The sequence below is a fragment of the Holzapfeliella saturejae genome (assembly GCF_037546065.1).
Taxonomy (GTDB): Bacteria; Bacillota; Bacilli; order Lactobacillales; family Lactobacillaceae; genus Holzapfeliella; species Holzapfeliella saturejae.
The window spans coordinates 1-115,343 of record NZ_JAWMWG010000001.1 but is presented as its reverse complement, the minus strand read 5'-3'; the positions used below and the strand labels follow the sequence as shown (position 1 = coordinate 115,343).

At 34.7% G+C, this 115,343-nt stretch carries 88 protein-coding genes, 2 tRNA genes, 3 rRNA genes, 2 pseudogenes and 1 riboswitch; of the genes and pseudogenes, 77 read left to right on the top strand and 18 right to left on the bottom strand.

The genetic code is table 11. The annotated features are described in order from the left end of the window. The 6 genes from R4Y45_RS00480 to R4Y45_RS00455 all read left to right on the top strand — a co-directional run bounded on the left by R4Y45_RS00480 (nt 1) and on the right by R4Y45_RS00455 (nt 5,481). Nucleotides 1-1,194 (top strand): phosphopentomutase, encoded by a 1,194-nt coding sequence (locus tag R4Y45_RS00480; protein ID WP_339968189.1) that lies wholly within the window; start codon nt 1-3, stop codon nt 1,192-1,194. A gap of 19 nt (nt 1,195-1,213) precedes the next feature. Then, on the top strand, nt 1,214-1,927 hold the full coding sequence (gene deoD / locus R4Y45_RS00475) for a purine-nucleoside phosphorylase (protein WP_339968187.1): 714 nt from the start codon (nt 1,214-1,216) through the stop codon (nt 1,925-1,927). Nucleotides 1,928-2,120: 193 nt separating this feature from the next. Further along, nucleotides 2,121-2,672 carry a hypothetical protein gene (locus R4Y45_RS00470; RefSeq protein WP_339968185.1) on the top strand — a complete coding sequence of 184 codons (552 nt, stop codon included), beginning with the start codon at nt 2,121-2,123 and terminating at the stop codon, nt 2,670-2,672. Then, nucleotides 2,669-3,511 carry a sulfite exporter TauE/SafE family protein gene (locus R4Y45_RS00465; protein ID WP_339968183.1) on the top strand — a complete coding sequence of 281 codons (843 nt, stop codon included), beginning with the start codon at nt 2,669-2,671 and terminating at the stop codon, nt 3,509-3,511. The genes R4Y45_RS00470 and R4Y45_RS00465 overlap by 4 nt, the downstream gene beginning before the upstream one ends. Nucleotide 3,512: 1 nt before the next feature. Further along, nucleotides 3,513-3,881 (top strand): DUF1634 domain-containing protein, encoded by a 369-nt coding sequence (locus R4Y45_RS00460; protein ID WP_339968181.1) that lies wholly within the window; start codon nt 3,513-3,515, stop codon nt 3,879-3,881. Between the two features lie 148 nt (nt 3,882-4,029). Further along, the gene (locus tag R4Y45_RS00455) at nt 4,030-5,481 is read left to right on the top strand and encodes a glycosyltransferase family protein (protein ID WP_339968179.1); all 1,452 of its coding nucleotides are present in this window, start codon (nt 4,030-4,032) and stop codon (nt 5,479-5,481) included. A 20-nt stretch (nt 5,482-5,501) separates the two neighbouring features. Here the strand turns inward: R4Y45_RS00455 and nrdF are convergent, their stop codons facing one another. From nrdF to nrdH, 4 genes are all read right to left on the bottom strand, one after another. Further along, on the bottom strand, nt 5,502-6,479 hold the full coding sequence (gene nrdF / locus R4Y45_RS00450; protein WP_339968177.1) for a class 1b ribonucleoside-diphosphate reductase subunit beta: 978 nt from the start codon (nt 6,477-6,479) through the stop codon (nt 5,502-5,504). Nucleotides 6,480-6,554: 75 nt separating this feature from the next. After that, a complete protein-coding gene (gene nrdE, locus R4Y45_RS00445) occupies nt 6,555-8,720 on the bottom strand; it encodes a class 1b ribonucleoside-diphosphate reductase subunit alpha (protein ID WP_339968175.1) in 2,166 nt (721 codons plus the stop codon). Next, complete coding sequence (gene nrdI / locus R4Y45_RS00440) at nt 8,710-9,078, bottom strand: class Ib ribonucleoside-diphosphate reductase assembly flavoprotein NrdI (protein ID WP_339968173.1); 369 nt, start codon at nt 9,076-9,078, stop codon at nt 8,710-8,712. The genes nrdE and nrdI overlap by 11 nt, the downstream gene beginning before the upstream one ends. Continuing rightward, nucleotides 9,075-9,308 (bottom strand): glutaredoxin-like protein NrdH, encoded by a 234-nt coding sequence (gene nrdH, locus R4Y45_RS00435; protein ID WP_339968171.1) that lies wholly within the window; start codon nt 9,306-9,308, stop codon nt 9,075-9,077. Before nrdH ends, nrdI begins: the two co-directional genes overlap by 4 nt. 448 nt (nt 9,309-9,756) lie before the next feature. Here nrdH and R4Y45_RS00430 point away from each other — a divergent pair, with 448 nt between their 5' ends. From R4Y45_RS00430 to R4Y45_RS00420, 3 genes are all read left to right on the top strand, one after another. Continuing rightward, nucleotides 9,757-10,725 carry a hypothetical protein gene (locus R4Y45_RS00430; RefSeq protein ID WP_339968168.1) on the top strand — a complete coding sequence of 323 codons (969 nt, stop codon included), beginning with the start codon at nt 9,757-9,759 and terminating at the stop codon, nt 10,723-10,725. Nucleotides 10,726-10,744: 19 nt separating this feature from the next. After that, nucleotides 10,745-12,061: a branched-chain amino acid transport system II carrier protein gene (gene brnQ, locus R4Y45_RS00425; protein WP_339968165.1), complete on the top strand. Its 1,317-nt coding sequence runs from the start codon at nt 10,745-10,747 to the stop codon at nt 12,059-12,061. 118 nt (nt 12,062-12,179) lie between these two features. Further along, nucleotides 12,180-12,794 (top strand): hypothetical protein, encoded by a 615-nt coding sequence (locus R4Y45_RS00420; RefSeq protein WP_412747359.1) that lies wholly within the window; start codon nt 12,180-12,182, stop codon nt 12,792-12,794. 33 nt (nt 12,795-12,827) lie between these two features. On the opposite strand, the gene R4Y45_RS00415 is transcribed toward R4Y45_RS00420, so the two are convergent. Beyond that, complete coding sequence (locus tag R4Y45_RS00415; protein ID WP_339968162.1) at nt 12,828-13,034, bottom strand: DUF2187 family protein; 207 nt, start codon at nt 13,032-13,034, stop codon at nt 12,828-12,830. 196 nt (nt 13,035-13,230) lie between these two features. Here R4Y45_RS00415 and R4Y45_RS00410 point away from each other — a divergent pair, with 196 nt between their 5' ends. The 7 genes and pseudogenes from R4Y45_RS00410 to R4Y45_RS07440 all read left to right on the top strand — a co-directional run bounded on the left by R4Y45_RS00410 (nt 13,231) and on the right by R4Y45_RS07440 (nt 19,268). Next, on the top strand, nt 13,231-13,938 hold the full coding sequence (locus R4Y45_RS00410; protein WP_412747358.1) for a C40 family peptidase: 708 nt from the start codon (nt 13,231-13,233) through the stop codon (nt 13,936-13,938). Between the two features lie 205 nt (nt 13,939-14,143). Next, on the top strand, nt 14,144-14,881 hold the full coding sequence (locus tag R4Y45_RS00405; RefSeq protein ID WP_339968160.1) for an amino acid ABC transporter ATP-binding protein: 738 nt from the start codon (nt 14,144-14,146) through the stop codon (nt 14,879-14,881). 13 nt (nt 14,882-14,894) lie between these two features. Then, nucleotides 14,895-15,719, top strand: a complete 825-nt coding sequence (locus R4Y45_RS00400) for a transporter substrate-binding domain-containing protein (protein WP_339968158.1) — start codon at nt 14,895-14,897, stop codon at nt 15,717-15,719. Next, complete coding sequence (locus tag R4Y45_RS00395) at nt 15,716-16,357, top strand: amino acid ABC transporter permease (RefSeq protein ID WP_339968156.1); 642 nt, start codon at nt 15,716-15,718, stop codon at nt 16,355-16,357. The genes R4Y45_RS00400 and R4Y45_RS00395 overlap by 4 nt, the downstream gene beginning before the upstream one ends. A gap of 17 nt (nt 16,358-16,374) precedes the next feature. Beyond that, nucleotides 16,375-17,028: an amino acid ABC transporter permease gene (locus R4Y45_RS00390; RefSeq protein WP_339968153.1), complete on the top strand. Its 654-nt coding sequence runs from the start codon at nt 16,375-16,377 to the stop codon at nt 17,026-17,028. 95 nt (nt 17,029-17,123) lie between these two features. Beyond that, entirely contained in the window at nt 17,124-18,023 is a 900-nt protein-coding gene (locus tag R4Y45_RS00385; RefSeq protein WP_339968151.1) for an ABC transporter ATP-binding protein, read from the top strand. Further along, nucleotides 18,016-19,268: pseudogene (locus R4Y45_RS07440) on the top strand (ABC transporter permease). Before R4Y45_RS00385 ends, R4Y45_RS07440 begins: the two are co-directional and overlap by 8 nt. Nucleotides 19,269-19,297: 29 nt before the next feature. Here R4Y45_RS07440 and hflX read toward each other — a convergent pair. Further along, nucleotides 19,298-20,566: a GTPase HflX gene (gene hflX / locus R4Y45_RS00370; RefSeq protein WP_339968145.1), complete on the bottom strand. Its 1,269-nt coding sequence runs from the start codon at nt 20,564-20,566 to the stop codon at nt 19,298-19,300. Between the two features lie 193 nt (nt 20,567-20,759). Between hflX and R4Y45_RS00365 the strand changes: the two genes are divergently transcribed. From R4Y45_RS00365 to R4Y45_RS00295, 15 genes are all read left to right on the top strand, one after another. Beyond that, nucleotides 20,760-21,518 carry an ABC transporter ATP-binding protein gene (locus R4Y45_RS00365; RefSeq protein ID WP_339968143.1) on the top strand — a complete coding sequence of 253 codons (759 nt, stop codon included), beginning with the start codon at nt 20,760-20,762 and terminating at the stop codon, nt 21,516-21,518. A 14-nt stretch (nt 21,519-21,532) separates the two neighbouring features. Next, complete coding sequence (locus R4Y45_RS00360) at nt 21,533-23,407, top strand: FtsX-like permease family protein (protein WP_339968139.1); 1,875 nt, start codon at nt 21,533-21,535, stop codon at nt 23,405-23,407. 151 nt (nt 23,408-23,558) lie between these two features. Continuing rightward, the gene (locus R4Y45_RS00355; RefSeq protein WP_339968137.1) at nt 23,559-24,317 is read left to right on the top strand and encodes an ABC transporter ATP-binding protein; all 759 of its coding nucleotides are present in this window, start codon (nt 23,559-23,561) and stop codon (nt 24,315-24,317) included. Between the two features lie 18 nt (nt 24,318-24,335). Beyond that, nucleotides 24,336-26,204, top strand: a complete 1,869-nt coding sequence (locus R4Y45_RS00350; RefSeq protein WP_339968134.1) for an FtsX-like permease family protein — start codon at nt 24,336-24,338, stop codon at nt 26,202-26,204. Between the two features lie 174 nt (nt 26,205-26,378). Next, complete coding sequence (locus R4Y45_RS00345; RefSeq protein ID WP_339968132.1) at nt 26,379-28,274, top strand: FtsX-like permease family protein; 1,896 nt, start codon at nt 26,379-26,381, stop codon at nt 28,272-28,274. Between the two features lie 97 nt (nt 28,275-28,371). Continuing rightward, nucleotides 28,372-29,358 (top strand): hypothetical protein, encoded by a 987-nt coding sequence (locus R4Y45_RS00340; RefSeq protein WP_339968129.1) that lies wholly within the window; start codon nt 28,372-28,374, stop codon nt 29,356-29,358. A gap of 188 nt (nt 29,359-29,546) precedes the next feature. Beyond that, nucleotides 29,547-30,419, top strand: coding sequence for an ROK family protein (locus R4Y45_RS00335; RefSeq protein ID WP_339968127.1), 873 nt, complete (start codon nt 29,547-29,549; stop codon nt 30,417-30,419). A 102-nt stretch (nt 30,420-30,521) separates the two neighbouring features. Next, nucleotides 30,522-33,407, top strand: a complete 2,886-nt coding sequence (locus R4Y45_RS00330) for a type I restriction endonuclease subunit R (RefSeq protein ID WP_339968125.1) — start codon at nt 30,522-30,524, stop codon at nt 33,405-33,407. A gap of 12 nt (nt 33,408-33,419) precedes the next feature. Further along, nucleotides 33,420-34,976 carry a type I restriction-modification system subunit M gene (locus R4Y45_RS00325; protein WP_339968123.1) on the top strand — a complete coding sequence of 519 codons (1,557 nt, stop codon included), beginning with the start codon at nt 33,420-33,422 and terminating at the stop codon, nt 34,974-34,976. Further along, a complete protein-coding gene (locus R4Y45_RS00320) occupies nt 34,969-36,081 on the top strand; it encodes a restriction endonuclease subunit S (RefSeq protein WP_339968121.1) in 1,113 nt (370 codons plus the stop codon). Before R4Y45_RS00325 ends, R4Y45_RS00320 begins: the two co-directional genes overlap by 8 nt. A 64-nt stretch (nt 36,082-36,145) precedes the next feature. Beyond that, nucleotides 36,146-36,325, top strand: a complete 180-nt coding sequence (locus tag R4Y45_RS00315) for a hypothetical protein (RefSeq protein WP_056974249.1) — start codon at nt 36,146-36,148, stop codon at nt 36,323-36,325. Continuing rightward, nucleotides 36,312-36,373: riboswitch (Fluoride riboswitch) on the top strand. It overlaps the preceding gene by 14 nt. Before the next feature lie 54 nt (nt 36,374-36,427). After that, entirely contained in the window at nt 36,428-36,832 is a 405-nt protein-coding gene (locus tag R4Y45_RS00310; RefSeq protein ID WP_339968117.1) for a fluoride efflux transporter FluC, read from the top strand. Continuing rightward, complete coding sequence (locus R4Y45_RS00305) at nt 36,832-37,176, top strand: fluoride efflux transporter FluC (protein ID WP_339968114.1); 345 nt, start codon at nt 36,832-36,834, stop codon at nt 37,174-37,176. The genes R4Y45_RS00310 and R4Y45_RS00305 overlap by 1 nt, the downstream gene beginning before the upstream one ends. Nucleotides 37,177-37,230: 54 nt before the next feature. After that, a complete protein-coding gene (locus tag R4Y45_RS00300; protein ID WP_339968112.1) occupies nt 37,231-37,707 on the top strand; it encodes a PH domain-containing protein in 477 nt (158 codons plus the stop codon). After that, nucleotides 37,700-39,163, top strand: coding sequence for a PH domain-containing protein (locus R4Y45_RS00295; RefSeq protein ID WP_339968110.1), 1,464 nt, complete (start codon nt 37,700-37,702; stop codon nt 39,161-39,163). Before R4Y45_RS00300 ends, R4Y45_RS00295 begins: the two co-directional genes overlap by 8 nt. A gap of 48 nt (nt 39,164-39,211) precedes the next feature. Here R4Y45_RS00295 and R4Y45_RS00290 read toward each other — a convergent pair whose 3' ends face one another. Then, a complete protein-coding gene (locus tag R4Y45_RS00290) occupies nt 39,212-39,577 on the bottom strand; it encodes a nuclear transport factor 2 family protein (RefSeq protein WP_339968109.1) in 366 nt (121 codons plus the stop codon). 181 nt (nt 39,578-39,758) lie between these two features. Between R4Y45_RS00290 and helD the strand changes: the two genes are divergently transcribed. After that, nucleotides 39,759-42,065 carry an RNA polymerase recycling motor HelD gene (gene helD, locus R4Y45_RS00285; RefSeq protein WP_339968105.1) on the top strand — a complete coding sequence of 769 codons (2,307 nt, stop codon included), beginning with the start codon at nt 39,759-39,761 and terminating at the stop codon, nt 42,063-42,065. Nucleotides 42,066-42,219: 154 nt separating this feature from the next. Further along, complete coding sequence (locus R4Y45_RS00280; protein WP_339968103.1) at nt 42,220-51,945, top strand: DUF1542 domain-containing protein; 9,726 nt, start codon at nt 42,220-42,222, stop codon at nt 51,943-51,945. A 1,006-nt stretch (nt 51,946-52,951) separates the two neighbouring features. Here the strand turns inward: R4Y45_RS00280 and asnS are convergent. Further along, the gene (gene asnS / locus R4Y45_RS00275) at nt 52,952-54,343 is read right to left on the bottom strand and encodes an asparagine--tRNA ligase (RefSeq protein WP_339968101.1); all 1,392 of its coding nucleotides are present in this window, start codon (nt 54,341-54,343) and stop codon (nt 52,952-52,954) included. A 472-nt stretch (nt 54,344-54,815) separates the two neighbouring features. Between asnS and R4Y45_RS00270 the strand changes: the two genes are divergently transcribed. Both R4Y45_RS00270 and R4Y45_RS00265 read left to right on the top strand, forming a co-directional pair. Continuing rightward, nucleotides 54,816-55,787, top strand: a complete 972-nt coding sequence (locus R4Y45_RS00270) for a beta-ketoacyl-ACP synthase III (RefSeq protein WP_339968098.1) — start codon at nt 54,816-54,818, stop codon at nt 55,785-55,787. 152 nt (nt 55,788-55,939) lie between these two features. Continuing rightward, nucleotides 55,940-57,955, top strand: a complete 2,016-nt coding sequence (locus R4Y45_RS00265; RefSeq protein WP_339968096.1) for a bacterial Ig-like domain-containing protein — start codon at nt 55,940-55,942, stop codon at nt 57,953-57,955. Nucleotides 57,956-57,973: 18 nt separating this feature from the next. Here the strand turns inward: R4Y45_RS00265 and R4Y45_RS00260 are convergent, their stop codons facing one another. After that, nucleotides 57,974-58,606: an SGNH/GDSL hydrolase family protein gene (locus R4Y45_RS00260; RefSeq protein WP_339968094.1), complete on the bottom strand. Its 633-nt coding sequence runs from the start codon at nt 58,604-58,606 to the stop codon at nt 57,974-57,976. A gap of 97 nt (nt 58,607-58,703) precedes the next feature. Between R4Y45_RS00260 and R4Y45_RS00255 the strand changes: the two genes are divergently transcribed. From R4Y45_RS00255 to R4Y45_RS00205, 11 genes are all read left to right on the top strand, one after another. After that, nucleotides 58,704-59,168, top strand: coding sequence for an acyl-CoA thioesterase (locus R4Y45_RS00255; RefSeq protein ID WP_339968091.1), 465 nt, complete (start codon nt 58,704-58,706; stop codon nt 59,166-59,168). Next, the gene (coaA, locus tag R4Y45_RS00250; RefSeq protein ID WP_339968089.1) at nt 59,168-60,091 is read left to right on the top strand and encodes a type I pantothenate kinase; all 924 of its coding nucleotides are present in this window, start codon (nt 59,168-59,170) and stop codon (nt 60,089-60,091) included. The genes R4Y45_RS00255 and coaA overlap by 1 nt, the downstream gene beginning before the upstream one ends. Nucleotides 60,092-60,162: 71 nt before the next feature. Further along, on the top strand, nt 60,163-61,719 hold the full coding sequence (gene guaA, locus R4Y45_RS00245) for a glutamine-hydrolyzing GMP synthase (RefSeq protein WP_339968086.1): 1,557 nt from the start codon (nt 60,163-60,165) through the stop codon (nt 61,717-61,719). 159 nt (nt 61,720-61,878) lie between these two features. After that, nucleotides 61,879-70,239, top strand: coding sequence for a beta strand repeat-containing protein (locus R4Y45_RS00240; protein WP_339968083.1), 8,361 nt, complete (start codon nt 61,879-61,881; stop codon nt 70,237-70,239). Nucleotides 70,240-70,399: 160 nt separating this feature from the next. Further along, a complete protein-coding gene (locus R4Y45_RS00235; RefSeq protein WP_339968081.1) occupies nt 70,400-71,146 on the top strand; it encodes a metal ABC transporter ATP-binding protein in 747 nt (248 codons plus the stop codon). Then, the gene (locus R4Y45_RS00230) at nt 71,143-72,003 is read left to right on the top strand and encodes a metal ABC transporter permease (protein WP_339968079.1); all 861 of its coding nucleotides are present in this window, start codon (nt 71,143-71,145) and stop codon (nt 72,001-72,003) included. The genes R4Y45_RS00235 and R4Y45_RS00230 overlap by 4 nt, the downstream gene beginning before the upstream one ends. Then, nucleotides 72,000-72,941 (top strand): metal ABC transporter substrate-binding protein, encoded by a 942-nt coding sequence (locus R4Y45_RS00225; RefSeq protein ID WP_339968077.1) that lies wholly within the window; start codon nt 72,000-72,002, stop codon nt 72,939-72,941. Before R4Y45_RS00230 ends, R4Y45_RS00225 begins: the two co-directional genes overlap by 4 nt. 102 nt (nt 72,942-73,043) lie before the next feature. After that, nucleotides 73,044-73,679 (top strand): NAD(P)H-binding protein, encoded by a 636-nt coding sequence (locus tag R4Y45_RS00220; protein ID WP_339968074.1) that lies wholly within the window; start codon nt 73,044-73,046, stop codon nt 73,677-73,679. 15 nt (nt 73,680-73,694) lie between these two features. Further along, complete coding sequence (locus R4Y45_RS00215; protein WP_339968072.1) at nt 73,695-74,132, top strand: MerR family transcriptional regulator; 438 nt, start codon at nt 73,695-73,697, stop codon at nt 74,130-74,132. Between the two features lie 2 nt (nt 74,133-74,134). Beyond that, on the top strand, nt 74,135-74,545 hold the full coding sequence (locus tag R4Y45_RS00210; protein ID WP_339968070.1) for a cupin domain-containing protein: 411 nt from the start codon (nt 74,135-74,137) through the stop codon (nt 74,543-74,545). 2 nt (nt 74,546-74,547) lie between these two features. Then, nucleotides 74,548-74,862 carry a carboxymuconolactone decarboxylase family protein gene (locus tag R4Y45_RS00205; RefSeq protein WP_339968068.1) on the top strand — a complete coding sequence of 105 codons (315 nt, stop codon included), beginning with the start codon at nt 74,548-74,550 and terminating at the stop codon, nt 74,860-74,862. Nucleotide 74,863: 1 nt separating this feature from the next. Here R4Y45_RS00205 and R4Y45_RS00200 read toward each other — a convergent pair whose 3' ends face one another. Further along, the gene (locus R4Y45_RS00200; RefSeq protein ID WP_339968066.1) at nt 74,864-75,400 is read right to left on the bottom strand and encodes a hypothetical protein; all 537 of its coding nucleotides are present in this window, start codon (nt 75,398-75,400) and stop codon (nt 74,864-74,866) included. Between the two features lie 448 nt (nt 75,401-75,848). Beyond that, nucleotides 75,849-76,697, bottom strand: coding sequence for an SDR family oxidoreductase (locus R4Y45_RS00195; RefSeq protein ID WP_339968063.1), 849 nt, complete (start codon nt 76,695-76,697; stop codon nt 75,849-75,851). Nucleotides 76,698-76,796: 99 nt separating this feature from the next. Between R4Y45_RS00195 and R4Y45_RS00190 the strand changes: the two genes are divergently transcribed. Then, nucleotides 76,797-77,267 carry an Rrf2 family transcriptional regulator gene (locus R4Y45_RS00190; protein WP_339968061.1) on the top strand — a complete coding sequence of 157 codons (471 nt, stop codon included), beginning with the start codon at nt 76,797-76,799 and terminating at the stop codon, nt 77,265-77,267. Between the two features lie 620 nt (nt 77,268-77,887). Here R4Y45_RS00190 and R4Y45_RS00185 read toward each other — a convergent pair. The 4 genes from R4Y45_RS00185 to R4Y45_RS00170 all read right to left on the bottom strand — a co-directional run bounded on the left by R4Y45_RS00185 (nt 77,888) and on the right by R4Y45_RS00170 (nt 82,266). Further along, nucleotides 77,888-78,640, bottom strand: a complete 753-nt coding sequence (locus tag R4Y45_RS00185) for a WxL domain-containing protein (RefSeq protein ID WP_339968059.1) — start codon at nt 78,638-78,640, stop codon at nt 77,888-77,890. A gap of 34 nt (nt 78,641-78,674) precedes the next feature. Next, nucleotides 78,675-79,982 carry a hypothetical protein gene (locus tag R4Y45_RS00180; RefSeq protein WP_339968057.1) on the bottom strand — a complete coding sequence of 436 codons (1,308 nt, stop codon included), beginning with the start codon at nt 79,980-79,982 and terminating at the stop codon, nt 78,675-78,677. A gap of 16 nt (nt 79,983-79,998) precedes the next feature. Further along, on the bottom strand, nt 79,999-81,048 hold the full coding sequence (locus tag R4Y45_RS00175) for a DUF916 domain-containing protein (RefSeq protein ID WP_339968055.1): 1,050 nt from the start codon (nt 81,046-81,048) through the stop codon (nt 79,999-80,001). A 192-nt stretch (nt 81,049-81,240) separates the two neighbouring features. After that, the gene (locus R4Y45_RS00170; RefSeq protein ID WP_339968053.1) at nt 81,241-82,266 is read right to left on the bottom strand and encodes a threonine aldolase family protein; all 1,026 of its coding nucleotides are present in this window, start codon (nt 82,264-82,266) and stop codon (nt 81,241-81,243) included. A gap of 250 nt (nt 82,267-82,516) precedes the next feature. On the opposite strand from R4Y45_RS00170, the pseudogene R4Y45_RS00165 reads away from it, so the two are divergent. The 3 genes and pseudogenes from R4Y45_RS00165 (at nt 82,517) to R4Y45_RS00155 (ending at nt 84,004) form a co-directional block, all read left to right on the top strand. After that, nucleotides 82,517-83,110 (top strand): annotated as a pseudogene (locus R4Y45_RS00165) (NAD(P)H-binding protein). Between the two features lie 21 nt (nt 83,111-83,131). Next, a complete protein-coding gene (locus R4Y45_RS00160) occupies nt 83,132-83,542 on the top strand; it encodes a MerR family transcriptional regulator (protein WP_339968051.1) in 411 nt (136 codons plus the stop codon). Nucleotides 83,543-83,647: 105 nt separating this feature from the next. After that, the gene (locus tag R4Y45_RS00155; RefSeq protein ID WP_339968049.1) at nt 83,648-84,004 is read left to right on the top strand and encodes a hypothetical protein; all 357 of its coding nucleotides are present in this window, start codon (nt 83,648-83,650) and stop codon (nt 84,002-84,004) included. 58 nt (nt 84,005-84,062) lie between these two features. Here R4Y45_RS00155 and proC read toward each other — a convergent pair whose 3' ends face one another. Further along, nucleotides 84,063-84,836 carry a pyrroline-5-carboxylate reductase gene (proC, locus tag R4Y45_RS00150; protein WP_339968047.1) on the bottom strand — a complete coding sequence of 258 codons (774 nt, stop codon included), beginning with the start codon at nt 84,834-84,836 and terminating at the stop codon, nt 84,063-84,065. Between the two features lie 192 nt (nt 84,837-85,028). Here proC and R4Y45_RS00145 point away from each other — a divergent pair, with 192 nt between their 5' ends. From R4Y45_RS00145 to R4Y45_RS00130, 4 genes are all read left to right on the top strand, one after another. Next, nucleotides 85,029-86,678: a peptide ABC transporter substrate-binding protein gene (locus tag R4Y45_RS00145; RefSeq protein ID WP_339968044.1), complete on the top strand. Its 1,650-nt coding sequence runs from the start codon at nt 85,029-85,031 to the stop codon at nt 86,676-86,678. Nucleotides 86,679-86,786: 108 nt separating this feature from the next. Beyond that, the gene (locus tag R4Y45_RS00140; protein ID WP_339968041.1) at nt 86,787-88,430 is read left to right on the top strand and encodes a peptide ABC transporter substrate-binding protein; all 1,644 of its coding nucleotides are present in this window, start codon (nt 86,787-86,789) and stop codon (nt 88,428-88,430) included. Between the two features lie 131 nt (nt 88,431-88,561). Then, nucleotides 88,562-90,202, top strand: coding sequence for a peptide ABC transporter substrate-binding protein (locus R4Y45_RS00135; RefSeq protein WP_339968038.1), 1,641 nt, complete (start codon nt 88,562-88,564; stop codon nt 90,200-90,202). 218 nt (nt 90,203-90,420) lie between these two features. Then, a complete protein-coding gene (locus R4Y45_RS00130; protein WP_339968036.1) occupies nt 90,421-92,064 on the top strand; it encodes a peptide ABC transporter substrate-binding protein in 1,644 nt (547 codons plus the stop codon). A gap of 69 nt (nt 92,065-92,133) precedes the next feature. Here the strand turns inward: R4Y45_RS00130 and R4Y45_RS00125 are convergent, their stop codons facing one another. Further along, a complete protein-coding gene (locus R4Y45_RS00125; RefSeq protein WP_339968033.1) occupies nt 92,134-92,472 on the bottom strand; it encodes a DUF3899 domain-containing protein in 339 nt (112 codons plus the stop codon). A gap of 82 nt (nt 92,473-92,554) precedes the next feature. Here R4Y45_RS00125 and opp3b point away from each other — a divergent pair, with 82 nt between their 5' ends. The 7 genes from opp3b to R4Y45_RS00090 all read left to right on the top strand — a co-directional run bounded on the left by opp3b (nt 92,555) and on the right by R4Y45_RS00090 (nt 98,924). Further along, nucleotides 92,555-93,496, top strand: coding sequence for an oligopeptide ABC transporter permease (gene opp3b / locus R4Y45_RS00120; RefSeq protein WP_339968031.1), 942 nt, complete (start codon nt 92,555-92,557; stop codon nt 93,494-93,496). Nucleotides 93,497-93,498: 2 nt separating this feature from the next. Further along, entirely contained in the window at nt 93,499-94,536 is a 1,038-nt protein-coding gene (locus tag R4Y45_RS00115; protein WP_339968029.1) for an ABC transporter permease, read from the top strand. A 5-nt stretch (nt 94,537-94,541) separates the two neighbouring features. Next, nucleotides 94,542-95,600, top strand: a complete 1,059-nt coding sequence (locus tag R4Y45_RS00110) for an ABC transporter ATP-binding protein (RefSeq protein ID WP_339968027.1) — start codon at nt 94,542-94,544, stop codon at nt 95,598-95,600. Continuing rightward, nucleotides 95,593-96,537 carry an ABC transporter ATP-binding protein gene (locus R4Y45_RS00105; RefSeq protein ID WP_339968025.1) on the top strand — a complete coding sequence of 315 codons (945 nt, stop codon included), beginning with the start codon at nt 95,593-95,595 and terminating at the stop codon, nt 96,535-96,537. The genes R4Y45_RS00110 and R4Y45_RS00105 overlap by 8 nt, the downstream gene beginning before the upstream one ends. A 66-nt stretch (nt 96,538-96,603) precedes the next feature. Further along, entirely contained in the window at nt 96,604-97,740 is a 1,137-nt protein-coding gene (locus R4Y45_RS00100; RefSeq protein ID WP_339968023.1) for a low temperature requirement protein A, read from the top strand. 118 nt (nt 97,741-97,858) lie between these two features. Then, nucleotides 97,859-97,990: a hypothetical protein gene (locus R4Y45_RS00095; protein ID WP_339968021.1), complete on the top strand. Its 132-nt coding sequence runs from the start codon at nt 97,859-97,861 to the stop codon at nt 97,988-97,990. A gap of 121 nt (nt 97,991-98,111) precedes the next feature. Continuing rightward, nucleotides 98,112-98,924 (top strand): DUF368 domain-containing protein, encoded by an 813-nt coding sequence (locus R4Y45_RS00090; protein WP_339968019.1) that lies wholly within the window; start codon nt 98,112-98,114, stop codon nt 98,922-98,924. Nucleotides 98,925-98,949: 25 nt separating this feature from the next. Here R4Y45_RS00090 and R4Y45_RS00085 read toward each other — a convergent pair whose 3' ends face one another. Continuing rightward, nucleotides 98,950-100,329, bottom strand: a complete 1,380-nt coding sequence (locus R4Y45_RS00085) for a PTS transporter subunit EIIC (protein WP_339968017.1) — start codon at nt 100,327-100,329, stop codon at nt 98,950-98,952. 128 nt (nt 100,330-100,457) lie between these two features. Here R4Y45_RS00085 and R4Y45_RS00080 point away from each other — a divergent pair, with 128 nt between their 5' ends. The 16 genes from R4Y45_RS00080 to rrf all read left to right on the top strand — a co-directional run bounded on the left by R4Y45_RS00080 (nt 100,458) and on the right by rrf (nt 115,263). Next, entirely contained in the window at nt 100,458-101,090 is a 633-nt protein-coding gene (locus tag R4Y45_RS00080) for an SDR family oxidoreductase (RefSeq protein ID WP_339968015.1), read from the top strand. A gap of 12 nt (nt 101,091-101,102) precedes the next feature. After that, a complete protein-coding gene (locus R4Y45_RS00075; protein WP_339968013.1) occupies nt 101,103-101,735 on the top strand; it encodes an SDR family oxidoreductase in 633 nt (210 codons plus the stop codon). A gap of 34 nt (nt 101,736-101,769) precedes the next feature. Then, a complete protein-coding gene (locus tag R4Y45_RS00070) occupies nt 101,770-102,783 on the top strand; it encodes a zinc-binding alcohol dehydrogenase family protein (RefSeq protein WP_339970227.1) in 1,014 nt (337 codons plus the stop codon). Between the two features lie 229 nt (nt 102,784-103,012). Further along, nucleotides 103,013-103,555: a GNAT family N-acetyltransferase gene (locus R4Y45_RS00065; RefSeq protein ID WP_339968011.1), complete on the top strand. Its 543-nt coding sequence runs from the start codon at nt 103,013-103,015 to the stop codon at nt 103,553-103,555. A gap of 284 nt (nt 103,556-103,839) precedes the next feature. Beyond that, nucleotides 103,840-104,649: an amino acid ABC transporter substrate-binding protein gene (locus R4Y45_RS00060; RefSeq protein WP_339968009.1), complete on the top strand. Its 810-nt coding sequence runs from the start codon at nt 103,840-103,842 to the stop codon at nt 104,647-104,649. 59 nt (nt 104,650-104,708) lie between these two features. Continuing rightward, entirely contained in the window at nt 104,709-105,344 is a 636-nt protein-coding gene (locus R4Y45_RS00055) for an amino acid ABC transporter permease (RefSeq protein WP_339970226.1), read from the top strand. Beyond that, nucleotides 105,337-106,071 carry an amino acid ABC transporter ATP-binding protein gene (locus tag R4Y45_RS00050; protein WP_339968007.1) on the top strand — a complete coding sequence of 245 codons (735 nt, stop codon included), beginning with the start codon at nt 105,337-105,339 and terminating at the stop codon, nt 106,069-106,071. The genes R4Y45_RS00055 and R4Y45_RS00050 overlap by 8 nt, the downstream gene beginning before the upstream one ends. A 115-nt stretch (nt 106,072-106,186) precedes the next feature. Continuing rightward, nucleotides 106,187-106,918, top strand: coding sequence for an MIP/aquaporin family protein (locus R4Y45_RS00045; RefSeq protein ID WP_339968005.1), 732 nt, complete (start codon nt 106,187-106,189; stop codon nt 106,916-106,918). Between the two features lie 87 nt (nt 106,919-107,005). Beyond that, entirely contained in the window at nt 107,006-107,605 is a 600-nt protein-coding gene (locus tag R4Y45_RS00040; protein WP_339968003.1) for a TVP38/TMEM64 family protein, read from the top strand. Then, complete coding sequence (locus tag R4Y45_RS00035; RefSeq protein WP_339968001.1) at nt 107,578-108,174, top strand: GNAT family N-acetyltransferase; 597 nt, start codon at nt 107,578-107,580, stop codon at nt 108,172-108,174. The genes R4Y45_RS00040 and R4Y45_RS00035 overlap by 28 nt, the downstream gene beginning before the upstream one ends. 273 nt (nt 108,175-108,447) lie before the next feature. Continuing rightward, nucleotides 108,448-109,722 (top strand): serine--tRNA ligase, encoded by a 1,275-nt coding sequence (serS, locus tag R4Y45_RS00030; RefSeq protein WP_339967999.1) that lies wholly within the window; start codon nt 108,448-108,450, stop codon nt 109,720-109,722. A gap of 497 nt (nt 109,723-110,219) precedes the next feature. Further along, a 16S ribosomal RNA gene (locus tag R4Y45_RS00025) occupies nt 110,220-111,791 on the top strand. A gap of 80 nt (nt 111,792-111,871) precedes the next feature. Continuing rightward, nucleotides 111,872-111,945: transfer RNA gene (locus R4Y45_RS00020), tRNA-Ile, on the top strand. A gap of 24 nt (nt 111,946-111,969) precedes the next feature. Continuing rightward, nucleotides 111,970-112,042: transfer RNA gene (locus R4Y45_RS00015), tRNA-Ala, on the top strand. Nucleotides 112,043-112,163: 121 nt separating this feature from the next. Continuing rightward, nucleotides 112,164-115,075 (top strand): 23S ribosomal RNA (locus R4Y45_RS00010). 71 nt (nt 115,076-115,146) lie between these two features. Next, nucleotides 115,147-115,263 (top strand): 5S ribosomal RNA (rrf, locus tag R4Y45_RS00005). Together the 16S, 23S and 5S rRNA genes with 2 tRNA genes alongside form the textbook arrangement of a ribosomal RNA operon. The last annotated feature ends 80 nt before the right edge of the window (nt 115,264-115,343 follow it).

Genomic DNA, 115,343 nt, shown 5'->3' with positions numbered 1-115,343 from the left:
ATGAGTCAATTTAGACGTGTTTTTGTGATTGTGCTTGATTCAGTTGGAATTGGACAAGCACTTGATGCCCAAAAATATGATGATGAAGGTGCTGATACTTTAGGTCATATTGGAAGCGGTTATCAAGGTCACTTTGAATTAAAGAATTTACAAAAATTAGGATTATCAAATATTAGACCTGAAAATCCAATCGAAAATGTACCTATTGCCCCAAGTCCACTTGCGAGCTTTGGTAAAATGCAAGAAGTTTCAGTTGGTAAAGACAGTATGGATGGTCACTTTGAAATGATGGGACTGCCTGTTACTGAGCCACTTGGCTTTTTCCCTGATGGATTTGATGATGCTTTAATCAAAAAAATTGAAGACTACAGCGGACGCAAAGTAATTGTAAATAAGCCTTATTCTGGGACTGAGGTTATTGCAGAATACGGGGAACATCAATTAAAAACAGGTGATTTAATTGTTTATACATCAGGTGATTCTGTACTGCAAATTGCAGCAAACACAGCAGTCATGCCACTTGAAGAATTACATGATCTTTGTCGTTATGTGCGTTCAATCACAATCGATGCCCCTTACCGTATTGGTCGTGTTATTGCGCGTCCTTATTTTGGTACAAATAAAGATAATTTTGAACGAACCAGTGATCGTCACGATTATGCCTTACTACCTGAAAAACCAACTGATTTAGACCGCTTAAAAGAAGCAGGCTATGAAGTGATTGCAGTCGGTAAAACGGAAGATATTTTTAGTGGGCAAGGAATTACTGAAGGATTCCATACAACAAGTAATATGGATGGTATGGACAAGGTAATTGAACTGAGTGACCGTGAATTTAGAGGCTTCTTATTTGCCAATCTAGTAGACTTTGATGCGATGTATGGTCATCGTCGAAATATTCAAGGTTACGGAGATGCTTTAATGGACTTTGACCGTCGTTTAGGTGAGCTCTTACCATTGCTTAAAGAAGATGACTTACTGATGATTACAGCAGATCATGGTAATGATCCAGGCTTTAAAGGAACGGACCACACACGTGAATTTGTCCCACTCCTTGCTTACAGTCCATCACTAATGGGTGGTCAAGACCTAGGCACACGTCAAACTTTCTCTGATTTAGGACAAACTATTTTAGATAATTTTGAGGTTAAAGGAACAGAACACGGCACAAGCTTTTTAAATCAATTAAAATAATACGGGGGGACTAAAACTTATGGCAACACCACATATTCAAGCTGAAAAAGGCGAAATCGCATCAATTGTACTTTTACCAGGAGATCCATTGCGTGCTAAATTTATCGCAGAAAACTTTTTAGAAGATGCAAAACTGTATAACAGTGTGCGTAACACATTTGGTTATACAGGAACTTACAAAGGCGTTGAAATTTCTGTTCAAGCAACAGGAATGGGAATGCCTTCAATGAGTATTTACGCAAACGAATTAATGCGTGATTACGGCGTTAAAACTTTAATTCGTGTTGGAACAACGGGTTCTATTCGTGAAGAAGTTAAAGTACGTGATATTGTGATTTCACAAGCTGCAAGTACAGACTCAAACATTATTCGTACCACTTTTGGTGATGGTATTTTCTACGCACCTATTTCAGACTTTGGATTACTACGTAAATCAGTTGAATTAGCTGAAGAAGAAGGGTTAAATTACCATGTTGGGAATACATTTGGTGAAGACCGTTTTTACAATGATGAAATGAACAAAGATAAATTACGTGAATACAACTTATTATGTCTTGAAATGGAAATCCCAGCATTGTACATGCTAGCTGCTAAATATAACTGTCGCGCATTAGGTATCTTGACAGTCAGTGATCACTTAATCACAGGTGAACAAACAAGTTCAGACGAACGCCAAGAAGGTTTTGGTAAAATGGTAGAACTTGCACTTGAAACGGCTATTCAAGCTCAATAATAAGTGATACAAAAAGACCATTAGTTGATAATGGTCTTTTTTATATGCGGTTTTATTTGAGGCACAATTGCCAAAATTTACAAACAAAATTTGCATATCTGATAGTCGTAGGGTATTGTGAATATTGCGATAAGTTGTGTTGGTGACAGGGATGCACACTTATTCATAATTCAAATAAAAGTAGGTTATTCTATTGGAAATGAACGTATTAAATTTTGTCGAACTGATAAAAGAAGGTAACTATCAAACAGATTTAACGACAATGAAACGTAGTGAGTTAAACAAAACAAAACTTAAAAAATTTATTCAAGAAACACTTACAAAGGTTGAAGATAATCTGAATTCAGGCTATATGTCACAAATTCAGTTGCATCTGGAAGGTCGCAGACCACTTACAGTTGGTGTTGAGACTGGTATTGTGAACTTACCTTTTGAAAATGTGGATAAAGTCACAAAAATCATGACTGAAGAAGAAAACCGTGAAGTGTCACTTTATTTAACGGCATCTTCAGACTTTTTAAATCGAACAGGTTTTAGAATTGATCAACTAGTAACAGCTGATGAACTACTAGCAGGTAGTAAAGAAGCAGCTGCAAAGATGGATGACTGGATTGAAGAACAAATTCAATTAGTCAAAGACTATCAAGTTGAAGAACCCAAAAAAACTGAGACTAAAAAAGAAACAAAAACGAAGAAAACAACCAAAAAGACAACTAAAAAAACAACAAAGAAGGCTAAAAAATGATTACACAAGTTTTATTGATGATGTTAGTCGGTATTTTTGCAGGAACACTAGGGTCAATTCTTGGTATTGGTGGAGGAATGATTATTACTCCGTTTTTAACCATTGCTTTAGGATTAGATATTAAATATGCCATTGGTGCCAGTGTTGTGGCCGTTATTGCGACCAGTTCAGGAGCCAGTGTTGCTTATTTGAAAGATGAATTATTGAACCTGCGTGTAGCGATGTTTTTAGAACTAGCAACAACAACAGGAGCCATTATTGGAGCGGTCTTAACAGGGTTAGTTCCTTCTAGTTTCTTATCGGTCTTATTTGGATTACTCTTGGTTTACTCAGCTTACAACATGTATCGCAAACTGCGTAATAAACAAAGAAATGTCGTCCAAAATGAAGACGATAAATGGTCTAAAAAGCTTAAACTAAATGGTCAATACTATGACCACCAAGAGCAAAAAGAAGTTTCTTATGCAGTTAAAAATGTCCCAGGTGGATTTGCAATGATGACCGGTGCCGGGTTTGCCAGCGGGTTACTTGGAATTGGTAGTGGCGCTTTTAAAGTAATTGCGATGGATACCATTATGAAAATGCCCCTTAAGCCTTCTACGGCAACCAGTAATTTGATGATGGGAGTTACAGCTGCAGCTAGTGCTACCGTTTATTTTTTTAATGGCTCAATGAAATTTGATATTGCGGCCCCACTTGCTTTAGGAATTTTGTTAGGTGCAATGATTGGGTCACGTATTATGGTTCACTTGAAGCCAAAAGTAATTAGAATGATTTTTATCCCAATTATCTTATACATGGGAATTCAAATGGCACTAAAAGGATTTGGGGTGATGTAAGATGAACGATAAACAAAAAGAAATGCAAGATGTCGAGTTAGTTATCGGAAAAATTTTACGAATAGGAGTTATTATTGCTGCTGTTGTGATGGCTTTGGGTGTGTTATTGTTACTTGTCCAAGGAAACAGTGGTTATGCAGACAATAATATGCCTGCGACTCTTTCAGAGGTATTTATGGGTTCTTTTGCATTGAAGCCCTATGCTGTGATGGCTTTAGGTATACTGCTGTTGATTTTGACACCAGTGTTGCGTGTGGTTATTTCAATATATGCCTTTTTTAAAGAATCAGATTATCTTTATATGTGGATAACAACCATTGTATTTGTAATTTTAATTATCTCAATGATTGTGGGTTACTTAGGAAAATAAAAAATGAGTGACAAATAAGAAAGATAGGTCTTTAATAATATTATGGGGAGTACGCATATATTATTAGGGGGGATTAATCTTGTCACGATTATATCGGAGTCTTAGATTCCTTATTTTATTAGCTATATTAATTTATATTATCAATTTTTTGCCAAAAACATGGGAGCAACTACAAGTTTTACCTTATCCAGGTAAATTAACATTAGTGCTGTCATTGTTTTTGGTTATTTTATTTATCGCAATAAGTTGTATTCTCATTAAATTCAAAGAGGTTGAGTTATCATCAAAAAGCTATTGGTTAGTTATTAGCATAGTTTTAGTCATCGCTTTTGTTTGGCAATTTATTTTAACTAAAGCTGTCAATTTAAATATTGAAGGTTGGGACCCTTGGACTATTTTTCAATGGGTCACAGGACATGGAGAAGTTTATCCAGACTATTTTTCTTATAATCCAAATAACATGGTCACGATGTATTTTTATCAATTTACAAAAATGACTCAAAACTTATTTGGAAGACCACTTAGTTGGTTGGCACTTTCAAGAATGAATGCAATAGTTATGATTATCGCGACATTTTTATTTGCGTATATTGTTAGACATTTTTTAAGTTCACTGGCAGCACTTTTTTCGGTTGTTTTATTTGCACTTTATTTCACTTGGTCGCCCTTATCTGTTGTACCTTATTCAGATACTTTATCGCTATTACCGGCATTATTAGCCATCTCGTTACTTTTGTTAGCGAAGCATTATCGAAGTCATCCGATTTCTTGTGCATTGTTAGTGGTTGTAGCGGGATTTATATCAGCAATTAGTTATTATACTAAGGCCTCTTCTGTTATTTTTTTGATTGCCTTTATTGGAGCGATTTTAATGACTTTGCTTCGAAAATCAAAAATAGGATTAAAGCAATGTAGTTTGCTCTTGTTATTAGTTATTGGATTTGTTGGAGGGTTTTACACAATTAAACAAGTTAATCAATCGCAAACTTTGGTGACCTTCAATCGTTCACTAGCGACGCCAATGACTCACTATTTAGCCATAGGAGCTTCTGAAAAAGGCTGGTGGAATCAACCTGACCAAGATTTCACAAGATCATTTAGTAGCTATCAAGAACGTTCACAAAAGAACATGGACAAGTATGTTCAAAGAGTAAATGATCGAGGTATTAATGGCTATATCGATTTCTTAAAGTACAAAAATGGGCTGACATTTAATGATGGGACGCTTGGTTGGTATGAAGAAGGTGGCGGAAAAGTAGTTGAAAATACGCCGTCAAAAGATAAAAGTAACCAGAATAGTTTAAGACAGTTGTTATATGGTCAGGGAGCAAAGACGCCTGTAGTAAAATATTTAGCACAAGTCTTGTGGATTATCTTGTGGTTATTGATAGTTGGTTCACTATTACGCTTGTTGAGTAAAAAAACACAGTCAAGAGCAACTGATTGGATGCTTTTAACTGTGTTAGGTGGATTTATTTTCTTATCATTGTTTGAATCAGGTCGAGGACGATATGTTATTCAATTTTTACCTTACTATTTTATCTTAGCTGGATTTTTATTTAATAATTTTAAAGAACAAACAAAAAAAGATACTCGTTGATGCGAGTATCTTTCTTATTTTTATTTATCATCTAAACCAATATTGTAATCATCATCTCTCATAGCAGAAACGTGACCTAATAGGTAACCATTTCCAACTTGTGAGAAGAAGTCATGGTTTGAAGTTCCTGTTGATAATCCATTCATTACGATTGGATTAACATCTTCATCAGTATCAGGGAAGAGTGGATTTTGACCAAGATTCATTAAGGCTTTATTAGCATTGTAACGAAGGAAGGTCATAACCTCTTCTGTCCAGCCAATTTCATCGTAAAGATCTTGAGTGTAAAGGGCTTCATTTTCATAAAGCTTGTACAGTAAGTCATACATCCAATCTTGCATTTCTTCTTGTTCTTTTTCACTTAGTTCATTAAATCCAAGTTGGAACTTGTAACCGATGTAAGTTCCGTGAACAGATTCATCACGGATAATCAATTTAATAATTTCAGCCACATTAGCTAATTTGTTGTTACCCAAGTAGTAAAGTGGTGTGTAGAATCCAGAGTAGAATAAGAAAGTTTCAAGGAAAACACTAGCAACTTTCTTTTGAAGAGGGGAGCCATCTTGATAGATATCATTAATGTATTTTGCTTTTTTCTGCAAGTATTCGTTGTGGTCTGTCCAATCAAAAATCTCTTTAATTTCTTCGTTAGTATTCAAAGTACTAAAGATTGAAGAGTAACTTTTAGCATGAACAGATTCCATAAATTGAATGTTATTTAAAACAGCTTCTTCTTTTTGAGTACGAACATTTTCTTTTAATTTAGCCATACCATCTTGAGATTGAAGTGTATCAAGTAAAGTTAGTCCACCAAAAACGTGACCAACTACTGTCTTTTCTTCAGGTTTCAGTGTACGCCAGTCGTCTAAGTCATTAGATAATGGGATACGTGTATCTAACCAAAATTGTTCAGTTAGTTTTTCCCATGTGGCTTTATCAATAGTATCTTCAATTTCATTCCAGTTTATCGCTTTATAATAATTATCTACTTGTTCCAAAATATCATCTCCATAGGGGGTTTTAGACTTTAATTATAAATAAAACAGCTAAAGGCTGTCTAGCTGTTTTATTGGTTAAATACTACAACTTTCACATTCATTAGAGCCAACTTCTTGTGAGTCGTCTGTAAAAGTACGTACGTAATAAATTGATTTAATACCTTTGTAGTAAGCATAGTTACGTAGGATGCTCAAATCACGTGTGGTTTGTTCTTCTTCTTCTTTCCATTCATACAATCCTTCAGGAATTGTTGAACGTAAGAAGAGTGTTAAACTCATCCCTTGATCAATATGTTGTTGAGCAACAGCATAAGTGTCGATAACTTTACGCATATCTGTATCATAAGCTGAAGTGTAGTATTTAATTGTTTCGTTATCCAAGTGAGGTGCAGGGAAGTATAATTTACCATTTTTCTTCTCTGTACGTTCTTCAATTAGACGAGTAATTGGGTGAAGGCTAGCACTAGTATCATTAATGTAAGAAATTGAACCTGTTGGGGCAATTGCTAAACGATAAGCATTGTAAAGGCCATCTTGTTGGATAGCTTCTTTTAAATCTTGCCAGTCTTGTTGAGATGGAATCATAATCCCATCAAATAATTGTTTTACACGGTCTGATTTTGGTGCAAAACTTTGAGTTAGGTATTTATCAAAGTATTCACCTGTTGCATAAGTTGATTTTTCAAAATCGTGGAAAGTTTGTTTTCTTTCGCGAGCAATTTGGTTACTTTCAGCTAAAGTCCAGTAATTTAGCAGCATGAAGTAAGTATCCACAAACTCTAAAGCTTCTTTTGAGCCATAGTGAATATGTTCTTTAGCTAAGAATGAGTGAAGTCCCATAGCACCAAGACCAATTGAATGACTTAACTGGTTTCCTTTAGCAACAGTAGGAACAGCTTCAATATTTGAAGTATCTGAAATGAAAGTCAAAGCACGAGTCATCGTTTTAACTGATTTACCAAAGTCAGGACTTGTCATTAAGTTACCAATGTTTGTTGAACCAAGGTTACAGCTAATATCAGTTCCCATTTGGTCAAATTCTTGCTTATCGTTTAAGATAGCAGGTGTTTGAACTTGTTGGATCTCAGAACATAAGTTACTCATGATAATTTTACCGTCAACAGGGTTTTCACGGTTAGCAGTATCCACATTTAAAATATAGGGATAACCTGATTCTTGTTGAAGTTTTGAAATCTCATTTTCAAGTTCACGAGCTTTAATCTTATATTTGCGAATTTCATCATTTTGAACCATATTGTCATACTCTTTTGTAATATCAACATATGAGAAAGGTTCGCCATAAATACGTTCAACATCATAAGGACTGAATAAGTACATATCTTGGTTAGTACGTACAAGTTCATAATATTTATCGGGTACGACAACACCTAAAGAGAGTGTTTTAACACGGATTTTTTCATCAGCATTTTCTTTTTTAGCTGACAAGAATTGGATGATGTCTGGATGGAAAACGTTTAAGTAAACAGCACCAGCACCTTGGCGTTGGCCCAATTGATTTGAGTATGAAAATGAATCTTCAAGTAACTTCATAACGGGAATAACACCACTAGAAGCACCTTCGATTCCTTTGATTGGGGCACCAGATTCACGCAAGTTTGATAGCGCAATCCCAACCCCACCACCAATTCGTGATAATTGAAGTGCTGAGTTAATTCCACGCCCAATACTGTTCATATCATCAGTCATTTGGATTAGGAAACAAGAAACAAATTCCCCACGACGTTTTTTACCAGCATTTAAAAAGCTAGGTGTCGCAGGTTGGTAGCGTTGACTAACCATTTCATCAGCTAAAGCTTCTGCAAGTTTTTCATCGCCATTTGCGTAATAAAGGGCATTAAAAAAGACCCTATCGATGAAGGTCTCAAGATAATAAGCACCATCGTTAGTTTTTAAAGCATATTGATTATAAAACTTGTAAGCTGCCATAAATGATTTGAAACGGAAGTTTGCATCTTCCATTCTCTTATGCAAGTTTTCTAGAAAATCTTGAGAGTATTGTTCTAGAAATTCAGCTTCAATGTAGTCATGTTCAATTAAAAAGTCTAATTTTTCTTTTAAGTTATTAAATTGTTTAACATTAGGAATTACATTTTCGTGGAAGAAAGCCTTCAAGGCTTCTTTATCTTTATTAAGTGGGATTTGATTATCAACAGGACGGTTTACCTCGTTGTTTAAAACAAAGTAAGAAATGTCACTGATATTTAAATCTTTAAGACTCATATTCTTTCACAACTTTCTTGAATTCTTCGACATCTTTGTTGGTGCCATTAAATTCAAAATCAAAAATAATAGGAACGTCATAGTGTTCTGAAATTTTCTTAGCAGTGTGAAGGTAAAGATGGTTAAAGTTCTTGTTACCACCACCAGCAACACCTACTAAATTTTCAGCATTGGAGCCATAATCCAAGAACTCAAGAATACTTTCAACAAGTTCTAATTCATATGACGGCACAATCAAGATAAACGGTTCATTCATCTCATGAAATGGATCTTCATCACTAATTTCATAAGAAGGTAAATCTAACTTCTTCATAAATCTTCTGGTTTGACCAGTTAATGTGTAAAAAGCTAATTTCATGATAAAACCAAGTCTTTCACTTTGTTAGGTGCAAAACCAACAATAGGATCTTGATCAGGTGAGAAGAAAACAGGTACGCTACGGTAACCTTGGGCTTTTAGTTCTTCTAAAGCCTTTGCATCTTCATCAACATTAACTTCTTTAAATTTGATACCTTTTTGAGCAAGCAAACGTTTCATCATTTTGCACTGCATGCAGTTGTTTTTAGTGTACATGATTGATTCTGTCATGATAAAAATCCCCCTAGAAATTATTAAATGCCCATTAAATGCGACGATAATGGCCATTTGAAAGTGTATTTTGAAAATTAAATACCCCACAATATCTTGTGGGGATCAAGGTAACTCAATACCTCATGATGTAGATTGTGCGATGATTACGACTTAAAGTCAAGCGATAAATTGAATAAAAAAAGGTTGACAGATAAGAAATCGTAATCCCAACATCTTTGTAGAGTTTAGATAATTTTTTTAATTAATTGCATCTGTAAAATAATGACTTTTACGTTAAGCCACAATAATAAATTTAAGTAAAAATTTTGGTAAATGTCAACAGATTTATGGTGAGCTAAGAATATCTGCTAAATAAACGAGAGCAAAAGTTGAGAATAGCTAGACTTTAGTTTGCTATCTATTTTATAATTCTAAATGAGTGCTAAATTGAGGGAGTTTATAATATATGAAAAAATTCTTGGTGTCAGTTTTGAAGGCGGCATCTTTACTAGTGATTGTTTTGGTAGCAATGTTTGGTGCTTACAAAGGTGCACGTTATGTCGCTGCTAACCAAAAAAAAGCTGTTGTTAGTGACATGTACCAAAAAGCAAAAACGACTGACAGTTTGAAGTCGGGAGAAAATTTAACGTATCATTTAACTAAATTGGGGAGAGATGCCTTGCAGCCCGATTTATATTTTGATAAATCTAAAAGTCATACTGATCAAATGGCTTATACTTCACAAGAAGGTGGCATGCTGTACCAACATAGTGCAGGTCAGTTGACGATTCCTTCAGATATTTCAGCAGGGCACATTTTAGAAATTAAAACACCACTTTATATTGATTCATTTTCAGATGACGCGACTTTAGTCTTTGAAGATTCAGATGGTCAAAAGTTAACCTATAATGGGACTAACTTCAACACAGACTGGGATTACCGTAATCAAGGATTAGTTCGTGTTCTAACCGGAACTAATTTTGATAAGGATCAGTTAATCAATGACTCTGAATTTTTAAAGAAAAATGCAGGAAAAACCATCAGTTATCGGTTTGATAATCCCCAGTATATGATGGCTTCAAAAAAAGCATTGCAAGATAGTCAGTTAACGAAGCATAAAAATGTTGTCCTTAATCGTTCAGAGATTTCAAAAGATAAGCCATTTACTTATCAGTTCAACACATCTAGTGAAACGATTGAAGCGCTAGACTTTAAAGTATATAACCAAAATAACGATGACATTACTCAGCAATTTAAAGTGGCAATTCAATCACAAAAAATTGAAAATCATACAGACTTCAGTCAAACTTTAACAATTAGTCAAGTCGGTGACTTAACTGAAAAAGATCAACAAATTAAAATTGTCATGCCATTATACGGTCATTTTATTACGTCTGTTTTTTATGCAGGTGATAAGTTGCCAATTATTCAATAAAATTTTTAGAGGTAAACAAATGAATACAAAAAAAATAACAATTAAGCAAACGTTGCTGATTGGTTTAATGACTTTTGGTCTTTTTTTTGGAGCAGGGAATCTAATATTCCCTGTTTTTTTAGGCCAACAAGCCCAATCCAACTATCTAAAAGCCTTCTTTGGCTTTATTTTGTCGGATTGTGGGTTTATCTTGCTGGGAATTGCAAGCCTATGTCTTAGTCAAACTTATCAATTTAAAAAGATATTAACAAAATTCTCGCCAATTCTGGGCAAATTATTTGGCACATTGCTTTATTTGGTTATAGGACCTTTAATTTTACTACCTAGACTAGCAAGTGTGTCGTTTGAAATGGGGCTTGGAAGTTTTATACCACAAAATTATTATGTTGTGGTGATGGCACTTTATACAGCGATTTACTTTGCAATCGTCTATTACTTGAGTCAAGAAAATCATAATATTGTAACGATTATTGGTAAAATATTTACACCTTTACTACTGGTGACATTAGCTATTGTTTTTGGTTTGGTTTTTATTTTTAAAATGGGGAATCCAGTTCAACCACTTAGTATGGTTTATGCAACAAATCCTATACTTCAAGGTTTTTTAGATGGTTATAATACAATAGATGCGCTAGTTTCTGTTATTTTTGGTTTTATTATTGTTAAAGCCTATCAAAATCTAGGTGTTACAGATTCAAAACAGTTGGCTATCGAAAGTTTAAAGAGCAGTTTTGTGGCAGTTGTTTTGATTGCTGGCGTTTACTTTGGCTTAGTTTATTTGGGTGCAACGAGTTCGGGAATCATGTTACCAATGACTAACGGTAGTCAGATTTTAGTCAAAGTAGTGCAGCATTACTTAGGTGATGCCGGCGGTATTTTGCTAATGGTTATCGTTATTTCCGCAACTTTGAAGACGGCAATTGGGTTAATGTCTTCTTTTGAACAAGGGTTGAGTGAAATTTATCCGCGTGTTAATTCTCGTTATTTTAATCAGATTAGTGCGGTTGTTTCTTTTATCATTGCAATGTGCGGGTTGAACTTTATTTTGATGTATTCCACTTATTTATTGAACTTTGTTTATCCAATTGTCTTTATTTTAATATTAATTATGTTTGCGTCTCAAAAATTTGGCAATCATGCATTGTATTATCGATTTGCCATTACCTTTGCGATATTGCCAATCATTTGTAATGTTTTGGCTTTGGCAACTCCAAGTAGTCCATTTGGCTTAATTAATCAATATATTCCACTAGGATCAGAGGGATTCGGTTGGTTAATGCCAAGTGTTTTAGGTTATATCTTTGCGTTTATTTACCTTAAAAAATCGAAAAGTTAGCGATTGTTACATAATTGTAATTGTTTAAAGGGGGTTTTGTAACCTGTTTGTTACATTCATTCGTTACAATGGTTTCTGTTATTTAAAAACAAAAAACAATTATTTCGGAGGAATTTCCTTGAAAAATTTAAACAATAAAACAATTAAAACAATTTTTATAAGCTTGATTGCAGCTTTAATGGTTATTATCGCAAAACCAACACAATCAAATGAAGTCCAAGCTGCAACAAAGGGTGAAAATGTTGCTATCAATTATGTACCCGGATATGGTATTGCTGTCTGGAACGGCTATATTGAAGGGTCACTAACTGGACAATATTTAAGTCATGGGACAACATGGAAAGTCCTAAATACGGCAACAGATACTAGTGGTAACCTATGGTATGATTTAGGTGCAAATCAATGGATTAATAGCCGTTATACACAAAATGCGGCAGCCGTTTCTCAAGCTGCTGAACAAACTTCAAATCAAGGAACCTTTAAATTGAGTTTTTACGATCCAAAAGTTTTAGGCTCAAATATGGGTTACAGCGGTGTTGCTGCTAACTTATCAGTATTTCCAAAAGGAACTAAGCTAAAAATCACGTTATCTGATGGTACTGTTTGGTATCGTACGGTTAATGATACTGGTGGTTTTGCTTACAGTAATCCACGTCAATTAGATGTGGCAATGCCAAACTACGCAATTCCATCAGCAGGTATCTTATACGCTAATGTTCAAGTTATTTATTAAAATAAAAAAGCTAGCCAATCGGCTAGCTTTTTTTTATTTTAATTTGATATTTTTTAAGTTGACGATAATTTTTTTGTTGAGTTCCATAACGTTGTTATCGTCTTCTTTATCATTATCGGTAATTGTTAACATAACAGAATTTTCATAAATTTTTTCAATAGTACCTGAAAAAGGTTTTTTCATGTCTTCTTCAACTTTTGCTTTAACAGTTTGGCCAACGGCTAGTTTTTCTTTATCCATATTCATCCATCCTTTTTATGAATTTTAACACATATTATATAAGATAATAAACTTGAGTTGTAATTTCAATGATTAATAATTGTAATACTATCGGATTATCTCTGTAACATAATTGAAACATTCATTAGATATAATGAATTCATCAATTAAGAAATCAAACATTAAATTTAAACTATAATTATCGGAGGATTCACTTTTGAAGAACTTTACTAAACGACTATCAACAATTACATCAGCAGCATTTCTTGGAATTGCCGGAGTAGCAGCTGTAAATAGTATGGACAATAACGCTAACCAACAGGTACAAGCTGCTGAAGTTAACCAAACTGTTCAAATTAACTATGTTTCAGGTTACTCTGTAGCCGTTTGGAATGGTTACCAAGGTGGAAGTGTAACAGGCCAAACATTACCACATGGTTCACAATGGAAAGTAACCAACAAAACTTACGATTACCAAGGTAACCTATGGTACGATTTAGGCAACAACCAATGGGTTAAAGGTCAATACGTTGTTGATGCAGGTGCTGTTTCTCAAGCTGCATCAAGTCAAGTACAATCAGTTATTAACATGGCTCAAGCACAAGGTGGTATCCCTTATGTATGGGGTGGAAAAACACCTGCTGGATTTGACTGTTCAGGTTTAATGCAATACGTATTTGCACAAGCAACTGGTCGTCAAATTGGTGGATACACAGTTGCTCAAGAATCAGCTGGACGTAAAGTTTCAGTTTCTCAATTACAAGCTGGAGATCTTGTGTTCTGGGGAAGCCAAGGTAACTCATACCACGTGGGATTATACATCGGAAATGGTAAATATATCCATGCTCCTCAACCAGGTGAAGGCGTTAAAACTTCAACAATTTCATCATACTTCATGCCTTCATTTGGTGTGCGTGTACTTTAATATTACGAATAACTATCATTTAAATTTAATGTTGAAAAGTTTTAAAAAGACCGCTGTTGCGGTCTTTTTTTGTGCCGTAAATTAGGATGATTATGTAAAATTATGTAAATATTAGTAATTTATAGTATAATGATGTGAGTAGCATTACAATTTAAGCCAATGTTCATTTTTGGTTTTATTAAGAAGTAGAAAGGGATGTAGCAAAATGTCATTGATTAGCTTCAAAAATGTTGGGAAATCATACGGAGAATTTAAAGCATTGAAAGATATCAATTTGGATATCAATCAAGGACAAATTGTTTCTATTATTGGACCTTCTGGATCAGGGAAGAGTACTTTACTTAGAACGATGAATGGACTCGAAGAAATTAATGAAGGTCATTTAATTGTAGATGGGCATGACTTATCTAACCCTAAAGTTAATATTAATCAGTTAAGAAGAGATGTTGGGATGGTATTCCAACACTTTAATCTATATGCCAATAAAACAATACTAGAAAATATCACATTAGCTCCTAGAATTGTTTTAAAAGAAGATGCCAAAACAGCCGAAAATACAGCTATGAAATTACTTGAGATGGTGGGTTTGAAAGACCAAGCTAATAAATATCCTTCTCAACTATCAGGTGGACAACAACAACGTATTGCTATTGCACGTTCACTTGCGATGAAACCAAAAGCAATTTTATTTGATGAACCAACAAGTGCACTTGATCCAGAAATGATTGGTGATGTGTTAAATGTTATGAAAGAAGTTGCAGGCCAAGATATGACAATGGTTGTCGTAACTCATGAAATGGGATTTGCTAGAGAAGTTGGCGACAGAATTGTCTTTATGGATAGTGGTCAAATTTTAGAGGATTCAAACAATCCAAAAGAATTCTTTAAAAAGCCTAAAGAACCTCGTGCACAACAATTCTTAAGTAAAGTTATCGGTCATTAGGAGAGTGATAAATATGCCAAAAGTACTCAAAAAATTAGGCGCTTTAGCTGTTATCTTAACCCTAGGATTACTAATAACTGCTTGTGGACAAAGTTTGGCACAGCAAAGCGTTGTTGAAAGAGTCGAAAAAACGAAAACAATTACTTGGGGCGTTAAAGGTGATCAAAAATTATTCAGTTTGATTAATGTTGCAAACGGACAATATGAAGGATTCGAAGGTGATTTAGCCCAATTACTTTCTAAAAAAGCCTTTGGAGACGATGTCAAAGTTGAATTTGCAACGGTAACGAGTTCTAGTCGTGTACCAATGTTAAAAAATGGTAACGTCGATGCTCTTATTTCAACAATGACGATTACGCCTGCTAGACAACAACAGTTAGATTTCACAGAACCTTATTTCAACGCTGGACAATCTTTACTGGTTAAAAAAGGGAGTCCAATTACAAATGTTAAAGATTTAGATAGTTCTAAAACAGTTTTAGGAATGCAAGGATCTAGTTCAGTTCAAACTATTAAGAAATCGGCACCTGAAGCTAAGGTTTTAGAATTAAGTGACCTAGCCCAAGCTTTTACAGCATTAAAATCAGGTCAAGGTGATGCGTTAACGTCTGATAATGGTATTTTGTACGGGCTAGCTGCAAGCAATCCAGACTATGAAGTTGTTGGGGGTGCTTTTACAACTGAGCCTTATGGTATTGCGGCTAACAAAGGACAAGAAGATTTAATTAACAAATTAAATGAAGCATTAAAAGTATCCAAATCAGATGGTAGTTATGATGAACTGATTAACAAATGGTTTGGATCAATTCCAGGATTTGAGGTGAGCCAAGTCAAATGATTACGATTATACAAGAACATTTACCCCAATTATTAACTGGATTATTGAATACCGTTTTATCTAGTTTAATTGCGTTAGTTGGTAGTTTGATTTTAGGAACGATTTTTGCCTTATTTGAAATTAGTCCTAATCGATTACTCAGAATTATTGGAAAAGTCTATGTTGAAGTTTTTAGAAATATTCCATTGTTAGTGATTGTTTTAATCTTCTATATTGTTATTCCAATGTATATCGTTAAAATTAACGGTTTTATGGCCGGAAGTATCGGGTTAACGATTTATACCTCTGCTTTTATTGCTGAGGTGGTTAGAGCTGGAATTTTAAGTATTGGTAAAGGCCAAATGGAAGCTGCTCGTTCAAATGGTATGAGCTATTTACAAGCTATGTGGCATATTATTTTACCGCAAGCTTTTAAAATTACGATTCCACCATTAGGTAATCAATTTATCAATTTGGTCAAAAATTCAAGTATTTTAGCATTCGTGGCTGGTGCAGATTTGATGTACCAAGCTAATAGTATTGCATCATCAACATTCCAAACTAATCAAACTTACTTGGTCGTTGGTGTTTTATATTTAATTTTGACAATGCCGTTAAGTTACTATATGCGTCATTTGGAAAAGAAAATAACTAACTAGGTGGAAGGAGTGAGACAATGAACTGGTCAGGAGCTTATACTTGGATTAATTTAAATTACTTACTGCAAGGATTGTGGATTACAATTCAAGTTTCCGTAATTTCAATTATTTTAAGTTTTATCTTTGGTGCCATACTGGGGATTATTCGTTATAGTAAAATTCCAAAGGTATCAGCAATTGTTGGTTTTTTAGTTGATATTGTGCGTAACTTACCTTTACTGCTAATTATCTTTTTCAGTTACTTTGGATTACCACAAATAGGGATTCGGTTTAATACGTTTGCCGCTGCAATTTTCGCTTTTACAATTTTTGAATCAGCGATGTTAGCTGAAATATTCCGTTCGGGTCTTGAAGCTGTGGATAAGGGTCAGACTGAAGCAGCACGTGCAAATGGAATGACTTACTTGCAAACTTTACGCTACATTGTTTTTCCACAGGGATTGAAAAAAATGATTGCTCCGATTGTGAGTCAATTCATTTCATTAGTTAAAGATACGTCACTTGCAACGATTATTTTATTACCAGATTTAATGCAACGAGCACAGGTTATTTATGGCCAAGATACGAATTATATGATTCCAATTTTTATTTTGGTCGCCATAACCTACTTTGTGGTTAACTATGTCTTGTCCTTAGTTGCAGGATTTATCGATCGTCGCTTAAAAAATTAAACTTTTTTAAATAAATTATTAATAAAGATATTAAAAAACACGTTCTATGATATGATGGACGTGTTTTTAATATCTATGGAAAGAGAGTTACAACTATGTTGGAGTTTAATAATGTCACCAAAAAGTTTGGTGATATGACAGCTGTCCACGACCTATCTTTCAAAATTGAAGCAGGTCAAATTATGGGGTTAATTGGACAGAATAGGGCCGGAAAAACGACCACTTTCCGTCTGCTTTTGCAATTTTTAAAAGCAAATGAAGGTCAAATTTTCTGGAATGGTCAAGCTATTAGTGCTGACGACTATAATATTATCGGATATTTACCTGAGGAAAGAGGCTTATATCCTAAACTATCGATTCGTGATCAATTAATCTTTTTTGCTGAATTAAAGGGCAAAAAACGTAAAGAAATTGAACCTAAAATTGATTACTGGATGGAAAAGTTTCAAGTTAAAGGAAATAAAAAAGACAAATTGAAAAAGTTATCAAAAGGTAATCAACAAAAAGTTCAGTTGATTGCAACGTTGTTGCATGATCCAAAACTTGTTATCTTAGATGAACCTTTCAGTGGACTAGACCCGGTTAATGCGGGGATTCTACAAGACGGGATTTTAGAGCTTAAAAAACGAGGAGCTTGTGTTATTTTTTCAAGTCATAATATGAATAATGTTGAGCAAATTTGTGATCATTTAATTATGCTTAGAAGTGGTGAAACTGTCCTAAAAGGAAAAGTTTCTGAAATCCGTCGTTCATTTGGTCGGACGAGAATCTTTTTAGAATCTGATTTAACGCCTCAAGATGTTTTAGATATTAAAGGTGTTAAAGATGCATTTGTTCATGAAGATGATGTGTTGGAAGTTGTTTTAACAGATGAAAAAGCTGGAAAAACTATTTTTGATCTAGCAACTAAAAATGGTTATATTCCAATGTTTAATCAACAACCGCCAACACTTGAAGAAATCTTTAGAATGAAAGCAGGTGCGTCAAATGAATAAGACATGGATTATTGCCCGTAATGTGTTTATGAAAAATGCCAAAACGGTTTCGTTTTGGATTATGATTATTTTACCGATATTAATGGTGTCACTTTCATTTGGTTTTGGATTTTTTGCAGCAAGTTCAGTATCTCAATCGGACTCAAAACCCAACGAATCCACAAAGATTGCTGTTGTTTCAACAAATGAACAGACTAAGGAAACATTAAAAACGTTTAATCAAGACTTTCAACCAGTTGGCTCCATCGACGAAGCTAAAACAGAGTTGAAAGATAAAAAAGTACAAGCTTATGTGGATTTTGAACAAGTTAATAATTTAACAATTATGACGGATAATGCTAATAATGAAATTCAACAAAAATTATCAGGAATTGTGACACAAGCTCAAAGTTATCTAACAGCTAAGCAAGCTGGTATTTCAGATCAACAATTAGCCACTTTGAGTCAACCTGCAACGGTTCAGTTTAAAGATGTTAACGATACGCAAACGCTCGCACAAACGTTATCTAATCCTGAAACGAAAAAATCTGTTTATAATGGTGTTGCTATGGGAGCAGTCTTTTTACTATTCTTCATTGTGCTGGCATTTGCTAATATTGTGGCTCAAGAAATTGGTTCAGAAAAAGAACCCGAATTATGGAGGTGCTTGTTTCGAGTGCACCTGCTAAACAACATTTCTATGGCAAAATTATTGGTGTCTTGATGATGGTTGCTGTTTATGTTGGCTTCTATGGGATTCTTGCCGCGATTGGCTTAACTTACTTTAAAGATAATGAAATTGGAAGCTTCATTATCAATGAAGTCATTGCAACACCATTCTTTATGTTTATTGTTTTATTTATGTTGGTAGCGATTATTTATACTATTGTCTTAGCTGCGATTTTAGGCTCAATGTCATCCAAACCAGAAGATGGTCCTAAAATGGTTGCACCATTAACTTATTTGATTTTAATTGGCTATTTTGCCGCATTTTTCGCAGTAAAGGGTGACAATATCATTTCTCAAATCTTATCTTATATTCCATTCTTGTCTTCATTTGTTACACCTTCACAAATAGGTCTAGGATTTATGAATATTGGACTAGGATTTGGTTCACTAGCTATTTCTGTACTATTTTTAATGGTAGTAATTTACTTTGGAGGAAAATTATATTCTTCAAATGTTTTGATGTATAGTGATCAATCAGTCTGGAAACGTTTAGCAAATTCAGTTAAATTTATCAGACGTGAAAATCAAGTCAAATAAAAAAATCTCACCTTTTAAGGTGAGATTTTTTATTTGAGATAGTCTTTTAACCAAATTTTGTCATTTGGATTAATAACAGCTTTGATATAAAAATCAGCTTCTTCAATTTCTTGTGAAATAATTTCGGTTTTACCTTGTAAATAAGCTAAAGTTTTACCATCTGAAGCGGGTATTTTTAAATCGACTGTTTCATAATCTTTGAAAATTTGTTTTTGGATAAATTCAGAAAATTGTAAAATTGATGGTTTTTCAATTGCTGAATAAATAATTTCATCGCTGTTGATTTGAGGATAAGGGGTATCTGTTTTATCTGCCTTGTTGAATGCTAAAATCATTGGGACTTCATTAGCTCCAATTTCTTTCAAGACTTCAGCAGTCGTTGCCATCATTTCACGGTAATTAGGGTCAGAATAATCGACAACTTGGATAATTAAATCGGCTTCTTTGGCTTCAAGTAATGTTGCTTTAAAGGCTTCGACCAAGTTATGTGGCAAACGACTAACAAAACCAACTGTATCACTCAAAATAAATTCACGGTGGTGTGGCAAACGAATTTGACGCACACTAGTATCAAGCGTGGCAAACAGCATGTCTTTTTCGAATACAGCTTTATCTTCTTGATTTTTGATGAAGGCTTTAATCAGGGCATTCATCGTGGAAGATTTACCCGCATTAGTATACCCAACCAAAGCAACTTTTGGTAAATCACTTTTTTGACGTTCTTGACGTTGTGTAAAAGTGGTTTGTTCAATATCTGCTAGTTGACGTTTGATTCTAGTGATTTCTTTTTGAATGGTTCGACGATTGATTTCAAGTTTAGTTTCACCAGCCCCACGGTTAGCAAAGCCAGAACCCCCACGTTGTTGATCAAGTGTGTTTTCTGAAGGGTGTAATCGAGGAAGTGCATACTGCAGACGAGCAAGACCAACTTGTAAAGTTGCTTGTTTAGTCTTGGCACGTTGTGCAAAAATTTCTAAGATTAATTCTGTACGATCAATTACCTTGAGCTCTGTTATCTTTTCGATATTGCGAATTTGTGTTGGCGTTAATTCATCGTTCAAAACAACCGTTTGAACATCTTTATGTTCACATAATTGTTTTAATTCTTCTAATTTACCTTTACCAAAATAAGTTCCAGCTACGGGATTATCTAATTTTTGGGTTATTGTGGCACTAACTGTCATGTTGTTGGCAAAAGCGAGTTCTTTTAGCTCTGAAATGGCATAGTCAAAGTTGAATTTTTGAGCATCAACACCAGCCACAACGACTTTTGTTTTCTCAATGTTAGTTGTGAGCATTAAGTCACCTCATCTATATAAGTTTAGTATTCTCATCATAACTAATATGGGTCAAAAAAGCGAATAAAACACAAAAAATCAACTATCTTACAAAACTGTAAGATTTTTTGATTAATTTGTAAGGTAAATAAATGGGAATGAAAAGATTCTAAGTGATATGATTATGATGCAAACCAATTAGGAGGTTACGAAAATGACAAACGATCAAATCGTAAAAGTACAAAATATCAATAAAATTTATGGCAAACGCAATGAAAAAAAATATCAAGCATTAAAAGATATTAACTTTTCAGTAGCAAAAGGAGAGTTTATCGGGATTATGGGAGCTTCAGGTTCTGGTAAAACGACCTTACTAAACATGTTGTCGACGCTAGATAAGCCAACAAGTGGTCATATTTATATTAATAATCAAGACATCACTCAATTACAAAAAAACGGGATGGCCGATTTTCGTGGTCGTGAAATTGGCTTTATCTTCCAAGATTTCAACTTGTTAGAAAATTTATCTTGTTACGAAAATATTGCACTACCCTTATCTTTACAAAATGTTTCGGCCAAAAAAATCAAACCAAAAATTCAAAAAATAGCTCAAAAACTAGGGATTACACATATCTTGAATAAATACCCATCCGAAATTTCAGGTGGACAAAAACAACGTGTTGCAGCAAGTCGGGCCTTAGTTCATGAACCATCAATTTTATTTGGGGATGAACCAACAGGAGCATTAGATTCAAAAAGTGCTAAAGAATTGCTAAACACAATGCAACAATTAAATGAACAAGATGCGGTTTCAATTTTAATGGTAACTCACGATGCAGCAGCAGCTAGTTATGCACAACGCATTCTATTTATTAAAGATGGTGAAATTCATCGTGAATTAAGACGTGGGCAAAGTTCACGTTCAGATTTTTATCAAGAAATTATTCAAACACTGGGAACATATGAACAATAAAAAGGAGCGTTAACATGTTATTCAAATTAGCATTATCAGGCCTTAGAAGTCGATTTAAAGACTATTTGGTCTTATTTTCTGGACTAATTGTGACAAGTGCGATTTTTTATATGTTCTTATCACTTTCAACCAATCCAGACTTTTTAAATCAAAATCCAACTGTTAAATCGATTGGGACATTATTTATTATCGGTGATATTTTGCTGGGAATTATTACATTAGTCTATGTTATCTATGCAAATGGCTTCTTACTCAGCATGCGACAACGAGATTATGGGTTATTCATGATGCTTGGGGCCAATAGCTCAAAAATTGGTAACTTAATCTTTGTTGAAACCTTATTCTTAGGTGTTTTGGCAACCGTTGTTGGTTCAGTCATTGGTGTTTTTGCGACACAAGGTGTAGCTGGATTGTTGGTCAATAATTTAGGCCTTTCAATTAAAGGTTTTATTGGCTTACATGTTCCCGCTGTCTTGTGGACGATTTTATTTTTCTTTGTGCTATTCTTTTTAGCAGCACTATTTAATCGTTTGAAATTATCCACAATTCCGATTTTGTCATTATTAAAAGGTGATCAAAAACCCGTTAGCTATCGTCGTAACCCAGCGCTATTGGTGTTACAAGCAGTCGTTGGTATTGGCGCATTAGCAGTCGCTTATTATACGATGTTTAACATCAATAAGTTTTCAACATTTGGTTTTTGGATTGCGTTAGTTGGAATTGTAGTGGGAACTTTCTTAGTCTTTAAGTCATTTTTCACTGTCTTAATTAACATGTTAAGAAAATGGAAACGCCTTAATCATCATGGCTTAAATAACTTTACAATTAACCAATTAAAATTCAGAATTACAGATTATACTCGAATTCTATCCGTTGTTTCTATTTTGTTTGCGATGGCAGTCGGTGCGATTACCGTTTCATTATCAATGCGTAATATGGCATTTGATAATACTGAAAATGCTGCTTTTTATAACACAGCGATTTATAGTGATGAAGCTAGTGTTAAAGCAGCAGCCGAAAAATTACCGATTCAAGAACAAAGTACGTTCCACTACAAAGTTGATGGTCAAAATGTATATGCTTTGGCTAGTGAAGCAACCAATCAAACAGTGAAAACTAGAGTTTTTGATAATGAAGGGGCAGTAAATAGTGGACGAGCAGCTTATAAATTAGTGACTCGCCAAGGTGATGAAGCCAAAAATGACATTAATAATTTTATTTCATCTGCCTATAGTATGATTCACCCAGATAATCAGATTTGGTCTGGCGGATTTGAAACACCAAATGGTGTTCAGTATCATTATGTTGATCAAACCACATTCAATCGTATTCCTGCAGAAGAACATGAAGTGCAGTTAATTAAAACTACCGGTGGTATGCGTCAAAATTGGCGAGCATTAACTGATTTAGATAATTTACAATTGAGTACAGTTGCTGCCAATGGTTCTGCTGGCGGAATGGCATCAAATCATGTTGGTGGTCAAGGTATTACCTATTACAAAGATATTAATGCACTCTTATCTAGTTTTCAATTTATGGGTATCTTCTTAGGTGTTGCTTTCTTAACAATGTTAGCTTCAATTTTGATTTTCAAGATTTTAAGTGGTGCACACCAAGACAAACAACGTTACCAAATGCTTGATAAGATTGGTGCTCGTCGTTCAGTTATGACCCGATCTATTGCTAAAGAATTAGCTGTATTATTTATCTTGCCAGGTTTAATGGGATTAATGCACATGCTGTTTGGTCTTAAATTATTTGAATTAATGGTGCCAGGAATATATGGTATGGCTTGGTTGCCAATCATTATCTTCTTAGGACTTTACTTCTTGTATTACTTATTAACATTGTCAATTTATCGTTCAATTGTTTTACGAAAAAGAAACTAGTAAAAAAGCCAACTTAATTTAAGTTGGCTTTTTTATTGTCTTACCTTACAAAATTGTAAGACTAACCCTTCAAATTGTAAGCTTAATCGATGTTAACTCCTTAGCGTGATTGTTAGCATGAGAGATGTAAACAAATCAAGGGGGAATTACTATGGCAGATAATCAAATTGTAACTGTACATAATGTGAATAAAATTTATGGAAAGCGTAACGAAAAGCAGTATCAAGCTTTAAAAGAGATTAATTTTTCAGTGGCTAAAGGTGAATTTATTGGAATTATGGGGGCTTCAGGTTCAGGGAAAACAACCTTATTGAATCTATTATCAACATTAGATAAGCCAACAAGTGGCCAAATTGAAATTAATAATCAAGATATTACACAATTAAAGAAAAATCAGATGGCTGATTTTCGTGGACGTGAAATTGGGTTTATCTTTCAAGATTTCAACTTATTAGAAAACTTATCTTGTCGTGAAAATATTGCATTACCTTTATCATTACAAAATATTTTTTCAAAAACTATTCAGCCAAAAATCGAAAAAATCGCAGTTAAGCTGGGAATTTCTGAGATTTTAGATAAATATCCATCTGAAATATCGGGTGGACAAAAGCAACGTGTGGCAGCTAGTCGAGCTTTAGTTCATGAACCATCAATTCTTTTTGGAGATGAACCCACAGGAGCATTGGATTCAAAAAGCGCCAAAGAATTATTGAACACCATGCAACAACTCAATAAGCAAGATCAAGTTTCGATTTTGATGGTTACACACGATGCTGCAGCAGCTAGTTATGCACAACGTATTTTATTTATTAAAGATGGTGAAATTCATCGTGAATTGAAGCGGGGACAACAATCACGGTCTGATTTTTACCAACAAATTATTCAAACACTTGGGACATATGAACAATAACACAAAGGGGGGAGAACTATGCTATTTAAACTATCGTTAACGGGAATGAAAAGCCGTTTTAAAGACTACTTAGTTTTATTTTCTGGATTAATTGTAACAAGTGCTATTTTTTATATGTTCTTGTCACTTTCGACTAATCCAGGATTTTTAGATGATAATCCAACCGTTAAAATCGTCAAACAATTATTTTTAATTGGAAATGTTTTGCTGGGAATTATTACCCTAGTGTATGTAACCTACGCTAATAGCTTTTTACTTAGTATGCGACAACGTGATTATGGATTATTTATGATGCTAGGTGCTAAAAGTTCTAAAATTGGTAATTTGATTTTTATTGAAACGCTATTTTTAGGGATTTTAGCAACATTAATAGGATCATTTTTAGGGATTTTTGTTACACAAGCTGTTGGTGCTTTATTAGTTTCAAGTCTAGGACTATCTATTAAAGGATTCATCGGTTTTCATTTACCAGCTGTTTTATGGACATTACTATTTTTTGCAGTTTTATTTCTATTAGCGGCTTTATTTAATCGAATTAAAATCTCAGCAACTTCCGTTTTGAGCTTGCTAAAAGGTAACAAAAAGCCAGTGACGTATCGTCGCAATAACTGGCTACTGGCAATCCAAGCTGTTATTGGTGTGGCTGGATTAGTAGTGGCTTATTATGAATCTCTGCATATTAGAGAAGCTCCAAATGCTTTAAATGCGTTTTGGATAATCTTATTTGGTATTGTTTTAGGAACTTATTTTGTTTTTAAATCATCTTTTCCAGTGATTATCAACTTACTGAAGAAGTGGTCATGGTTCAATAACCGAAAACTAAATAATTTCACCCTTAATCAGTTAAAATTTAGAATTACAAGTTACACACGTATTCTATCAGTTGTCTCTATTTTATTTGCAATGGCAGTTGGGGCAATCACACTTGCTTTGATGATGAGAGATACTGCTTTTGAACAGGCTGATCATGAATATTATGATGTTTTAATCTATCAAGAAACACCAGAAGTTAGCGAACAACTCTCAAAACTATCTATCACGGATCAAGTACACTATCACTATAAAATAGTAGACGGGTCATTATATGGAATTGATTCAGAACTTAATAATCAAAAATTCACGATAAATGAATTACAAAACACAAGTGTTGGTCCAGATACAACGTTAACCTATGCTTTGAAGTCTTATAGTGGACAAGAAATTGAAGACTATATTAGGCAAGCTATGATAAGTGCTTACAATTCACAACAAAAAGATGATAGTCAGCAATTAAGTACAGGTGTCGTTGATAATGAGTCACGAGACTATGTTGTTAAAACTAATTTTGTGTCGCAGCAAGCGTTTGATCAGTTATCTGGTTCAGCGGGTGAAATCAAATTTGTAAAAACAACAAGTATGCGTCAAAATCTGATACCATTGCAGAAAATAACTAACTTGCAAGGCGAAGTACGTAATCCAACTGATGGATTTGGGATGCAACAAGGAATTAATGTTTATCAACAGGCTAATAGTGTCTTATCTATTTTCCAATTTATCGGGTTATTCTTAGGAATTTCATTTTTAACGATGTTAGCTTCGATTTTGATTTTCAAAATTTTAAGTGGTGCACATCAAGATCAACAGCGTTATGAAATGCTTGATAAAATTGGTGCAAGATCAAGTACTATGACGAAATCAATTGCACGAGAATTAGCAATTTTGTTCATCTTGCCTGGTGCCATGGGTGTGATGCATATGCTGTTTGGACTTAAATTATTTGAACAAATGGTTTCAAACATTTACAGTCGTATACCGTTTCCACTTGCGATTTTCTTAGGGTTATACTTTTTATACTACCTACTAACACTATTTATATATCGTTCAATTGTTTTACGAAAAAGAAAATAATAAAAGCCAACTTAATTGAGTTGGCTTTTTGTTTTGGATTAATAAAATTTTAGTTTCTTAACCAAATCTTACAAAATTGTAAGATTGAAGCCTAAATTGTAAGTTAAATCGATGTAACAACCTGCTGCTGATTGTTAGCATAGAAATTGTAAACAAATCAGGGGGGTATCATTTATGACACAAGAGCATATTAAGTTTGGCGCAATTATGAAACTGGCGTTTGAAAATTTACGTCAAAACTACAAAAAATACAGTATTTTATTTTTAGGACTATTAGTTTTAAGTACCTTAATTTATACTTTTTCAACATTAACTAAAACATTAGGCACCAATCAGACGCTAATTATGACACAAGACGCGCCCGTTTTTATCACGGGAGAAGTCGTCTTAATTATGATTACCATGATATACATGGGTTATCTGAACCGATTTTTATTAAATCAGGCACAACAAAATAAGCAACTTACTCAGCGCTTAGGTGACAAACAATCGAAAGTAATCATGGTAGCTTTAGTTCAGCTATTAATGATTAGCATTTCGATGGTATTCTTGGGCGTTCTTGTGGGTATTGCAGTGTCACAACTAGTTGGATTCTCAATAGCTAGTACACAAGGAGTTGTCCTTAAAGGATTCGTTGGTTTTCACTTGTTGAGTTTGATTGATCTTATCCTTGTCTTTGTCGGCCTACCCATTGTAGGTCTAATCGTTAACAAGGTTCACATTAGTGGCATCATGCCAAAAATTCACAAAGAAGAAAGTCGAAAATATCGCAATCCTTGGCTAGTAGTTGTTCAATTAGGTTTAGGTGTTATTGGATTTTTAGTTGCCTATTATGCAAGCCACGATATTTTGAATTATCAAACACAATCTCTCGCACTAATCATCACATCTGTTGCGATTCTTTCAGGAGTTTATTGCGTCTTTAATGCATTTTATCCAACTGTTATTCAACTACTATTGAAGTGGCCTTGGTTTAGTAAACGTAAACTTCATGAAAACACATTGAATCAACTCAACACTAAATTGATTCACCACGTTAAAGGCTTTAGTTTAGTAACGCTACTATTGGCAGTTGCAGTAGGTGCTATAGCAGTCACAAATTCTGTCACAACTGTAAGTATTGAAAGAGCTAACGATAATACTTTTTATGATACGGTCATTTATAATCATCAGCCCGAAGTTACTGAAGCAGTTAAGCAGTTACCTATTGAAGAAAAAACCACCTATCATTACAAAGTTGATGGTAAGAATGTATACATGCTAAAAAACGAATTAGAAACACAGCAGTTAAAATTGAAAGTTGTTGATTTTGGTCAACCGCTGATTAATGGCAATCGTTTAAGATACAAGACTACAAGTTATCAAGGTGAAAATGCAAAAGCGGAATTGAAGCATACCATTTCTTCATCTTATGAACTTATTCAACCCGATAATGACATCTGGATCAACACATTTGAATTACCAACAGACGTGACTTATCAAGATATGAGTCAATCAGAATTTGATCAAGTTCAAGCAACTTCAAATGAAATTCAACTTATTAAAACCAAAGGTGGTATTGCACAAAACTGGCCAGCACTAATGGCTATTGAAAAGTTACAGCTTGGCGACAAGATGGGTAACGATAGAGTTGGCGGTATGAGAAATAGCCAAGTTGGTGGTCAAGGAATTACTTACTTTAGAAATTTAAGTACTGAATTTGCTATTTTGAAAACTTTTGCAATTGGAATTAGTTTGGCACTACTGATAACAATCATTTCAATCTTAATCTTCAAACAGTGGCAATCTTTCAAACAAGATAAAGCGACCTACCAAACTATGCAAACTCAAGGCTTTCAACCATCAGTTATCAAAAAGGCATTGTTCAAAGAAGTTCTAGCACTCTTTATCATGCCATTGATCCCAGGAGTAATAACGACACTAATTGGACTTGAAGTCTTCAATTATTTAACTGTGAATATTTATCAATTAAGTATTTTGCCAATCACAATTTGTGTTGTTTTATATCTGGTTATAGCGGTATTAGTCGCTTTTGTTTACCAAAAGAAACTATTGAAAACAGCTGATTAAAGGGGAGTCAGTTTTATTTTCGAGTTAATAAAAATTTAACTTTTAATCAATTTACGGTATCATTATAAGTGGAGGAGTTTAATGAAAGGACTAGATTATGCAAAGAGAAACATTGAAACAAAAAATAAAAGCACGGTTTGATACGCGTTCGTTTGCAACACCTTATTTTTCAATTAGAAAATTAGTTTCCATTACATTTGGATTGATGCTCTTAATTGGACTTGCAACGAGCTTATTAATTGCAGGTAAGCAGATTGCTAAAACAACCGAGTCAAACTTAGAAAACATTTATTATGATGGTGCGATTTATAGTACCAGCCCACAAGTTGATCAACAATTGAAACAATTGAACTTAAAAGAGTCTGTTTACTATGGTTATAAGATTCAAGATGGTAATTTGTTTGTCTCTATCGATGAGTTAAATAGTTACCCGCTTAAATTATCAGGTGGGCAAACGGTGCCACAACTTAATTTAGGTGAATTACCTGATACAGTTAAATTATATTTATCACAGCTCTTTCAAGGTGTGGCTTCTTTTGACCAGATTCAAGCCGTAACGGGATTGCGATTTAATCAAATTCCGGGCGATGCTGAACAGTTGAGGTTAGTGAAGTCAGATAATTTTGCACAAGATTTTGACACCTATCAAACAATTGATAGCTTACAAAAACAACAATTAAACTTACCACCAAATAAAATTATTTCTTTTGTAAAAAGTCAAAAATACAATCAAATTATGACCCAACATCGCCAATTAAAATGGTTAAGCTACAGTTTAAGTTTTATTTTTACAATCGTTTTAGCGTTAGTGGGACTTTACCAAGTACTTAACTACTTATATCAACGGGTTTATTTGGCTAGAAAAAATCACATTAAGACACCTTCCATTTATTTGGAAATGTTTACTGGATTTTTACTCCCTGTTGCACTAGGTGCGGGATTTGCGTTTGTCAACTTTATTGCGCTTGGCGGTTCATCAGTTGATATGCAATTATTCATGACGTCAGTTCTAACGATTTCAGCCTGTTATTTTGCTTTACTTGGCTTTAGTACAGTTATTGCGAAAAAATGGTCTTGGATTTAACTTAAAATACGTTATAATGTAAAAAAGAAAACGTTTTCATAAAAACAGATTATGGTGATTGATATTGACGTGATAACGTTTTCACGATAATCTAGTCGTTGTGATTAATTGAAATTTTTTTCTTACTTAAGCAAGTAAGCAATATTATGTCGTAATTAAGTGTAAAAGTTTGACGGAGGGAATAGAGCATGACAGAATTATATGGCGCAATCGAAGCTGGAGGCACAAAGTTTGCTGTGGCAGTTGGTCGCAAAAACGGTGAAGTTGTAAAACATGGGACAATCAAGACTACAACACCAGAAGAAACAATGGCACAAGTTTTTGATTTCTTTGATCAATATCAAGATGATATCATTTCATTTGGTATTGGGTCATTTGGACCAATCGGTGTAAACGAAAAGTTAGAAAACTACGGTTACATTACAGATACGCCAAAAGTGGCTTGGCAAAACTATAATTTTATTGGTGATATGAAAGCTCGCTATGACGTGCCTATGCTTTGGACAACAGATGTGAACGTTGCCGCTTATGGTGAACACATTTTAGGCGCTGGCCAAAACTTCGATAATGTATTCTACACAACTATTGGAACAGGTGTTGGTAGTGGTGTGATTACACGTGGTGAAGTTTATAATGGTCGTGCTCATCCTGAAACAGGTCACTTAATGATGAGAAAACATCCAGAAGACGATTTTGAAGGGATTTGTCCCTTCCATAAAGACTGTTTAGAAGGTCTAGCTTGTGGTCCTGCGATTGAAGCTCGTTGGGGCGAAAAAGCCTTCAACTTAGATCAAAACCACAAAGCTTGGGAATTTGAAGCCTACTACTTAGCACAAGCTGCTTTAGACTTCACGCTAACATTCTCACCAGATATTATGATTTTTGGTGGTGGTGTTTCTAAACAAGAACACTTGATGGATATGATTCGTGATGAATTCGCTAAAATGATGAATGGATACATCACATTACCAGACTTAAAAGATTACATTGTTCCTGTTTCACTAGGTGACGATGCCGGTATTATCGGGTCATTGCTATTAGCTGAAAAAGTAGCAAGATAAAGAGTAAAAGCACACTGACAACTAGTCGGTGTGCTTTTTTATTAGGTCTAATTATAGTAGTATAGTAAGTAAATAACATGGAGGATAAGGAGGCGACTTTTGATGGGTCAATACGAATCAGAAGCTCAACTGGAGAATCGATTTATTAAACAACTGGAAACTCTAGGCTACCAATATGTCACCATTAAAGATAATGATGATTTATTAGCCCATTTCAGAAAGATTTTAAACGAGCGTAACCAAACGAACTTAAAGGGTAAGCCGTTAACAGATGCAGAATTTCAACGTGTCTATACGGAATTAGTTGGGACTAAGTCACATTACAAAATTAGTTATGACTTGAGAGGATCAATTAATTCTCCTATTGGTAAAATTAGTATTACACGAGATAGTGGTGAACCGCTATTTTTAAACATTTTTGATGTCAAAAATGCAGCAGCCAATACATATGAAGTGACCAACCAAATCACGATGATGGGCCGTTATGAAAATCGTTATGATGTGACGGTTTTAATTAATGGGATGCCTTTGTTACAAATTGAGTTGAAACGTCGAGGGGTTGAGTTCAGCCAAGCATTCAATCAAATTATTCGTTATCGTAATGAAACCTTTAAGGATAGTTTGTTTAGAATGGTGCAACTTTTTGTGGTTTCAAATGGTGAAGATACCCGCTATTTTGCTAATGGTGATGGGAACTTGAATTCAAAATTTATGTTCCGTTGGACAGATAAACATAATAAGTGGCTCAATGAAATTACGGAATTTATGGAATCGTTTTTCCCACCAGAACGGCTACATTCTATCTTAGGGCAATACGTGATTTTTGATGAAAGTCACAGTCGCATGATGGTTATGAGACCGTATCAAATTTATGCGGTGGAAGGAATTATCAATCAAGTTGAAAACCACCCCGATAAAAATGGGTATGTCTGGCATACCACGGGTTCAGGTAAAACCATTACGTCATTTAAAGCGAGTCAGTTGCTAAAACAACGTGAAGATGTGGATAAAGTTATCTTCTTAATTGACCGTAATGATTTGGATGTGCAAACGTCTAAAAACTTTAACTCTTACTTAGGTGCCAAAAACGGTGATTTAGCCATTGATCGAACAGATGACACCAAGACATTAGTGAAACAATTGCAACAAACTGACGAAAAGCTTGTGATTACGACTATTCAAAAGATGAATAATGCTGTTTCAAAAGACTACTACAAAAATTTATTAGCTCCTTATCGTGATAAAAAAGTGATTTTTATTGAAGATGAGGCTCATCGTAGTCAATTTGGGGATATGCGTAAAAATGTGAATAACTGGTTCAAAAATGCCCAACATATTGGGTTTACAGGAACCCCAATCTTTAAAGAAAATATCGGGTCAGATGGACGAACAACACAAGATTTATATGATCAAGAACTGCATCATTATCTAATTAAAGATGCGATTCGTGATCAAAATGTTCTCGGATTTAATGTGCAATACTTACAAACTTTTGATGCTGAAGATATTGATGATAATGGACAGGCTGATGCTAACGCTATCGACAAGAAAGAGGTTATGGAACATCCTGACCGCCTAGAACAAATCGCTCGACATATTATTTTGAATCATCGCCAATATACTAAAAATGGTGAGTTTAATGCGATTTTGACTGTGCCAAATACACGTGTAGCCTTGGCTTATTATGATATTTTCAAAAAACTACAAGCACAAAATCCAGAAGGTGAAAAGCTCAATATCACTAGCGTTTTTACTTGGGCAGCTAATGAACAAGATAATGAAAAGTATCAAGACCAAGACGACGTAACTTCTCGCCATGGACTTGAACATATTGTGGCTGACTACAATCAACTTTATGGTGAAAACTTCTCAGTTGAAGACTTTAAAGATTACTTCAATGACATCTCCATAAGAATGAAGCAACACCATGTGAAAACACCTGAACAAAATATCGATATTTTAATTGTGGTTAACATGTTCTTAACTGGGTTTGATTCACCTAAACTATCCACGTTATATGTGGATAAAAAACTAAAATATCATGGTTTAATTCAAGCTTATTCAAGAACTAACCGAATTGATAACTTGAATAAACCGTTTGGTAACATTGTGAACTATCGCAATCTAAAAACTGAAACCGATGATGCCATTCGCCTATTCTCAGATGGTTCAAGAGAAGCTTTCCTTGCACCAAGTTATGAAGAAATGGCTGAAAACTTCAGACAAGCCATTGAAAAGTTACATGATATTATTAAACAGCCAAAAGATGTGGACAATCTATATAATATGGGTGAAGACCATATTAGTGAATTCATCAAAGCCTTTCGTGATGTGTTACGTATCTATAATAAAATACGTGTTTATGATGAATTTAAATGGGAAAACTTTGCTTTAGATCTCACACCACAACAATATGAATCCTTCCAAAGCAAATATCGAGAAGCCGTTGAGTATTTAGAACGTGAAGCTAAAAATAATAAAAAGATTTCTATTGTGGATGATTTAGATTTTGAATTAGCGTTGATTCAACAAGATGATATCGATGTGAGCTACATTATGGGATTAGTTCAAAACATCGATTTCATGTCGACCGTTGATGATATTGTTGACCATACTGAAAAAATCAAACAACAAATTGAACAAGCTGCACAATCGCAACTACATACTAAAAAAGAATTATTGCTGAGATTTTTGGAAGAAGAAGTACCACAATATGCAGAGCAAGCTAATGTTGATGTCCTAACTGAATTCAATCAATATATTAATCAACAAAAAGAAGACCGTTTTAACCAATTATCAAAAGAAGTTGAAGTGCCAGTGGATAGCTTAAAACACCAACTAGATGAATATAATTTCAGAGGAGAATGCGATTCTCGTAGTATTAATAATGATTTGAAAGGGATACCATTCAAAGAAAAACGCCAACGTAGAGAACGCATTATGCTGGCTATTCAAGATATTGGCGACCATTATAAAGCACTAGATTAAGGGAGTAAATTAATGACAGAAGAACACCAAAACGTACAATCACAACAACAAGCTGAATTACAAAAACACCTATGGGCTATCGCAAATGACTTGCGTGGGAACATGGATGCGAGTGAATTTAGAAACTATATTCTAGGACTTATTTTCTACCGCTTTTTATCAGACCGTGTAGAAGATGAAGTTACCATGTTATTAGATGGTGAAGATATTACCTATGAACAAGCCTACAATAATCCTGATTACGAAGGACTAGATGAAGACATTGTGCAAGATTTAGGATTCACGATTAAACCGCGTTACTTATTCAGTTCACTTATCAAAGATTGCCAAACCAATGAATTCGATATTGAAAAATTACAACATGCGATTAACTCTATTCAAAGTTCAACGATTGGCGAAGACTCACAAGAAGACTTCCAAGGTTTATTCGATGATATGGATTTACAATCACCAAGAATTGGGAACAATGTGGCTGAACGTAGTGAATTAATGCGTAAAGTCTTATTGAACTTGAACAATATTTCATTCCGCTCAAGTGAAATTGAAATTGATGTCTTAGGGGATGCTTATGAATACCTAATCGGTCAATTCGCTGCTTCTGCTGGTAAAAAAGCTGGAGAATTCTACACTCCTCAACAAGTTTCAAAAATCATTTCAGGTGTGGTAACTGCAGGTAAAGATGAAATCAAATCTATCTATGACCCAACCATGGGTTCAGGATCATTACTACTAACAGTTGGAGATAGAGCTCGAATCGGACATTACTATGGTCAAGAATGGAACTCAACGACTTACAACTTGGCTCGTATGAACTTATTAATGCACGGGATTAATTACAGTAACTTTAGTGTTAAACAAGGGGATACGCTTGAAAACGACCGCTTCCCTGATGAAAAATTCGATGCCGTTGTGGCAAACCCACCTTATTCAGCCAACTGGAATAATGCTGATAAGCTAACAGACGAACGTTTCCGTAAATATGGTAAAGTGGCTCCTAAATCAAAAGCTGACTTAGCTTTTGTGATACATATGCTTTACCACTTGAATGATAACGGAACGATGGCAGTTGTATTACCTCATGGTGTGTTATTTAGAGGGGCTGCAGAAGGTGTGATTAGAAAGTATATGATTGAACAAGATAACGTGCTAGATGCGGTTATCGGTTTACCTGCTAACTTATTCTTTGGAACTTCAATCCCTACAACTATTTTGGTTTTCAAAAAGAACCGTCCTCAAACTGATATCTTATTTATCGATGCTTCAAAAGAATTTGAAAAGGGTAAAAATCAAAATAGCTTAACTCAAGCTCACATTGATAAAATCTTACAAACTTATGAAGCTCGTGAAGATGTGGATAAGTATGCACACGTGGCTTCACTTGATGAAATTAAAGAAAATGACTTTAACTTAAATATCCCACGTTATGTGGATACTTTTGAACCTGAACCTGAAATTGATATCAACCAAGTGAAAGCTGATATTGAAGAAGTGAACCAACAAATCGCCAAAATTGAAGCAGAACTTGCTGAAATGGAAGCCCAATTAGTGGAGACTGATGTTGATGAATAAAGAAAGACTAGTGCCACAACTAAGATTTAAGGGCTTTGAAGGTGAGTGGGAGAAGAAAACATTTGGTGATGTTTTCAACTACGAGAGACCTGATAAGTATATTGTTGATAGCGATGAATATGATACTGTCGGAACGCCTGTATTGACTGCAAATAAGTCATTTGTTTTAGGGTACACACATGAAGATGGGGCATATGACAAGGGAGATTCTGTAATTTTTGATGATTTCACTTTGGATAGTAAATACGTAGACTTTAACTACAAAGTAAAATCATCAGCTTTAAAAATTTTAACTGCTAAACAAGGCAATTTAAGATATTTATATGAGTTATTAGCAAGTACTCATATTAATCAAGAGGGACATTCACGACATTATATATCTGTTGTACAACCTTTTAAAATAAAAGTTGCTCCCTTAGACGAACAACAAAAAATTGGCTCTTTTTTTGAAAAAATGGATAAGTTGATTGAATTTTATAAATCAAATATTCAAAATAAGATTTTATATAAGAAATCTATTTTGCAAAAGATAATACCTAGACAAGAAAGTGGTTTTGCAAGGCTAAGATTCAATTATTTTTCTGATAAGTGGAACTCAAAAAAAATTAAAAATATAGCAGATATCTTGGATAATAAACGTGTTCCCATTACTGCATCAAAGAGAGAAAATGGAAAGATTCCATATTATGGAGCTAATGGTATTCAAGATTATGTTAAAAACTATACACATGAGGGATTTTTTACATTGATTGCTGAAGACGGTGCGAGTGATGTTTTAGATTATCCTGTTTACTATGTTGAAGGAAAAATATGGGTTAATAACCATGCACATGTTTTATCAGGTAAAAATCACGTAGCAGATACACGATTTTTGTCAGTCATTTTGAAGTGTGTTGATTATTCTAAATATGTAACTGGCGGTGGTCGTAAAAAATTAAACGGGAACGTTTTAAAAACGATATCTATTAAAATCCCCTCCCTTCCAGAACAACAAAAAATTGGTCAACTTTTTCAAAAACTTGATCAAGAAATTAATCTATACGAACAAAAGATTGAACAGCTTAAACAACTGAAAAAAGGCTATCTGCAAAAGCTATTCTGTTAGGTCATCCCTTGCAAAGAAGTCATTATCGTGGAATAATAATAGTAAAGATATTGAGGGATACAGTATGACAAAGAATAGATGGATATTAGGTATCTGTACATTAATTGGTTTAATTATTGGGATTATCCTAATGAACCAACACAAAAGTGCTGTACTTGTCTTTACGTTAATGGGAATGGCAGTCGGTTATGTGATTGTCTTTTGGATTCCACAACTAAAAAGACACTTTCAAAATAAACGGTGATGGTGTTCGCCATTAAATGCAAGTATTGCTGATGACACCTGTTGAAGCTTATTTCAACAGGTGTTTTTTTGTTGCTTGAACAGATTAACTGGGGGAAGAAACATGATTTTACAAGTTTTATTATTTATATTTGGGGCGATTGGTGGTATTTGTCGCTATTTTATCGGGCAAGAGTTAATGCTCAATGGGTTTCCTATTGCCACGCTAATTACCAATTTAATGGGGGCATTTTTATTACCAATTTGGAATGACCGCCAAAAAGAACGCCCACTACTTAAAGAAGTTATAGGTGTAGGTTTCTTTGGGGCATTCACGACATTTTCAAGTGCGATGCTTGATACGCTAACGCTGATTATTCGTGGACAGTTTATTGCTTTATTAATTTACACGTTAATTACTGTACTCGGGGGCTTTTTGCTGGCTTATCTAGGGACATCATTAACTGGATTTAGTCACGAACAAACTGATGAACAAGTGATTCAACATGAAGAGGAGGCTGATCGCTAATGTGGTTTTTAGTTGGGCTAGCGAGTGGTTTTGGGACGCTTTGTCGTCGTAATTTGACAGCGTTTTTAAATGTTCGCCCTCGATTTAAGTATTCATTTTTAGCAACGATGATAATCAATATCTCTGGCAGCTTTTTACTTGGTATTTTTGCCAAAAACTATAGTTCATGGTGGGCATATCCATTACTTGGTGCAGGATTAATGGGAGGCTATACGACTTTTTCAACATTTAATTCTGAATTAGTGCAGTTAGTTAAACAAAGAAAGTTGTTATTGTTTGTCATTCACTTGCTTGTAACGTATAGCTTAGGTCTAATCTTTGTGGCATTAGGCTATTGGCTATAAAAGAAATCGATCTTCTGTGATATACTAGGTGCCACAACACAGGAGGAGTTTAAGATGGATTATCAATTATTAACACAAAAAATGCCAAGCCGAATTAAAAGGGCTTGGCTCGTTTCAGACATTTTGGGAGTTATTATTTCATTAGCCATAGCTACGACAGCTTTGACATTATTGCCAATTCCCCACAAGGAATGGGTAAGACCAATTGCTTTGGTAGCCATTGTCGTTTTCTTTGCGGTTAGTTTGAGTTTGATTCCTTATCGTTACCACTTTCATCGTTATCAGATTGATGATGAAGCGATTTCTTTTCAACGTGGCGTTTTCTTTAGAAAGACAGTTTATGTGCCTTTAAACCGTGTCCAACACATTGAAATTGAACAAGGCCCTATTTTGAAAGTGTTTGATTTAGAAGAGTTGATTATTCATACTGCTGCAACCAAGCACAGCATTTCAGGGCTCAACCCAGCAACAGCAGGTAAGTTGCGAGAAGAAGTGACTAAGCGTGTAAAGGTGGCTGATTTGAATGTATAACCACAAACGATTTCATCCGTTGGCGTTAGTGATTAGATTTTTTGAGTCTATTACATCGATACTGGGGGCTTTAATTGCAGGAATTATTGGGATTTTTAGTGGCCATTTTTGGTTGTTATTGTTTCCCATTATTTATATTTCAGTTGAGGTTATCAGTTATATGACCACTTATTACACAGTTGATGAGCAGAATGTCACAATTCAAAAAGGATTGATTAATAAATCGACAACGGTGATTCCTTATGACCGCATTCAAACCGTGCGTCAAAGTCAGTGGTTCTTTTTGGCACCATTTGATTTAACGACTGTGAATATTGAAACAGCTGGTGGTAGTGATTCTAAGTCTGAGGGGGTACTCACAGTCGTGCCGATTGCGGTTTTTGATTTGATTGAATCTTATCGTAGTCAAGAAGCACCAGTGAAGACAGCTACTCAAAGCTCAAGTGAAGTTAATCAGACGGATGGGGATGCAACTGCCACAAAACCGCAATTTAAAAAATTACCTGCTTCACATATTTTGCTTTTTGCTATTACTAATTTGAATATTTTAGCTTCATCGGCAGTAATTGCAGGTTTAGGTGGTCGTTTTTTAAATCATGCGGGTAGTAAATTGAATAGTGAAGTGTCACGAGTTATTTTTAGTAGTGTGGCTTATATTGCTTTGAGTATCTTTGGTGTTTTACTTTTAGGATTTATCTATTCACTTATTCGAACTTTGCTGACTTATTACGATTTTCGTATTGCTAGAACTGGGAATACATTGGTCATTAAAAGTGGTCTGTTAAAAGAAAAAACCCAACAAATTCCACTTCACAAAATTCAAAATGTACAAGTTAAGAAACATCCGATTCGTCGTTTATTTGGGTTTTCATCGATTCTGGTTTACGTTTATAGTGGGCAAGATAAACAGAGTAAAGAAGATAGTAGCAACAATCATACTTATCTGTTTCCGATTATTAAGAATGCAGAGGTTTATCCATTTTTAGCAACTTACTTACCTGAATGGCAACTTCATTCACCAAAAATCACCTTACTCACACAAAATCGTTTGTGGTATTTTGTTCGTTGGACGTTACTAGTGATTGGGATTTTGGCGGTACTTGAAATTATTTTTTGGCAAGTGGTACCCATTTGGGTTGTTGGTTTAGTCATTTTATTCTTTGCACTTGTGCTATTGGATGAGTATTTAGAAGCCAAAGGACAAGGCTATGGCTTTAGTCAAAGTCGATTTATCTGTATTCAGCGTTATCATTTATTTACTAAAGAAATTAACTTTTTAGATAAAAACAAAGTGCAAAATGTGACGCAAAGAACAACACCGTTGTTATATCATCGTCAAAAAATCGGACACATTAAGTTGCCTGTTAAAATGAATAATGATCACGGTGATCAACTTAAATTACGGTTTATTCCAATTAAGGTGATTCAAGAAATCAGAGATTTTTATGAGCAATAAAAAAAGAGCAATAACCAGTTAAGGTTGTTGCTCTTTTGTTTTTTATATTTAAAAGATGCCATTATTATTAACTGATTCAACATTTTCAACATTGTGTTGTAAAATATCCCAATGTTCAGCTAATTGGCCATCTTCCAGACGGTAAATATCGCAAACTTTGTTGATGTGGCCATTACCCATCGTACATTTGAAGAAGACGTAGACTAAGTCATCATCACCCGATAATTGAATAATCTCAATGGTAGGATTGAATGTTAGGAATTTTTCGATGAATTTTTTAAAACCAGCACGGCCATCTTCAACTGTAGGATTATGTTGAATATAGTCTTCTTTCATGTATTCATCAAGTTTTGATAGATCACCATTGGTAAAAACATCTTCATAAAATTGTTTAACTAATTCTTTATTTGTCATGTTCAAACGACTCCTTTTTTGAATTGAGAATAGTATACAACATTAAGATAGGTTGACGTAAGTAAAAATTATTTTTAATGATTTGGTTAAGGATAGTGAATAGTCGTTGCTATTCACAAAAAAATTATGGTATTATATTTAGTAAATTTTTTTAAGGAAACTATAGTAAGGTTGTGAGTTTATGACAAGTAACAATACGCAAAGTCGCAAGGTTGAACAGTCTCGTTTGGACCATGTGATAGGGGAAATTAAAAAGCGTCAACAAAAATTAACTCAGTCAATTAAACGTGCCAAAACAGAAGAAAAGAATCTGAATGAGCACTTTTATGATGATGTAAAAATTAATTATGTCGGTGATTCAACAACGATTGAAACCGCTTTATCCATCCGTCAGCAACAACAAATGTTGATGGAAAGAAATAATAGTTGGCAACATGCTAGTGGCCGACTAGATGTACTTGAAAAATTAGAAAATAATCCTTATTTTGCTCGCGTGGATTTTAAAGAAAAAGGGGAACCAGGACCTGAAACCATTTATATTGGGTTGAGTTCATTTACCAATGATAAAGATGAGTTCTTGGTTTATGACTGGCGAGCACCGATTTCATCTATTTATTATGATGGAAAATTAGGCGATGTCACTTATAATTCACCTGAAGGTAAGCAAGATGTAAACTTATCATTGAAGCGTCAATTTATCATTAAAGATGGCCAAATTGAAAACATGTTTGATACCCAAGAAACGATTGGTGATCAAATGTTGCTTGAAGTGTTGAATGAAAAATCATCATCACAAATGAAAACAATCGTCACAACGATTCAACAAGAACAAAATGCAATTATTCGTGATACCGATTCTGATTTATTATTTGTTCAAGGAGCGGCCGGTTCGGGTAAAACGAGTGCGGTATTGCAGCGTATTGCTTACTTGCTTTATCGTTATCGTGGAAACTTAACGAGTGATCAAGTGATTATGTTTTCACCTAACCAGTTGTTCAATGACTACGTACAAAATGTCTTACCTGAATTGGGTGAACAAAACATGGTGCAGATGACGTATTGGCAATTTGCATCCCGTCGTGTTCCGAGCTTCAAAGTACAAAACTTATTCCAACAGTTTGAACAAGAACAATCACCAGCTAGTGAAAAAATCACAAACTTAAAATCAAGTTACGCGTTCTTTAATTTGCTAACTCGTTATGGCAATCGTCTTGCTCGTGGTGGCGTGCAATTCCGAGATATTAAATTCCGAGGCGAACCTTTTATTGATAAGGAAAAAATCAAAGAAATTTACTACGGATTTAACAGTAACTATAAATTAATGAACCGTATTGAAGCTACAAAAGAAGAATTAATCAAAATCTTGAACCGTCGAGTATCTTCTGAAATGAAGAAAAAATGGGTGCAAGAAATGATTGAAGGATTAAGTGAAGAACAACTACGTATGTTTTATCAACAACCTGATCAAGAATTTGAGTCAGGTGATGATGAGTACAAGTTTATTGCTAAACGTATTGTAACTGAAAGCTTAGAATCGGTTGCTAAATATATCAATAACTTCCGCTTTATTAACTTTTCTGCTCAATACAATCACTTTATGCAACAAGTACCTCGTATCTTTGATTTAGAAGAACATGGGGTTACAACTGCTGAGTGGCAAGCAGAAGTGAAACAAACACTTTCTAAAATGAAAGCAAAAGAATTGCCAATTGAAGATGTTTCATGTTACTTGTATCTGTATGATTTATTAACAGGTAAAACAGGTGAGCGTTCAATGAAATTTGTGTTTATTGATGAAATTCAAGATTACACACCTTTCCAAATTGCTTATTTGAAATTCAATTTCCCAAATGCTCGTTTTACCATGCTAGGTGACTTGAACCAAACGATTTTAGCAACAGAACCTAATCAACGTTTGTTGGCTGATATTTCACACTTATTTGATCCTGAAAAAACAAGTGTGGCACAGTTGACGACATCTTATCGTTCAACTAAACAAGTTACAGACTTTACACGTGGAATTTTGCGTAATGGTCAAAAAATCACAGCTTTTGAACGTATCGGGCCAAAACCTGTGATGGTTTCGTGTTCAGATGAAAGCGAAATGATTGACGAATTAGCTGATCAATTGACCGCACAAGCTGACAAAGGCTTAACAACAGCCGTTATTACTAAATCACTACAAGAAAGTAAAGATGTCTTCAACTTATTGAAGCAAAAAGGTGTCAAAAGTACCCTGATTGGTTCTGAAAACCAACGTTTAGTTGAAGGAACTTTAATCGTACCCGCCTACTTAGCTAAAGGACTTGAGTTTGATAGTGTTGTAATGTATAACGCTTCAGATGCCGTTTACCAAAAAGAAAGTGAACGCCAACTGGTTTATACGATTGCTTCTCGTGCTATGCACACCTTGGCTATTTTATACACAAATCAAAAGAGCCGATTATTAGGAGATATAGATGAAAGTCTTTATGAAGTTAAAATATAATAGCTGTAAGAATATTGTGAGTATTAGCAGTTTTATTAGTTAAGCTCAAAGAGACTTTGTGATATATTGTATCTGGGGAAAAATTTGAAATTTAATTTAATTAAGTAGTATAATCAAATAAACGATGCAAAAATGTATTAGGGGGAATGAATTCTTGTTTAATAAAAATAAATTAAAAAAAATTAATGACAAAAAAAAATTGAAAAAAGTTAAAAAAAACTGGGTAGTTGTTTCTATGAGTCTTTTTGCACTTATAGGTGGAGTTGCACAAGTAGAAAATAACGTAGTTATGGCTGATACTTCTCAATCATCGGCAACTCAAAGTAATACTGTAGTGAATACTATTGCACCTAGTAATATAGTTGGACAGCCAGTTACATTGGGAGTGCCACAAGATCCCACGAGTCCTGCAGGCCAACGGGCAGCTGAAGTTTTTAAGAGTCATCTTAATTTTTATCAAAATGGAAATCGTATTTCGGGTAACGAGATAGATGGGTATCCATATATGAATACTGCAACTAATACTTTATATTTAACTAATGATGCACCGAGTCAATCTAATAGTGTAAACTACGATGGTGTTTTTGATACTCGTAGACCTTTTAGTATGACGGGATCTATAAAAATAAAGGGTAGTAGTTTTACTTCTTTTGCTGATGGGATGGCTATTGTTTTATATAACTCTGATCATGATATTAGTGGAGGTGATGGTGGTAAAATTGGAATAAATGATTTAAAGAACGCTTATGCTTTCAAGTTAGATACTTATAAAGATGATAGTTCTACTAACGTTAGTTCACGTGCATTAAATGGCGATTTAGATACTGGCCTTCCTAATATTTATGGAGCAATGGTTCGTACAAATGATACGGGATATGGAATTATTGATAAAAACTCAGTTCAAGACTTTACTCGCAATGGAATCTTTAACTTAGCAAGTACATCAAACGATGGTAATCAAATTGAAGTTTCATATACTCCTAGGACTAATTCTACAGGGGTTTTTAATGTTAATCTCTATTCAGATCCATATGGTAATACTGGAAGACTTACAAAAGTTGCTTCCTTCAGTCAAAATATAAATTTTGATCCTAGTTCACCCATTAATCGGTTTAATATAGCAGGAGCAACTGGCCAAAATGTTGGGTTACAACAAGTAAACCTACACCAAATTTCTTATACCCCTGTTCAAAGAGCCAATATCAATTATATCGATCAAACAACAGGTCAAACTATGCAGACTGATGTATTACGAGGTAATGATGGAACATCTGTTAATTATCAAATTAATGATAATGGAAATCGGTATCTTGTTTCACGTCTGATTAATAATAACATCAATAATTATGTTAATAAAGGATACGAACAGGTTGATAATCAATTTAATACTAGCGATAAGTTTGACTCAGATAATACTAGCGATCAAGACTATAATATTTATTTGAAACATTCTACTAATGTGACTACAAAACAATCTGCAGTTGGACGTAATATTACTTTTAAAGATTCTAATGGAAATGTTATGCAAGATGCCGATGGGAATCCTATTCAAAATGTAAGTCAAAGTATTGGATTTAGCCAAGATAGCAGCTATGATAATGTAACTAAAAGTACAACAACTGGTAACTGGTATGTCACAAATAACAAATCGCAAAGTAAGGGCACATTTGAAAGTGTTGCTATTCCACAATTAAAAGGCTATACAACGTATTTGAATGGAAGTGTTGTTACCTCAGTCCCTGTGCAAGGAAATATTAGTGCTCAAACAAAAACTATAGATGCTGCGGTAACTTATGTGAGAGACAGCAATTATTCTTTAGATAATCAAAAGAATGATGCTAAGAATGCCATTGATCAAGAAGCTAATAAGGTGAAAAATGATATTGATACAGATGATACTTTAACAAATCAAGAAAAAACAAATCAAAAGAATAAAGTAGATCAAGAAGCCAATAAGGCAAAGGATAATATTGATAACTCAAAAGATGCCCAAGGTATTCAAACTGCAACCGGTGTGGGTAAACAAGCAATAGATGATAGTCATCAATCAAACCCTAAAACAGTAGATGACCAAAAGAATGATGCTAAAAATACCATTGATCAAGAAGCCAATAAGGTAAAAAATGATATTGATAAAGATGATACTTTAACAAATCAAGAAAAAACAGATCAAAAGAATAAAGTAGATCAAGAAGCTAACAAGGCAAAAGATAATATTAATAATTCAAAAGATGCCCAAGGTATTCAAGATGCTACAAATAATGGTAAACAAGCAATAGATGATAGTCATCAATCAAACCCTAAAACAGTAGATGACCAAAAGAATGATGCTAAAAATATCATTGATCAAGAAGCTAATAGGGTAAAAAATGATATTGATAAAGATGATACTTTAACAAATCAAGAAAAAACAGATCAAAAGAATAAAGTAGATCAAGAAGCCAATAAGGCAAAAGATAATATTGATAACTCAAAAGATGCCCAAGGTATTCAAGATGCTACAAATAATGGTAAACAAGCAATAGATAATAGCCATCAATCTAGTACAAAAACAGTAGATGATAGGAGAAATGACGCTAAGAATGCCATTGATCAAGAAGCCAATAAGGTAAAAAATGATATTGATAAAGATGATACTTTAACAAATCAAGAAAAAACAAATCAAAAGAATAAAGTAGATCAAGAAGCTAATAAGGCAAAAGATAATATTGATAACTCAAAAGATGTCCAAGGTATTCAAGATGCTACAAATAATGGTAAACAAGCAATAGATGATAGTCATCAATCAAACCCTAAAACAGTAGATGACCAAAAGAATGATGCTAAAAATACCATTGATCAAGAAGCCAATAAGGTGAAAAATGATATTGATAAAGATGATACTTTAACAAATCAAGAAAAAACAAATCAAAAGAATAAAGTAGATCAAGAAGCCAATAAGGCAAAAGATAATATTGATAACTCAAAAGATGCCCAAGGTATTCAAGATGCTACAAATAATGGTAAACAAGCAATAGATGATAGTCATCAATCAAACCCTAAAACAGTAGATGACCAAAAGAATGATGCTAAAAATACCATTGATCAAGAAGCCAATAAGGTGAAAAATGATATTGATAAAGATGATACTTTAACAAATCAAGAAAAAGCAGATCAAAAGAATAAAGTAGATCAAGAAGCTAATAAGGCAAAAGATAATATTGATAACTCAAAAGATGCCCAAGGTATTCAAGATTCTACGAATAATGGTAAACAAGCAATAGATGATAGTCATCAATCAAACCCTAAAACAGTAGATGACCAAAAGAATGATGCTAAAAATACCATTGATCAAGAGGCCAATAAGGTAAAAAATGATATTGATAAAGATGATACTTTAACAAATCAAGAAAAAACAGATCAAAAGAATAAAGTAGATCAAGAAGCCAATAAGGCAAAAGATAATATTGATAACTCAAAAGATGCCCAAGGTATTCAAGATGCTACAAATAATGGTAAACAAGCAATAGATGATAGTCATCAATCAAACCCTAAAACAGTAGATGACCAAAAGAATGATGCTAAAAATACCATTGATCAAGAAGCCAATAAGGTGAAAAATGATATTGATAAAGATGATACTTTAACAAATCAAGAAAAAACAAATCAAAAGAATAAAGTAGATCAAGAAGCTAATAAGGCAAAAGATAATATTGATAACTCAAAAGATGCTCAAGGTATTCAAGATGCTACAAATAATGGTAAACAAGCAATAGATGATAGTCATCAATCAAACCCTAAAACAGTAGATGACCAAAAGAATGATGCTAAAAATACCATTGATCAAGAAGCCAATAAGGTAAAAAATGATATTGATAAAGATGATACTTTAACAAATCAAGAAAAAACAGATCAAAAGAATAAAGTAGATCAAGAAGCTAATAAGGCAAAAGATAATATTGATAAGTCAAAAGATGCCCAAGGTATTCAAGATGCTACAAATAATGGTAAACAAGCAATAGATAATAGTCATCAATCAAACCCTAAAACAGTAGATGACCAAAAGAATGATGCTAAAAATACCATTAATCAAGAAGCCAATAAGGTGAAAAATGATATTGATAAAGATGATACTTTAACAAATCAAGAAAAAACAAATCAAAAGAATAAAGTAGATCAAGAAGCCAATAAGGCAAAAGATAATATTGATAACTCAAAAGATGCCCAAGGTATTCAAGATGCTACAAATAATGGTAAACAAGCAATAGATGATAGTCATCAATCAAACCCTAAAACAGTAGATGACCAAAAGAATGATGCTAAAAATACCATTGATCAAGAAACCAATAAGGTGAAAAATGATATTGATAAAGATGATACTTTAACAAATCAAGAAAAAACAGATCAAAAGAATAAAGTAGATCAAGAAGCTAATAAGGCAAAAGATAATATTGATAACTCAAAAGATGCCCAAGGTATTCAAGATTCTACGAATAATGGTAAACAAGCAATAGATGATAGTCATCAATCAAACCCTAAAACAGTAGATGACCAAAAGAATGATGCTAAAAATACCATTGATCAAGAAGCCAATAAAGTAAAAAATGATATTGATAAAGATGATACTTTAACAAATCAAGAAAAAACAGATCAAAAGAATAAAGTAGATCAAGAAGCCAATAAGGCAAAAGATAATATTGATAACTCAAAAGATGCCCAAGGTATTCAAGATGCTACAAATAATGGTAAACAAGCAATAGATGATAGTCATCAATCAAACCCTAAAACAGTAGATGACCAAAAGAATGATGCTAAAAATACCATTGATCAAGAAGCCAATAAGGTGAAAAATGATATTGATAAAGATGATACTTTAACAAATCAAGAAAAAGCAGATCAAAAGAATAAAGTAGATCAAGAAGCTAATAAGGCAAAAGATAATATTGATAACTCAAAAGATGCCCAAGGTATTCAAGATGCTACAAATAATGGTAAACAAGCAATAGATGATAGTCATCAATCAAACCCTAAAACAGTAGATGACCAAAAGAATGATGCTAAAAATACCATTGATCAAGAGGCCAATAAGGTAAAAAATGATATTGATAAAGATGATACTTTAACAAATCAAGAAAAAACAGATCAAAAGAATAAAGTAGATCAAGAAGCCAATAAGGCAAAAGATAATATTGATAACTCAAAAGATGCCCAAGGTATTCAAGATGCTACAAATAATGGTAAACAAGCAATAGATGATAGTCATCAATCAAACCCTAAAACAGTAGATGACCAAAAGAATGATGCTAAAAATACCATTGATCAAGAAGCCAATAAGGTGAAAAATGATATTGATAAAGATGATACTTTAACAAATCAAGAAAAAACAAATCAAAAGAATAAAGTAGATCAAGAAGCTAATAAGGCAAAAGATAATATTGATAACTCAAAAGATGCTCAAGGTATTCAAGATGCTACAAATAATGGTAAACAAGCAATAGATGATAGTCATCAATCAAACCCTAAAACAGTAGATGACCAAAAGAATGATGCTAAAAATACCATTGATCAAGAAGCCAATAAGGTAAAAAATGATATTGATAAAGATGATACTTTAACAAATCAAGAAAAAACAGATCAAAAGAATAAAGTAGATCAAGAAGCTAATAAGGCAAAAGATAATATTGATAAGTCAAAAGATGCCCAAGGTATTCAAGATGCTACAAATAATGGTAAACAAGCAATAGATAATAGTCATCAATCAAACCCTAAAACAGTAGATGACCAAAAGAATGATGCTAAAAATACCATTGATCAAGAAGCCAATAAGGTGAAAAATGATATTGATAAAGATGATACTTTAACAAATCAAGAAAAAACAAATCAAAAGAATAAAGTAGATCAAGAAGCCAATAAGGCAAAAGATAATATTGATAACTCAAAAGATGCCCAAGGTATTCAAGATGCTACAAATAATGGTAAACAAGCAATAGATGATAGTCATCAATCAAACCCTAAAACAGTAGATGACCAAAAGAATGATGCTAAAAATACCATTGATCAAGAAGCCAATAAGGTGAAAAATGATATTGATAAAGATGATACTTTAACAAATCAAGAAAAAGCAGATCAAAAGAATAAAGTAGATCAAGAAGCTAATAAGGCAAAAGATAATATTGATAACTCAAAAGATGCCCAAGGTATTCAAGATTCTACGAATAATGGTAAACAAGCAATAGATGATAGTCATCAATCAAACCCTAAAACAGTAGATGACCAAAAGAATGATGCTAAAAATACCATTGATCAAGAGGCCAATAAGGTAAAAAATGATATTGATAAAGATGATACTTTAACAAATCAAGAAAAAACAGATCAAAAGAATAAAGTAGATCAAGAAGCCAATAAGGCAAAAGATAATATTGATAACTCAAAAGATGCCCAAGGTATTCAAGATGCTACAAATAATGGTAAACAAGCAATAGATGATAGTCATCAATCAAACCCTAAAACAGTAGATGACCAAAAGAATGATGCTAAAAATACCATTGATCAAGAAGCCAATAAGGTGAAAAATGATATTGATAAAGATGATACTTTAACAAATCAAGAAAAAACAAATCAAAAGAATAAAGTAGATCAAGAAGCTAATAAGGCAAAAGATAATATTGATAACTCAAAAGATGCTCAAGGTATTCAAGATGCTACAAATAATGGTAAACAAGCAATAGATGATAGTCATCAATCAAACCCTAAAACAGTAGATGACCAAAAGAATGATGCTAAAAATACCATTGATCAAGAAGCCAATAAGGTAAAAAATGATATTGATAAAGATGATACTTTAACAAATCAAGAAAAAACAGATCAAAAGAATAAAGTAGATCAAGAAGCTAATAAGGCAAAAGATAATATTGATAAGTCAAAAGATGCCCAAGGTATTCAAGATGCTACAAATAATGGTAAACAAGCAATAGATAATAGTCATCAATCAAACCCTAAAACAGTAGATGACCAAAAGAATGATGCTAAAAATACCATTAATCAAGAAGCCAATAAGGTGAAAAATGATATTGATAAAGATGATACTTTAACAAATCAAGAAAAAACAAATCAAAAGAATAAAGTAGATCAAGAAGCCAATAAGGCAAAAGATAATATTGATAACTCAAAAGATGCCCAAGGTATTCAAGATGCTACAAATAATGGTAAACAAGCAATAGATGATAGTCATCAATCAAACCCTAAAACAGTAGATGACCAAAAGAATGATGCTAAAAATACCATTGATCAAGAAACCAATAAGGTGAAAAATGATATTGATAAAGATGATACTTTAACAAATCAAGAAAAAACAGATCAAAAGAATAAAGTAGATCAAGAAGCTAATAAGGCAAAAGATAATATTGATAACTCAAAAGATGCCCAAGGTATTCAAGATTCTACGAATAATGGTAAACAAGCAATAGATGATAGTCATCAATCAAACCCTAAAACAGTAGATGACCAAAAGAATGATGCTAAAAATACCATTGATCAAGAAGCCAATAAAGTAAAAAATGATATTGATAAAGATGATACTTTAACAAATCAAGAAAAAACAGATCAAAAGAATAAAGTAGATCAAGAAGCCAATAAGGCAAAAGATAATATTGATAACTCAAAAGATGCCCAAGGTATTCAAGATGCTACAAATAATGGTAAACAAGCAATAGATGATAGTCATCAATCAAACCCTAAAACAGTAGATGACCAAAAGAATGATGCTAAAAATACCATTGATCAAGAAGCCAATAAGGTGAAAAATGATATTGATAAAGATGATACTTTAACAAATCAAGAAAAAGCAGATCAAAAGAATAAAGTAGATCAAGAAGCTAATAAGGCAAAAGATAATATTGATAACTCAAAAGATGCCCAAGGTATTCAAGATGCTACAAATAATGGTAAACAAGCAATAGATGATAGTCATCAATCAAACCCTAAAACAGTAGATGACCAAAAGAATGATGCTAAAAATACCATTGATCAAGAGGCCAATAAGGTAAAAAATGATATTGATAAAGATGATACTTTAACAAATCAAGAAAAAACAGATCAAAAGAATAAAGTAGATCAAGAAGCCAATAAGGCAAAAGATAATATTGATAACTCAAAAGATGCCCAAGGTATTCAAGATGCTACAAATAATGGTAAACAAGCAATAGATGATAGTCATCAATCAAACCCTAAAACAGTAGATGACCAAAAGAATGATGCTAAAAATACCATTGATCAAGAAGCCAATAAGGTGAAAAATGATATTGATAAAGATGATACTTTAACAAATCAAGAAAAAACAAATCAAAAGAATAAAGTAGATCAAGAAGCTAATAAGGCAAAAGATAATATTGATAACTCAAAAGATGCTCAAGGTATTCAAGATGCTACAAATAATGGTAAACAAGCAATAGATGATAGTCATCAATCAAACCCTAAAACAGTAGATGACCAAAAGAATGATGCTAAAAATACCATTGATCAAGAAGCCAATAAGGTAAAAAATGATATTGATAAAGATGATACTTTAACAAATCAAGAAAAAACAGATCAAAAGAATAAAGTAGATCAAGAAGCTAATAAGGCAAAAGATAATATTGATAAGTCAAAAGATGCCCAAGGTATTCAAGATGCTACAAATAATGGTAAACAAGCAATAGATAATAGTCATCAATCAAACCCTAAAACAGTAGATGACCAAAAGAATGATGCTAAAAATACCATTGATCAAGAAGCCAATAAGGTGAAAAATGATATTGATAAAGATGATACTTTAACAAATCAAGAAAAAACAAATCAAAAGAATAAAGTAGATCAAGAAGCCAATAAGGCAAAAGATAATATTGATAACTCAAAAGATGCCCAAGGTATTCAAGATGCTACAAATAATGGTAAACAAGCAATAGATGATAGTCATCAATCAAACCCTAAAACAGTAGATGACCAAAAGAATGATGCTAAAAATACCATTGATCAAGAAGCCAATAAGGTGAAAAATGATATTGATAAAGATGATACTTTAACAAATCAAGAAAAAGCAGATCAAAAGAATAAAGTAGATCAAGAAGCTAATAAGGCAAAAGATAATATTGATAACTCAAAAGATGCCCAAGGTATTCAAGATTCTACGAATAATGGTAAACAAGCAATAGATGATAGTCATCAATCAAACCCTAAAACAGTAGATGACCAAAAGAATGATGCTAAAAATACCATTGATCAAGAAGCCAATAAGGTGAAAAATGATATTGATAAAGATGATACTTTAACAAATCAAGAAAAAACAAATCAAAAGAATAAAGTAGATCAAGAAGCTAATAAGGCAAAAGATAATATTGATAACTCAAAAGATGCCCAAGGTATTCAAGATGCTACAAATAATGGTAAACAAGTGATATATAATATTCATAAGTCCAATCCAAGATCTCTACAATCAGGATTAGTTCATTACTTTACTGGTTATGGAGTTAAGCTTTGGACTTTAGATAAAAATAATAAAGTGACAGCATTAAATAATTATCAACCTACTAACAGCTATGTCCCATACTATGGTGATTTTACAGTAGTGGATAATATTAAATATCTTAGATTGGCTGGTACAAACCAGACAACATTAATGCAAGCTCAATACCTTTTAAATCCTAGAGATATACCCGAAACAATTCTCAATACGACACTTACTGCAGGTAATGCACCTTATAATATTTCATTACGTGATAGTAATGGTAATTTAACCTCTAATGTTGTTGAGCCTGGTACCTCATGGAGAGTATTTGCTAAGAAATCATTCTATGGGCACACTTATTATCGTCTAGGCAATAATAACCAATGGATTGAAGATACCTATGTTACTTCAATCGATTAAAATGATTAGAGTTAAATAAACTTGAAAATATAGCGCTTCAAGTTAAAAGTTTATTTATTAGAAAGTGAATCTGATTATTTATAGTAAAAACCCCTTTAAGTTTATAAAATAACTTAAAGGGGTTTTAATTTTAATCTGTTAGAATAGGTAAAATATTAGTTTGATGATTAAGTAATTTAATAATATTGTCCTAAAAGTTAAATGAAACCACAAGATTTACATTCTTTATTAAATATTACCATGAAAGAATTAGACATCAAGCAAAGTTAACTATCAATGCTGAGACAAAATTAACTCAACAATTACCAAAGTATTCATTTTACAATCAACCTAGCTAAAAGTGTGTATTATTAACTACTTAAAGTAATATAAACAAAAAGATGAGCGACTGCTTAATTACATTAAATTGGCTCATCTAATTATGGACATTAGCGTTTGCCAGCCAGCCATACATCATGTAGCTCAATTACTTGCGAATAAGAACTTAAGGTAAGAAAAACGTCACTATAGTAAATTGATAAAATTGTAAAGAATCATCTTAAGTATCGTTTTGATACTCAAAAACCTTATCAAAACCTAATAACAGATGTCAGTGAATTTAGATATGGTAAATTAGATAGTAGCCATCGCCTTTATTCATCGTTAATACTAAATCGAGAGGTCTTAAATTATGAAATTAGTTCATAATTGACTTTGAAGTTCACTTTAAAACTAGTCCAAATGTTGATTAACCGATTACCTCAAGCAGAGATATATTCTATTTTATATAGTAGTCAAGAATTTCATGTTGAATGTTAATTTGATAAAAGATATTAAAGTTATAATGCGATTAGATAAAGTATATCACCACTACGAAAGTAATTGTTTATACAATACCGCTATGGTCTCATTTTCTTATATAATAAAAGCTGGAGTTACGACTGACTACATACCATATAAAAAATTCCTAATTGGTTGATGTTATGAAAAAATGGATTCATTATTACAATGAAAAAACTGAGTCAAATTAAAATTCAGCGTTACCTGGTGTTCTTGGGAATGGGATAACATCACGAATATTTTCCATACCGGTGACGTACATTAGAAGACGTTCAAAACCAACACCAAATCCTGAGTGCATAGTTTCACCGTATTTTCTAAGTTCTAGGTACCATTCATATTCTGTTGAATCTAGACCGAAGTCTTTGATTTTTTCTTCAAGAACGTCATAACGTTCTTCACGTTGACTACCACCGATTAGTTCACCGATTCCAGGAACTAACATATCAACAGCGGCAACAGTTTTGCCATCTTCATTAGCACGCATGTAGAAGGCTTTTAGGTCTTTTGGATAGTCAGTTACAAATACTGGACGGTTAAAGACTTTTTCTGATAGGTAACGTTCATGTTCTGTTTGAAGATCAATTCCCCAACTTACTGGGTACTTGAAGTCAGCATCAGCTTGTTGAAGAAGGTCAATTGCAGCGGTATAAGTAACACGAGCAAAAGGTTCTTCACTTGTTGTTTTTAGACGTTCGAGTAAAGTTTCATCAATGTTTTCATTTAAGAATTCAAGTTCTTCTTTAGCGTGATCAAGTAAGTAGTTAACCACGTATTTTAGCATCGCTTCAGCAACTTCGATATTAGCATCTAAGTCAGCAAATGCCATTTCAGGTTCAACCATCCAGAATTCTGAAGCGTGACGAGCAGTATGTGAGTTTTCAGCACGGAAAGCAGGACCAAATGTATAAATGTTTTGGAAGGCTAGGGCAAAAGCTTCACCATTTAATTGACCACTAACTGTTAGACTAGCTGGTTTTTTGAAGAAGTCTTCACTATCATCGACTTTACCTTGATCATTTTTTGGTAAATTGTTCATATCAAGTGTCGTTACTCTGAACATTTCACCAGCACCTTCTGTATCACTACTTGTGATAATTGGCGTGTTAACATAAACAAAGTTATGCTCTTGGAAGAATTGGTGGATAGCAAATGAAGCTAGTGAACGAATTTTGAACACCGAGTAGAATGTATTTGTACGGGGACGTAAGTGAGCGATTGAACGTAGATATTCAAACGAATGACTTTTCTTTTGAAGTGGGTAATCGCTATCTGATTGTCCTTCAACTGTAACTGAAGTAGCCTTTACTTCAAAAGGTTGTTTAGCATCAGGTGTATCGACAACATGACCAGTTACCTTAACTGTTGTGTTAATTGGCATTTTAGTGATTTCATCATAGTTTTCTAGGTTTTTTAAGGCAATGACTTGCACATTTTTCAAAAATGACCCATCATTAAGTTCTAAGAAACTGATTTTTTTAGATGAACGAAGTGTTTTTAACCAACCGGTTAAGCTGATTTCAACTTCTTGGTCATGTGTTTGACTTTGGTATAAAGATTTTACTGAAACATTTTCCATTGGATAACCTCCATTAAGTTATGAATATTAAAGCTAAAAAGGCAAAATAAAAAGCCTTCCATCCAGTAAAGGGACGAAAGACTTCGCGGTACCACCCAAATTGTTACGAATAACCACTTTAAAAGCACAAAAAATGCTCTCTAACGATAACGGGTTAGTCACGTCTAGTCCTACTGTAATCAGTGATTAGTTCAGCTAGAAACAAAGAAAGTGTTATTCGTGTTCAAAGAGCCTAGATTGAGCTTTCACTATCCTCAATTCGCTTTATAGGGTTCAAACAGTACTCGTCTAACTTGTCGTTTTTAACTCTATTCTATAATAAGTTAAATATAACATAGTATTTTTTTTTGTAAAGGTAATTTACATGAACGCTTGACATAACCTTTAAGAAATTTTAAATGCCTTGGTCAAAGGGGTATGATTAAGCTATAATTTTAATGATTGAATTTTAAATTAAGAAAAGGGAGTCCGCATGGTTTTTTCAAAAATACTTGGAGCAACTCATAAAGTTCCAAAAACAATTGTTACAAATGACGACTTAGCACAAATTATGGAGACATCAGATGACTGGATTCAGTCTCATATTGGCATTAAAGAACGCCGCATGAGTCTTGAAGGTGAAAATACAAGCCAGCTTGCAACAGACGTCGCACTTGAACTTGTTGAACAAACAAACACCAAACCAGAAGAGATTGATTTGATTATTGTGGCCACTTTTACTCCCGATAGTTTGGCACCAGCCACAGCAGCCATTATCCAAAAAGAATTGAAAGCCAAGAATGCGTGGGCCTTTGATTTAAATACAGCTTGTTCAGGCTTTATGTCAGCGTTAAGTACGGCGGATAAATTCATCCAATCAGGTCAATATAAAAAAGTATTGGTAATTGCTTCAGACGTCAATTCAAAAATGCTTGATTTTAAAGATCGAACAAGTAGTGTGTTCTTTGGTGATGGTGCAGGTGGTGTTTTGTTAGGAACTGGTAATCAGCCACAATTTATCAATGAGAATTTATACACAGTCGATGATCAAGATTTGATTTATTCAGGTCGTGTGAATACAATCGACGATTTATCTGTGGATAATTATCCCTCAATTGGGGCTTTCCACCAGCATGGTCGTGGCGTTTATCAACAAGTTGTGTCAACAATTCCAAGTTATATTGAAAGTTTCCTAGCCAAAAACGAGCTAACTGTTGATGATATTGATTATTACGTTACCCATCAAGCTAATTTACGGTTGATTGAAAAGTTAGCCGAATTAATCCACCAGCCAATAGATAAATTTTCTCGAAATGTTGAGTATTATGGAAATACTTCAGCTGCAGGTATGGCGATTGGATTAGCCCAGTTAATGAATAGTGAAGTTGATTTGACTGGCAAAAAAGTACTATTAGTTGGATTTGGCGCAGGATTTACTTATGGGTGTGTCTTGTTACAATTTTAGCCTAATTAGGTTATCATTGATGGTTTTACTTATAGATAGTTAATTTTTTGCTTTTTAATTTAAAACTTTATAATTGTAAAGATTAAGCTATTAAAATATGATTATATGTAGAAGTAAACGGGTTATTTTTATTAAGAATTGAGGTAATTATAATGAAAAAAAGTTTTAAATACATATCAACAGGTCTGTTAGCTTCGACATTGTTGATGAGTGCACAGCAGTTAACAAATAGTTCAGTATCTACTAGTGTAGTTCAAGCTGATGAAACACTTGATAATTGGATGCCGGATAAGAATTTACAACAAGCTGTTGAAAGGCAGTTGGGTACGGACAATATAACACAAGCTAACATTGAAAATTTAACAGAATTAAATGTTCAAGATACAAATATCACTAATTTGAAAGGACTTGAAAAAGCAATAAATTTAAAAGAATTGCGTTTTCATAATGTTAATTTTGCTTCTGATTTAAATAGTTATGAGATGTTTAGTTATAGTGAGTTACCTGAAAGCTTGGATACATTAGATTTGAGTGGTAATAATTTATCAAGTAATCAACTAAGTACGGGATTTAATTTATCTGATTTAAAAACGTTAAATGTCAGTCAAAATAAAATTACAGATATCAATTTTTATGCTAAATCTAATTTATCTAATCTGAAAGTAGTTCGAGCGGATGATAACCAAATATCAGATGTTAGTGTTTTTTCAAATCAAAGCTCGCAAATGATTGCTAATAGAAATAGTTTGCGATATTGGACGGCAGACAATAATCAGATAACGGATTGGAGTTCATTTGTTGGGATGAACTTTGACACATCTTATGGTGATTATCCATCTAGTCGAAATCAAAAAATAAGTAAAAATTTACCTATTAAACCTCTTAAAAATAATACAATTATTCCAATAAAAAATTTAACAATTACAACAGGTGTGTCCTTTGGTGAATCAGGAACAGGAGAGGCAGTGAAAGAGGATGATTCGCGTGAAATGAATGTCTCTTTTTCAACCGGTCCGGATAGTGGAATTGGTGATAATATTAAAAGCGATGACTGGAGTGAATCTTTATATGGTATTCAATTTAAGTATGATGCAACAAATAATCAAATTTTGATGAAGGTGTTAGATAACGAATCACTACCACAATCTTTTACAATTGAAATTAAAGGATCATATGGGCACCAACAGACACTTGTAACATATAGCATCACAGATAGCCGCCAAAGTCTATCTGTTAAAGATGTTACCCTCACAAAGGGTCAATCATTCGATAAGCAAGACGCATTTGTTTCAGCAACTGATGATTATGGAGAACATGTGAACTTTGGCAATGATATTAGTGTTGAAGGTACCGTAGATACGCAAAAAGTGGGGACTTATCAATTAACTTATAGTTACGGTAGTCAAAAGAAAACAGCTACGATTACGGTCAAAGAACCAGCTAAGGAAACAGACAACACTGATGATTCACAAAATCAATTGTTGAATACAAAATCACAAGCACGTTATCAAACCAATCAAAAAGCTAAACAAATTACAGACTACGTTAATCAATCAACTTCATTAGAAGCTGGTCAAAAACAAACAGTCAATAACTACGTTGACAGTTTGAAACAGTCAGATTTGAAGAAAATTGATGATGAAACTACTTTTAATGGATTAAGAGATATCCTAAATCAATCACAACTCAAGACATCACCAAGTGATATTGAAGCCCTAATTCAAAAGTTAATCGGTGTGTCAGGAACCATTCACTATATTCCAAACTATGGTGTGCAAAACTGGACTTTTGATCAAAATGGTCAACTTCAACCACTAACTGGTAGTTATACACCAAGTAATAGTCAAGTAACGGGCTTTGACACTAAAGTTGTGGATGGTATGAGCTATATTCGAATTGGTAGTGCAAATAGTCAAACTTGGGTACAAAGGCAGTATCTATCGGATTCGGTCGAAACGGATTTAACAGCAATCGCGACAGTAGGTAACACGCCAACTACGAATTACGCTGTATACTTGAGGGATGCCAGAGGTGATATGACAAGTCAAACGGTTATGCCAGGCACTTCTTGGTTAGTCTTTGCTCAAAAGAAAATCGGTGGCCAAACTTATTACCGAATTGGTAATGAAAACCAATGGATTCAGGCAGAATTTGCTAAATTAAGTTAAAACAAAAAACCAACGAGTTTAAACTTGTTGGTTTTTTTGTTTAGTTACGGTATTTTTACTAGCAGAATAAGGACGTTTTTTAAAAGTTTTACGTTTCACTTTAGAAGCAATCAATGGAATTAATTTTTTCACTAGTAAACGGTTACCAGAATCAGAAAAATGGATACCATCTTTTTGAAGATAGCGATTAACATGTGTACTTTTTTGCATTTCTTCAGCCAGATCAAGATAAGGTAAATGATAAGTGTGAGCCACATGCTCTGCCACTAATTCAAATTGTAAAATGCGAGGCCATGATTGGTTTGAAGCAACACGCCAGTTAGTGTATGGTGGTGAAACTAAGATAACTTTTTTAGGTCCGATTTTTTCGATGATGCGATTCAAATTAGTATTAAATCGGCCAGGTGTCATTCCAAGTTTAACAGCCGCATCATTAGCACCAAAAGCAAGGACCACAACATGTGGTTTTGCATTTAAAACGTTTAATGATAAGTAATCTAAAGCATCATCAGTTGTGGCACCAGAAATGGAAACATTGATGACGGTGTCTTTTGGAAAAGCTTGTTGAATCGGTTTGGTGATGGCAGAAGTGTGGCGACCATTCTTGAAACCGCCCATAATGGAATCACCAAAAAGTAAGATTTTGGCCATGAGAACCCTCCTAACTTTTTGAGTTTAAAACTTTCTATCTATTTAATAGTAGATTACAATAGACCTAATGACAAATTTTTTTAAAGAGAGATTAAAAATGTTAATGAAAGAAACTTTGGTTCAATACCAATTTACCGTAGAAGAATCAGATTTGAATAGTGGTGGCATCTTGTTTGGCGGTCGCTTGATGGCTATTTTAGATAATACGATGGCAAGTGCTGCCCAAACTTTAACAACTGCCCGAATGGTGACTGGAAGTGTCGATACGATTCGCTTTATGCGTCCGATTGATTTGGGTGAAACCATTACGATTCGTGCACAAGTTTTACAAACTAAAAAGCGGATAGCAGAAGTACTTGCTGCGGTCTATAATAGTCGCAATAAGCTGACTAACTATGCGGTATTTACGTTTGTGACTGTTGACAAAGATGTGGTTTTACCGACAATTGAAGGTCAAACTGACATTGAAGAATTATTACAAGAAAACTTTGAAAATCGTGTGACGACGCGTGAAAAAACACATCAACGCGTATTCAAATTACTAAAAAAAGGTGACTTATAATGTCCATTAAAAATTACCATGCTTTCTCAAGAGCAGATTGGCAAGATTTAATTGAGTACCATTTTGAAGAAATTATTAGTGAAGAGGAATTGCAAGAACTCAAAGCATTGAACGATAGTATTTCATTGCAAGATGTACGTGAAATTTATTATCCATTGATTGAACTCTTGCAGATTCACTGGAATAATCGTCGTGATTTACACCAAAAACAAAATCAGTTTTTACAAACTAACCAACACAAAAGTCCTTTTATTATTGGAATATCAGGAAGTGTGGCAGTTGGTAAGAGTACAACGGCGAGGTTATTGAGAACGTTGATTGATCGCTTGTTCCCAAAACTAAGTGTACAGTTAATGACTACTGATGGTTTTTTGTATTCTAATGAAGACTTAAAACGTCAAAACCTAACCGAACAAAAAGGATTCCCTGAAAGCTATGATATGCAGAAGTTTTATGAATTCTTATTGCAAGTTAGACAAGGGCAATCAAATGTAAAATATCCTGTCTACTCTCATAGCATTTATGATATTGTTAAAGATGAGTATGAGGTTGTGAATTGTCCTGATATTTTGATTATTGAAGGAATCAATATTTTACAGTTGCCACCTAACTCAGATATTTTTCTAACGGCATTCTTTGACTTTTCAATTTACCTAGATGCTGATGAGGAGTTAATTGAATCTTGGTTCTTGAAGCGATTTAAGACGTTATTTGATTATGCCAAAACAGATTCAACAAACTTCTATGCGAAATTTGTTGAAATGGGTGAAGAAAAGGCTTATCAAGTGGCCAAAGATGTCTGGAAAAATATCAATTTAGTCAATTTGCGTGACTACATTGCCCCAACAAAGTCACGTGCAAACGTGATTTTGCATAAGGGTGAACATCACGTGATTGACCGGGTTTTACTTCGCAAGTATTAGAAAAAGTTTATTTGAAACGTGATGAAATATCACGTATAATTTTTATTAATTAGTATAAAGGAGTGGCCAATTTGTCAAAAGCAATCGACAGTGTGCAAGCAGATAAAATTATCGTGCTTGATTATGGAAGTCAATATAATCAATTGATTACACGCAGAATTAGAGATTTAGGTGTTTACTCAGAATTACTACCTAACACAACTTCTGCCGACGAAATCAGACGCATTAATCCTAAAGGGATTATTCTTTCTGGTGGACCAATGAGTGTCTATGATGAAGGTGCTTTCAGTATTGATCCTGAAATCTTCAATCTAGGTATTCCTATCTTGGGTATTTGTTATGGTCTTCAATTAATGTCTTACAAACTGGGTGGACGTGTTGAAGCCGCAGATAACCGCGAATATGGTCGTGCCCCAATTCAAGTAACAGATGAAACAAGCCGTTTGTTTGCGAATACACCAAAAGAGCAAACAGTATGGATGAGCCACGGTGACTTAGTAATCGAAGCACCTGCCGGCTTTGACATTGTGGCAACAAGTAAAAATGCCCCAATTACAGCTATCGAAAACAAAGAATTGAATATGTACGGTATTCAATTCCATACGGAAGTTCGTCATACTGATTATGGTATGGATATCTTACGTAACTTCACATTTGAAATCGCTAAAGCTGAAGCTAACTGGACAATGGGTGACTTTATTGAACAACAAGTTGCTGAAATCCGTGAAAAAGTTGGCGACAAAAAAGTTCTTCTTGGACTTTCAGGTGGGGTTGATTCAAGTGTTGTTGGTGTTTTACTACACAAAGCAATTGGTGACCAACTAACAAGTATTTTCGTTGATCATGGTTTACTACGTAAAGGTGAAGCTGACCAAGTGATGGAAAGTTTAGAGGGAAAATTCGGACTTAACATTATTAAGGTTGATGCAAAAGACCGTTTCATGTCTAAACTTGAAGGCGTTAGTGATCCAGAGAAGAAACGTAAAATTATTGGTAATGAATTTATTCGTGTCTTCGATGATGAAGCAACTAAGCTAAATGGAATTGAATTCCTTGCTCAAGGAACACTTTACACAGATATCATCGAAAGTGGTACAGCTACAGCTGAAACAATCAAGAGTCACCATAACGTTGGTGGATTGCCAGAAGATATGCAATTTAGCTTGATTGAACCACTTAACACATTATTTAAAGATGAAGTTCGTCACCTTGGTGAAGAACTAGGGATGCCTTCAGACCTTGTTTGGAGACAACCATTCCCAGGACCAGGTCTTGGAATTCGTGTTATCGGTGAATTAACTGAAGAAAAATTAAAAGCTGTTCGTGACAGTGACTACATCTTACGTGAAGAAATTAAAAACGCTGGTCTTGAACGTGAAGTATGGCAATACTTTACTGTATTACCTGGATTCCGTTCAGTTGGTGTTATGGGTGATGGTCGTACTTATGACTACACAATCGGTATTCGTGCCGTTTCTTCAATTGATGGCATGACAGCTGACTTTGCTAAAATTCCATGGGATGTGTTACAACACATTTCAGTTCGTATCGTAAATGAGGTTGAAAACATTAACCGCGTCGTCTACGATATTACATCTAAGCCACCTGCAACTATTGAGTGGGAATAATTAATATTGTAAAAGCTTTGGGCCTTACGGTTCAAAGCTTTTTAGTTTGATAATATTAATATATAGTTTTGATTTTTCTAATGTAACGATGTAGAATGAACGCGTACTTATAATTACATCAATTATTATGATGTTTTATTTTTTTAAAAGGAGAACCGGATGTATAATAAAAATAAAATACAAAAAACGAATGAAAAAAAAATAATGAAAAAAGTTAAGAAACAATGGGTTGTGGCTTCCTTAGCAACTTTTGCTTTAATTGGGGGAGCTGCTCTTAATACTTCAAATGTTGAAAATCACGTATTAGCTGATACTTCTGAGTCAAGTGACAATGGAGGCTCTACAACAGATATAAGTGACAATGGAGGCTCTACAACAGATACAAGTGACAATGGAGGCTCTACAACAGGTACAAGTGACAATGGAGGCTCTACAACAGGTACAAGTGACAATGGAGGCTCTACAACAGGTACAAGTGACAATGGAGGCTCTACAACAAATACAAGTGACAATGGAGGCTCTACAACAGGTACAGAAGTACCTAACCAACAACAGAATCCTGAATCTGACTATCAAAAAGGAATTTCAGAAGGTACTGCTGCAGCACAGAATGATGCTAATATGAACAATCGATATCTTGATGGATCAAAAGCGGGATTGAAGAATCTAGCAGGTCAATCACCTGAGTATCAAAATGGTTATAACATGGCCTACAACGCAGTAGTTGATGGTACTAATAATAAAAAAGCAAATGATGCAACGTTAGTTAATAATGATGATTACCTAGGTGCATATGCTAAAGGTCAAGATATTAGAAACGCTACTCAAACAGTAATGGCATCTAATGCTACTCAATTAAATTCTGCTATGTTAGACACAAGTATTAAAAATATCAAAGTAGTTCGTGATATTAGTATGTGGCAATTAAGTGGTCAATCTAATGTACCTGGATTTGCAAATGGAGATTTAGGATCTCAAGCTTATAATAAGGCTTTAACTATCAATGGTGGTGGTCATACTGTAGATTTTGCAAGTTATAACTATTCACAAAATTCTACAGACCCTTTAAAAATCCAAGACATTACAATGTATGGGACAGCGTATTATGGTCCAATTACAAAAAGAGGTGCTAGTGGCCAAATTTGGTATGATAATATCAATTATTATGGTCCGCAATTAGCTTATGCTACTGCTTCGGAAGTCCATGTCAACAACAAAGTCTATATTGATTCAAGAAATCCTAACTATGACCGTAACCAAATACTTGATAACCCTGCAGATAATCCAGGAACAGGGACAATTAATATGCCTGCAGGATACACTAATCAACAAAATTTGCAAGTTGCAACACTTATTTTTGAAAAAGATAGTGAATACGATGGATATACAAATAATGGGAATGTCTTAGAATTAAATGGTACAGCTAACGTTACCTTGAATTCAGGGTCTAGAGTTAACTTGTATCCTCGAAATAATGGTGCTACTAATCCTGAAGATGCATATAACGGCTACGCAGTTGGTCTTTATATGAATAGCGGTGTATTAAACATTAATGACGGTGCGCATTTAAATATTGAACCACAGACTACTAATACTTACCCTCAACTCTCTTCTGCACTTTATTTAGGTGGTGGTTCAATTAATGTTAATAGCAATTCAGCTTTTAGTATTAAATTAGATGGATCTTTAACTAATGGTCAGATTCCTATTTATGTTGGAGGTAATTTAACTGCTCAGGATAATGGTGAGTTTATTGTAGAAAAACTAGGTAATGATAATAGTTCCAGTGCATCAAATACTCTAGCTTATGTGTCTGGTAGCTTGAATATAAAAAATAAAGCAAATATTGGAATGTATGCGAATGGGAGTTCTAATATCTCATTACTTAGTGTAGGATCAAATGTAAATATATCCAATCCTGCTGATAAAACCTATACATTAGGTGGAAAACAGGCTAATGGCTTAACTTTTGATTTGAGAGATAATACCGGAACAAGAAGTTCTTTATTTACAAATAATAACTTAAACCTAAATAACGTAACGTTGAATGGGGTTCCTTATGGTAATGTCTTAATACCTTCAAGTAATAATACAGGTGATTCGATTAAGGGAACTAACTTGAATAGTAGTCAAGTAAATGATCAGAATAACATTGCTTACTATGGGGGAGCTGGAGCTTCAGATAATGCAGGTGATACAAGTAAGACAAGGTTTATGAATTTCTTAGCCACTCCTAACTTTAAGCTTGATTCCAATAGCTTGAAGTTAAATAGAGATCAAAACACAGGTAACTTAGTTCTGTCGGGTTCTTACCAATTTATGGATTCTGCTAAATCCAATTACAGTAACAAGAGTTATCCTATATATTTAGGTGCATTTGTCGGAAATACTTCGCAAGGTGGGACCTACACTAATGATAATTATAAAATTGATAAGAATTCCTATAATCTAAAATCAACGAAAGATCAAGATTATAGTGATAATAATTCGATTCCATTTGCTATTACGCTTCCTAACAACTTAACAGCTGCTCAAATTCAGAGATTATCTGTCCAAGGTCAGTATATTGTTGGTAGTGATAACCAACAGCTACAAATTAGTGCAAGTGATGCTAATAACTTAGCACAAGATACAACAATTGCTGACAGCAGAGCAGGAGTTCAAACTTTTATTAATAATCGTAATAATAATAGTTATCAGCCAACATCTGATTCAAGATACCCAGCGAATACCGCTTACAAAAATGGTTATGATATAGCTCAAGCGGGATATACTGATGGCTATCAAAGCAATACTACTAACAATAGATCTAATAATTATCCAGACGGATATCAACGAACAGCTTATGATACAGGTTTTAATCAAGGTCAAGCAGATTATACTGCTAATACCACAGGTTATAATGATGCCATAGCTGATAAACAGAATAACGCAGCTAGCCAAGATCTTTCTGTTCAATCAGCGTACACAAATGGATATAATGCTGGTAAAGATGTTTTAAAAGCAATAAAAGATGTAACAGCTAATCCAAAAGTTTCAAAACAAGATGGTCAGTCACCAAGTTACAACGATGCCTACGATGGTGCTTCTAAGGCGTTGGATTCGTCTTATGACAATAAAGATAAATCTCAACAAAGTCATGATTATCAAAAAGGTTATGACAGTTTACAAGGGATGCAAAAAGCTTTAAGAGAAAGTTCACATTCTAATCCTAATGACGATTCACAGTCTGATAGTTATAAATTAACAGCTAAAGGAATTCAAGACGCCCAAAATGGTGTTAATCCTGCAGCAAGTAATTCACCATTTTATCAAGCGGGATATAACGATTATCAAAACGGAATTAGTGACTTTAATGCTGGAGTAAAAGACCCTAGTTCAGATAATACAAAATCACAAGTTTATAAAGATGCTTATGCAGATGCAGCGAAGGGTTATAAAGCTTACACAGATAATCCAACGACAGCAACAATTCCAGATGGAAGCTCACAAGCATATAAGGTAGGTTTTAACGCAACAAGAGCGGCTGCACAAGGTATGAATGACTACTTGAATGATGGCAAGCAAACAAAAGCTGATGATTACAAAAATGATAGTGTTCAAAATGATGCTTACCAAAAAGCTTATTCAGGTGCTCAACAAGCCGCAAATGATTACAACAATGGCAATGTTAAATCAGCAAATGACCTATCTAAAGAATCAAAGGCTTATCAAGATGGGTATAACGCAGTAGCAGTTAGCCAAAAAGCAATGGCAGATGCCAAAAATAATGAAAATCATAGAGACGATAGCGGTTACACTGATGCTCAAAAAGCTATTTATCAAGAAGTTCAAAAAGCTGTTTCAGATGCATTGCAAGAAACTCCAAGTAAATCAGAAGCAACACCATCAGCAACTTATAATTATGCTTATGACACGACTTTAGGGGCAAAAGATTACGTTGATGGAAAGCCTGAAACAGGTGATTCAAATAATTACAAACAAGCTTATGAACAAGCTAAAGCAGGACATGATGCTTACAAAGCAGATTCAAATCAATCAACTTCAGGTAAAAGTCAAGCATATGTCGATGGCTTTAATGGTTCAAAAACAGCTAAAGCCGGTAGTGATGATTACCAAAACCAATCAGGAAAATCTGATAAATATGGTAAAGATAAAGCTTATACAAATGGTTATGATGGTGCTCAAGCAGGGACACAAGATGGACTAGCAGATAAGTCTACAAATGTTTCTTCAAAACCACAGGTTTATCAAGATGCTTATGGTACGGCTCGTGATAAATCAGAAGATGCTAGAACAGGATTGCAAGATGCTTTAGCCCCATCAGTAAATGGTGCTCAAAATACTAATAATTCAGATTATATGTCAGGTTATAACGGTGCCAAAGATGGTGCAGTAGCAGCTGTTGGTACACAACCAACAGGAGAAAAAGCTAAAAATGCACAATATGTAGCAGCTTATAATCGTGCCCAAGGTATGAAAGATGCCTTAGCAAATCCAGATAAAGCAACAGCAGATAATTCAGATGCAAACTATAAAGATGGCTATAATACAGCACATCAAGGTATTGTAGATGGACTAGCTAAAGCAGATAAAAATAATAATACTGATCAAACCTATAATCATGGTTATGATGATCTTGTAGCAGGAGCTAATGATTATACAAATGGCACATCATCAGCCAATAAGAATGCGGCTTACAATAAAGGTTATACAGAAGCTAGAAACGGCCATGATGATGCACAAAAATCAAACGCACAAGCTCAAGCATCAACAGAAGGTACAAGTAAGCAATATCAAGATAGTTATAATGCAACAAGAGCGGCTGCACAAGGTATGAATGACTACTTGAATGATGGCAAGCAAACAAAAGCTAGCGATTATACAGGTAACACTATTCAAAATGATGCTTACCAAAAAGCTTATTCAGGTGCTCAACAAGCCGCAAATGATTACAACAATGGCAATGTTAAATCAGCAAATGACCTATCTAAAGAATCAAAGGCTTATCAAGATGGGTATAACGCAGTAGCAGTTAGCCAAAAAGCAATGGCAGATGCAAAAGCTGGCGAAAATCATAAAGATGGCAGTGGTTACACTGATGCTCAAAAAGCTATTTATCAAGAAGTTCAACAAGCTGTTTCAGATGCATTGCAAGAAACTCCAAGTAAATCAGAAGCAACACCATCAGCAACTTATAATTATGCTTATGACACGACTTTAGGGGCAAAAGATTACGTTGATGGAAAGCCTGAAACAGGTAATTCAAACAATTACAAACAAGCTTATGAACAAGCTAGAGCAGGACATGACGCTTACAAAGCAGATGCAAATCAATCAACTTCAGGTAAAAGTCAAGCATATGTCGATGGCTTTAATGGTTCAAAAACAGCTAAAGCCGGTAGTGATGATTACCAAAACCAATCAGGAAAATCTGATAAATATGGTGAAGATAAAGCTTATACAAATGGGTATGATGGTGCTCAAGTAGGGACACAAGATGGACTAGCAGATAAGTCTACAAATGTTTCTTCAAAACCACAGGTTTATCAAGATGCTTATGGTACGGCTCGTGATAAATCAGAAGATGCTAGAACAGGATTGCAAGATGCTTTAGCCCCATCAGTAAATGGTGCTCAAAATACTAATAATTCAGATTATATGTCAGGTTATAACGGTGCCAAAGATGGTGCAGTAGCAGCTGTTGGTACACAACCAACAGGAGAAAAAGCTAAAAATGCACAATATGTAGCAGCTTATAATCGTGCCCAAGGTATGAAAGATGCCTTAGCAAATCCAGATAAAGCAACAGCAGATAATTCAGATGCAAACTATAAAGATGGCTATAATACAGCACATCAAGGTATTGTAGATGGACTAGCTAAAGCAGATAAAAATAATAATACTGATCAAACCTATAATCATGGTTATGATGATCTTGTAGCAGGAGCTAATGATTATACAAATGGCACATCATCAGCCAATAAGAATGCGGCTTACAATAAAGGTTATACAGAAGCTAGAAACGGCCATGATGATGCACAAAAATCAAACGCACAAGCTCAAGCATCAACAGAAGGTACAAGTAAGCAATATCAAGATAGTTATAATGCAACAAGAGCGGCTGCACAAGGTATGAATGACTACTTGAATGATGGCAAGCAAACAAAAGCTAGCGATTATACAGGTAACACTATTCAAAATGATGCTTACCAAAAAGCTTATTCAGGTGCTCAACAAGCCGCAAATGATTACAACAATGGCAATGTTAAATCAGCAAATGACCTATCTAAAGAATCAAAGGCTTATCAAGATGGGTATAACGCAGTAGCAGTTAGCCAAAAAGCAATGGCAGATGCCAAAAATAATGAAAATCATAGAGACGATAGCGGTTACACTGATGCTCAAAAAGCTATTTATCAAGAAGTTCAAAAAGCTGTTTCAGATGCATTGCAAGAAACTCCAAGTAAATCAGAAGCAACACCATCAGCAACTTATAATTATGCTTATGACACGACTTTAGGGGCAAAAGATTACGTTGATGGAAAGCCTGAAACAGGTGATTCAAATAATTACAAACAAGCTTATGAACAAGCTAAAGCAGGACATGATGCTTACAAAGCAGATTCAAATCAATCAACTTCAGGTAAAAGTCAAGCATATGTCGATGGCTTTAATGGTTCAAAAACAGCTAAAGCCGGTAGTGATGATTACCAAAACCAATCAGGAAAATCTGATAAATATGGTAAAGATAAAGCTTATACAAATGGTTATGATGGTGCTCAAGCAGGGACACAAGATGGACTAGCAGATAAGTCTACAAATGTTTCTTCAAAACCACAGGTTTATCAAGATGCTTATGGTACGGCTCGTGATAAATCAGAAGATGCTAGAACAGGATTGCAAGATGCTTTAGCCCCATCAGTAAATGGTGCTCAAAATACTAATAATTCAGATTATATGTCAGGTTATAACGGTGCCAAAGATGGTGCAGTAGCAGCTGTTGGTACACAACCAACAGGAGAAAAAGCTAAAAATGCACAATATGTAGCAGCTTATAATCGTGCCCAAGGTATGAAAGATGCCTTAGCAAATCCAGATAAAGCAACAGCAGATAATTCAGATGCAAACTATAAAGATGGCTATAATACAGCACATCAAGGTATTGTAGATGGACTAGCTAAAGCAGATAAAAATAATAATACTGATCAAACCTATAATCATGGTTATGATGATCTTGTAGCAGGAGCTAATGATTATACAAATGGCACATCATCAGCCAATAAGAATGCGGCTTACAATAAAGGTTATACAGAAGCTAGAAACGGCCATGATGATGCACAAAAATCAAACGCACAAGCTCAAGCATCAACAGAAGGTACAAGTAAGCAATATCAAGATAGTTATAATGCAACAAGAGCGGCTGCACAAGGTATGAATGACTACTTGAATGATGGCAAGCAAACAAAAGCTAGCGATTATACAGGTAACACTATTCAAAATGATGCTTACCAAAAAGCTTATTCAGGTGCTCAAGACGGGCAAACAAAAGGTCTAACTGGTATGTCAGCAACTGATAATAGTGCAAAACCTGTGGCTTATCAAGATGGTTATAAATCAGGCTATAGTAAGGGGTATGCAAGTTACCAAAATAGTCTAACAAATGCTAACGTTAATGCTGTGCAAGCAATGGTTGAAAATGGTCAGCCAATTAAAGACTATACAGGTCCTTACGCTTCCGTTTATAAACAAGCATATGAAGCTTACCAAGATGGTGCAGTACAAGCAGCTCAAGATTTTGAAAACGGAATTAAGCCTAATTTAGCTAACCAATCAAAAGCTTACATTAATGGTTATAATTCACTTATGGCAAATGCCGTTACTACGAAGGTAAACTATACACCTAATGCTAATGTTTTAGTTTGGAGTTTAGATAAGACTGGTCAGCCGGTACCAACAGACAATCATAAACAAGGCTATCGAAATATTGTTGCTACGAAAGAAACTAAGGTAGTTGATGGTATTTCATATACTAAATTAGCAACGGGTAAAGATAGTTGGATACAAACACAATATTTGGATGATCCAGCATCTACACCTATGAAGGTAAACTATACTGAAGGTTACGGTGTTCGCATTTGGAATTCTGAAGGAACCCAAATGTCAGGGTCAGATATGACAGAATCAGCATTAGCAAATGTTAAGACCTATGATCAAAAGGTAGTTGATAATATTTCTTACACAAGAATTAATGCCAAAGATAGTAATCAATGGATACAAACACAATATCTGCAAAATACAGCTCCTAAAGCAGGTGGCGTAGTTAGTTTAGGAAATGTTCCACAAAATTATGCAATTTACTTGCGTGATAGTAATGGTAATATGACTGAACAAGCACTTAAACCTGGTACATCATGGAAAGTATTTGAAGGTAAAAATATTAATGGTCAATTATTCTATCGCTTAGGAAGTGATAATCAATGGGTTGAAGCTAAGTACATTGATGGTTTTAAAGCTTAGATAATTAATTAATACTAAATGAAACAAAAAAACGCATTTTCGACTAAGTCGAAGAGGCGTTTTTTATTATACTCAAAAGTTAAGTAAACCTAAATAATATTGTAAACAAGCTTAAAAGACGTTAAACTAGTAGGACAAGTTTTAAGAAAAGAGGGTTAGTATGTTAGTTGTTAAGGATTTAACAGTTTCTTATCAAGAATTCCCTGTTTTGGCTGATGTTAATGTGACTTTTCGCTCAGGGAAAATTACAGGAATTATAGGACCAAATGGGGCAGGTAAATCAACTTTAGTGAAATCAATTTTAGGGTTAGTAAAGAAACAAAATGGCACAATTAGTTATAATGATCAATCCATTAAGACTATTCAAAAACAGATTGCCTATGTCGAACAACGTAAGAATTTAGATTTAACTTTTCCAATTAGTGTTTTTGATGTTGTGCTATCAGGAACTTACGCCAAGTTAGGTCTGTTAAAAAATCCAGGTAAGTTAGAAAAAGAGCAAGTAACTAACGCCCTTGAACAAGTCGGATTATTAGAGTTAAAAAATCGGCAAATTGGTGAACTTTCAGGCGGCCAGTTGCAGCGAGTTTTTGTGGCCAGAGCTATTGTTCAAGATGCTCAAGTTGTCATTTTAGATGAACCATTTGTAGGTATCGATTTACAAAGTGAACGTGCTATTATGAAAATTTTGCATGATTGGCAACAAAACGGTAAAACGATTATTGTGGTGCATCATGACTTGAATAAAGCCCCACAGTACTTTGATGATTTAGTAATTTTGAATCATGGCATTGTCGATTTTGGCCCAACATCAGCTGTTTATAAGCCAGAAAATATTCAACAAGCCTTTAGTGCTGACTTGTCGCACGTTTTATTTAAAAATCGTCAGGAGGATCAGACCAAATGAGTTCTATTACTGAGTTCTTGCAAGCACTCTCTCAATATGACTTTTTACAAAGTGCGTTACTAACGGCAATTATGGTCGGGGTCATGTCGGGAATTATTGGAAGTTTTATTATTTTGCGAGGCATGTCATTGATGGGCGATGCTATTTCACACGCTGTCTTACCAGGTGTGGCTATTGCCTATATGCTAGGAATTAATGTCCTGTTAGGTGCTTCTATACTTGGAATTATTGCAGCCATCTTGATTGGATTCGTGGCTTCTAGTACTAAAATTAAAATGGATACGTCTATTGGGATTATTTTCAGTGCTTTTTATGCTTTAGGGTTCATTTTGATTTCAATGGCTGAAAGTTCTACCAATTTACATCACATTTTATTTGGAAATATTTTAGCAGTTAGTGACAGTGATATTATGACAACCGTGATTGTTTTAGGACTGGTTATTTTATTTGTTTCAATTTTTTATAAAGAATTAGTCATTACGTCATTTGACGAAGTCTATGCTAAGACTTACGGCTTAAAAGTTCAGGTCATTCACTATGGATTGATGCTAATGTTGACGTTAGTGACAGTGTCGGCACTTCAAACGGTTGGTATTATTTTAGTGGTGGCCATGTTAATTACGCCCGCAGCAACTGCCTTTTTATGGACGGAAAGACTATCGAATCTCTTGATTTTATCGGCAATAATGGGAACAGTATCGGCAATTATTGGGTTGTACTTAAGCTACACGCTTAATTGGGCATCGGGACCAGCGATTGTGCTAGTTGCAGCCATCATTTTCTTTTTATCTTTCCTATTTTCTCCCAAACAAGGCGTGTTACTAAAAACACTTAAACAGCGAGGTGGCGTGAAATGAAACGGATTTTAATTAGTTTACTTTCTGTTTTGGTAATGATTAGCAGTGTGTTTTGGTTTTTGGAAAATCGAAAAGGCAATCGCACTTCTCAACAAAATCAAAGTGAAAAATTACACATCGTGACAACCAATTCGATTCTAGAAGATATGGTTAAAACTGTGGGACAGGACCGAATTGACTTATATAGTATTGTTAAAAGAGGAACGGATCCACATGAATATGAACCTCAACCTAGTGATATTGCTAAAACGACTGAAGCTAATTTAGTATTTTATAATGGATTAAATTTAGAAACAGGAGGTAATGGTTGGTTTACCAAATTAGTTGAAACCAGTCATAAAGTATTCAATCAGGACGTAATTGCGGCTAGTGAGTCAGTTATGCCACAACAGTTGACGACGGATGAAAATGAAGTCGATCCCCATGCTTGGCTAAATCTTGAAAACGGTATCATTTACGTTCAAAATATTGCCAAAGCAATGGGTGAAAAAGATCCGAAAAATGCTGAATTTTATCAAGAAAATGCAACAAATTATTGTCAAAAATTATTACAGTTACATCAATCAGCTAAAGAAAAATTTACAACTATTCCACAAAATCAACGATTGTTAGTTACCTCTGAAGGTGCATTTAAATATTTTGCCAATGCTTATCAAGTGACGCCAGTTTATATTTGGGAAATTAATACTGAATCACAAGGAACACCTGAACAAATGACCACAGTGTTGGCTAAAATTAAAGCCGCGAATGTTAAAAGCTTACTTTTAGAATCATCAGTTTCACCTAAGGCAATGGAACAAGTAGCTAAAGAAACAGGGTTGCCGATTTATTCAACATTGTTTACAGATTCTTTAGCCAAAGCAGGGAATCCAGGTGATACTTACTACAGTATGATGGACTGGAATATTACAAAAATAATTGAAGGTATGACGAAATAAAGTGCGCTTTAAAAGCGTGCTTTTTTCTTTTGCAAAAAAACTTGACTTAGAGTTTACTCTAAGTAATAGACTCATATTAGAAATGATAAGGAGGGAAGCACAATGAATGTTTTAATTTTAGGTGCATATGGACAAATTGCTCAAATTGTAAGAAAGAGATTGTTAGCAGAAACAGATGCTAATTTAACTTTATATTTACGAGATGCTGAACGTATTCAACCAGTTGATCATGATAGAGAAACCGTTGTTGAAGCTGACGTTAATGATTATCAAGCTTTAGTCAAAGCTATGGCAAACCAAGATTTAGTTTATGCTAATCTAGGTGGTATTTTTGAACCAATGGCAAAAAACATAGTCAAAGCCATGTCAAATACTAAAGTAAACCGTTTAATTTATGTTACTGGTTTAGGTCTTTATCATGAAGTGCCAGAACCTTTTGGTAGTTGGGTGGAGAACTCAGTTGGGCATGAAGTAATAGAAGATACAAGATATGCTGCTCAATTAATTGAAGATTCTCCTGTTGATTTTACAATTATTCGTGCAGCTTATATGAGTAATGCGGATGAAATCGATTATGAATTAACACAAAAAGGTGAAGCCTATAAAGGGACGACAATTTCACGAGCAAGTATTGCCGATTTAATTACTAAAATTGTGAAGAATCCTGAGTTACACAGTTTTAGTAGCTTAGGAATTAGTCAGCCTGGTACAGATGGCGATTCCCCAGTTTATCTTTAGATTTGGAGTACAGCAATGAAGGAAGAAAAGTTAACGATTGGTCAATTTTCTGATTTAGTTGGTTTATCAACTTATACGCTAAGATATTACGAAAGCGAGGAATTAATTATTCCTAAAAGAGATGACAATAATCGTCGTTTTTATACACAAGATGATGTTAAATGGCTTGGATTTTTGCTTCATTTAAAGGGAACCGGAATGACAATGTCAGAAATAAAAACGTATGTTCAGTTGCGAGCTCAAGGCGATTCAACTAATCGCAAACGTCAAAAATTGTTAGAAGAAGTTAAAAAACGAGCACTAGATCAAATTGCTGAAACAAAACGTAATTTAGAAGTTATTTCGCATAAAATTGACTGGTATGACAAAAAAGAAAATGCTGTGATTAATGAAGATGAATCATTTGAAAACTATTTAGAAAAAATGAAGGATAATAACAAAGGAGAAGCATAATTATGGCACAAGATAATCAAAACAAAACGAATTTATTTGGATTAGGAAACAAAAATGAAGCATTTGCAAAATACTTTATGGGTCAAAGTTATTTAAATGGCTTAGTAAATGATGATCAAATTGATGTCAACGTTTCAAATGTGACTTTTGAACCAGGATGTCGTAATAATTGGCACATCCATCATCAAGGTTATCAATTACTACTAGTTACAAGTGGAAAAGGTTGGTATCAAGAAGAAGGTCATTCAGCCAGAGCACTCAAACCAGGAGATGTTGTCGTTACTCATGATGGTATTAAGCATTGGCATGGGGCTCAAAAAGATAGTTGGTTTTCACATGTTGCTATTACTAAAGGAACACCAGAATGGCTAGAATCAGTTAGTGAAGATTGGTATCAACAGTTAGGAGAATAAGTATGGCTAAACAAACAGCAGGAAGAGATAATTTAGGTGAATTTGCACCAAAATTTGCACAACTTAATGATGATGTATTATTTGAAGAAGTTTGGTCAAGACAAGATCAATTATCAGCTAGAAATCGTAGTATGATCACAATTTCGGCGTTAATCTCAGGTGGAAACTTTCAACAATTAAAAGCTCATTTACAAATGGGACAAAAAAATGGTCTAACACAAGCAGAAGTGTCAGAAATGATTACACATTTAGCTTTTTATGTTGGTTGGCCAAAAGCTTGGTCAGCATTTACAATTGCTAAAGAAGTTTTTGATTAGACTAGTTAATGTGATAAAGACACCAAATCATTTGAGGAGTAAAAGTTTTTAGCGTCCGATAATTTAGGTGATTTAGTTCACACCCATCAAAATTATGACTGACAATCGCATACTGACAGTCACCATTTTTAAAGGCATCAAATGCTAGTGGTTTGCTTTGAACAAATAAAGGCTTTGGTGACTCAGACGTAGCAAAAGTACTATTCATGAGTTCAGTAGTTGCGGCATGTAAGGCAATTTGATAATTCTGATTATCAAGATTTTCAAGTAAAACCATAGGCATTGTTTCGAGGCTGAAAGTCTTGATGATTGATAGTTTTTGCCAGTAGCGATAATGATAATTGGCAAAACTAGTCTGGTATTGATGGTTTTGATAAGCAACCGGCACTAAAAAATAGTCATTTTTTAAATTATCTAAATTTTGATAAATGTCTTCAAAAGATGAATGTAAAACAATCTTAGCTTTCTTTTTGTCAATTAAATGGTCAGCAGCTAAGTAGCTGTCAGTTGTCTTAGGTCCTAGGGTATGAATACGCATAAAAATTCCTCCAATAAAATAAAAAAAACACCTAGATGAATATTAGTCATCTAGGTGTTTTAATGAGTAAAAAAGACAGTTTTAACAAAGACTTTCAACTTAAGCACTAGATGAATTAAAATTATCGCATCTAGTTATTAACTCAAGTTGACTTTAATCACTAAGATACGAACGAATAAGTGCGTTCGTATCGAGTCAACCATACGCCCGCACTACTTAAAGTGACTAAAGTTAAAAAAGAGTTGTTGTGAGTAAGTTAAATTGGTCATCAAAAACTGTCCTTTCAATTGTTTGATTGTTTTAAATTAAAACATTTTGAGAAATAAAATGCAACTCAAAAAAATCCTTACATCAAATTTGGCTTTTTGCTAGAATAGCCAATAGTTATATAATGACTTAAAAAGACACCAAAAAGGACTCAACACAATTAGTTGAGTCCTTTTTGATTTTAAAAAGAAATAATTTCAGTAACAGCTTCACTTAATGGTGTTAGGGGATGACCCAGTAGTTTTTCAAATTGATCAGAATGAAAGTTTAATTCATTTTTTTCAATATCTTTTTGAATAGCTAAAAAGAATTGAGCGACTTCATTTGGTAGTCCATTACTAGTTAAACTGTCAATAAAGTCTTGATTATTACCATATTTAATAGTGATTTTTGCTGAACTATTATGATTTAAAGCATCGACTAAATCTAAATAACTTTTGGGTTTTCCTGAAAGTTCGACAATTTCAGGAAGTGTTGCATCAAGTAATGCATTAGCTGCAGCTTCAGCATATTCGCGTTTTAAAGCCCAAGCGACCTTTCCGGTTGGAGCAGTTGTTGTAAGTTTCTTGTTTTTTAAGGCAGCATCTAAAACAGCAGCCTCATTTTCCAGATACCAGTTGTTACGTAAAAATGTATGAGTAATACCAGAATCTTTGATAGCTTTTTCTGTGTAGCGGTGATCAGGGGCAAGCAAGCTATTTGATTGGTCTAGGTTGGCAATACTGGTGTAGACAATACGAGAAATGCCTGCTGTTTTTGCGGCATCAATAACATTTTGATGTTCAGCTTGGCGATTATCAGAATTACCTGATACAAAAAATAGCGTATCAATCCCTTTAAATGCTTGCTTTAAAGTTTCTAGGTCACTATAATCTCCTAGTCTAACGTTAATACCCTTTTCTTTTAGCTGGGCAGCTTTTTTTTCGCTTCGAGCTAACGCAAAAAGATGCATCGACTCAACTTTATCTTGTAAATAAGTGAGTGTTTTAAAACCCAAATCACCTGTTGCACCTGTGATTAAATAGTTCATTATAAAATCTCCAATCTTTAACCTGTATTTTTTAAAATTACACCATCATCATAAAGAATATGATAAGATAAGTCAATAAATTAAACTCGAGGTGCAAAAATGAAATACTCAATCCAGTTTAGTGATGCGATTCACATTATGCTTTATATTGAGATTTATCAAAATACAGACTATTTATCTAGTACTAAAATTGCTGATAGTGTGCAAACTAATCCTGTTAATGTGAGAAAAATTATGGCACAGCTAAAAAAAAGTCAACTCATTCAGACACAAACAGGTAAAGCTAACCCCAAATTAACGCGACCGATTAGCCAAATTACACTATTAGATGTTTACCAAAGTATCGAAGGCAATACTAACTTAATTCAAGTTGATCCAAAAACTAATATGAAGTGTGTTGTGGGAGCTAATATTCAGTCTGTTTTAGAAAAACAGTATGATAAACTTCAAGAAACTGTTGAATCTGAAATGGCAAAGGTGACACTAGATACCTTGGTCAAAGATTTAGTCATAGCAGAAAAGCAACAACGTTTGGATAATGATGATATTATTCAGCGTTATGAAATATGATACAAAAGTTAAACTTTTAAAAATTAAATAAAAATGCTCAAGGCATGCTCTTTGAATTTAACTTAAGATATTTCTTTTTGTTATGACTAATAACCCGTCGTAATTAAAATAAGCTGAACAGTTATCTAATAAATGTTTAAAATTAAATAGTTAAACAGCTCATCAAGTAATAGAAACTTTTTGACTCAATCTAAAGATAATGAACTAATTGGCTTATTAAAGATGATGTTAAACGCTAGCTCTAATGCAATAATATGATTTTAGTAGTCTTCAATCGTTTCAATTTTATTATTTATTTTCTTCTTTCGGGCTTAGGTATTCGTTACTTATTGCTGTAATCTTGATAAAAATATAGCAACAATTAATCTATATTTAAATAGTGGCCGAAAGTAACGCCTTTTAAGTTACAGTTAGTAGTCAATAAATTTGAACTAGTCTAGGTTTAAACGGTTTTGAGAACTACATTATATTTGTACCGTACTTTCTTTTTGGCGTTATGCACGTATATTGATAGGGATTAGCGTTTAGTAGAATGACAATTTAAGTGTTAATTTATCTGAACATAAAAAAACACCTTACAATGTTTGGATTATTCCAATTGTAAGGCACTTTAATAAAAATTAATTAACGGGAGATGCACTTAATGTCCAAGTTATTTTAGCAGTATAAACTGTATCTGATAAAGCAGATCCACCAGGTACGAATAAAGAAATTTTGCTTGGATCATAACGTTGAATCCATGCTCCTCTACCAGTATTTTCTTTGGCATTTATTAATGTCTGTGGAGAATTACTTAAAACGATAGGCTCGCTTTTAGCATCTGGAGCATCCGAGGTAGTTCCATGTCCACCTATAGCTTTATCGTTATCACTTGTTTGAAGTGATACTTGTGCTCCTTCTAAATTCTGAGTAGTATTACCTTGTGAGTTTGTAAAATTTGAAATTGAGGCATCTAATGACCAACCTTCACTAGTTCCTCGATTGTCACTTACCTGTACGAAAGGGTTATGATTTCGAGTTTGGCCATCTGAGTATTTTGCATCTTTTAGGTTGTATGTTTTAGATTCACTAATTACTTCCCCAATACCAAAATCAAAGTTAGGTGCATAATCAATACTAAGAGGACCACCAGAGTTAGTTCCGTTATTGTTAGGATCTCCAGTGTTAGGAGGTGTGCCACCTGGTTGTGATGGATTCGTAGGATCAACGGGTCTATTAGGCTGTGTTTTATCTTTTGTTTTAAAAGTTAAAGTTGCATCGGTTTGTTGTGATCCAGCACTGTGGTTGGCAGCTTTAACTGTTGTTGTACCTAATAATGTAGTAGTACTCAAGAGGGCGATTGTTGTTCCCAGTATTTTATTTAGATTTTTCATATTATTTCTCCTCTGTATAAATTTTATAATTTAATTATGAAACAGGCGACTCGCTAATAGTCCAAGTAGCTTTACCTGAGTAAGTTCCATTCAATGCTATTCCAGGGTTTACAAGTAGCCTCACCCCCTCTTTTGGTGTTTTTGTTATTGAATAGTTACCATTATGAGTGTACTTATCATTATGAAAAGTGAACGTTGTATTAGGAGCATAGATTTGGTTTTTGAATAGAAAAGATGCTTTTAAAGCATGATTATTAAAATATAAATCAGATACAGACAAACTAATATTCCAGTTGCTAGCTGTACTATTATTAGGAGAAAAGTAATTAACGGCTACGTTTTGACTAGAATCAGTTTCCAAAAGTAATTTTTCAGAATCAATTAAAGCCTCTTTGAAGTTTAAGCTAGGTATATTGATAATTGATAAACTATAAGTTTTATTTAGCGCATTATTCATATCTTTGACGCTCTGATTAGTTAAATTTTCTATAGTAGATAATGTTTTGTTTTCAAATTTTGATTGTGAATTAATTCTGTTCGTATAATTTTTGCGAATTTGATTAAGTTCGTTTGTTATTTGTTGTTTTATTTTTTTACTTAAATTAGAATTATCTAATTTTTTTTTGATTTTTGAATACTCATTTTGAATGATAGAATTAGCATCTTGTTGTTCTGTTTTTAGTAGAGTAGAGTTATACAGTTTTCCAAAATTATTGTAGTTTAAATTTCGTACTGCTTGAAAAGAGGGCCAGACAGGGCGATTATATTCAGTATCAGAAAGCATATAACTAGATAAATATGATTTTTCATTTATAAAAGTACCATTCAATCTGATATTTATAGTTGCTTCTCCGCCGTTGTAGCCATCTTCTAAGTATGCACCAGAAGAAAATACTTTTTGTCCATCAGAGTCAAAACTAATTCTATCTGAAAAATTAAAATGTTCATTATTCCTTCCTGGCTTATTATCAACTTTAGCACCAATAGGAACTATATTGATTCCAGAAATAGCATTGGAAAGTTCTTTAGAAACTTTAATGCGATATTCTAAAAATCTTGAAGCTCCTCCTTCACTAATAGGATATCCAAAATCATAAGACAGTTGAAAACGTCCACTAGATAGCTTTATTAGTCGAGGAGAGGAAATTTTTATATCATTAGGTTTGAAAGGATAACGTCTTTGATTCGCATTACTTCTTTCTCTACCTATTTCTTCTTCATAATCTTGAGTTGAAAAGTTTAATTGGGTTCTTGCTTCAACACTATTCTTTGGAAGAACACATAGAATTAATAGAGTGAATAACAAGATTAAAAAAGTATTTCTGTATATTTTTTTAATCATAATTTTATCTCCATCGTTATTTTTGTTTTCTTTTTTTGAAAATGATTACTAATAAAATGAAAATAATAATAAATAGTAAGACGATTATAATCAGATACCAAGGAATTGAACGATTTGTTTTAGTAACATCATTACTATTTGTCTTATTAAAATTATCATTGTCGACATTGATAGATTTTTTAAAGTCCCAGCTATCTCCTGTCTTTTTAGAATTTACATGCCCACTTAGTGTATAAATACCTGGCTTTAGTGAGCCTTTTGATAAGCGAAACAACAATTCGAATTCACTAATTGGTGCTACTTGACCTAGAGTTGACTCTTGTTTTTCTATAATCTCTCCATTTTGATTTTCTAAAGTAAATGATGTATTCATTTGAGAAATATAGGATGGCTTATTATTTTGTAGGGTTGTTCTAATAATTGGATGGTAATTATCGCTATCTTGTTTAGCATCTATTAATTGTAAATTTGGTTTCACATAACTATTTACATCAGATCGTAGTTGGATACCTAAAGCATATCGAAATTTACTACTTATACCTATACCAGAGGGTTTAGACGTACTATTTTCATAGTCTTCATCCATAGATATAGTAGCCCCACCAAGGATTAGTCCATCAAATTTTTGACTTGGATATTTAAAAGGAACTGTAACTCTTATGGTTTCTAAAGGAGGTACAGCTAACTTTATATGAGAGTTTTCAGGACTTATCATATCAGACATTTTAGGGGATCCAATAATTTTATTATTTGTTTTACCATAATCAATAGATAGTCCATTACTAGTTGTTGCATCACTAAGTTCTAAAACAAAGTGCTGTTTCTTGTCCGATAAGTTAGAGATATCAAATTCAATATTTTGCTCACTATCAGGTGTAACCAACAAATCTAAGTAACTTTTATTTTTGCTGTTATTGATTTGATTTTCAGGCTCGACAGCTTTAATTGTAAATGGAGCATGTGTATTATCTTGTGCTGAGATATAGTTAGAAATTTGTGATCCAATCATAACAGTGAGGATGAGGTTAGCAAAAAATATTATTATTTGTTTATTAATTTTATTCATAAATAACCTTTCTAGATAATATTAGATTTTGGAAAAATTAAAAAAATATTAAGTAATTAAAAAGATAGACATTTGGCATCATAACAAAAAACCATATATTAAAACAAGACAATTATTTTTATTTAAAATTAGTATTATAAATATTCAAAAGGCTAGATTCTTGTATGTATAAGAATCTAGCCTTTTGAATATTTATATTAAGTTCAGTACTGCATCGACACTTTCTTCTTTAGTTGCCCAGCAAGTTACAAAGCGAACAATCATGTGAGTATCATCATATTTTTCCCACACAGCAAAATCAACTTTTTCTTTTAATTTTGCAATAGTTTCATGATCTACAATAAAAAATTGTTGGTTAGTATGAGAATCCATATAAGGGTTATAGCCTTTTTTAAGGAAACCATCTTTAATACGTTTAGCCATGTCTATGGCATGTTTGCTGATTTTTAAATATAAATCATCGGTAAATAAAGTTAAAAATTGAATACCAGTTAGGCGACCTTTGGCTAAAAGGGCACCGTGTTGTTTAATCAATGTTGTAAAATGCTTAGGTTCATTATTTTTGGTGAAAACAACTGCTTCTCCACATAATGCACCGATTTTTGTTCCCCCAATATAAAAGACATCACACAACTCAGCAATATCAGCCATAGTTAGATCACTTTTGTCACTCATCAAGCCGTAGCCCAAACGAGCACCATCGATAAATAACGGAATGTTGTGCTTACGACAGGATTCTGACAATGATTTTAATTCATCGTAGGTGTATAAAGTGCCATACTCAGTCGGTTGAGAAATGTAAACCATTCCAGGATGTACCATGTGTTGTTCATTTGGATCTTTATAAAAGTCATTAATGAATGTATCTACTTGTTTTCCGGATATTTTGCCATCGTTATTTTCAATTGTCAAAACTTTGTGCCCTGTAAATTCAATCGCACCAGCTTCGTGAGTTGCAATGTGACCAGTATCTGGGGCGATAACACCTTCATATTTTTTAAGGACTGCATCAATTACGACTTGATTAGTTTGCGTTCCACCAACTAAGAATTTGATTTGAGCTTGTGGACAATTAATAGTTTCACGAATTTTATCGGCAGCTTGTTGACTAAAACTGTCTGTTCCATAACCGGGTTCTTGTACCATATTCGTTTCAACTAATTTTTCAAGTACTTTAGGGTGTGCACCCTCTAAATAATCTGTTGCAAAAGACAACATTAAAATTCCTCCGTTTCATTTTTAGCACCAAAATACAGCCGTGAAGTTGGTGATTTCGATAGGTTTAAATCGAAAAGCTATACTAATTCTTCATGGTGATAATCATAAGTAAGATAGTTGATAAAATCAACTATCTTTTTTTAAAATTTAAGCTTGTCTTAAAGTTAACTTTAAGAGGTAAAGTAGAGCTTGTTAAAAATAATAGTTACCATTTGAATTTATTTAGAACTAACTAAAAGGAGATAACAGTATGAAAAATATTATGATTACTGGTGCCACCGGGACAGTAGGATAACAAGTAAGACGTCTTTTAAACCAAAAAGAAGATAACCAATTAACGTTGGTCTCACGTCATATATCAGAGAGTCAATTGAAAACAAATGAAAAAGTAGTGTCTTGTGATGCAACGAATGTTAACGAACTGAAAGTGGTTATGGCAAATCAGGATGCCGTTTTTGTTGCAGTAAGTGGTCAATTAGACAAAATCGCACAAAGTGTTGTCGAAGCAATGAAAAATAACCAAGTTGAACGACTAGTATTTATTACGTCTATGGGAATTTACAATGAAATTCCAAGTTCCATTGGAAGTGGTAATTTAAATACTAATCCATTTTTGAAGTCTTATCGTCAAGCAGCCGATATTGTTGAAAATAGTGGCTTAAACTATACCGTCATCCGTCCAGGTTGGTTTGACAATGGCAATGACGATTATGAAATTTCGTTAAAAGGTGAACCTTTTAAAGGCCATGATATTTCTGTTAAAGCATTAGGACAATTATCAGCTGAATTACTTGAACAAAATGAGTTATACTCAAGACAAAGTATTGGCTTAAGTCGCCCTTAAAAAAGCAAAGGAGAATTTACGATGGCTATTTCAATTAAAGAAGCAAGTAAAATGACACAGGTGAGTGCCTCAACTATTCGATACTATGAAAAAGAAATGTTAATTCCTGCTATCAAACGCAATGAAGCAGGTGTTCGTGAAATTGATGAAAATATCATTGGACGTATTAATTTTATTAAGCAAATGCGTGCTGCGGGGATGACAATTGAATCATTAAAACAATATATATATTTATTTGATGCCCAAGAAGACAACAGTAAAAAGCAACGTGAGTTGTTGAGACAACAACGTGAAATCATGCTTGAAAAGCGTGATGACTTACAAGATGCCATTGATCATTTAACATATAAAATCGAAAACTATGATAACCATATGCGCTTAGCTGAAGAGCGCTTGATTGAATTAGAAAAAGACGATCATGAACTTGGTTAGCTAAATAAAAGACTTTTGCAATTTGCAAAAGTCTTTTTTATCGCAAAAAAATTTAATTTATGAGAAAATACTGACTATCACTAAATTTAGGAGGAATTACAGGAATTGGGTAAAAGAGTCAGTTTAGTGGCTTATTTAGAAAGTAAAGTTAAACAATTCGAAAAGCGACAAGCACAAAAATCGCCTTATTGGGTCTTTTTTGTTCAAAATTTACGTCGTGCAACTTTGCTTTATTTAGGATTACTTATTGTGGACTTTGTGGTGGCCATAGCAAATCAGCATGAACAACCACTGATACAATCGTTGATGGGATTTCATGTTGAAGTTATCAGCAGAAATCCGTTTAAGTATCACATGCAGTGGACAACAAAGATGCTCCTATGCTATTTGATTGTTTTAATCATCTGGTTTACTGCTGCTTTATTAATTAAGTTAAAACAACATCAAAAGAAAAAAGCGTGATTTTTCTAAGCCTAAAATAAAAACCTCTGTTAGTTTAAATTAGCTAACAGAGGTTTTTTTAATCTTTTAAAATTGTGTTAATAGCATCAATGACCGCAAATCTAAAATTATTTTTTTCAAGAGCGACAACACCCTTGATTGTGTCACCGCCAGGAGAAGTAACGTCATCTTTCAAGATGCCAGGGTGAAGTTTGCTTTCAGCAGCTAAAGCAGCAGAGCCTTTCATCATTTCTGCGATAATTTCGTAAGATAGTGAACGATCAAGACCATTTGTAACAGCCGCATCGCTTAAAGCTTCAATGAAAACATCGACGAAAGCAGGACTACAGCCAGCAATAGTTCCAGCAATTCCTAATTTGTTTTCAGGAACTTCAATGGTATGTCCTAGTTGCTTAAGTAAATTGATAGCCAACGTCTTTTGACTATCCAAAAGGTGTTCGCTAGTGCTGAAACTGGTCATTCCTTGATTGATTGCAACAGGCGTGTTGGGGATGCATCTTAATAAAGGTGCATTATGATAGGTAGCTAACATTTCGTCAAACGAAACTCCAGCAGCCACGGAAATAATAGGCGCATTTTGTGTGTTGACATCGCTGAGTTCAGATAACGTTTTAGTAATTAAAGTGGCTGGGGTTGCGAGAATATAAATATCACTGGTTGCTAAGTCAGATAGAGCTTGAACAGGAGTAATCCCTAGTGACTGTTGTAGATTTAAGGCGTTTTCATAGTGCCCTGTTTTAACTGAAATTTGTTTTGGATTTTGTCCATTCTTAATGAGTCCTTTAATAATAGCGGTGCCCATTTTCCCAGCACCAATAATACCAATTTTCATAATAAATCTCCTATCTCGTTTCATTCTTTTTGACTATTTTATCACAAGATATAAGTGGTTATGTTAAAGGCTTTTTGAACTTATTTAAATCAATAATTAAAAACAATGTGAATAAAAACCATTGCTTTTTTATTTTGTTCTCATGTATAATTAAAAAACACTAATAAAACTTTAATTTTCGGAGGAATGAAAATGAAAAAGCGTTTCACAGCTGCAACACTATTAATGTCGGCTGCTTTAGTACTTTCAGGTTGTTCAACAGGAAGTAGTAGCAGTTCAAATGATAGTAGTAGCAATAATAATATAAAAACTCTAAATTTTGTTGAATCACAAGAGCTACCAACTGCAGATTTATCTTTAGCAACTGATACGGTTAGTTTTACAGTTTTAAATAACGTATATGAAGGACTTTACCGTCAAGACAAAGACAATCAACTTGCTTTAGCTGGTGCCAGCGAAAAACCAGAGGTTTCACAAGATGGTTTAACCTATAAATTTAAATTGAGACAAGATGCCAAATGGTCAAACGGAGATCCTGTAACAGCTAAAGACTATGTTTATAGCTGGCAAAGAACTGTAGAGCCAGAAACAGCTTCACAATACGCTTACTTGTTTGAACCAGTAGCTAATGCAGCTGACATTACAGCTGGTAAAAAAGACAAAAGCGAATTAGGGATTAAAGCAGTTGGTGATTACGAACTAGAAATCACCTTAAACCAAGCGACACCTTATTTTGAACGTTTACTAGCTTTTCCATCATTCTTCCCACAAAATCAAGCTGTAGCTGAAAAATTTGGTAAAGACTATACAACAAAAAGTGCAAATTCTGTTTATAATGGCCCATTTGTACTGGATGGCTTTGATGGCCCAGGTACTGACACAACTTGGACATATGCCAAAAATGATCAATATTGGGATAAAGACAATGTGAAAGTAAATACGATTAATGTCAATGTTGTGAAAGAATCAGCAACATCATTGAACTTGTTTAATGACGGACAAGCAGATAATATTGTTTTAACTGGTGAATTAGCGCAACAAAATCGTAACAACCCGCAATTTAAGGCCTTAGAAGATGCTCGTACTAGTTATTTAGAATATAATCAGCGTGATCAAAATTCTAAATTTAGAAACGAAAACTTACGAAAAGCGATTGGTTATTCAATTGATAGAACAGCCTTAGCAAATGCCATACTAGGAGATGGTTCACTACCTTCAACAAGTCTTGTACCAAAAGGAACAATGACAAGTCCAGATGGAAAAGATTTTGCTGAAGCAGTAAATGCAGGCATTTCATTTGATGCTGCTAAAGCAAAAGAACATTGGGAAAAAGCTAAACAAGAATTAGGTATTACCTCATTAGACTTTAGTATCTTAGCTTCAGACAGTGATTCAAGTAAAAAGGTTATCGAATACTTACAAAGTGCTATCCAATCTAACTTAGATGGGGTTAAAGTAACCTTGAATCCAGTGCCATTTTCAGTTCGATTAGATCGTTCAAAATCAGGAAACTTTGATGTTGTATTAGGCGGTTGGGGTGCAGACTACTTAGATGCTTCAAGTTTTACAGATTTACTTGTGACCGGAAACTCATATAACCGTGGACAGTGGAGTAATTCTGAATATGACGAGTTGATTAAGGCATCTAAAATAACAGACGTTAATGATGCAACTAAACGTTTTGAAGATTTAATTAATGCTGATAGATTACTATCCAATACACAGGGAATAACACCACTTTATCAAGGTGTTGAAGCTCACATGGTCAATTCAAGAGTTAAAAACTTTGTTTCTCACCCAGCGGGAGCAAAATTCGACTATAAATGGATTGAAGTACAATAATAATCAAAGTAAAAAGACAAACCACAAAGTGGATTTTGCCTTTTTATTTATCGCTTTTTTAAACTAATTTTTAGTAAGTCAAAATAAAAGGGTTAATAGGGGAGTAACATGAATTTAAAACGAATAATAACAGCTACAATACTGAGTCTATCTTTAGGATTCGTACTTGTTGGTTGTTCTACAGGAAACAGCTCTGAAACGACGAACAATAATCAAAATTTGAAGAGTCTTAACTTTGTAGCTCAGCAAGAATTACCAACAGCAGATTTATCATTAGCAACAGATACCGTCAGTTATACCGTTTTAAATAATGTATATGAAGGGCTGTATCGTCAAGATAAAGACAATAACTTGATATTGGCAGGAGCAAAGGAAAAAGGAACAGTTTCAGAAGACAGTTTAACTTATAACTTCAAATTAAATCCAGAAGCCAAGTGGTCGAATGGAGATGCTGTAACTGCAAATGATTATGTTTATAGTTGGCGTAGAACGGTTAATCCTAAAACAGCTTCAGAGTATGCATATCTATTTGATTCATTAAAAAATGCTAAAGAGATAAAAGCAGGAGAAAAAGAAATTGATGAATTAGGCATTCATGCCATTTCTGATTATGAATTACAAATTGAATTAAGTTCACCAGTTCCTTACTTTGAAAGATTGCTCACACTACCTTCATTTTTTCCTCAAAATCAGTCAGTGGTTGAAAAGTATGGCAAAGATTATGCTTTAAAAAGTGAGACGGCTGTCTACAATGGCCCATTTGTGCTAGAAGGATTTGATGGTCCAGGGACAGACACAAAGTGGACCTATAAGAAAAATGATAACTATTTTGATAAAGATAACGTCAAAGTTGATATTATTAATGTTAACGTCGTTAAGGAGTCTGCAACCGCGTTGAATCTTTTTCAGAATAATCAAGCAGATGATATTGTGTTGACGGGAGAATTAGCACAGCAAAATCAAAATCATCCTGCCTATCATCCACTATTACAAGCAACTACTCAGTATTTAAACTTCAATCAAATTGAACCTACATCCCCCTTTAGAAATGAAAACCTACGAAAAGCAATTGCAACAGCGATTGATAGATCTGCCTTAACAACATCTATTTTAGGTAATGGATCAATTCCAGCAACGGGGTTGGTTCCTAAAAATCTTATGAAATCACCTACAGGTATTGATTTTACAGAAGCAGTTGGCGATTCATATAATAAGTTTGATGCTGAAAAAGCCAAGCAATATTTTGCAAAAGCAAAAGAAGAATTAAAAATAGATAATTTTGAGTTTAGTATATTATCTTCTGATACTGATTCAGCTAAAAAGGTAATTGAATATCTTCAAAATATTATTGAACAAACCCTTCCAGGAATGAAAGTTAATTTAACTCCTGTACCATTTTCAGTTCGATTAGAACGATCGCGAGCAGGAAATTTTGATGTTTCTATGGTTTCGTATGGTGCGGATTATTTAGATGCCTCTACGTTTACTGACTTACTGAGATACAATAATTCAGGACGTTGGACTAACGATACTTATACAGCATTACTTGAATCAGCAGCAACAACAAATGTTAGAGATCCACAAAAGCGTTTTGATGATTTAGTAAGTGCTGAAAAGTTAGAATTAGAAGTACAAGCATGTGCGCCTTTATATCAAGTAGCAGAAGCGCATATGATAAATCCTAAAATCAAAAATTTTGTTTCACATCCAGCAGGGGCTAAATTTGATTACAAATGGTTAGAAATAGACTAAGTTGAAAGCACAGTGATTAAGAACTGTGCTTTTTTATTTTAACTTACTAAATTATAGTTATATTATTGGCTTACTTACTTAAAAAATGTATAATTTATAAATGTACTTATTTTTTAGAAGGGGTAGTTAATATGCAAAAAAAATGGGCGATACTGACATCGATAGTAGCAGTAGGAGCATTATTATCTGGTTGTTCAACCGGGAATAATGGTCAACAAGCTAATCAATCGAAAGAAAAATCATTAAACTTTGTTGTTCAACAAGAAATGCCAACAGCAGATTTATCTTTGGCAAGTGACACAGTTAGTTTTACCGCTTTAAATAATGTCTATGAAGGCCTTTATCGTCAAGACAAAAACAATGAACTGGTACTTGCTGGTGCAGCAGAAAAACCGCAGGTATCACAAGATGGGCTAACCTATACATTTAAATTAAGACAAGATGCCAAATGGTCAAACGGTGATCCGGTCAAAGCACAAGATTACGTTTATGGTTGGCAACGAACAGTTAACCCTAAAACGGCTTCACAATATGCTTATCTTTTTAGTGCTATTGAAAATGGTAAAGAAACTAATGCCGGAACAAAAGCCGTTTCTGATTTAGGAATTAAAGCAGTCGGAGACTATGAGTTAGAAATTAAGCTTAGTCAGGCTATTCCATATTTTGAAAGATTGTTAACTTTACCAACATTCTTTCCACAAAATCAAAAAGTTGTAGAGCAATATGGCAAAGATTACGCTATTAATAGTGATAGTGCGGTTTATAATGGCCCTTATGTTTTAAAAGATTTCTCAGGTCCAGGGACTGATGATGCGTGGACATATGCCAAAAACGATAACTACTGGGATAAAAACGCTGTCAACTTAGATAGTATCAATGTTAGCGTTGTAAAAGATTCATCAACAGCACTAAACTTATTTAAAAATAATCAAGCTGACGATATCGTATTAACTGGTGAATTAGCACAACAAAATCGTAATGATGAAGCTTATCAATCAATTTTACAAGCGACAACCCAATACCTTGAGTTCAACCAACGTGATAGTAACTCTGTTTTCAAAAACGAAAACTTACGAAAAGCAATTTCATATTCAATTGATCGAAAAGCTTTAACTGAATCAATTCTAGGTAACGGTTCAATGCCTTCAAGTGGCTTTGTACCTAGAAACATTATGAAATCACCAGACGGAAAAGACTTCACTGATGTAGTTGGTAATTATTTAAATGAAGATGCTAATCAAGCAAAAACATACTGGGAAAAAGCTAAACAAGAGTTAGGCATTACAACTTTAAACTTTAGCATTCTATCTTCTGATACAGACGCATCTAAAAAAATTATTGAATATCTGCAAAACGCTATTCAAACTAATCTAGAAGGTGTAAAAGTTAATCTAACACCTGTGCCATTTTCAGTTAGATTAGATCGAGCTGCTGCAGGGAATTTTGATTTATTAATGGGTTCATATGGAGCCGATTATCTTGATGCTTCAAGTTTTAGTGATTTACTAAAATCAGGTGTTTCCTATAATAGAGGCCAATGGAGTAGTGCGGAGTATGACCGTCTAGTAAATGCGGCTTCAACGACGGATATTAAAGATGCACAAAAACGATTTAACGACTTAGTGTCTGCTGAAAAAATTGTGATGTCACAACAAGGTGTAGCACCTTTATACCAAGCAGTTGAAGCACACATGATTAACCCTAAGATCAAAAATTATGCTGCTCATCCAGCAGGTGCCAAATTTGATTATAAGTGGTTATCAGTTGAATAAATCGATTTATACCGAATATTAAAGATAGATTGAAAAATATTTTTAATCTATCTTTTTATTTTATGCTTGCTAAAAGAACTGATTTTTAAGTCATTTGTTGGATAGTTAGGTTTTCTGATGGCTTTGTGATTAAAAATCGCTATTGATTTTTTAATTTAAAATCGGGTATAATTTTATGTATATTAATATTTTTTTAATGGACGAAGGAGCGGAAAATTATGAAAAAAACATGGACAGCGGCTGCAGTTTTAATGGCAGCTAGTTTGGTATTGTCCGGATGTTCGACTGGAAAAGGAGGACAAACATCAGGTTCAGGTAACACTAATGACTTAAAAGTTGTTGTGCAACAAGAAATGCCAACAGCAGATTTATCTTTAGCGACTGATACAGTTAGTTTTACAGCCTTAAACAATGTTTATGAAGGTTTGTACCGCCAAGACAAAGATAATAATCTAGAATTAGCAGGGGCTTCTGAGAAACCTCAAGTTTCAGAAGACGGTTTGACTTACAAATTTAAACTAAGAGAAAACGCAAAATGGTCTAATGGCAATCCTGTTAAAGCACAAGACTATGTTTACTCTTGGCAAAGAACAGTAAGCCCACAAACAGCTTCACAATACGCTTACTTATTTGCACCAGTTGAAAATGCAGAAGACATTACAGCTGGCAAAAAAGCTGTTAGCGAATTAGGAATTAAAGCAGTTGGCGATTACGAACTAGAAATCAAATTAAACAAGGCTACACCTTACTTTGAAAGATTACTAGCTTTCCCAACATTCTTCCCACAAAATCAATCAGTTGTTGAAAAATATGGTAAAGACTATGCTTCAACAAGTGAAAATGCCGTTTACAACGGACCATTTACTTTGACTAACTTCTCAGGACCAGGTACAGATACTGATTGGACATACAAGAAAAATGACCAATACTGGGATAACAGCAACGTAAAAGTTGAAAACATTAATGTTAACGTTGTTAAAGAAGCTTCTACATCATTAAACCTATTTAACGATGGACAAGCAGACGATGTGATTTTAACTGGTGAGTTAGCACAACAAAACCGTAATAACCCAGCGTTTACTGCTGTACCTCAAGCATCTACAAACTACTTAGAATTCAATCAACGTAAAGAAGATTCACCATTTAAAAACGAAAACTTGCGTAAAGCGATTTCATATTCAATTGATCGTGATGCACTAACTAGTTCAATTCTAGGTGATGGTTCAATGGCTTCTACAGGGCTTGTACCAAAAACAACTATGACATCACCAGATGGCAAAGACTTTACAGCAGCTGCTGGCAAATTAGTATCATTTGATGCTCAAAAAGCCAAAGAATACTGGAACAAAGCTAAACAAGAACTAAATATCTCAAGCTTGAACTTTAGTATTTTAGCTTCTGATACAGACTCATCTAAAAAGGTAATTGAATACCTACAGAGTGCTATTCAATCTAACTTAGATGGCGTTAAAGTAAGCCTAACACCGGTACCATTCTCAGTTCGTTTAGACCGTTCAACATCTGGTAATTTTGATGTTCTATTAAGCGGATGGGGAGCTGATTATCTGGATGCTTCAAGTTTCACGGACTTATTTGTTTCAGGAAACTCATATAATAGAGGTCAATACAGCAATGCTGAATATGACAACTATGTTAATGCAGCTTCTGGCCAAGATGCAAGAAATGCAGACAAACGTTTTGAAGATTTAGTTAATGCAGACAAAGTCTTGATGAATGCTCAAGGTGTTGCACCACTATTCCAAAAAGCTGAGGCACACATGATTAACTCAAAAGTTAAAAACCTTGTGTCACATCCAGCAGGTGCCCAATTTGATTACAAATGGGTAGAAATTCAAAACTAATTTAAGTACTTTAAATAGTTGAATAAAAAACAGGCTGGGAATTGAATTCTCAGCCTGTTTTAAAAAATATTAGACTAGCATATCTACTAATAATAGCAGAATGCTAATGGCTAATAAGATAATACCGGGTTGCAAGAAGAACGCTTTGTGCTCTTTACCAATTGTGGATAGTTTCCATTCGGATTCATAGTCGGTTTTCCGTTTCAGGTGCAGTGATTTTTGGAAAAAATCAAATGATCCAGAAGAAAAAACCCATAAAAATCCGCCCACGATGAGGAAGAAAAGGCATATAATAAAGAGTGTATCTGATAGGTGAACCCAAGATAAGCTATTTTGCCAAATGTGGTAAATAAGCGAAAATACAAGTGCACAGAGGCTTATCCATAGAGTTGATTTTTTTAGTTTCATAGAACCTAAACCTTTCGTTTAACTAATATGTAATTAAATTTATCTAATTTCTGTTTGTAAGTCAAAGTTTAGGAGGAAAATCATGAGTAGTTTTTGGAAGTATTTCTTTAAACGTTTGTTTTACATGGTTATTACCTTATTAATCATCATCACGATTACCTTTTTCTTGATGAAATTATTACCAGGTAGTCCATATTCAAACATTGAAAAATTATCACCCGACCAAGTTGCACAATTGAACCGTCAAAATGGGTTAGATAAACCTGTTATTGTGCAATACTTTAACTATATTGCTAACATGTTCCGTTTAGATTTTGGAACATCATATCAATTTAAGAACCAAGCTGTTTCATCATTATTATTAGGTAGAATTGCACCATCCTTACAATTAGGTTTCCAAGCGCTATTATTTGGGACAGTTGTTGGAACATTATTAGGTGCTGTTTCAGCTATGAAACAAAATACATGGATCGATACAGGGGCAACTTTAATCGCTATTTTAGGACGTTCAATCCCTAACTTTGTGTTTGCGGTTTTACTACAATTTGTGTTCGCTCTACAATTGCGCGTATTGCCAATCGCTAAATGGGAAGACTTCTCTTACACTATTTTGCCGATGATTGCGTTAGCGATGTCACCACTTGCCGATTCAGCTCGTTTTATCAGAACTGAAATGGTAGAGGTCTTGCACAGTGATTACATTGAATTAGCTCGTGCTAAAGGATTAAGTCGCTGGCAAATCGTTTACAAACATGCTTTAAGAAATAGTTTGATTCCATTATTAACTTTACTTGGACCTTTAGCTATTGCCTTGATGACAGGATCACTTGTTGTTGAAAACATCTTTGCAATTCCAGGTATTGGTGAACAATTTGTTAAATCAATTACCACAAACGACTACCCAACAATTATGGCGATTACAATCTTGTACTCAGCCTTACTAATTTTTATCATTTTAGTTGTCGATATTCTTTACGGAATTGTAGACCCTAGAATTCGTATTACAGAAGGGAGCAAGGATTAATTATGAGTAAAGCAAAATTAAAACAAATTGAGCAAATTCCTGCTTCTGAATTTCAACCTTTAGTTAAAAACACTAAAGATGAACGTGAACAAATTTCAGCGCCATCGCTAACTTTCTTACAAGATTCTTGGCGTCGTCTTAAAAAGAATAAAGCTGCAATGTTTAGTTTGAGCTTATTAGTTATCATTATTTTGATTTCAATTATTACAATCTTTGTATCACCTAGTGATCCAACGGCTCAAAACTTGAAATACATTAACTTACCACCTAAATTTCCTGGAATCGACATTAATGGTCTAAATGGGAAAGCAATGGTTGGTGGACAATTAGTTGATAAATATGCTCAAGCTGGTGTGCCAGAAGGTGTTCATTACTTTTTAGGTACAGATAGCTTAGGACGTGATTTATTAAGTCGTCTGCTTGTCGGAACTAGAATTTCACTATTAATCGCTTTTGCTGCTGCAGCATTAGACATTATCTTTGGTGTAACTTACGGTTTGATTTCTGGTTTATTAGGTGGACGTGTTGATAACATTATGCAACGTTTTCTTGAAATTATTTCAGGAATCCCTAACTTAGTTGTAATGATTTTGATGCTTGTTGTGTTAAAACCAGGTGTTATTTCAATTGTTGCCGCAATGGCAATTACAAACTGGGTACCAATGGCACGTGTGGTTCGTGGACAAACCTTGAAATTAAAAGATCAAGAGTTTGTGCTAGCCGCAACTTCCTTGGGTGAAAGCCGTTCAAAAATTGCGTTTAAACATATTTTGCCAAATATCTCTAGCGTAATTATTGTTCAAATGATGTTCAGTATTCCATCAGCCATCTTCTTCGAAGCTTTCCTAAGTTTTATTGGACTAGGAATTCAACCACCAAGTGCATCCCTAGGTATGTTACTAAGTGATGGTTACAAGACATGGCAATATTTAGGTTACCAAATGTGGATTCCAGCTATTGTGTTATCTGTTATCATGATTGGATTTAACCTATTAGCTGATGGACTACGTGATGCTTTAGATCCTAAGATGAAAGAGTGACAAGAATGAAAAAAATGTTAGAAGTTAAAAATTTAGAAATTTCTTTTGATACATTTGCCGGAAAAGTTCAAGCCATTCGTGATGTTAGTTTCGACCTTAAAAAAGGTGAAACACTCGCAATCGTAGGGGAATCCGGAAGTGGTAAATCAGTAACAACAAGAAGTTTAATGAAACTATTAGCAAGCAATGCTAATGTTGAAAACGGTGAAATTTTATTTGATGGTCAAAATATCCTGGAAAAAAGTGAAGGTGAAATGCGCAAACTACGTGGTAGTAAAATTTCAATGATTTTCCAAGATCCAATGACTTCACTAGACCCAACAATGCCAATTGGAAAACAAGTGGCAGAGCCATTGATGATTCACCACCAAGCTTCTAAAAAAGAAGCTTATGCTAAAGCTTTAGAATTACTTGAAATGGTCGGGTTACCTAACGCTAAAGACCGTTTTAAGAACTATCCTCACCAATTTTCTGGTGGACAAAGACAACGTATCGTTATTGCGATTGCCTTAATTTGTAACCCAGAAGTCTTAATTGCCGATGAACCAACAACGGCACTTGATGTGACAATCCAAGCTCAAATCCTTGAATTATTAAAAGATTTACAGAAAAAAGTGAAAACGTCAATCGTATTCATCACCCATGATTTGGGAGTTGTAGCAAATATTGCTGACCGTGTAGCGGTTATGTATGCAGGTAAAATCGTTGAAATTGGAACAGCAGAAGAAATTTTCTATAATCCAAGACATCCTTATACATGGGGATTACTAGGATCAATGCCGTCAATTGAAGGATCAAGTTCTCGCTTATATGCAATTCCAGGGACACCGCCTGACTTATTGACACCACCAAAAGGGGATGCTTTCTACCCACGTAACGAATTTGCCTTGAAGATTGATGCTGAACAACAACCACCTTACTTTGAAGTGTCAAAAACACATAAAGCAGCAACTTGGTTGTTAGCACCTCAAGCACCTGAAGTAACGCCACCAGAAGAAATTCAAAAGCGTTGGCGAAAATTCGAAGAACTAAAACGTGCAAAAGAGGTGAAAGATAATGAATAATAAAGTTTTACTTGATGTTAAAAATTTAAAACAATATTTTAACGTAGGTCGTAAAGACGAAGTTAAAGCGGTTGATGACATTAGCTTTCACATTTATGAAGGAGAAACTTTCGGTTTAGTTGGTGAATCTGGAAGTGGGAAGTCAACGACTGGTCGCAGTATTATGCGTCTTGAAAATCCGACTGCTGGTGAAGTAACTTTTGATGGTCAAGATGTATTAGCTTTAAAATCAAAAGAAGACATGCGTCGTTTTCGTCGTAATGTTCAAATGATTTTCCAAGATCCTTACGCATCTTTAAATCCACGTATGAAAGTTGAAGATATTATTGCTGAAGGGTTAGATATTAACCACTTAGTTAAAAATAAAGAACAACGATCAAAACGTGTTAACGAGTTGCTTGAAATTGTTGGATTAAACCCTAACCACGCGACAAGATATCCTCACGAGTTCTCTGGTGGACAAAGACAACGTATTGGGATTGCGCGTGCACTAGCGGTTGACCCTAAATTTATCGTAGCTGATGAGCCAATTTCAGCTCTTGATGTGTCTATTCAAGCTCAAGTAGTTAACTTGCTACAAGATTTACAAAAAGAGCATAAATTGACCTATTTATTCATCGCTCACGATTTATCAATGGTTAAACATATTAGTGATCGTATCGGAGTAATGCACCACGGTAAATTACTTGAAGTTGCTTCAAGTGATGAAATTTACTACAATGGTGTGCATCCTTATACTGAAAGTTTACTTTCAGCTATTCCAATGCCAGATCCTGCTTATGAACGTTCTCGTAAACGTGTAACTTATCAACCAATCGAAGATGATAAAGAACGCCGTATGCAAGAAATTACACCTGGACACTTCATTTATTGTGCAGATGATGAAGTAGAAATGTATCAAGATAAACTCAACAAAAAAGTAATGGCTTCCCGTTAGGGAGCTGTTACTTTTTTTATTTTTGTTTTATGATAGAGGTGAAAAAATGATTGGAGTGAGTAAGGTATGGAAAATTTATTTAAACGACCACGTAAAATTAGTGAAGATATTGATGATCGGAGTGTCACTTGGTTAGAATTATTTTATGATTTGATATTTACGGTGGTTTTACTTGATTTAACAGAAGGGTTAGTTCATCATTTCACGATTGTAAATTTTGTAAATACAACGGTGCTATTTTTCTTGTTTTTATGGAGTTGGAATGAGACGTCGGTTTATTTTGATGATCATGGTAATTTGGGGTTTATTAATACCGTTATTATGAATACGCAAATTATTTTAACGGGTGTGGCCACGCTCTTTATTCCAGAAGCAGTTGAGGGAGATTTTAGTCATATTTTAATTGCGTTTATGGCAATTGAGTTTTTGATGATTATTATCTGGTTGACTGTGAGCTACTTTGATGCTGTTCATCGACCAGTTGCATGGTCTTGTGTGGCTTTATACGTTAGTGTTTTAGTAGTCTTGATAGGCGGCTACTTTTTAGCGCTAGATTTTGCTAAGTGGGTTGTGATTATTGGATTATTAATGAACTATTTTGGCCTTTTATTGGTTTCACCTGTGATGAAAAAAGAATATGAGGCACATCAGATGGATTATGCCATCAAAGATTCGCTGATTGAGCGTTATGGACTCATTATGATGATTACACTTGGTGAAGTGATTGCGGGCTTTTATACGAGTTTAAAATACCCAATTTATACAGAAAAAATTGTTAGTTTTGTGTTGAGTGTTATTTTAATTGCTTCAGCTGCAGGTATTTTTTATCGTATTTTGGGAGATATTGAAGTTAATGTTCAATCTGCTTTTAAAATGTTGGGCATGCGGTTATTATTTTTACTGGATATCTACTTAATTATGACAAGTGGTATTGCGTTACATTTAATCCTTGAAGGCCATGATTCAATTGGAGTCAGATTGTTATTTGTCTTGACGTTATTTGCTAGTATGACATTAATTTGGGTGATTAGAGCGATTGCAATGTTACCCAAGAATAGATACCAAGCTTATCGATATTTAGCTATTGAAATTATTGCTTATTTAATTTTAGTCATGATGCCAAAATTGATTTTATTATTAGGTGTGGATATCTTATTAGCTTTTCATTTAATGCACTATATTAAGACACGAGAAGACATTTAAAAGTTATCTATTTTTAGGATTTAGTTGTTGACATTCACTCAAAACCTGTTAACATAAAGGATAATATTTCGCTACTAGCCTTTCGTACTTTTATATTTTTGAAGGGAGTACTAGTAATATGTTACAACACAAAATTCAACTTAATACATTAACACAGGTTTTCACAGTTAGTGATGCTAAAGGCAATTATGCTGATGGCGTGACAATTGAAGAAGCCGTAGAAAAGTTAAATCACACACTTAGTGCTTAAGAAGATGATCAACCAAAAGTTGGGGGGTCATCTTTTTTTATTTAAAAAATTATAAAGAAGGTCAACACGCACTTAAAAATAACGTAAAATGAACTTATCATACTTTTGATAGGAGAATTATATGGATTGGTTTTTACGTGTGATTAAGGGGATGCTTATTGGTTCAGGATTTATTTTACCTGGAATCAGTGGGGGAACATTAGCGGTTGTTTTTGGTGTTTATGAACGTGTGATTACGTTTTTAGCTAATATCAAAAAGGACTTTAAACAAAATGTTTTATTTTTTATTCCATTAGGTTTGGGTGGAATTTTAGGAATCATCGTTTTTTCATTATTAATGAGTGTTGCCCTAGCAAAATATGAATATCAAATGCTTTGGGTATTTATTGGGGCAATCGTTGGAACATTACCAACATTATTTCGCCAAGCTACAGAACAAACAAAACGAACACCAGTTGATACCACTATTTTAGTTGTAACAGCTATTGTCATGACTGTTTTCTTAATCTTTGGACAAAACTTATTTGGACAACTACCACAGAACTTCTTAACTTGGATTTTATCTGGCTTTTTAATTGGCTTAGGGGTTATTATTCCAGGATTAAGTCCTTCTAACTTTTTAATTTATATGGGAATGTATCAACCAATGACTGACGGATTGAAAACTCTTGATTTAGGAATTGTGATTCCACTAGCCATTGGTGGTATCTTAAGTTTGATTACGTTATCTAAACTTGTGAATTTAATTTTACAAAAATACCATTCAAAATTATTTAATTTTATTATCGGGGTTGTTATTGCCTCAACGATTGTCATTATCCCCTTAAATGTTAACTATGATTTTATAACCATTATCAGCTGTCTAGCATTATTCTTAGTTGGGATAGGCATTGCTTATTTAATGACAAAATTAGACGAAAATAAAAAAGCTTAGGTTTTTACCTAAGCTTTTTTATTAGTTAAACAGTTGGTTTATCTTTATCAGTATAAACAATATAAGACACAATAAAGCTAAAAATGAAAGCAACTGCACAGGCTCCAATAGCAGCGAATAAACCAGTTAGGTTACCATCACTTGGAATGTAGGTTAAGAACGTGAAGAATCCAAGCACGCCGACTGTATAAACGAGCGTATTGAATAGTCCCATAATGAGTCCACCAATACCAGCACCAATCATACTAATGACAAATGGTTTTTTGGTTGGGATAGTAACCCCAAACATTGACGGTTCAGAAATTCCAAAGACACCGGTAATAAAAGCTGATAAGCTAAGTGCTTTGAATTTTTTATCTTTAGTTTTAAGCATAACACCTAAAACAGCACCAATTTGAGCATAAAGTGCAGCAAAAGTTAACGCCATAATTGGATCTTGTCCCACAGTTGCGATATTGATGAAAGCAATCGGAATAATTCCCCAATGTAAACCAAGGACAACAAGAGGTTGCCAAACAACACCTAAAACCAGACCAGCGATTGCTGGGTTAAGTTGCACAAGTGTTTGAATTACCCAACCAAGTCCTTGAGAAAGCCAAGTTGTAATTGGACCAATAATTAAGAAAATCAAAGGGATTGCAATAATTAACGTACAAAATGGGACAATAAAGTTTTGAATAATTTCCGGAATCCATTTAGTAAAGAATTTTTCCAGTTTTGAAGCGAGTAATACCCCAACAATAACGGGGATAACAGAACTGGTATAATTAACCATAATTAAAGGGATGCCAAAGAAAGTATCAAAGACATGTGTTTGCAGGGGTGTATTAGCAAACAAAGTGAACAATGGTGTTGCTGATTCAGGACTAGCCATTTGAACAATGCTAGGGTAGGTTAAAGTTGCCCCAATGGTAATTCCAAGTAGTGGTGAAGTTTTAAATCGTTTTGAGGCACTGTAACCTAAAACGATTGGTAAAAAGTAGAAGAAACCATCAGAGATAGCATATAAGACTTGATAAGTCCCGCTTGCACTATCCATGATTTTTAGGGCGGATAAAGCTGACATTAGGCCTTTTAGCATCCCTGTTGCTGCTAGATAACCTAAGATAGGCATAAAAATCCCTGATAGTGTATCTAGCAAACGATTGAATAAGTTAGGTTTTTCCTGATCAATATCAGGTGCATCTAACAATTCATAATAAATATCAGTTGCATTTTGAGTGGGTACCAAAGAAACATGGTTTTTTTCAATAGTAACTGATTGAATATTAGGTAATTTTTCGAGTTTTTCGATTTCAGGAACGGTATCTAAATCGAAAAACACAGAATCTTTTCGATGGCCGAGCCCTTTGAGCTTGGCCTTCCCACCAATTAGTGAGAATAATTCTTGACTCAGTGTGTTCATTTGAGCACTCCTTTATAAAAATTTAAACATTCTTGATTAAATTTTAACGTAACTAAGGGGGGTTTTGCCAATAAAAAAAGATATGTTATACTTATACTTACAAAAAAGAAGTAAAGGAGACGGAATTAATGAAAGTATTTGTCGCAGGTGCAAATGGCCGTGTCGGCCGTCATGTTGTGAATAAACTGATTCAAAAAGATGATGATGTTTTGGCGGGGGTTAGAGATCCTAAAACGCAATCTATTTTAAGACATGATCATGTTGCGTATGTTCCTTTTAATTTACATCAAGATAGTGATCAAATGGCAGAAGCCTTTTCAAATTCTGATGCTATCATTTTTACAGCAGGTTCAGCTGGTAAAGATGTAGCTAAAGTTGATTTGGATGGAGCTATTAAAACGATGAAAGCAGCTAAAAAAGCAGGTATTAAACGTTACATTATGGTAAGTGCTGTTAATGCCGATCATCCTGAAACGTGGCCAGGTCAATCGCTACATGACTACTATATTGGTAAACATTATGCAGATGAATGGCTTAAAAGAACCGATTTAGATTATGTTATTGTGCAACCTGTTACCTTGAGTGACAAACCAGCAACGGGTGAAATTGAATCTAACTATGCCAAATTAACTGACGAAATTAGCCGTGAAGATGTTGCAGAATTCTTGGCTCAAGTCGTTAGAAAACCAGGAGTTAGTCGTTTAACAGTTGATATTTCAAATGGTGATGAAGCCATTCATGAAGTAATTTCAGATTTATAGGAGGTTTTTAATATGAAAATTTTTGTAGTTGGTGCAAATGGTCGAGTAGGTCGTCATACCGTTAAAAAATTAGCAGAAGCAAATGATGAAGTGATTGCAGGTGTTCGTGATCCTGAAACACAATCTTTAGTTGAAGCTTCAAATGTAAAGTACGTTGAATTTAATTTACATCAACCCGTTGAACAAATGGCAACAGCATTTGAAGGCAGTGAAGCAATCGTCTTCACAGCAGGTTCAGCAGGTAAAGATGTGTTAAAAGTTGATTTAGATGGTGCAGTTAAGACGATGACAGCTGCTAAAAAAGCGGGCATTAGTCGTTACATTATGGTAAGTGCCATTAATGCAGACCGTCCTGAAACATTCCCAGGACAAGAATTACACGATTACTATATTGCTAAACATTATGCAGATGAATGGTTGAGAACCACTGATTTAGATTATGTGATTGTTCAACCAACAGCCTTGACAGACGAGGCTTCAGATGGTCTGATTAATGTAGGTCGCAAAGGGCTACAATCTGAAATTAGTCGTGAAAGTGTCGCAGAATTTTTAACTGAAGTCGTTCGAAATCATGCGATTAATCATCAAACAATTGATTTATCTGATGGTCAAACGCCAATTTCAGAAGCGATTGCTGACCTATAAATAATCAGAATAAGAGGTCATTTTCGTGAATAATATGAAAGCAATAGGTGTTCAGGAATCTTTACCCATTACTAATCCTGATAGTTTGGTTAGTTTTGAAACGGCTATCAAAAAACCTGCTGAAGACGATATTTTAGTGAAAGTTAAAGCTTTTTCAGTGAATCCAATCGACACTAAAATCAGAATGAGTTTACGTCAACGAATTACTCGTCCGCGTATTTTAGGATTCGATGGTGTTGGAGAAGTCGTCGCTGTGGGTGAAAATGTGCAAGATTACCAAATTGGTGAAACCATTTTTTACTTGAATTCTAAAATTAAACCCGGTAGTAATGCTGAGTATCAGTTAGTTAACCCCAATATGGCAGCTAAAGTGCCACAATCTTGTTCATTGGCAGGAGCAGCAACTTTACCATTAGTTAGTTTAACAGCTTATGAAGCACTGTTTGAACGATTAGCTATTCCATTTGAATCAAAAACACAACAATCTATCTTAATTTTAAATGGTGCTGGCGGTGTTGGGTCAATGGCAATTCAACTAGCAAAACTAGCTGGCTTAAATGTTGTAGCGAGTGCTTCTCGTGAAGAGACGCGTCAATGGGTCGAATCGATGGGAGCTGATGCTGTGATTAACCATCACCACAATTTGGTGGATGAATGTGAGTTATTGGGGCCAGCTGCTTATGAATTCGATTATGTTTTAGACTTGCATGGACTAGATACTCACTTTGATGAAATTGTTGAGCTACTAGCACCAAATGGTCGTTTATGTACGGTTGGAGATGGGCAATTAACCGTTGATAGTGAAGACTTTAAGTCAAAAAGTTTGAGCTTGAGTTTTGAATCTGTTTTTACTAAATCATTTTATAAAACGCAAAACTTAAACTCTCAGCATACGGCATTAACACAAATTGCAGAGTGGATTGATAATAACCAGCTGAAAGCACCTTTAACTGAAACGTTTAATGGCTTAACAGTTGAAAATCTTCAAAAAGCACATGCGGTTTTAGAAACCAAACAAATGATTGGAAAATTAGTAATTGAACTTTAAAAACACATTTAAAAAACGTGTTTTTTTAATGTAATCCATGAAACTTAACATGATAAAAACATGAAAAAACAAGCGATGTTAAAAAAGGACAAACCCTATTAAATCAACACTTTGAGTGGTTGATTGATTGCTCATTGAAGGAAAAATTCAAAAGTTATTGACGATTTTATGTTAATCACGTTATATTTTTAAAGTCAAAAAACTTTTTATGATTTTCAAGGAGGGAATTATGCTATCTATCAGACAAGCCACTATGGCAGATTTACCAACCGTTATGAATTTAATCAATTCTGCAATCAAGGTACTTGCCGAGAGGCAGATTCCACAATGGCACGATGGAAAATATCCACTAACAAGTGATTTTGAAAATGATATTAATCACGGTGAAGGCTATGTTTTAATCGATGAGGACCAAGAATCAAAAATTATAGGATATGCAGCACTAAGCTCATGTCCAGATAAAGTTTACGAAGAGGGTGCAGAAGTTAATTTCAACAATGATGCTGAGTCAAACTATATGATTGTGCATCGTGTTGTAGTTGATTCATCTGTCAGAGGAAGACGTATTGGATTGAGATTTTTAGAAATGCTCCAATCAAAAGCCAATGAGTTGGAATACCATGATTTACGAATTGATACTCACCCTAAAAATATTGCGATGAGAAAGACAATCATGCGTGCAGGTTATGAAGAAGTAGGCATGATTTACCTTCCGGAAGTTGACGATAATGATCGTGTCGCTTACCAATTATTAACCCGAGTGAGAATTTAATTAAAAAAGGGTTGACTTTATAGCTGAGAAAAGTTTAAATATAGACTATAGTTACAAATAATAAGTAAGTCAGTTATGAAGGGAGAAATATAGTTATGACAAATTGCTGTTGTTCAATGTCAATGTACCAAATGCAAATGAAAGAACAAACTCAAACAACTTGTCGTGGCTAGAACTCCCTATTCTTTAATTTTTATTATCGTAAAAAAGGACAGGTTTAGCCTGTCCTTTTTATTTATGGGGTTTTAGTTGCACGCAACTTATTTTTTGAAGGAGAATCTATTATGAATAAAAGAAATGGTATTATCGGTTTAATAATCGCAATTGTTGCAATTGTAGCAGTTGTTATCGGAGTTAACGCTACTAAAGGAAATTCGCAGTCTGATCAAGCTGGAACATCTAGCCAATCTGGTCAAAAAGTAATTAAAGTGGGAACTGAGGGAACATACGCCCCATTTTCTTACTTTAATGAAAATAATGAATTAGTTGGATTTGATGTTGATGTGGCAAAAGCAGTTTTTGGTAAATTAGGCTATGAAGTGCAATTTGACGATGCCCCATGGGATGCAATGCTTGCAGCTTTTAACGCTAAGAAAACGGATGTCGTATTCAACCAAGTTGGGATTACGCCTGAACGTCAAAAGAACTTCTCATTTACAACACCTTACTCTTACTCAAGAGCAGCTTTAATTGTTGCTAAAGATAATAACGATATTAAAACTTTTGAAGATTTAAAAGGTAAAAGAAGTGCACAATCGCTAACTTCAAACTACGGTGCAAGAGCAGAAAGCTACGGTGCAACTTTAGTCAGCACAGATGGTTTTAGTAAAGCGGCAGATTTAGTAGCACAAGGACGTGCGGATGCAACATTAAACAGTGATGTGTCATTCTATGATTATTTAAAACACAATCCAAATGCTAATATCAAAATCGTAAACCAATCACAAGATGCAACACCATCAGCTGCAATGTTCCAAAAAGGCAATGATGATTTAGTGAAACAAGTTGATGAAGTATTAGCACAACTTAAACAAGATGGGACTTTAAAAGCAATTTCTGAAAAATACTTCAATCAAGATATTACAAAAGAATAGAAGAGGATTAATATGGACTTAATGTCAATTATTGAAATGGTTGGACAAGCACTTGGCCCATTTTTCTTGCAGGGTTGCAGGTGACTATACCCTTGACGATTGTGTCATTTATTCTATCTTTGATTATTGCAGGTATTACGGCAATCGCCAGAATTTCAAATAGTCGTATTTTACGATTTATCTTTGCGACGTATGTTTGGATATTTAGGGGAACGCCGCTAATTGTGCAACTCTTTATTGCGTATTTTGGATTGGCTAGTTTAGGCTTGACTTTAGATGCTTGGACAGCTGCGGTAATTACTTTTGGATTGAATAGTGGGGCTTATGCATCAGAAGCGATAAGAGCAGCGATTTTATCAATTTCAAATGGACAATGGGATGCAGCACGATCACTTGGGATGTCACGTTTGAAAATTTTGCAACGTGTCATTGCCCCTCAAGCATTTAGAATTGCACTACCACCCTTGTTTAATGAACTCATTAGTTTAGTCAAAGCCACTTCGTTGGCCGCAAGTATTACACTAGTTGAAATGTTCTTGGTGTCACAACGTGTTGCTGCTAGAACTTATCAACCGTTAATTATGTATATTGTGGTTGCTTTCTTCTATTTAATGATTTCAACAATCTTAGTGGGTGTTCAAAATTACTTAGAAAAACGAACATCAAAACACGTAGGGGGGAATACACATGCTTAGTTTAAAAAATGTGAATGTTTCATTTGATCAACAGGCGGTTTTGAAAGATTTTTCGGTTGATTTTAATCAAAATCAAACAACCGTTATTGTCGGACCTTCTGGTTCGGGTAAATCAACTTTATTGCGAACAATTAATTTACTCAATTATCCAGCAAGTGGCACACTGAGCTTAAATCAAACAAGTTTTACTTTCCCTAATCATTTCAAAGCTAGTGATGTCAGTCGTTATCGTCAAAACTTCGGTATGGTTTTTCAAAACTTTGAATTATTTCCACACTTATCAGCTTTAGGTAATGTGATTGAAGGGCCTACACAAGTTTTAAAACAATCTAAAGCAGATGCGACTCAAAAAGCCACTGATTTGCTTAACCAAGTGGGACTTGCTCAAAAAACAGATGCTTACCCTAATGAATTATCAGGTGGACAACAGCAACGTGTAGCAATTGCCCGTGCCTTAGCAATGGAACCCGAATTTATTTTATACGATGAGCCTACGAGTGCACTTGATCCGGAATTAGAAGGTGAAGTGCTGAAGGTAATTAAGGATTTAGCCAAAAAACGCAATTCCCAAATCGTTGTCACCCATAACTTGAATTTTGCTGAAGAAATTGCGGACCACATCTTATTTTTAGAAGAAGGCCATGTGAACTATTATGGTTCAGCTCAGGGATTCTTCAATAGTGAGAACGACCGAATCAAAAATTTCACTAAAAAAATGATGTCTTAACAAAATCTTTAAAAAAACACACGACAAAGTGTGTTTTTTTGTTGCATTTTTTTAAAAACTCTTATAAGCTATATAGGTCTGTTTAAATTATTTTTTTAGAGGAGTTTATACGTAAATGGAATATTCGCTTTGGACGCAATTTATTGCGGAAGTCATTGGAACAGCTTTTATGGTTGCCTTAGGTAACGGTGCTGTTGCAAACGTTGAATTAAAAGGTACAAATGGCCACAAAGGCTCTTGGTTTTTAATTGCCTGGGGATTTGGTATAGGTGTTATGATCCCTGCTTTGATGTTTAAATCTGTTTCAGGATCTATTATTAACCCAGCGATGGTTATCGGAGAGCTTGTTAATGGTTTGACACCAGTAAATAAAGCTATTACTTTCATTATTGCTCAATTTATTGGAGCTATTATTGGACAGCTTGTTGTTGTAGGAGTTTACTTACCATATCTAAGAAAAACAACTAATGCTGATGCAATTTATGGTATTTTCTCAACACGTGAAAAAACTGAAAGCCAACTAAGCGGTTTCATCAGTGAGTTCGTGGGTAGTTTTGTACTATTCTTTGCAGCTTCAGCAATGGCTCATCACGCAAAATTGACTCAATCAAGTACGGCTTTTGTTGCTATTGGTTTAGGATTTTTAGTAGCAGCCTTAGTAACGTCACTTGGTGGAGCAACAGGTCCGGGATTAAACCCAGCTCGTGACCTTGGTCCACGTATTCTACACGCAATCTTACCTTTGAAAAATAAAGGAACATCTCGTTGGGAATACGCTTGGGTGCCAGTAGTTGCCCCAATCCTAGCTGCTATTTTGGCAGTATATGTATTCCACCTTATTTTTTAATTAATTAAAAATTAGTAATAAGTCCCTCTTGCTGAGTACTTATAAGATAGCAACATGTTATCCTTATACTTGGTAAGGGGGATTTTTATGTCTGCAAAAACATCAAGAAGACTAATTAAAATTGGGACTATCCTTTCTATTTTTATTTTTATAGGACTCGGATGGTACTGGTATTCTCTTGGGATTTTTAGTTCTCAAGAAGCCATGCAAGCCTATTTATCTGATAAACAAATTACAGGACCATTCATTTTTATTCTGATTCAAATTGTTCAAGTTGTTGTTCCGATTATTCCTGGAGGGATAACGCTAGTTGTTGGTGTTGTCTTTTTTGGGCCATTTTGGGGCTTTTGGTACAATTATATTGGTATTGGTATTGGATCGATTATCAATTTCTTTTTGGCACGCTATTATGGTAAAGACTTTATTTTGAAAATCGTATCTGAAAAGACTTATAATAAATATGTCGGAAAAGTGAAGAATCAAAAAGCGTTTGACTGGTTTTTTGCCTTAGCTATTTTATTTCCAGTTGCACCTGATGATTTACTGTGCTTAATTGCCGGCTTAACTAAAATGTCATTCAAAAAGTTCTTAATGGTGATTATTTTCTTAAAACCATGGACTATTTTGGTTTACAGTTTGGCATTAGATCAAGTTATTAAATGGATTATGCAATTGTTTGGAGGTTAGTCATTGACGTGGTGTTAGAAACAAAACGAACGAAATTAAGAGCATTTAAACTAGCGGATAGTGAGACATTATATAAATGGGGACAAAATCCTGTTTATAAAAAGATGGCAGGCTATCCCGAAGTAAAAACGACTCAAGATGCGATTAATTTATGTAAAACCTATATCAAAAATTCACTAACTTTCGCCATTGAATCTAAACAAACCCATGAGGTGATAGGCGTTTTTGAAGTTAATGAACGTGGTATTGATGAAACGTCAGGTTTGGATCGTACCAAAGAGGTCGGCTTTTTAGTTGACGAACGTCACTGGGGTCAAGGAATTATGACTGAAGTCCTAACTTGTATGCTTGATTTTTTGTTTAATGAGTTAGACCAACTGGAAGTTTGGGCAGCTTGCTACATTGAAAACGACCGCTGTCAGCATCTACTTGAAAAAGTGGGCTTTACTTATATGTACCAACTTGATTATAGTCAACTAACTTCTTTCATTAGGGATTTGTTCGAGTCTGTTGAAAACTATTATCGGTTAACGCAGTCTCAGTACAACTCAATGGTAGATAATAGTTGAATTTAAATTTCTTTTTTAATATAATGAGATTAACAAATAATTAAAACACGTCGAAATTTTTAGACCAATTACAGAGAGTTTACCAAGTGCTGAAAGTAAACGGTGTCTTTTTCCGGTTTCGTAAAGTGGATGGGTAATGCCATACGCCAGACAGCGTTATTGTCACTAATGAGTGTAGCTTTAAGCTAAATTTGGGTGGCACCGCGAACTGACCGATTCGTCCCTTTTGAGGAATCGGTCTTTTTTTATACAAAAAAATAGGAGTTGTGGATTATGTTAGATTTAAAAAGAATTCGTCAAAACCCTGAATGGGCTAAAGAACGTCTAGGTACTAGAGGCATTAAAGCTGAAGAAATTGACCACTTACTACAATTAGATGAAAACCGTCGTCAAATGATTGTAAAAAGTGAAGAACTGAAAAAACAAAGAAACCAAGTGTCTGAACAGATTGCACAAAAGAAACGTCAAAAAGAAGATGCAACTCAAGAGATTTCAGATATGAAGCAAGTTGGTCAAGAAATCAAAGCTATTGACGTTGAATTAGGTCAATTGTCAGATCAAACAACAGATATTTTATTACGTTTACCTAACTTCCCTGAAGAATCAGTTCCTGTAGGTGAAAGTGAAGATGACAATGTTGAACTACGTAAATGGCATGAACCAACAGAATTTGCTTATGAACCTAAGGCACACTATGATTTAGGTGAAAACTTAGGGATTTTAGATTTTGAACGTGGTGCAAAGGTTGCTGAAAGTCGTTTCCTATATTACAAAGGTTTGGGAGCTCGTCTTGAAAGAGCAGTTTACAATTTCTTCTTAGATGAACATGCAAAAGAAGGCTATGAAGAAGTGATTCCACCTTACTTAGCTAATAATGAAGCAATGACAGGAACTGGACAATTTCCTAAATTCACTGAAGATGTTTATACAATCATCGATGGCGAACGTCCATTAACATTAATTCCAACAGCTGAAGTGCCATTAGTTAACTACTACGCACACGAAATTTTAAGTGAAGAACAATTGCCAACTTACTTTACTGCGTTAACACCAGCGTTTAGATCAGAAGCAGGAAGTGCTGGACGTGATACTCGTGGTTTGATTCGTCTTCACCAATTTAATAAGGTAGAAATGGTTAAATTTGCTAAGCCTGAAGAATCTTGGGATGAACTTGAAAAGCTAACTAAAGATGCTGAAAATCTATTGCAAAAATTAGAATTGCCTTACCATGTTGTGGCGTTATCAACAGGGGATGCAAGCTTTACATCAGCAAAGACATACGATTTAGAAGTTTGGATGCCAGCTCAAAACACTTATCGTGAAATTTCAAGTTGCTCAAACTGTACTGACTTCCAAGCTCGTCGTGCACAAATTCGCTACCGTGATGAAGAAGGTAAGATTCAATATGTTCATACCTTGAACGGTTCTGGATTAGCAGTGGGCCGTACGGTTGCTGCTATTTTAGAAAATTACCAAAATGAAGATGGTAGTATCACGATTCCTAAGGTATTAGTTCCTTACATGAATGGTGTAGAAGTCATTAAATAATGAAAAGAAGCCCTAAGGGCTTCTTTTTTTATAGAAATATAAGAAATGTATTGACGCCCCTGTGCGTAACGTGGTACTATATTTTCTGTCGTTAAATAACGGCGCAATACGAAATAAAGAAATCAAAAAGATTTCAAAAAAAGTATTGCAAAACAACTTAATAAATGCTATTATGTTCTTTGTCGTTGAAAAGCGACAGCTAAGCAACTCAAATAAATTTGAAAAAGATTTAAAAAAAGAGTTGCAAAGTAAAAGAGAACATGGTATATTAATTAAGTCGTCAAGTTGAGCGATAAGTTATTGATTCATAAGAAAAAAATAATTTAAAAAACTTCTTGACACTGATTAACAGCTTTGATATAATAGAGAAGTTGTTAAACAAGTAGACCTTTGAAAACTGAACAAAGTTTCGCATAAATGTGTGGGGGTAATTAACCCCAAGCAATGAGCGAAGTCAATTCGCTAGTAAGTTTTAAAAAGAGCAAGTCAAACAATCTTAAAATGAGAGTTTGATCCTGGCTCAGGACGAACGCTGGCGGCGTGCCTAATACATGCAAGTCGAACGAGTTTGCTCTTATGATGGTAGTGCTTGCACTACTTGACTAAGAATCCAAACGAGTGGCGGACGGGTGAGTAACACGTGGGTAACCTACCCTAAAGCGGGGGATAACATTTGGAAACAGATGCTAATACCGCATAACAATAAGAATCGAATGTTTCTTATTTGAAAGATGGTTTCGGCTATCACTTTAGGATGGACCTGCGGCGTATTAGCTAGTTGGTAAGGTAATGGCTTACCAAGGCGATGATACGTAGCCGACCTGAGAGGGTGATCGGCCACATTGGGACTGAGACACGGCCCAAACTCCTACGGGAGGCAGCAGTAGGGAATCTTCCACAATGGACGAAAGTCTGATGGAGCAACGCCGCGTGAGTGAAGAAGGGTTTCGGCTCGTAAAACTCTGTTGTTAGAGAAGAAAGATAGTAAGAGTAACTGTTTATTATTTGACGGTAACTAACCAGAAAGCCACGGCTAACTACGTGCCAGCAGCCGCGGTAATACGTAGGTGGCAAGCGTTGTCCGGATTTATTGGGCGTAAAGCGAGCGCAGGCGGCTAATTAAGTCTGATGTGAAAGCCTTCGGCTTAACCGGAGAAGTGCATTAGAAACTGATTAGCTTGAGTGCAGAAGAGGAGAGTGGAACTCCATGTGTAGCGGTGAAATGCGTAGATATATGGAAGAACACCAGTGGCGAAGGCGACTCTCTGGTCTGTAACTGACGCTGAGGCTCGAAAGCGTGGGTAGCAAACAGGATTAGATACCCTGGTAGTCCACGCCGTAAACGATGAGTGCTAAGTGTTGGAGGGTTTCCGCCCTTCAGTGCTGCAGCTAACGCATTAAGCACTCCGCCTGGGGAGTACGACCGCAAGGTTGAAACTCAAAGGAATTGACGGGGGCCCGCACAAGCGGTGGAGCATGTGGTTTAATTCGATGCAACGCGAAGAACCTTACCAGGTCTTGACATCTTTTGACCACCTAAGAGATTAGGTTTTCCCTTCGGGGACAAAATGACAGGTGGTGCATGGTTGTCGTCAGCTCGTGTCGTGAGATGTTGGGTTAAGTCCCGCAACGAGCGCAACCCTTATTACTAGTTGCCAGCATTAAGTTGGGCACTCTAGTGAGACTGCCGGTGACAAACCGGAGGAAGGTGGGGATGACGTCAAATCATCATGCCCCTTATGACCTGGGCTACACACGTGCTACAATGGATGGTACAACGAGCAGCGATACCGCGAGGTTTAGCTAATCTCCTAAAACCATCCTCAGTTCGGATTGCAGGCTGCAACTCGCCTGCATGAAGCTGGAATCGCTAGTAATCGCAGATCAGCATGCTGCGGTGAATACGTTCCCGGGCCTTGTACACACCGCCCGTCACACCATGAGAGTTTGTAACACCCGAAGCCGGTGAGGTAACCTTTTGGAGCCAACCGTCTAAGGTGGGACAAATGATTAGGGTGAAGTCGTAACAAGGTAGCCGTAGGAGAACCTGCGGCTGGATCACCTCCTTTCTAAGGATATACGGAAACACACATTTGAAACTTTGTTTAGTTTTGAGAGGTTTACTTCTCAAAATGGAGCATAATGGATTGGGCCTATAGCTCAGCTGGTTAGAGCGCACGCCTGATAAGCGTGAGGTCGATGGTTCAAGTCCATTTAGGCCCATTTAACTGAATAGTTAATAAACCTGGGGGTTTAGCTCAGCTGGGAGAGCGTCTGCCTTGCACGCAGAAGGTCATCGGTTCGATCCCGTTAACCTCCATAGACAACGAAAGTTGTCAGTTGAACATTGAAAACTGAATATGATTTAAGAACCAAAAGCCGAGGTTATCGAAAAGATAATCAAACACCGCGTTTTAAGAGTAAATTAAAGAGAAATCACAGGTTAAGTGATAAAGGGCGCATGGTGGATGCCTTGGCACTAGGAGCCGATGAAGGACGGGACAAACACCGAAATGCTTTGGGGAGTTGTAAGTAAGCTTTGATCCAGAGATATCCGAATGGGGGAACCCACTAAGAGTGATCTTAGTATCTGTATGTGAATACATAGCATGCAGGAGGAAGACGCGGGGAACTGAAACATCTCAGTACCTGCAGGAAGAGAAAGAAAAATCGATTTCCTGAGTAGCGGCGAGCGAAACGGAAGAAGCCCAAACCAAGAAGCTTGCTTCTTGGGGTTGTAGGACTACAATAACGGACTTAAATAAGATAGAAGAATGAGTTGGGAAGCTCAGCCAAAGAAGGTGACAGCCCTGTATTTGAAATCTTGTTTATACCAAAGTAGTATCCTGAGTACGGCTGGACACGAGAAATCCAGTCGGAATCCGGGAGGACCATCTCCCAAGGCTAAATACTCCCTAGTGACCGATAGCGAACCAGTACCGTGAGGGAAAGGTGAAAAGCACCCCGGGAGGGGAGTGAAATAGATCCTGAAACCATGTGCCTACAAGTAGTCAAAGCCCGTTAATGGGTGATGGCGTGCCTTTTGTAGAATGAACCGGCGAGTTACGTTATGATGCAAGGTTAAGTTGAAGAGACGGAGCCGAAGCGAAAGCGAGTCTGAATAGGGCGAATAAGTATCATGATGTAGACCCGAAACCAAGTGACCTATCCATGTCCAGGTTGAAGATGCAGTAAAATGCATTGGAGGACCGAACCCACGTACGTTGAAAAGTGCGGGGATGAGGTGTGGATAGCGGTGAAATTCCAAACGAACTTGGAGATAGCTGGTTCTCTCCGAAATAGCTTTAGGGCTAGCCTTGGAGTAAAGGATCGTGGAGGTAGAGCACTGTTTGGACTAGGGCCCGTCAAGGGTTACTGAATTCAGATAAACTCCGAATGCCATTGATCTATATCCAGGAGTCAGACTATGAGTGATAAGATCCGTAGTCGAAAGGGAAACAGCCCAGATCACCAGTTAAGGTCCCAAAATTTATGCTAAGTGGAAAAGGATGTGGCATTGCGTAGACAACTAGGATGTTGGCTTAGAAGCAGCCATTCATTTAAAGAGTGCGTAATAGCTCACTAGTCGAGTGACGCTGCGCCGAAAATGTACCGGGGCTAAGCATAATACCGAAACTGTGGATGTGTTATTTATAACACGTGGTAGGAGAGCGTTCTAAGGGCGAAGAAGGTAGATTGTAAGGACTGCTGGAGCGCTTAGAAGTGAGAATGCCGGTATGAGTAGCGAAAGATAGGTGAGAATCCTATCCGCCGAAAGACTAAGGTTTCCTGGGGAAGGCTCGTCCTCCCAGGGTTAGTCGGGACCTAAGATGAGGCCGAAAGGCGTAATCGATGGAAAACAGGTTGATATTCCTGTACTATGATGCATTGTTTGAACAATGGAGGGACGCAGCAGGCTAAACGAATGTGCGAATGGAAGAGCACGTCCAAGCAACAAGTTTTATTATGAGTCAAATGCTTATAATTATACGGATGAGTTGTGATGGGGAGCGAAATTAAAGTAGCGAAGTCGTTGATGTCACACTGCCGAGAAAAGCTTCTAGTTAGATGTATTGTACCCGTACCGCAAACCGACACAGGTAGTCGAGGAGAGAATCCTAAGGTGAGCGAGTGAACTCTCGTTAAGGAACTCGGCAAAATGACCCCGTAACTTCGGGAGAAGGGGTGCTGATTTTAAATCAGCCGCAGTGAATAGGCCCAAACAACTGTTTATCAAAAACACAGGTCTCTGCTAAATCGAAAGATGACGTATAGGGGCTGACGCCTGCCCGGTGCTGGAAGGTTAAGAGGAGAGCTTAGCGTAAGCGAAGGTTTGAATTGAAGCCCCAGTAAACGGCGGCCGTAACTATAACGGTCCTAAGGTAGCGAAATTCCTTGTCGGGTAAGTTCCGACCCGCACGAAAGGCGCAATGATTTGGGCACTGTCTCAACGAGAGACTCGGTGAAATTATATTACCAGTGAAGATGCTGGTTACCCGCGACAGGACGGAAAGACCCCATGGAGCTTTACTGTAGCTTGATATTGAGTATTTGTGAAACATGTACAGGATAGGTAGGAGTCGAGGAAGTGAGAACGCTAGTTTTCATGGAGACATTGTTGGGATACTACCCTTGTTTTATGAATCCTCTAACTTTTGACAATTATCTTGTCAGAGGACAGTGTCAGGTGGGCAGTTTGACTGGGGCGGTCGCCTCCTAAAGTGTAACGGAGGCGCCTAAAGGTTCCCTCAGAATGGTTGGAAATCATTCGCAGAGTGTAAAGGTATAAGGGAGCTTGACTGCGAGACCTACAAGTCGAGCAGGGACGAAAGTCGGGCTTAGTGATCTGGTGGTACCGCATGGAAGGGCCATCACTCAACGGATAAAAGCTACCCTGGGGATAACAGGCTTATCTCCCCCAAGAGTTCACATCGACGGGGAGGTTTGGCACCTCGATGTCGGCTCGTCGCATCCTGGGGCTGTAGTCGGTCCCAAGGGTTGGGCTGTTCGCCCATTAAAGCGGCACGCGAGCTGGGTTCAGAACGTCGTGAGACAGTTCGGTCCCTATCCGTCGCGGGCGTTGGAAATTTGAGAGGAGCTGTCCTTAGTACGAGAGGACCGGGATGGACATACCGCTGGTGTACCAGTTGTTCTGCCAAGGGCATCGCTGGGTAGCTATGTATGGACGGGATAAGCGCTGAAAGCATCTAAGTGCGAAGCCCCCCTTAAGATGAGATTTCCCATTCCTTTAAGGAAGTAAGACACCTCAGAGATGATGAGGTCGATAGGCTAAGAGTGGAAGTATAGCGATATATGGAGCGGATTAGTACTAATCAGTCGAGGACTTAACCAAGTTAAGCGGTGGGTTTTTGGAAAATAAATCATATTCAGTTTTGAGTGTTCAACACTCAAGGTAAATAAAAGTGTGGTGGCGATAGCAAGAAGGTTACACCTGTTCTCATGCCGAACACAGAAGTTAAGCTTCTTAACGCCGAAAGTAGTTGGTGGGTAACTACCTGCGAGGATAGGAAGTTGCCACGCTTTTTTTATTCCGGTTTAGCTCAGTTGGTAGAGCACTTGACTGTTAATCAAGCTGTCGTCAGTTCGAGTCTGACAACCGG

Bases quoted from the DNA above. Each gene is read 5' to 3' on its own strand.
- R4Y45_RS00325 (WP_339968123.1), top strand. From the start codon at position 33,420: ATGACAGAAGAACACCAAAACGTACAATCACAACAACAAGCTGAATTA.
- R4Y45_RS00210 (WP_339968070.1), top strand. From the start codon at position 74,135: ATGGCACAAGATAATCAAAACAAAACGAATTTATTTGGATTAGGAAAC.
- R4Y45_RS00190 (WP_339968061.1), top strand. From the start codon at position 76,797: ATGAAATACTCAATCCAGTTTAGTGATGCGATTCACATTATGCTTTAT.
- R4Y45_RS00260 (WP_339968094.1), bottom strand. From the start codon at position 58,606: ATGGCCAAAATCTTACTTTTTGGTGATTCCATTATGGGCGGTTTCAAG.
- R4Y45_RS00235 (WP_339968081.1), top strand. From the start codon at position 70,400: ATGTTAGTTGTTAAGGATTTAACAGTTTCTTATCAAGAATTCCCTGTT.
- R4Y45_RS00115 (WP_339968029.1), top strand. From the start codon at position 93,499: ATGAGTAAAGCAAAATTAAAACAAATTGAGCAAATTCCTGCTTCTGAA.
- R4Y45_RS00350 (WP_339968134.1), top strand. From the start codon at position 24,336: ATGCTATTTAAACTATCGTTAACGGGAATGAAAAGCCGTTTTAAAGAC.
- R4Y45_RS00385 (WP_339968151.1), top strand. From the start codon at position 17,124: ATGTTGGAGTTTAATAATGTCACCAAAAAGTTTGGTGATATGACAGCT.
- R4Y45_RS00400 (WP_339968158.1), top strand. From the start codon at position 14,895: ATGCCAAAAGTACTCAAAAAATTAGGCGCTTTAGCTGTTATCTTAACC.
- serS (WP_339967999.1), top strand. From the start codon at position 108,448: ATGTTAGATTTAAAAAGAATTCGTCAAAACCCTGAATGGGCTAAAGAA.
- R4Y45_RS00265 (WP_339968096.1), top strand. From the start codon at position 55,940: ATGAAAAAAAGTTTTAAATACATATCAACAGGTCTGTTAGCTTCGACA.
- R4Y45_RS00355 (WP_339968137.1), top strand. From the start codon at position 23,559: ATGGCAGATAATCAAATTGTAACTGTACATAATGTGAATAAAATTTAT.
- R4Y45_RS00095 (WP_339968021.1), top strand. From the start codon at position 97,859: ATGTTACAACACAAAATTCAACTTAATACATTAACACAGGTTTTCACA.
- R4Y45_RS00125 (WP_339968033.1), bottom strand. From the start codon at position 92,472: ATGAAACTAAAAAAATCAACTCTATGGATAAGCCTCTGTGCACTTGTA.
- brnQ (WP_339968165.1), top strand. From the start codon at position 10,745: ATGAATACAAAAAAAATAACAATTAAGCAAACGTTGCTGATTGGTTTA.
- R4Y45_RS00430 (WP_339968168.1), top strand. From the start codon at position 9,757: ATGAAAAAATTCTTGGTGTCAGTTTTGAAGGCGGCATCTTTACTAGTG.
- R4Y45_RS00085 (WP_339968017.1), bottom strand. From the start codon at position 100,329: ATGAACACACTGAGTCAAGAATTATTCTCACTAATTGGTGGGAAGGCC.
- R4Y45_RS00180 (WP_339968057.1), bottom strand. From the start codon at position 79,982: ATGATTAAAAAAATATACAGAAATACTTTTTTAATCTTGTTATTCACT.
- R4Y45_RS00065 (WP_339968011.1), top strand. From the start codon at position 103,013: ATGCTATCTATCAGACAAGCCACTATGGCAGATTTACCAACCGTTATG.
- R4Y45_RS00195 (WP_339968063.1), bottom strand. From the start codon at position 76,697: ATGAACTATTTAATCACAGGTGCAACAGGTGATTTGGGTTTTAAAACA.
- R4Y45_RS00220 (WP_339968074.1), top strand. From the start codon at position 73,044: ATGAATGTTTTAATTTTAGGTGCATATGGACAAATTGCTCAAATTGTA.
- R4Y45_RS00315 (WP_056974249.1), top strand. From the start codon at position 36,146: ATGACAAAGAATAGATGGATATTAGGTATCTGTACATTAATTGGTTTA.
- R4Y45_RS00300 (WP_339968112.1), top strand. From the start codon at position 37,231: ATGGATTATCAATTATTAACACAAAAAATGCCAAGCCGAATTAAAAGG.
- R4Y45_RS00160 (WP_339968051.1), top strand. From the start codon at position 83,132: ATGGCTATTTCAATTAAAGAAGCAAGTAAAATGACACAGGTGAGTGCC.
- R4Y45_RS00415 (WP_339968162.1), bottom strand. From the start codon at position 13,034: ATGGATAAAGAAAAACTAGCCGTTGGCCAAACTGTTAAAGCAAAAGTT.
- R4Y45_RS00080 (WP_339968015.1), top strand. From the start codon at position 100,458: ATGAAAGTATTTGTCGCAGGTGCAAATGGCCGTGTCGGCCGTCATGTT.
- R4Y45_RS00050 (WP_339968007.1), top strand. From the start codon at position 105,337: ATGCTTAGTTTAAAAAATGTGAATGTTTCATTTGATCAACAGGCGGTT.
- R4Y45_RS00465 (WP_339968183.1), top strand. From the start codon at position 2,669: ATGATTACACAAGTTTTATTGATGATGTTAGTCGGTATTTTTGCAGGA.
- nrdH (WP_339968171.1), bottom strand. From the start codon at position 9,308: ATGACAGAATCAATCATGTACACTAAAAACAACTGCATGCAGTGCAAA.
- R4Y45_RS00335 (WP_339968127.1), top strand. From the start codon at position 29,547: ATGACAGAATTATATGGCGCAATCGAAGCTGGAGGCACAAAGTTTGCT.
- R4Y45_RS00320 (WP_339968121.1), top strand. From the start codon at position 34,969: ATGAATAAAGAAAGACTAGTGCCACAACTAAGATTTAAGGGCTTTGAA.
- R4Y45_RS00270 (WP_339968098.1), top strand. From the start codon at position 54,816: ATGGTTTTTTCAAAAATACTTGGAGCAACTCATAAAGTTCCAAAAACA.
- R4Y45_RS00205 (WP_339968068.1), top strand. From the start codon at position 74,548: ATGGCTAAACAAACAGCAGGAAGAGATAATTTAGGTGAATTTGCACCA.
- R4Y45_RS00090 (WP_339968019.1), top strand. From the start codon at position 98,112: ATGGATTGGTTTTTACGTGTGATTAAGGGGATGCTTATTGGTTCAGGA.
- R4Y45_RS00345 (WP_339968132.1), top strand. From the start codon at position 26,379: ATGACACAAGAGCATATTAAGTTTGGCGCAATTATGAAACTGGCGTTT.
- R4Y45_RS00040 (WP_339968003.1), top strand. From the start codon at position 107,006: ATGTCTGCAAAAACATCAAGAAGACTAATTAAAATTGGGACTATCCTT.
- R4Y45_RS00200 (WP_339968066.1), bottom strand. From the start codon at position 75,400: ATGCGTATTCATACCCTAGGACCTAAGACAACTGACAGCTACTTAGCT.
- hflX (WP_339968145.1), bottom strand. From the start codon at position 20,566: ATGCTCACAACTAACATTGAGAAAACAAAAGTCGTTGTGGCTGGTGTT.
- R4Y45_RS00405 (WP_339968160.1), top strand. From the start codon at position 14,144: ATGTCATTGATTAGCTTCAAAAATGTTGGGAAATCATACGGAGAATTT.
- R4Y45_RS00340 (WP_339968129.1), top strand. From the start codon at position 28,372: ATGCAAAGAGAAACATTGAAACAAAAAATAAAAGCACGGTTTGATACG.
- R4Y45_RS00460 (WP_339968181.1), top strand. From the start codon at position 3,513: ATGAACGATAAACAAAAAGAAATGCAAGATGTCGAGTTAGTTATCGGA.
- R4Y45_RS00100 (WP_339968023.1), top strand. From the start codon at position 96,604: ATGGAAAATTTATTTAAACGACCACGTAAAATTAGTGAAGATATTGAT.
- nrdE (WP_339968175.1), bottom strand. From the start codon at position 8,720: ATGAGTCTTAAAGATTTAAATATCAGTGACATTTCTTACTTTGTTTTA.
- R4Y45_RS00225 (WP_339968077.1), top strand. From the start codon at position 72,000: ATGAAACGGATTTTAATTAGTTTACTTTCTGTTTTGGTAATGATTAGC.
- helD (WP_339968105.1), top strand. From the start codon at position 39,759: ATGACAAGTAACAATACGCAAAGTCGCAAGGTTGAACAGTCTCGTTTG.
- R4Y45_RS00035 (WP_339968001.1), top strand. From the start codon at position 107,578: ATGGATTATGCAATTGTTTGGAGGTTAGTCATTGACGTGGTGTTAGAA.
- R4Y45_RS00215 (WP_339968072.1), top strand. From the start codon at position 73,695: ATGAAGGAAGAAAAGTTAACGATTGGTCAATTTTCTGATTTAGTTGGT.
- deoD (WP_339968187.1), top strand. From the start codon at position 1,214: ATGGCAACACCACATATTCAAGCTGAAAAAGGCGAAATCGCATCAATT.
- R4Y45_RS00075 (WP_339968013.1), top strand. From the start codon at position 101,103: ATGAAAATTTTTGTAGTTGGTGCAAATGGTCGAGTAGGTCGTCATACC.
- coaA (WP_339968089.1), top strand. From the start codon at position 59,168: ATGTCCATTAAAAATTACCATGCTTTCTCAAGAGCAGATTGGCAAGAT.
- R4Y45_RS00365 (WP_339968143.1), top strand. From the start codon at position 20,760: ATGACAAACGATCAAATCGTAAAAGTACAAAATATCAATAAAATTTAT.
- R4Y45_RS00330 (WP_339968125.1), top strand. From the start codon at position 30,522: ATGGGTCAATACGAATCAGAAGCTCAACTGGAGAATCGATTTATTAAA.
- R4Y45_RS00130 (WP_339968036.1), top strand. From the start codon at position 90,421: ATGAAAAAAACATGGACAGCGGCTGCAGTTTTAATGGCAGCTAGTTTG.
- R4Y45_RS00045 (WP_339968005.1), top strand. From the start codon at position 106,187: ATGGAATATTCGCTTTGGACGCAATTTATTGCGGAAGTCATTGGAACA.
- R4Y45_RS00255 (WP_339968091.1), top strand. From the start codon at position 58,704: ATGTTAATGAAAGAAACTTTGGTTCAATACCAATTTACCGTAGAAGAA.
- R4Y45_RS00290 (WP_339968109.1), bottom strand. From the start codon at position 39,577: ATGACAAATAAAGAATTAGTTAAACAATTTTATGAAGATGTTTTTACC.
- proC (WP_339968047.1), bottom strand. From the start codon at position 84,836: ATGAAAATTGGTATTATTGGTGCTGGGAAAATGGGCACCGCTATTATT.
- nrdI (WP_339968173.1), bottom strand. From the start codon at position 9,078: ATGAAATTAGCTTTTTACACATTAACTGGTCAAACCAGAAGATTTATG.
- R4Y45_RS00110 (WP_339968027.1), top strand. From the start codon at position 94,542: ATGAAAAAAATGTTAGAAGTTAAAAATTTAGAAATTTCTTTTGATACA.
- R4Y45_RS00135 (WP_339968038.1), top strand. From the start codon at position 88,562: ATGCAAAAAAAATGGGCGATACTGACATCGATAGTAGCAGTAGGAGCA.
- R4Y45_RS00230 (WP_339968079.1), top strand. From the start codon at position 71,143: ATGAGTTCTATTACTGAGTTCTTGCAAGCACTCTCTCAATATGACTTT.
- R4Y45_RS00360 (WP_339968139.1), top strand. From the start codon at position 21,533: ATGTTATTCAAATTAGCATTATCAGGCCTTAGAAGTCGATTTAAAGAC.
- R4Y45_RS00105 (WP_339968025.1), top strand. From the start codon at position 95,593: ATGAATAATAAAGTTTTACTTGATGTTAAAAATTTAAAACAATATTTT.
- opp3b (WP_339968031.1), top strand. From the start codon at position 92,555: ATGAGTAGTTTTTGGAAGTATTTCTTTAAACGTTTGTTTTACATGGTT.
- R4Y45_RS00480 (WP_339968189.1), top strand. From the start codon at position 1: ATGAGTCAATTTAGACGTGTTTTTGTGATTGTGCTTGATTCAGTTGGA.
- R4Y45_RS00310 (WP_339968117.1), top strand. From the start codon at position 36,428: ATGATTTTACAAGTTTTATTATTTATATTTGGGGCGATTGGTGGTATT.
- R4Y45_RS00145 (WP_339968044.1), top strand. From the start codon at position 85,029: ATGAAAAAGCGTTTCACAGCTGCAACACTATTAATGTCGGCTGCTTTA.
- R4Y45_RS00305 (WP_339968114.1), top strand. From the start codon at position 36,832: ATGTGGTTTTTAGTTGGGCTAGCGAGTGGTTTTGGGACGCTTTGTCGT.
- R4Y45_RS00140 (WP_339968041.1), top strand. From the start codon at position 86,787: ATGAATTTAAAACGAATAATAACAGCTACAATACTGAGTCTATCTTTA.
- R4Y45_RS00295 (WP_339968110.1), top strand. From the start codon at position 37,700: ATGTATAACCACAAACGATTTCATCCGTTGGCGTTAGTGATTAGATTT.
- R4Y45_RS00175 (WP_339968055.1), bottom strand. From the start codon at position 81,048: ATGAATAAAATTAATAAACAAATAATAATATTTTTTGCTAACCTCATC.
- R4Y45_RS00390 (WP_339968153.1), top strand. From the start codon at position 16,375: ATGAACTGGTCAGGAGCTTATACTTGGATTAATTTAAATTACTTACTG.
- R4Y45_RS00185 (WP_339968059.1), bottom strand. From the start codon at position 78,640: ATGAAAAATCTAAATAAAATACTGGGAACAACAATCGCCCTCTTGAGT.
- R4Y45_RS00395 (WP_339968156.1), top strand. From the start codon at position 15,716: ATGATTACGATTATACAAGAACATTTACCCCAATTATTAACTGGATTA.
- R4Y45_RS00240 (WP_339968083.1), top strand. From the start codon at position 61,879: ATGTATAATAAAAATAAAATACAAAAAACGAATGAAAAAAAAATAATG.
- R4Y45_RS00060 (WP_339968009.1), top strand. From the start codon at position 103,840: ATGAATAAAAGAAATGGTATTATCGGTTTAATAATCGCAATTGTTGCA.
- R4Y45_RS00070 (WP_339970227.1), top strand. From the start codon at position 101,770: ATGAAAGCAATAGGTGTTCAGGAATCTTTACCCATTACTAATCCTGAT.
- asnS (WP_339968101.1), bottom strand. From the start codon at position 54,343: ATGGAAAATGTTTCAGTAAAATCTTTATACCAAAGTCAAACACATGAC.
- R4Y45_RS00170 (WP_339968053.1), bottom strand. From the start codon at position 82,266: ATGTTGTCTTTTGCAACAGATTATTTAGAGGGTGCACACCCTAAAGTA.